The sequence below is a fragment of the Leucobacter sp. GX24907 genome (assembly GCF_053567335.1).
Window position 1 is genome coordinate 230,687 of record NZ_JBSGPD010000002.1, and the last position, 115,343, is coordinate 346,029.

102 protein-coding genes, 6 tRNA genes and 1 other RNA gene (2 of these 109 running past the window's edge) are annotated in these 115,343 nt (G+C 64.5%); 34 read left to right on the top strand and 75 right to left on the bottom strand.

The genetic code is table 11. From position 1 onward, the window contains the following. The 5 genes in view from dnaG to recO are tightly spaced (at most 43 nt apart) and all read right to left on the bottom strand, a layout consistent with a single transcriptional unit that may run on beyond the window. Positions 1-374: the 5' end (the start) of a DNA primase gene (gene dnaG, locus ACUYV6_RS03955; protein WP_449277348.1), read on the bottom strand. 1,507 nt of this gene lie to the left of the window's left edge; only the first 374 of its 1,881 coding nucleotides appear in the window; the start codon lies at positions 372-374; the stop codon falls past the left edge of the window. A 43-nt stretch (positions 375-417) separates the two neighbouring features. Continuing rightward, positions 418-1,677 (bottom strand): deoxyguanosinetriphosphate triphosphohydrolase, encoded by a 1,260-nt coding sequence (locus ACUYV6_RS03960; RefSeq protein WP_449277556.1) that lies wholly within the window; start codon positions 1,675-1,677, stop codon positions 418-420. 22 nt (positions 1,678-1,699) lie between these two features. Beyond that, positions 1,700-2,896: a tRNA dihydrouridine synthase DusB gene (gene dusB / locus ACUYV6_RS03965; protein WP_449277349.1), complete on the bottom strand. Its 1,197-nt coding sequence runs from the start codon at positions 2,894-2,896 to the stop codon at positions 1,700-1,702. A gap of 15 nt (positions 2,897-2,911) precedes the next feature. Continuing rightward, positions 2,912-3,694, bottom strand: a complete 783-nt coding sequence (locus tag ACUYV6_RS03970; protein ID WP_449277350.1) for an isoprenyl transferase — start codon at positions 3,692-3,694, stop codon at positions 2,912-2,914. Positions 3,695-3,716: 22 nt separating this feature from the next. After that, positions 3,717-4,442 (bottom strand): DNA repair protein RecO, encoded by a 726-nt coding sequence (recO, locus tag ACUYV6_RS03975; protein ID WP_449277351.1) that lies wholly within the window; start codon positions 4,440-4,442, stop codon positions 3,717-3,719. Between the two features lie 50 nt (positions 4,443-4,492). Here recO and ACUYV6_RS03980 point away from each other — a divergent pair, with 50 nt between their 5' ends. Beyond that, positions 4,493-5,314 carry a trimeric intracellular cation channel family protein gene (locus ACUYV6_RS03980; RefSeq protein WP_449277352.1) on the top strand — a complete coding sequence of 274 codons (822 nt, stop codon included), beginning with the start codon at positions 4,493-4,495 and terminating at the stop codon, positions 5,312-5,314. Between the two features lie 79 nt (positions 5,315-5,393). Here the strand turns inward: ACUYV6_RS03980 and ruvC are convergent, their stop codons facing one another. From ruvC to ACUYV6_RS04010, 6 genes are all read right to left on the bottom strand, one after another. After that, a complete protein-coding gene (gene ruvC / locus ACUYV6_RS03985; RefSeq protein WP_449277353.1) occupies positions 5,394-6,023 on the bottom strand; it encodes a crossover junction endodeoxyribonuclease RuvC in 630 nt (209 codons plus the stop codon). Between the two features lies 1 nt (position 6,024). Next, on the bottom strand, positions 6,025-6,789 hold the full coding sequence (locus tag ACUYV6_RS03990; protein WP_449277354.1) for a YebC/PmpR family DNA-binding transcriptional regulator: 765 nt from the start codon (positions 6,787-6,789) through the stop codon (positions 6,025-6,027). Between the two features lie 91 nt (positions 6,790-6,880). Further along, positions 6,881-7,426, bottom strand: coding sequence for an HIT family protein (locus tag ACUYV6_RS03995; protein ID WP_449277355.1), 546 nt, complete (start codon positions 7,424-7,426; stop codon positions 6,881-6,883). After that, positions 7,414-9,381 (bottom strand): threonine--tRNA ligase, encoded by a 1,968-nt coding sequence (gene thrS / locus ACUYV6_RS04000; RefSeq protein WP_449277356.1) that lies wholly within the window; start codon positions 9,379-9,381, stop codon positions 7,414-7,416. The genes ACUYV6_RS03995 and thrS overlap by 13 nt, the downstream gene beginning before the upstream one ends. A gap of 138 nt (positions 9,382-9,519) precedes the next feature. Beyond that, positions 9,520-9,595, bottom strand: a tRNA-Val gene (locus tag ACUYV6_RS04005). Positions 9,596-9,743: 148 nt separating this feature from the next. Further along, entirely contained in the window at positions 9,744-10,760 is a 1,017-nt protein-coding gene (locus ACUYV6_RS04010) for a hypothetical protein (protein WP_449277357.1), read from the bottom strand. Between the two features lie 179 nt (positions 10,761-10,939). Between ACUYV6_RS04010 and ACUYV6_RS04015 the strand changes: the two genes are divergently transcribed. From ACUYV6_RS04015 to ACUYV6_RS04030, 4 genes are all read left to right on the top strand, one after another. Beyond that, positions 10,940-11,015 (top strand) — tRNA-Gly (locus tag ACUYV6_RS04015). Between the two features lie 41 nt (positions 11,016-11,056). Further along, a tRNA-Cys gene (locus ACUYV6_RS04020) sits at positions 11,057-11,127 on the top strand. Positions 11,128-11,154: 27 nt separating this feature from the next. Then, positions 11,155-11,226 (top strand) — tRNA-Val (locus ACUYV6_RS04025). 158 nt (positions 11,227-11,384) lie between these two features. Continuing rightward, complete coding sequence (locus tag ACUYV6_RS04030) at positions 11,385-11,597, top strand: hypothetical protein (RefSeq protein ID WP_449277358.1); 213 nt, start codon at positions 11,385-11,387, stop codon at positions 11,595-11,597. Between the two features lie 18 nt (positions 11,598-11,615). Here ACUYV6_RS04030 and ACUYV6_RS04035 read toward each other — a convergent pair whose 3' ends face one another. Genes ACUYV6_RS04035 through ACUYV6_RS04045 form a run of 3 tightly spaced genes read right to left on the bottom strand, consistent with a single transcriptional unit; the run spans position 11,616 to position 14,461 of the window. After that, positions 11,616-12,164 carry a type II toxin-antitoxin system PemK/MazF family toxin gene (locus ACUYV6_RS04035; protein WP_449277359.1) on the bottom strand — a complete coding sequence of 183 codons (549 nt, stop codon included), beginning with the start codon at positions 12,162-12,164 and terminating at the stop codon, positions 11,616-11,618. Next, entirely contained in the window at positions 12,161-13,222 is a 1,062-nt protein-coding gene (gene zapE / locus ACUYV6_RS04040; RefSeq protein WP_449277360.1) for a cell division protein ZapE, read from the bottom strand. Before zapE ends, ACUYV6_RS04035 begins: the two co-directional genes overlap by 4 nt. Positions 13,223-13,240: 18 nt before the next feature. Next, positions 13,241-14,461, bottom strand: coding sequence for an alpha/beta hydrolase family protein (locus tag ACUYV6_RS04045; protein WP_449277361.1), 1,221 nt, complete (start codon positions 14,459-14,461; stop codon positions 13,241-13,243). Between the two features lie 78 nt (positions 14,462-14,539). On the opposite strand from ACUYV6_RS04045, the gene ACUYV6_RS04050 reads away from it, so the two are divergent. The 4 genes from ACUYV6_RS04050 to ACUYV6_RS04065 all read left to right on the top strand — a co-directional run bounded on the left by ACUYV6_RS04050 (position 14,540) and on the right by ACUYV6_RS04065 (position 19,801). Continuing rightward, positions 14,540-15,190 carry a DUF3000 domain-containing protein gene (locus ACUYV6_RS04050; RefSeq protein ID WP_449277362.1) on the top strand — a complete coding sequence of 217 codons (651 nt, stop codon included), beginning with the start codon at positions 14,540-14,542 and terminating at the stop codon, positions 15,188-15,190. Continuing rightward, the gene (locus ACUYV6_RS04055) at positions 15,183-16,370 is read left to right on the top strand and encodes an HRDC domain-containing protein (RefSeq protein ID WP_449277363.1); all 1,188 of its coding nucleotides are present in this window, start codon (positions 15,183-15,185) and stop codon (positions 16,368-16,370) included. Before ACUYV6_RS04050 ends, ACUYV6_RS04055 begins: the two co-directional genes overlap by 8 nt. 111 nt (positions 16,371-16,481) lie before the next feature. Next, complete coding sequence (locus tag ACUYV6_RS04060) at positions 16,482-17,687, top strand: thiolase family protein (protein WP_449277364.1); 1,206 nt, start codon at positions 16,482-16,484, stop codon at positions 17,685-17,687. A gap of 2 nt (positions 17,688-17,689) precedes the next feature. After that, on the top strand, positions 17,690-19,801 hold the full coding sequence (locus tag ACUYV6_RS04065; RefSeq protein WP_449277365.1) for a 3-hydroxyacyl-CoA dehydrogenase NAD-binding domain-containing protein: 2,112 nt from the start codon (positions 17,690-17,692) through the stop codon (positions 19,799-19,801). A 141-nt stretch (positions 19,802-19,942) separates the two neighbouring features. On the opposite strand, the gene dxs is transcribed toward ACUYV6_RS04065, so the two are convergent. From dxs to dut, 5 genes are all read right to left on the bottom strand, one after another. Further along, entirely contained in the window at positions 19,943-21,886 is a 1,944-nt protein-coding gene (dxs, locus tag ACUYV6_RS04070) for a 1-deoxy-D-xylulose-5-phosphate synthase (RefSeq protein ID WP_449277366.1), read from the bottom strand. Between the two features lie 125 nt (positions 21,887-22,011). Next, positions 22,012-24,699 (bottom strand): aconitate hydratase AcnA, encoded by a 2,688-nt coding sequence (acnA, locus tag ACUYV6_RS04075; RefSeq protein WP_449277367.1) that lies wholly within the window; start codon positions 24,697-24,699, stop codon positions 22,012-22,014. A gap of 72 nt (positions 24,700-24,771) precedes the next feature. Next, positions 24,772-25,512 (bottom strand): DUF3159 domain-containing protein, encoded by a 741-nt coding sequence (locus tag ACUYV6_RS04080; protein WP_449277368.1) that lies wholly within the window; start codon positions 25,510-25,512, stop codon positions 24,772-24,774. Beyond that, complete coding sequence (locus tag ACUYV6_RS04085) at positions 25,509-26,180, bottom strand: DUF3710 domain-containing protein (RefSeq protein ID WP_449277369.1); 672 nt, start codon at positions 26,178-26,180, stop codon at positions 25,509-25,511. Before ACUYV6_RS04085 ends, ACUYV6_RS04080 begins: the two co-directional genes overlap by 4 nt. 16 nt (positions 26,181-26,196) lie before the next feature. Beyond that, positions 26,197-26,634 (bottom strand): dUTP diphosphatase, encoded by a 438-nt coding sequence (gene dut / locus ACUYV6_RS04090; RefSeq protein ID WP_449277370.1) that lies wholly within the window; start codon positions 26,632-26,634, stop codon positions 26,197-26,199. Between the two features lie 28 nt (positions 26,635-26,662). On the opposite strand from dut, the gene ACUYV6_RS04095 reads away from it, so the two are divergent. After that, complete coding sequence (locus ACUYV6_RS04095) at positions 26,663-27,130, top strand: DUF3093 domain-containing protein (RefSeq protein ID WP_449277371.1); 468 nt, start codon at positions 26,663-26,665, stop codon at positions 27,128-27,130. Between the two features lie 188 nt (positions 27,131-27,318). Here ACUYV6_RS04095 and ACUYV6_RS04100 read toward each other — a convergent pair whose 3' ends face one another. Beyond that, positions 27,319-27,609 carry a DUF4193 domain-containing protein gene (locus ACUYV6_RS04100; RefSeq protein ID WP_449277372.1) on the bottom strand — a complete coding sequence of 97 codons (291 nt, stop codon included), beginning with the start codon at positions 27,607-27,609 and terminating at the stop codon, positions 27,319-27,321. Positions 27,610-27,818: 209 nt separating this feature from the next. Here ACUYV6_RS04100 and sepH point away from each other — a divergent pair, with 209 nt between their 5' ends. Then, a complete protein-coding gene (sepH, locus tag ACUYV6_RS04105; RefSeq protein WP_449277373.1) occupies positions 27,819-29,063 on the top strand; it encodes a septation protein SepH in 1,245 nt (414 codons plus the stop codon). Here the strand turns inward: sepH and ACUYV6_RS04110 are convergent. After that, complete coding sequence (locus tag ACUYV6_RS04110) at positions 29,060-30,310, bottom strand: alkaline phosphatase family protein (RefSeq protein WP_449277374.1); 1,251 nt, start codon at positions 30,308-30,310, stop codon at positions 29,060-29,062. The genes sepH and ACUYV6_RS04110 overlap by 4 nt on opposite strands. A gap of 10 nt (positions 30,311-30,320) precedes the next feature. On the opposite strand from ACUYV6_RS04110, the gene ACUYV6_RS04115 reads away from it, so the two are divergent. Beyond that, positions 30,321-32,801, top strand: a complete 2,481-nt coding sequence (locus ACUYV6_RS04115) for a DNA gyrase/topoisomerase IV subunit A (RefSeq protein ID WP_449277557.1) — start codon at positions 30,321-30,323, stop codon at positions 32,799-32,801. Positions 32,802-32,875: 74 nt separating this feature from the next. Here ACUYV6_RS04115 and ACUYV6_RS04120 read toward each other — a convergent pair whose 3' ends face one another. Beyond that, the gene (locus ACUYV6_RS04120; RefSeq protein WP_449277375.1) at positions 32,876-34,969 is read right to left on the bottom strand and encodes a DNA gyrase/topoisomerase IV subunit B; all 2,094 of its coding nucleotides are present in this window, start codon (positions 34,967-34,969) and stop codon (positions 32,876-32,878) included. Between the two features lie 200 nt (positions 34,970-35,169). On the opposite strand from ACUYV6_RS04120, the gene ACUYV6_RS04125 reads away from it, so the two are divergent. Continuing rightward, positions 35,170-35,424 carry a DUF7455 domain-containing protein gene (locus ACUYV6_RS04125; RefSeq protein WP_449277376.1) on the top strand — a complete coding sequence of 85 codons (255 nt, stop codon included), beginning with the start codon at positions 35,170-35,172 and terminating at the stop codon, positions 35,422-35,424. Between the two features lie 142 nt (positions 35,425-35,566). Here the strand turns inward: ACUYV6_RS04125 and ACUYV6_RS04130 are convergent, their stop codons facing one another. Both ACUYV6_RS04130 and ACUYV6_RS04135 read right to left on the bottom strand, forming a co-directional pair. Continuing rightward, positions 35,567-36,916: an RNA polymerase sigma factor gene (locus ACUYV6_RS04130; protein WP_449277377.1), complete on the bottom strand. Its 1,350-nt coding sequence runs from the start codon at positions 36,914-36,916 to the stop codon at positions 35,567-35,569. 231 nt (positions 36,917-37,147) lie between these two features. Continuing rightward, on the bottom strand, positions 37,148-38,065 hold the full coding sequence (locus ACUYV6_RS04135) for a proteasome assembly chaperone family protein (protein ID WP_449277378.1): 918 nt from the start codon (positions 38,063-38,065) through the stop codon (positions 37,148-37,150). Positions 38,066-38,207: 142 nt separating this feature from the next. Between ACUYV6_RS04135 and lpdA the strand changes: the two genes are divergently transcribed. The 3 genes from lpdA to ACUYV6_RS04150 all read left to right on the top strand — a co-directional run bounded on the left by lpdA (position 38,208) and on the right by ACUYV6_RS04150 (position 42,919). Next, positions 38,208-39,581: a dihydrolipoyl dehydrogenase gene (lpdA, locus tag ACUYV6_RS04140; RefSeq protein ID WP_449277379.1), complete on the top strand. Its 1,374-nt coding sequence runs from the start codon at positions 38,208-38,210 to the stop codon at positions 39,579-39,581. Positions 39,582-39,621: 40 nt separating this feature from the next. Further along, positions 39,622-41,415, top strand: a complete 1,794-nt coding sequence (gene sucB / locus ACUYV6_RS04145; protein ID WP_449277380.1) for a 2-oxoglutarate dehydrogenase, E2 component, dihydrolipoamide succinyltransferase — start codon at positions 39,622-39,624, stop codon at positions 41,413-41,415. Positions 41,416-42,217: 802 nt separating this feature from the next. Then, entirely contained in the window at positions 42,218-42,919 is a 702-nt protein-coding gene (locus tag ACUYV6_RS04150; protein WP_449277381.1) for a DUF4191 domain-containing protein, read from the top strand. A gap of 15 nt (positions 42,920-42,934) precedes the next feature. Here the strand turns inward: ACUYV6_RS04150 and ACUYV6_RS04155 are convergent, their stop codons facing one another. Next, positions 42,935-43,393 carry an RDD family protein gene (locus ACUYV6_RS04155; protein WP_449277382.1) on the bottom strand — a complete coding sequence of 153 codons (459 nt, stop codon included), beginning with the start codon at positions 43,391-43,393 and terminating at the stop codon, positions 42,935-42,937. Between the two features lie 134 nt (positions 43,394-43,527). Between ACUYV6_RS04155 and glnA (ACUYV6_RS04160) the strand changes: the two genes are divergently transcribed. Next, positions 43,528-44,952, top strand: coding sequence for a type I glutamate--ammonia ligase (gene glnA / locus ACUYV6_RS04160; protein ID WP_449277383.1), 1,425 nt, complete (start codon positions 43,528-43,530; stop codon positions 44,950-44,952). Positions 44,953-45,267: 315 nt separating this feature from the next. Here the strand turns inward: glnA (ACUYV6_RS04160) and ACUYV6_RS04165 are convergent, their stop codons facing one another. From ACUYV6_RS04165 to ACUYV6_RS04175, 3 genes are all read right to left on the bottom strand, one after another. Then, positions 45,268-48,288 carry a bifunctional [glutamine synthetase] adenylyltransferase/[glutamine synthetase]-adenylyl-L-tyrosine phosphorylase gene (locus ACUYV6_RS04165; protein WP_449277384.1) on the bottom strand — a complete coding sequence of 1,007 codons (3,021 nt, stop codon included), beginning with the start codon at positions 48,286-48,288 and terminating at the stop codon, positions 45,268-45,270. Positions 48,289-48,298: 10 nt separating this feature from the next. Continuing rightward, positions 48,299-49,636, bottom strand: a complete 1,338-nt coding sequence (gene glnA / locus ACUYV6_RS04170) for a type I glutamate--ammonia ligase (RefSeq protein WP_449277385.1) — start codon at positions 49,634-49,636, stop codon at positions 48,299-48,301. Between the two features lie 69 nt (positions 49,637-49,705). Then, positions 49,706-49,909, bottom strand: coding sequence for a methionine aminopeptidase (locus ACUYV6_RS04175; RefSeq protein ID WP_449277386.1), 204 nt, complete (start codon positions 49,907-49,909; stop codon positions 49,706-49,708). A 63-nt stretch (positions 49,910-49,972) separates the two neighbouring features. Between ACUYV6_RS04175 and map the strand changes: the two genes are divergently transcribed. Both map and rnpB read left to right on the top strand, forming a co-directional pair. Next, a complete protein-coding gene (map, locus tag ACUYV6_RS04180) occupies positions 49,973-50,842 on the top strand; it encodes a type I methionyl aminopeptidase (RefSeq protein ID WP_449277387.1) in 870 nt (289 codons plus the stop codon). Between the two features lie 50 nt (positions 50,843-50,892). Beyond that, an RNA gene (gene rnpB, locus ACUYV6_RS04185) (RNase P RNA component class A) lies at positions 50,893-51,268 on the top strand. Between the two features lie 1,704 nt (positions 51,269-52,972). Here rnpB and ACUYV6_RS04190 read toward each other — a convergent pair. Further along, entirely contained in the window at positions 52,973-53,494 is a 522-nt protein-coding gene (locus ACUYV6_RS04190) for a hypothetical protein (protein ID WP_449277388.1), read from the bottom strand. 502 nt (positions 53,495-53,996) lie between these two features. Here ACUYV6_RS04190 and ACUYV6_RS04195 point away from each other — a divergent pair. After that, positions 53,997-55,109, top strand: a complete 1,113-nt coding sequence (locus ACUYV6_RS04195; RefSeq protein ID WP_449277389.1) for a fatty acid desaturase family protein — start codon at positions 53,997-53,999, stop codon at positions 55,107-55,109. Positions 55,110-55,507: 398 nt separating this feature from the next. Then, entirely contained in the window at positions 55,508-55,900 is a 393-nt protein-coding gene (locus tag ACUYV6_RS04200) for a DUF1304 domain-containing protein (RefSeq protein ID WP_449277390.1), read from the top strand. 11 nt (positions 55,901-55,911) lie between these two features. Here ACUYV6_RS04200 and ACUYV6_RS04205 read toward each other — a convergent pair whose 3' ends face one another. The 5 genes from ACUYV6_RS04205 to ACUYV6_RS04225 form a co-directional block, all read right to left on the bottom strand. After that, positions 55,912-56,637, bottom strand: a complete 726-nt coding sequence (locus ACUYV6_RS04205; RefSeq protein ID WP_449277391.1) for a zinc ribbon domain-containing protein — start codon at positions 56,635-56,637, stop codon at positions 55,912-55,914. 18 nt (positions 56,638-56,655) lie between these two features. After that, entirely contained in the window at positions 56,656-57,513 is an 858-nt protein-coding gene (locus tag ACUYV6_RS04210) for a Nif3-like dinuclear metal center hexameric protein (protein ID WP_449277392.1), read from the bottom strand. Between the two features lie 2 nt (positions 57,514-57,515). Then, complete coding sequence (locus ACUYV6_RS04215) at positions 57,516-58,175, bottom strand: methionine ABC transporter permease (RefSeq protein ID WP_449277393.1); 660 nt, start codon at positions 58,173-58,175, stop codon at positions 57,516-57,518. Further along, positions 58,175-59,209 carry a methionine ABC transporter ATP-binding protein gene (locus tag ACUYV6_RS04220; protein ID WP_449277394.1) on the bottom strand — a complete coding sequence of 345 codons (1,035 nt, stop codon included), beginning with the start codon at positions 59,207-59,209 and terminating at the stop codon, positions 58,175-58,177. Before ACUYV6_RS04220 ends, ACUYV6_RS04215 begins: the two co-directional genes overlap by 1 nt. 104 nt (positions 59,210-59,313) lie before the next feature. Continuing rightward, positions 59,314-60,219: a MetQ/NlpA family ABC transporter substrate-binding protein gene (locus tag ACUYV6_RS04225; protein ID WP_449277395.1), complete on the bottom strand. Its 906-nt coding sequence runs from the start codon at positions 60,217-60,219 to the stop codon at positions 59,314-59,316. Positions 60,220-60,468: 249 nt separating this feature from the next. Here ACUYV6_RS04225 and ACUYV6_RS04230 point away from each other — a divergent pair, with 249 nt between their 5' ends. From ACUYV6_RS04230 to mmuM, 4 genes are read left to right on the top strand one after another with little or no spacing between them, the layout of a single operon-like run. Next, positions 60,469-61,905, top strand: a complete 1,437-nt coding sequence (locus ACUYV6_RS04230) for a glyceraldehyde-3-phosphate dehydrogenase (protein WP_449277396.1) — start codon at positions 60,469-60,471, stop codon at positions 61,903-61,905. A gap of 27 nt (positions 61,906-61,932) precedes the next feature. Continuing rightward, positions 61,933-62,778 (top strand): universal stress protein, encoded by an 846-nt coding sequence (locus ACUYV6_RS04235; protein WP_449277397.1) that lies wholly within the window; start codon positions 61,933-61,935, stop codon positions 62,776-62,778. A 17-nt stretch (positions 62,779-62,795) separates the two neighbouring features. Continuing rightward, on the top strand, positions 62,796-63,455 hold the full coding sequence (locus ACUYV6_RS04240) for an MBL fold metallo-hydrolase (RefSeq protein WP_449277398.1): 660 nt from the start codon (positions 62,796-62,798) through the stop codon (positions 63,453-63,455). Next, entirely contained in the window at positions 63,452-64,369 is a 918-nt protein-coding gene (mmuM, locus tag ACUYV6_RS04245; protein ID WP_449277399.1) for a homocysteine S-methyltransferase, read from the top strand. The genes ACUYV6_RS04240 and mmuM overlap by 4 nt, the downstream gene beginning before the upstream one ends. Here mmuM and ACUYV6_RS04250 read toward each other — a convergent pair. The 8 genes from ACUYV6_RS04250 to ACUYV6_RS04285 form a co-directional block, all read right to left on the bottom strand. Further along, entirely contained in the window at positions 64,350-65,216 is an 867-nt protein-coding gene (locus ACUYV6_RS04250; RefSeq protein ID WP_449277400.1) for a transporter substrate-binding domain-containing protein, read from the bottom strand. The two genes, mmuM and ACUYV6_RS04250, sit on opposite strands and share 20 nt — an antisense overlap. Positions 65,217-65,293: 77 nt before the next feature. Further along, positions 65,294-66,067, bottom strand: a complete 774-nt coding sequence (locus tag ACUYV6_RS04255) for an ABC transporter ATP-binding protein (RefSeq protein ID WP_449277401.1) — start codon at positions 66,065-66,067, stop codon at positions 65,294-65,296. Next, positions 66,064-66,855 (bottom strand): ABC transporter permease, encoded by a 792-nt coding sequence (locus ACUYV6_RS04260; protein WP_449277402.1) that lies wholly within the window; start codon positions 66,853-66,855, stop codon positions 66,064-66,066. Before ACUYV6_RS04260 ends, ACUYV6_RS04255 begins: the two co-directional genes overlap by 4 nt. Positions 66,856-66,896: 41 nt before the next feature. Continuing rightward, positions 66,897-67,910 (bottom strand): ABC transporter substrate-binding protein, encoded by a 1,014-nt coding sequence (locus ACUYV6_RS04265; protein WP_449277403.1) that lies wholly within the window; start codon positions 67,908-67,910, stop codon positions 66,897-66,899. Positions 67,911-68,038: 128 nt separating this feature from the next. Beyond that, positions 68,039-69,493 (bottom strand): mycothione reductase, encoded by a 1,455-nt coding sequence (locus tag ACUYV6_RS04270; RefSeq protein ID WP_449277404.1) that lies wholly within the window; start codon positions 69,491-69,493, stop codon positions 68,039-68,041. Between the two features lie 59 nt (positions 69,494-69,552). Further along, positions 69,553-69,625: transfer RNA gene (locus ACUYV6_RS04275), tRNA-Val, on the bottom strand. A 28-nt stretch (positions 69,626-69,653) separates the two neighbouring features. Continuing rightward, positions 69,654-70,751, bottom strand: coding sequence for an alpha/beta hydrolase (locus tag ACUYV6_RS04280; protein ID WP_449277405.1), 1,098 nt, complete (start codon positions 70,749-70,751; stop codon positions 69,654-69,656). A gap of 2 nt (positions 70,752-70,753) precedes the next feature. Continuing rightward, entirely contained in the window at positions 70,754-71,215 is a 462-nt protein-coding gene (locus tag ACUYV6_RS04285; RefSeq protein WP_449277406.1) for a peroxiredoxin, read from the bottom strand. Positions 71,216-71,453: 238 nt separating this feature from the next. Here ACUYV6_RS04285 and aceE point away from each other — a divergent pair, with 238 nt between their 5' ends. From aceE to ACUYV6_RS04315, 6 genes are all read left to right on the top strand, one after another. Continuing rightward, a complete protein-coding gene (gene aceE, locus ACUYV6_RS04290) occupies positions 71,454-74,180 on the top strand; it encodes a pyruvate dehydrogenase (acetyl-transferring), homodimeric type (protein ID WP_449277407.1) in 2,727 nt (908 codons plus the stop codon). Positions 74,181-74,196: 16 nt separating this feature from the next. Next, positions 74,197-75,414, top strand: coding sequence for a PucR family transcriptional regulator (locus tag ACUYV6_RS04295; protein ID WP_449277408.1), 1,218 nt, complete (start codon positions 74,197-74,199; stop codon positions 75,412-75,414). Positions 75,415-75,494: 80 nt separating this feature from the next. Then, positions 75,495-76,412 (top strand): ACP S-malonyltransferase, encoded by a 918-nt coding sequence (locus ACUYV6_RS04300; protein ID WP_449277409.1) that lies wholly within the window; start codon positions 75,495-75,497, stop codon positions 76,410-76,412. Positions 76,413-76,431: 19 nt separating this feature from the next. Continuing rightward, complete coding sequence (locus ACUYV6_RS04305) at positions 76,432-77,436, top strand: beta-ketoacyl-ACP synthase III (protein ID WP_449277410.1); 1,005 nt, start codon at positions 76,432-76,434, stop codon at positions 77,434-77,436. Between the two features lie 55 nt (positions 77,437-77,491). Continuing rightward, positions 77,492-77,740 (top strand): acyl carrier protein, encoded by a 249-nt coding sequence (locus ACUYV6_RS04310; protein WP_449277411.1) that lies wholly within the window; start codon positions 77,492-77,494, stop codon positions 77,738-77,740. Between the two features lie 110 nt (positions 77,741-77,850). After that, on the top strand, positions 77,851-79,089 hold the full coding sequence (locus ACUYV6_RS04315; protein WP_449277412.1) for a beta-ketoacyl-[acyl-carrier-protein] synthase family protein: 1,239 nt from the start codon (positions 77,851-77,853) through the stop codon (positions 79,087-79,089). A 12-nt stretch (positions 79,090-79,101) separates the two neighbouring features. Here the strand turns inward: ACUYV6_RS04315 and ACUYV6_RS04320 are convergent, their stop codons facing one another. The 14 genes from ACUYV6_RS04320 to efp all read right to left on the bottom strand — a co-directional run bounded on the left by ACUYV6_RS04320 (position 79,102) and on the right by efp (position 92,416). Continuing rightward, positions 79,102-79,827, bottom strand: a complete 726-nt coding sequence (locus ACUYV6_RS04320) for a DNA-3-methyladenine glycosylase (RefSeq protein WP_449277558.1) — start codon at positions 79,825-79,827, stop codon at positions 79,102-79,104. 11 nt (positions 79,828-79,838) lie between these two features. Further along, a complete protein-coding gene (locus ACUYV6_RS04325; RefSeq protein WP_449277413.1) occupies positions 79,839-80,327 on the bottom strand; it encodes a Dps family protein in 489 nt (162 codons plus the stop codon). Between the two features lie 139 nt (positions 80,328-80,466). Further along, positions 80,467-80,540, bottom strand: a tRNA-Ile gene (locus ACUYV6_RS04330). Between the two features lie 43 nt (positions 80,541-80,583). Continuing rightward, positions 80,584-81,534, bottom strand: a complete 951-nt coding sequence (locus ACUYV6_RS04335) for a multidrug DMT transporter permease (RefSeq protein ID WP_449277414.1) — start codon at positions 81,532-81,534, stop codon at positions 80,584-80,586. After that, positions 81,534-82,418 (bottom strand): guanylate kinase, encoded by an 885-nt coding sequence (gmk, locus tag ACUYV6_RS04340; protein ID WP_449277559.1) that lies wholly within the window; start codon positions 82,416-82,418, stop codon positions 81,534-81,536. Before gmk ends, ACUYV6_RS04335 begins: the two co-directional genes overlap by 1 nt. 22 nt (positions 82,419-82,440) lie before the next feature. Continuing rightward, positions 82,441-83,334, bottom strand: coding sequence for an orotidine-5'-phosphate decarboxylase (gene pyrF, locus ACUYV6_RS04345; protein ID WP_449277415.1), 894 nt, complete (start codon positions 83,332-83,334; stop codon positions 82,441-82,443). Next, on the bottom strand, positions 83,334-86,627 hold the full coding sequence (carB, locus tag ACUYV6_RS04350; RefSeq protein WP_449277416.1) for a carbamoyl-phosphate synthase large subunit: 3,294 nt from the start codon (positions 86,625-86,627) through the stop codon (positions 83,334-83,336). Before carB ends, pyrF begins: the two co-directional genes overlap by 1 nt. 4 nt (positions 86,628-86,631) lie before the next feature. After that, positions 86,632-87,795: a glutamine-hydrolyzing carbamoyl-phosphate synthase small subunit gene (carA, locus tag ACUYV6_RS04355; RefSeq protein WP_449277560.1), complete on the bottom strand. Its 1,164-nt coding sequence runs from the start codon at positions 87,793-87,795 to the stop codon at positions 86,632-86,634. Positions 87,796-87,842: 47 nt separating this feature from the next. Further along, positions 87,843-88,412, bottom strand: coding sequence for a PH-like domain-containing protein (locus ACUYV6_RS04360; RefSeq protein WP_449277417.1), 570 nt, complete (start codon positions 88,410-88,412; stop codon positions 87,843-87,845). Further along, positions 88,409-89,812 carry a dihydroorotase gene (locus ACUYV6_RS04365; protein WP_449277418.1) on the bottom strand — a complete coding sequence of 468 codons (1,404 nt, stop codon included), beginning with the start codon at positions 89,810-89,812 and terminating at the stop codon, positions 88,409-88,411. Before ACUYV6_RS04365 ends, ACUYV6_RS04360 begins: the two co-directional genes overlap by 4 nt. Continuing rightward, positions 89,809-90,765: an aspartate carbamoyltransferase catalytic subunit gene (locus tag ACUYV6_RS04370; RefSeq protein WP_449277419.1), complete on the bottom strand. Its 957-nt coding sequence runs from the start codon at positions 90,763-90,765 to the stop codon at positions 89,809-89,811. The genes ACUYV6_RS04365 and ACUYV6_RS04370 overlap by 4 nt, the downstream gene beginning before the upstream one ends. Then, positions 90,762-91,334 (bottom strand): bifunctional pyr operon transcriptional regulator/uracil phosphoribosyltransferase PyrR, encoded by a 573-nt coding sequence (pyrR, locus tag ACUYV6_RS04375; RefSeq protein ID WP_449277420.1) that lies wholly within the window; start codon positions 91,332-91,334, stop codon positions 90,762-90,764. The genes ACUYV6_RS04370 and pyrR overlap by 4 nt, the downstream gene beginning before the upstream one ends. An 83-nt stretch (positions 91,335-91,417) precedes the next feature. Then, on the bottom strand, positions 91,418-91,837 hold the full coding sequence (gene nusB, locus ACUYV6_RS04380; RefSeq protein ID WP_449277421.1) for a transcription antitermination factor NusB: 420 nt from the start codon (positions 91,835-91,837) through the stop codon (positions 91,418-91,420). A gap of 15 nt (positions 91,838-91,852) precedes the next feature. After that, the gene (efp, locus tag ACUYV6_RS04385) at positions 91,853-92,416 is read right to left on the bottom strand and encodes an elongation factor P (RefSeq protein ID WP_449277422.1); all 564 of its coding nucleotides are present in this window, start codon (positions 92,414-92,416) and stop codon (positions 91,853-91,855) included. Positions 92,417-92,554: 138 nt separating this feature from the next. Here efp and ACUYV6_RS04390 point away from each other — a divergent pair, with 138 nt between their 5' ends. Then, positions 92,555-93,121: an acyl-CoA thioesterase gene (locus ACUYV6_RS04390; protein WP_449277423.1), complete on the top strand. Its 567-nt coding sequence runs from the start codon at positions 92,555-92,557 to the stop codon at positions 93,119-93,121. 7 nt (positions 93,122-93,128) lie between these two features. On the opposite strand, the gene ACUYV6_RS04395 is transcribed toward ACUYV6_RS04390, so the two are convergent. The 16 genes from ACUYV6_RS04395 to ACUYV6_RS04470 form a co-directional block, all read right to left on the bottom strand. After that, positions 93,129-93,707 (bottom strand): RES family NAD+ phosphorylase, encoded by a 579-nt coding sequence (locus tag ACUYV6_RS04395; protein WP_449277424.1) that lies wholly within the window; start codon positions 93,705-93,707, stop codon positions 93,129-93,131. Between the two features lie 7 nt (positions 93,708-93,714). Further along, the gene (locus ACUYV6_RS04400; protein ID WP_449277425.1) at positions 93,715-94,074 is read right to left on the bottom strand and encodes a hypothetical protein; all 360 of its coding nucleotides are present in this window, start codon (positions 94,072-94,074) and stop codon (positions 93,715-93,717) included. A gap of 68 nt (positions 94,075-94,142) precedes the next feature. Continuing rightward, positions 94,143-95,225, bottom strand: coding sequence for a 3-dehydroquinate synthase (aroB, locus tag ACUYV6_RS04405; RefSeq protein ID WP_449277426.1), 1,083 nt, complete (start codon positions 95,223-95,225; stop codon positions 94,143-94,145). 7 nt (positions 95,226-95,232) lie between these two features. Further along, positions 95,233-95,955, bottom strand: a complete 723-nt coding sequence (locus ACUYV6_RS04410; RefSeq protein WP_449277427.1) for a shikimate kinase — start codon at positions 95,953-95,955, stop codon at positions 95,233-95,235. Further along, positions 95,952-97,148: a chorismate synthase gene (aroC, locus tag ACUYV6_RS04415; protein WP_449277428.1), complete on the bottom strand. Its 1,197-nt coding sequence runs from the start codon at positions 97,146-97,148 to the stop codon at positions 95,952-95,954. The genes ACUYV6_RS04410 and aroC overlap by 4 nt, the downstream gene beginning before the upstream one ends. 5 nt (positions 97,149-97,153) lie before the next feature. Continuing rightward, a complete protein-coding gene (locus ACUYV6_RS04420) occupies positions 97,154-98,122 on the bottom strand; it encodes a shikimate dehydrogenase family protein (RefSeq protein WP_449277429.1) in 969 nt (322 codons plus the stop codon). Between the two features lie 2 nt (positions 98,123-98,124). Further along, positions 98,125-99,216 (bottom strand): endolytic transglycosylase MltG, encoded by a 1,092-nt coding sequence (gene mltG / locus ACUYV6_RS04425; protein WP_449277430.1) that lies wholly within the window; start codon positions 99,214-99,216, stop codon positions 98,125-98,127. Further along, entirely contained in the window at positions 99,213-99,704 is a 492-nt protein-coding gene (gene ruvX / locus ACUYV6_RS04430; protein WP_449277431.1) for a Holliday junction resolvase RuvX, read from the bottom strand. The genes mltG and ruvX overlap by 4 nt, the downstream gene beginning before the upstream one ends. Positions 99,705-99,708: 4 nt before the next feature. Further along, entirely contained in the window at positions 99,709-102,363 is a 2,655-nt protein-coding gene (gene alaS / locus ACUYV6_RS04435; RefSeq protein WP_449277432.1) for an alanine--tRNA ligase, read from the bottom strand. A gap of 46 nt (positions 102,364-102,409) precedes the next feature. Then, the gene (locus tag ACUYV6_RS04440; protein WP_449277433.1) at positions 102,410-102,631 is read right to left on the bottom strand and encodes a hypothetical protein; all 222 of its coding nucleotides are present in this window, start codon (positions 102,629-102,631) and stop codon (positions 102,410-102,412) included. A gap of 175 nt (positions 102,632-102,806) precedes the next feature. Further along, positions 102,807-103,409, bottom strand: a complete 603-nt coding sequence (gene rpsD, locus ACUYV6_RS04445) for a 30S ribosomal protein S4 (RefSeq protein WP_449277561.1) — start codon at positions 103,407-103,409, stop codon at positions 102,807-102,809. Between the two features lie 250 nt (positions 103,410-103,659). Continuing rightward, positions 103,660-104,301: a response regulator gene (locus ACUYV6_RS04450; protein ID WP_449277562.1), complete on the bottom strand. Its 642-nt coding sequence runs from the start codon at positions 104,299-104,301 to the stop codon at positions 103,660-103,662. A 5-nt stretch (positions 104,302-104,306) separates the two neighbouring features. Beyond that, on the bottom strand, positions 104,307-105,416 hold the full coding sequence (locus tag ACUYV6_RS04455) for a sensor histidine kinase (RefSeq protein WP_449277434.1): 1,110 nt from the start codon (positions 105,414-105,416) through the stop codon (positions 104,307-104,309). Positions 105,417-105,425: 9 nt separating this feature from the next. Next, entirely contained in the window at positions 105,426-106,181 is a 756-nt protein-coding gene (locus ACUYV6_RS04460; RefSeq protein WP_449277435.1) for an ABC transporter permease, read from the bottom strand. A 3-nt stretch (positions 106,182-106,184) separates the two neighbouring features. After that, positions 106,185-107,141: an ABC transporter ATP-binding protein gene (locus ACUYV6_RS04465; RefSeq protein ID WP_449277436.1), complete on the bottom strand. Its 957-nt coding sequence runs from the start codon at positions 107,139-107,141 to the stop codon at positions 106,185-106,187. A 105-nt stretch (positions 107,142-107,246) separates the two neighbouring features. After that, entirely contained in the window at positions 107,247-108,596 is a 1,350-nt protein-coding gene (locus tag ACUYV6_RS04470) for a replication-associated recombination protein A (protein WP_449277437.1), read from the bottom strand. Between the two features lie 125 nt (positions 108,597-108,721). On the opposite strand from ACUYV6_RS04470, the gene ACUYV6_RS04475 reads away from it, so the two are divergent. Beyond that, positions 108,722-109,969 carry a DUF349 domain-containing protein gene (locus ACUYV6_RS04475; RefSeq protein WP_449277438.1) on the top strand — a complete coding sequence of 416 codons (1,248 nt, stop codon included), beginning with the start codon at positions 108,722-108,724 and terminating at the stop codon, positions 109,967-109,969. A 93-nt stretch (positions 109,970-110,062) separates the two neighbouring features. Beyond that, the gene (locus ACUYV6_RS04480; protein ID WP_449277439.1) at positions 110,063-110,617 is read left to right on the top strand and encodes a hypothetical protein; all 555 of its coding nucleotides are present in this window, start codon (positions 110,063-110,065) and stop codon (positions 110,615-110,617) included. 34 nt (positions 110,618-110,651) lie between these two features. Here ACUYV6_RS04480 and ACUYV6_RS04485 read toward each other — a convergent pair whose 3' ends face one another. From ACUYV6_RS04485 to secD, 3 genes are all read right to left on the bottom strand, one after another. Next, positions 110,652-112,913, bottom strand: coding sequence for a RelA/SpoT family protein (locus ACUYV6_RS04485; protein WP_449277440.1), 2,262 nt, complete (start codon positions 112,911-112,913; stop codon positions 110,652-110,654). Positions 112,914-112,985: 72 nt separating this feature from the next. After that, positions 112,986-114,020 (bottom strand): protein translocase subunit SecF, encoded by a 1,035-nt coding sequence (gene secF, locus ACUYV6_RS04490; RefSeq protein ID WP_449277441.1) that lies wholly within the window; start codon positions 114,018-114,020, stop codon positions 112,986-112,988. Position 114,021: 1 nt separating this feature from the next. Continuing rightward, positions 114,022-115,343 carry the 3' portion of a protein translocase subunit SecD gene (gene secD / locus ACUYV6_RS04495; RefSeq protein ID WP_449277442.1) on the bottom strand. The gene runs 514 nt beyond the window's last position, so only the last 1,322 of its 1,836 coding nucleotides appear in the window; the start codon falls outside the window, past its right edge; it ends in the stop codon at positions 114,022-114,024.

A 115,343-nucleotide genomic window follows, 5' to 3' on the forward strand; every position in this document is an offset into this window, starting at 1 on the left:
GCTGCCGCGCTCTGATTGGCGGCGAGCAATCGGGCCCGGTTGGGTCCCTCGTCTCTGCGCGCACCTCCCTCTTCGTAGGTGAGGACGTAGCTGATCCGGGCGGCCAGGCGCTCCACGGATTCTGCGAAACTCAGATGGTCCATGCGCTGCAGGAAGGTAAAGGCGTCACCCGATTCACCGCACCCGAAGCAGTGGTAGTAGCCGAGAGCGGGCCGAACATGGAAGCTCGGACTGCGCTCGTCGTGGAAAGGGCAGAGGCCCTTCATCGAGTCGATGCCGGCGGTCTTCAGCGCGACGTAATCGCCGACGAGATCGGCGATGTTGGTACGGCGTTTCACCTCTTCGATGTCGCTCGCCTTGATCCGCCCCGCCATGACGGTCTACTCTACCCGCGTCTCGGGGTCCGCGGAGGTCGGATCAGACGAGCGGAGCCGTGCACAGGCGCTCGTACCAGGCGATCGCGGATTGGTCGGTGAGCGACGCCACCTGGTCGACAATCGCGCGCCGAGCGGCGGACTCGTCGGCAGCGGCCCGGAAATCGGCGGCGTACGCGGGCTCGAGCTCATAGCCACCGGCTTCCCACAGCGTATGGAGCAGCTCGATGAGGAGTGCTCGTTGTCGGCGGTACACCGGCTGTCGGCGGTCGCTCTGCATCACGAATGCGGCCACGATGCCTTTCAAGACCGCGATCTCGGCGCGGATCTCGCGGGGTACCACCACATCCGCGCCGTAGCGGGCGAGCGAGCGGCCATCCGCCTGGAGCAGGGTAGCGCGGGTCGCTGCGCTCGCAAAGCGACCGATCATGTCGCTCGTGAAGTTCTTGAGCTGCGCCTGATCTCGCCGCGACCCATCCCAACTGGTCAACCAGTTGCCGTTCTCAGCGATGCGATCGTATGCGGCGCCCAGCTCGTCGGCGGTAAAGCTCCCACCTGCCCAGTCTGCGACGGCGCGAATCAGCACCGAGTGCCCCGAGCGAGCAGTCAGCAGCAACGGATCGATGTGTTCAGCCACGATCGCGTCCTCGAAATCGTGCACGGAGTACGCGATGTCGTCGGAAAGGTCCATGATCTGAGCCTCGACGCACTTGTGCCGGGCGGGCGCCTGCCGGCGCAGCCACTCGAAGACCGGCGAGTCGTCTGCGAAATACCCGAACTTGGAAGTTCCGGTATCCGCTTCTGACAGCGACCACGGATACTTGCAGCTCGCGTCGAGCGAGGCACGAGTGAGGTTGAGCCCGACACTCTGACCGCGCGGGTCGACGCGCTTCGGTTCGAGTCGTGTGAGGATGCGCAGCGTCTGGGCGTTCCCTTCGAAGCCGCCGAAACCCGTCATCCACTCGTTCAATGCCCGCTCGCCGTTATGGCCGAACGGGGGATGCCCGAGATCGTGTGCGAGGCAGGCCGTGTCTACCACATCTTGAGAGACGCCCAATGCGACGGCCAGCTCGCGTCCGATCTGAGCGACCTCGAGCGAATGGGTGAGGCGATTGCGGGCGAAATCGATGCCTGCGGTCGGGCTCAGCACCTGTGTTTTCGCCGCGAGTCGCCGCCAACCGCTGGAGTGGAGCACCCGGGCTCGATCCCGGGTGAAGTCGCTGCGATGTCCGGTGTGCTGCTCGGGAAGAAATCGCTCCGTTGCCTCAGCGGTGTAGCCCGCAGCTGCCTCGGCTCGGTCCATGTTCGTCAGGTCGCCGGCAATGTTACCCACCGTCGACTCCGATGCCGGATCGCTCGGCCTCGATCAGGTCGCCGAAATCGATGCCGGCGCTCTCTCTGCTGTCGAGCCAGCCATCGGGCAGCACGACACGCTTCGGGCTCCCCGCGCGACCCCGCTGACCCTCGGCGCCTTCGCCGGGATACGGCAACGACGCATCCATCGTCGTGAAAATCTCGTCCATCTGCTCGAGAGTCTCCACTGCGGCCAGCGCACGCCTGATGTCGCCGCCGACGCCGTAGCCTTTGTAGTACCAGGCGACGTGCTTGCGAATGTCGCGACACGCACGAGCCTCGTCGCCGTCGAAGAAGTCGATGAGCAACTCGGCGTGGCGCCGCATCGCCGCCATGACAAAGCCGAGAGGCGGACGAGCCCGCGCCGCCGCGGCAGCTTCGTGAGAGATCTCTCCAGCCTCCGCCCGGAACGCCGCAGCCAGGTCACCGAACAGCCAGGGGCGGCCCAAGCAGCCCCGTCCGACGACGACACCGTCGCAGCCCGTCTCGCGCACCATGCGAAGCGCGTCGTCAGCCGACCAGATATCCCCATTGCCGAGGATCGGCACGCTCGTGATCGTTTCCTTGAGCCGTGCGATGGCCGACCAGTCGGCACGTCCCGAATAGAACTCGTTCGCGGTTCGCCCATGTAGTGCGATCGCGGCGACACCGGCCTGCTCAGCTGCTTTGGCTGCGTCGAGATAGGTCAGGTGATCCTCATCGATGCCCTTGCGCATCTTGACCGTGAGCGGGATATCGCCGGCAGCCCCCACCGCCCGCTCGACGATGGCGCGGAAGAGATCCGCCTTCCAGGGCAGCGCCGAACCTCCGCCCTTGCGGGTGACCTTCGGTACCGGGCACCCGAAATTGAGGTCGATATGGTCGGCGCGGTCCTCATCGACGATGAATCTGACGGCCTCGGCAACGGTCTGCGGGTCCACTCCGTAGAGTTGAATCGACCGGGGAGTCTCACTCTCGTGATGCTTGATGAGCCGCATCGAAGCGGGGGTGCGCTCGACGAGTGCACGCGTCGTGATCATCTCGCTGACATAGAGCCCGGCACCGTACTCGCGGCACAGGCGGCGGAAGGCCGTGTTGGTGATTCCGGCCATCGGCGCGAGCACGACAGGCACGTCGAGCTCGAGCGAGCCGATACGCAGCTTCTGGCGCTCAAGAGTCTGGGAAGTCATAGCCGGGCTATTGTCTCACGGAGCCGGCTGATCTATCGCTCCCCCGAAACGACGATCCCGCGCGTGATAGATCTCGATCGCCCGCCACAGATCCTGCCTGCCGAAATCGGGCCACAGCGTGTCGAGGAACACCATCTCGGCATAGGCCGACTGCCAGAGCATGAAATTACTGGTGCGCTGCTCACCGGAGCTCCGGAGAAAGAGGTCCACATCGGGGAGCTCCGGAACATAGAGGTGGCGCTCGATGGTCCGTTCGGAGATGCCCGCCGGCGAGAGTCGACCTGCCCGCACCTCGTCCGCGATTCGGCGCACGGCGTCGGTGAGCTCGTTGCGCCCGCCGTAGTTGACGCACATGGTCAGTGTCAGACCCGTGTTCCGAGCGGTCGCACGCTCGGAGGCCTGCAGCTCGTTGATCACCGACCCCCACAGGCGTGGTCGTCGCCCGGCCCAACGCATGCGCACGTTCCAGGCATCGAGCTGGGCACGTCGTCGCCGCAGAACGTCTCGGTTGAATCCCATCAAGAATCGCACCTCATCGGGTGACCGGCGCCAGTTCTCGGTGGAGAACGCGTAGACGCTGAGGTGCTGAACGCCGGCCTGAATCGCCCCGGCGACGACGTCGAGCAGCGCCTGCTCCCCCATCCGGTGACCCTCGACTCTGGGCAGCCCACGCTGGTTCGCCCAGCGCCCGTTGCCGTCCATCACGATCGCGACGTGCGCGGGGGCGTGACCCTGGAAGCGGGGAGGCTGCTCGCCGGTCCAGTCGACCGGCACGAGGGCGTCGGGTGCGCGATGCATGGGTGCCAGTCTAGAGGCGGTATCAGTGCGATCCCGTGCCGAGTGAACGCAGCCCACGCTCGAGATGCCACTGCGTGTAGGCCGCGACGATGCCAGACACCTGGTCGCGTTCGCGAGGCGCTGAGGTCAGCGCGCGATCCCACTCGCCCCTGAGCAGGGCGCCCAAGAGCTCGAAGGCAGCGGGATCAAGTCTGGGTGTGCCTGGTGGGCGGCACTCGGCACACACCGCACCGCCGAGTTGCACCGCGAAATGACTGTGCGGACCTGCCCTGCCGCACAGCACGCATTCCTCGAGGCCGGGCGTCCACCCCGCGAGGCTCATGGCGCGCAGGAGATAGCCGTCACGAGCCAGTTGAGGAGGGGCCAGGTCGCCCGCAACCGTGCGAAGCGCGCCGATGAGCAGATGGTACTGGCGCGCCGCCGTGTCGCCCTCCTCGCCCAGCCGCTCCGCAGTCTCGACCATTGCGCTCGCTGCGCGATAGCGGTCGTATTCCGCGGTGATCGCAGGCCCGAATGAGGCAAGAGTCTCCGCCTGGGTAATCGTATCGAGGGTGCGCCCCTCGTAGCACTGGAAGTCAGCGACCATGAATGGCTCCAGGCGCGCCCCGAACTTGGACGAGGTGCGACGCACACCCTTCGCCACCGCACGCAGCAACCCTCGACCTGGAGTCAGCAGGGTCACGATGCGGTCCGCCTCCCCGAGCTTGCGGGTGCGGATCACAACGCCTTCTTCGCGGTAGAGGGGCACGGTGTCATTATCCCAGTGACTCCCAGCAGGGCCGTCGTCGAACAGCTCCGGTGCTCAGCGCCGAGCGTCTGCGCAAGAATGGATGGGTGCTGACCGATGCCTTCACGATTCCGCTCTCCGTCGACCTCGTTGCCGTGGGTGTCGGCAGTCTGCAAGGTGCGATGTTCGCCGCAGGCTTTAAACGGATCGATCTGCTGGGCGTCGCGCTCATCGGGATCGTCTGCGGCTTCGGCGGAGGTATTCTGCGAGACATCCTGCTCGGCCTCAGACCGGGCCCGTTCTCCGACAACCTGTATCTCGTGGTCGCAGTGGGTGCCGCCATTCTCGGCATGCTCCTCGCCCGAGCTCTGCAGCGAGTCGATCCACTCGTCACCGCTCTCGACGCGCTGAGCCTCGGTATATTCGCCGCGATCGGAACGACGAAGGCGCTCGCCCTCGGCATGCCGATCGCCCCCGCGCTGTTCATCGGAATCATCGCTGCGGTCGGCGGTGGTGCGCTGCGCGACTTGCTGCTCAATCTCCCCATCGCCGTGATGCACGTCGGCTCGTTCTACGCCGTTGCCGCGCTCGTCGGAGTATCTGTGCTCACCGGGCTGCTGCTCTTCGACGTGCAGGTCGGGATCGCGGGACTCGTATGCGTGATCGTGACCGCGGCGATGCGTCTGCTTTCGGTGAAGTTCGGCTGGAGCTTGCCCGAGCAGCGGGCTCTGAGCCGCATCCAGCGTCGACGCCAGCGCCAAGTCGAGGCCGCGATCGACGAGGCGCTCGCGACGGGTGTGATTCACCTGGACCATCTCGGAGAACCGTCCATCGAGTCCGATGACCCGGACGAACGTCGGCGTCGTGCTGGTGAGGACGACGACGGAGCCTGATGCGCGGATGCGCCGGTGCGACCACGCATATGCGTGGTCGCCACGCATGCGAGCAGTCGATGTGAGCGGTCGATGGAGATCAGGATCGGGCGCCGCGCCGCCGGCCCGCACGCTGCTCCGCCTCGCGCCAAGCACGCTGAGCCGTGGTTTCACCGCCTGCGGGCGGCGCACCCCGCCCGTGCTGACCGGACTGTTCGGCTCGATCGGCGATGCCGCCGCGGCCGATGTGCCAAGCGTGGGTTATCGCGAGTGCGAGAGCGTCAGCGGCGTCGGCGGGCTTCGGCGGTGAGGCGAGACCCAGCAGCCGGGTGACCATGGTCGCCACCTGCGCCTTCTCGGCGCTGCCATAGCCGGTGACCTGCGCCTTCACCTCGTTAGGGGTATACATGGCTACGGGAATGCCTCGGAGTTGTGCGAGGTACATGATGACACCGCTGATCTGCGCGACGCCCATCACACTTGGCAGGTTCTGCTGCGCGAAGACGCGCTCCAACGCGATTGCATCGGGTCGGGTGCCATCAAGCAGACGCTCGATCGACGAGCCGAGTCGATGGAGACGCTCCGGGGTGCTCGCTTCGGCCGCGCTGCGCATGACTTCGACGTGCTCGAAGGTCACACGCCGGCCTGCGGACGCGGTAACGACTCCGACACCCAGCCGAGTGAGGCCGGGGTCGATCCCGACGATCCGAAGGCCATCGCGAGAGCGCACGTCAGTCGTCCTGCGCGAGCTCCGCCTGCACCTCGGGGCTGAGATCGAAGTTCGAGAAGACGTTCTGCACGTCGTCGCTGTCTTCGAGTGCATCGATGAGGCGGAATACCTTGCGCGCCGTATCAGCATCGATCTCGACCTTGAGGTTCGGCACGAACTCGGCGTCAGCCGAATCGTAGTCGATCCCGGCATCAACCAAAGCGGTGCGTGCCGCAACAAGGTCCGCAGCCTCGGTGATCACTTCGAACGACTCACCGTTGGGGGCCTTGCTGACCTCCTCAGCACCCGCATCGAGAACAGCCAGCATGACATCGTCCTCGGTGGTCTCATCGGCGGGAACCGAGATGACGCCCTTGCGCGCGAAGTTGTAGGCAACGCTGCCGGGATCTGCGAGCGTGCCGTTGTTCCGACTGAGCGCAGTGCGCACCTCGGCGGCGGCGCGGTTCTTGTTATCGGTGAGGCACTCGATCATGAGTGCCACGCCGTTCGGGCCGTAGCCTTCGTACATGATCGTCGTATATTCGACGGCGTCACCTGAAATGCCTGCGCCGCGCTTGATCGCGCGATCGATGTTGTCTCCGGGCACAGAGTTCTTCTTCGCCTTGTGCACCGCGTCGGCGAGAGCCGGGTTCCCCTCGAGATCCGGGCCGCCGATACGAGACGCGACCTCGATCACCTTGATGAACTTGGCAAAGGCCTTGGCTCGGCGCGAATCGAGGATCGCCTTCTTGTGCTTGGTGGTTGCCCATTTGGAGTGTCCGGACACAGGGTCTCCCTCTTCGTCTGCAGTCAAATCGACCACACCATTCTACCGGTGCCAGACCTGGCCGTACGGCGCACCGAGCCGGTGAGGCCATTCAGGCGTTCTCGGGCCAGGCGGCTGCGAGCCGTTCACGGACATCGCCGAGCAGCTGCGGCAGTGCCTTGGTCTTCGCAATGATCGGGAAGAAGTTGGCGTCGGAGGCCCACCGCGGCACAATGTGCTGATGCAGGTGGGCAGCGATCCCAGCTCCGGCCATCTCCCCCTGGTTCATGCCGATGTTGAAACCGTGACATCCGAGAACTTCTCGGGCGACCCGCATCGCTGTCTGCGTGAGCTCCCCGATCTCCGCCACCTCCTCGGGAGTGGCCTCGTCATACTGCGAGACGTGCCGAGTCGGGCAGACGAGCATGTGGCCATTGTTGTATGGGAACAGGTTGAGAAGCACGTATGCGGAACGACCGCGCGCAATGATGAGCGCGTCGTCGTCCTCGCGCTGCTGCGCCGCACAGAACGGGCAATCGCTGCGGCCCGGCTGATGATGGTCGGAAACATACACCATGCGATGCGGCACCCAGAGGCGCTGTATGTCGTCCGGATCGCCGACGGCTCCGCTCGACCCGAGGTCCTCTACGCTGTCCACGCTGTCGAAACCTGCTCGTGCGTCGCGATCGCACCTACGATGCGCTCGATCGCTTCGTCGATAGGCACCCCGTTGAGCTGGGTACCGTCGCGGAACCGGAAGCTCACCGCGCCGGCGGAGCGATCTTCCTCGCCCGCGATGAGCTGGAACGGCACCTTCGCCTTCGTGTGGGTGCGGATCTTCTTCGGCATGCGATCGTCGGAGTGGTCGACTTCGGCGCGAACACCTCGAGTCCGCAACTTCACGATCACGTCATCGAGGTACGGGCCGTACTCATCGGCGACCGGGATACCCACCACCTGCGTCGGAGACAACCACACCGGGAATGCGCCCGCATAGTGTTCGAGCAAGATCGCGAAGAAGCGCTCCACCGAACCGAGGAGAGCACGGTGGATCATGACCGGCTGCTTGCGGGTGCCGTCTGACGCTGCGTACTCGAGGCCGAAGAGCGCAGGCTGGTTGAAGTCGAGCTGCACGGTCGAGAGCTGCCAGGTGCGGCCGATCGCGTCTCGTGCCTGCACCGAGATCTTCGGGCCGTAGAAGGCGGCGCCGCCCGGGTCTGCGACGAGCTCGAGACCGGACTCTTCGCCCACCTGACGCAACGTCTCGGTCGCGATCTCCCACTGCTCGTCCGTGCCGACAGACTTCTCAGGGTCTCTGGTCGAGAGCTCGAGGTAGAAATCGTCGAGGCCGTACGCGCGAAGTGTGGCGAAGACGAAGTCGAGCTGCCTGGCGATCTCGTCCTTGACCTGTTCGTCGGTGACGTAGATGTGGGCATCGTCTTGGGTGAGCCCGCGCACTCGGGTCAGCCCCGAAAGAGTGCCGCTCTTCTCGTAGCGATAGACCGTGCCGAATTCGGCTAAGCGCAGCGGCAATTCACGATAACTACGAGCACGCGCCCGGAAAATCAGGTTGTGGAAGGGGCAGTTCATGGGCTTCAGGTAGTAGTCCTGCCCCGGTTTGACCACTTCGCCGGCCTCGTCGCGGACTTCGTCGAGGTGCATCGCAGGGAACATGCCGTCGCGATACCAGTTCAAATGCTGGCTCGTCTCGAACAGAGTGCCCTTGGTGATGTGCGGGCTGTTCACCACCTCGTAGCCGTTCTTCAACAGCTCGTCGCGCATGAAGGTCTCGATTTCGTGCCTGATGATGCCACCCTTGGGGTGGAACACCGCGAGTCCCGACCCGATTTCATCGGGGAAGCTGAAGAGATCGAGTTCGACACCGAGCTTGCGGTGATCGCGCTTCGCGGCCTCTTCGAGACGAGTCCGGTACTCCCGCAGTTCATCCTTGGTCGGCCACGCCGTGCCGTAGATGCGTTGCAGCATCGGGTTCGCCTCGCTGCCGCGCCAGTAGGCACCAGCGCTGCGCATGAGCGCCCAGCCATTGCCGAGCATTCGCGTATTCGGCAGATGCGGCCCGCGGCACAGATCCTTCCAGCGGGTCTCCCCCGTCTTCGGATCGACGTTGTCGTAGATGGTGAGTTCGCCGCCACCGACCTCGACGTTCTCGTTGTCGGTGCCCTGCTCCGCACCGCCCTTGAGTCCGATCAGCTCGAGCTTGTACGGTTCGTCAGCGAGCTCGCTCCGAGCCTCGTCATCGGTGACGACGCGACGGACGAACCGCTGCCCCTCCTTGACGATCTTCTGCATCTCCTTCTCGAGCGCCTTCAGATCTTCAGGAGTGAACGCGGACTCCGGGTCGAAGTCGTAGTAGAACCCGTCCGTGATGGGCGGCCCGATGCCGAGCTTGGTCTCGGGGTTCACTCGCTGGACCGCCTGTGCGAGTACGTGCGCTGCCGAATGGCGAAGAATGTTCAACCCGTCCGGGGAGTCGATGGTCACGGGCTCGACCGTGTCCGTATCCGTCACCTCGACTGCGAGATCTCGCAGCTCTCCGTTGACGCGCATGGCGACGATCGAACGGTCGGTGAACAGCGAGAAGCCATCGGCCACGGGGGCACACTCCTTCGAGATGGGAAACTGACCCCCCGAGTCTATCGGCACGGCCGCAACGAGGTCTCCCCGGGAATCGTGGGTGTGAGCCCAGAAATAGCAGATCCTCCGAGGTGCTCGTGTGCACGCGGAGGATGGTGGTGGGCGATACCAGACTCGAACTGATGACCTCTTCCGTGTGAAGGAAGCGCGCTACCAACTGCGCCAATCGCCCAGATCGTCGCTCCGGTGTCCCGTGAGCAACCTGATTGATCATACACGGAACGCGGTGGCCGTTCACAAATCGGCAGCGGCCCGGCGCGTTCCGCCCGCAACCGGGTTCCGCGCGAAGACGTGTTCGACGCACACCCGGTTCGCGTAGATCAACTCGGGCTCGTCGCCGGCGGTGCGAGATCGCTGTTGAGATGCTGGTCCAGTTCGATGCTCGTCTCGCTCAACTCCTTGAGTCGGCTGCGATACTCCTCGTATTGCTCGGCGAGGGCGTCAAGAGATTGGAGTTCTGACTCGAGTTCGCCCCTGCGCGCGCCGAGTTCGTCTCGAAGGCGATAGAACTCTTCAGGATTGTTCGCGAACTCGTAGGCGTCGTTGCGCTGGGACAGACTCTCGCTGTCGGCGTTGTACTGACGCACCGCGAGGTCGTAGGCGTGACTGCGCTCCTCGTATTCAGTGCGCATTCGCGCGAGCTCCGCGTTCAGGTCATCGGCTTCCTGCTGCAGGTCGACGAATACGGAATGGTAGTCGTCGAAGAGGTCGAGAATAGCCGCGCGGTCGTTGAACCATTCGGCGTAATGGGCTTCGAGCTCAGGGGGCAGGTCGCGCACCTCTGTACCAAGCACCGAATGGAGTTCGTTGACGAAAGATGACTCGGGAAGGTGCTCATACACAGCCATACGCTCGCGCAGCGCGGCGTCATCCTCAGAGAGCGTGTCGAAAGCATCCTGCAACTGCTCGCCGAGCTGTTCGCGCTCGGAGTCTCGGAGTCGCGCGTAGCCGGCATGCAGGAGTTCGTGTGCAGCGGTGACTTCTACGATCCCGTCCAGGCGTTGGTCTTCCACGCCGAAGAGATGAATCTTGCCGCCGGAATAACACCCCAGCACGTGCCCTTCGTCGGTGTGGTCGACTTGAGCGCACTGCTCGTTGAAGTGCTGACTCGCTTCGATCGTTGGATGCGTGGCCAGGAAGACTCGCTCGCCCGCGCCGGTCAGTGAGAGCGTGTCGAGAACCTCTTCGATCTCCTCTGCAGGCTCGAACCCAGTGGCCTGAAAGTGATCGGCGATAACCTGCTTGTTCCACCATGCGAGCCCGGCCGCAAGAAGCAGGACGATGATCAGGAGCGCGATACACGCGCGCCTGATGACGGTTCCTACTCCCCCGGCCATGTTCAGAAGTATGTCTGTTCGCGCGCTGAGGGTCGAGTCCGAGCGGGTGATTGTGTTTGAATCTTGCGGAAGGGGTCGCCGCCACGCCCGGCGAGCCCGAACCGATTTGCGCGGCTGACCTGAACCCCCCTATAGTTATTCAGGTCGCCGCGGGCGCGGAAACGCGAAGCGGTGGCAGTGCGGATGTAGCGCAGTTGGTAGCGCATCACCTTGCCAAGGTGAGGGTCGCGAGTTCGAGTCTCGTCATCCGCTCCAGTGGCCCGTGAATACGGGTCGCTTGTGGTGTCAACCACTCCGGTGGCGTGGCCGAGAGGCGAGGCAGCGGCCTGCAAAGCCGTATACACGGGTTCGAATCCCGTCGCCACCTCGCCCGACAACTGAATAGCCTGAACAGGCGCGATTGGCGCAGCGGTAGCGCGCTTCCCTGACACGGAAGAGGTCACTGGTTCGATCCCAGTATCGCGCACTCACTAAGGCCCTCGGTTTCGCCGGGGGCCTTTTCGTGCACCGACGAAAATCCAGCCTGACCGGGGCTTTTGTTGTTTCTGGAGAGAACCCAGTTTCGGAATGCCGCGCAATGCGCCATGCTTACTTCCGACAGACACCTCGACGAAGGGATGCATCATGGGTTTCGAAGACGCGATCGGCAAGGGCAAGGAACTGTTCGAGCAGAACAGGGACAAGGTTGAGGCCGCTCTGAAGAGCGAGCAGGCGGAATCGATCAGCGACAAGATCCTCGACGGCGTCGCCGACACCGCGAAGAAGGTTGCTCCGGGTCACGCGGACAAGATCGACGAGGTGCGTGATCAGGCCGATGGAGCGATCGGTAACGAATAGGTTGTGCGGGCCGGCCGCTCAGCCCTGCAAACCCCAGTAGCGAGCGATCGCGGTCGCGGCCTCCAGAAAGCGCTCTCGGTCCAGGGCATGCCCCTCGCGGCGCATGCCCTCATGCGTGATGCGCAGAAGTCGTTCGGGCGACAGGTAGCTCCCTCTCCCCTGCGGGTCCCAGCCACCGGTGCCGATATCGACGAATCCCGCGTGTTGCTTGGTGCTGAGATAGCAGCCGATGACGGAATGCTCGTCGAGCCGTGCGACGATGAGCACCGGACGGTCCTTGCCGCGTCCGTCGTTCTCGACGTACGGTACCCAGGTCCAGACGACTTCGCCGGGGTCAGGATCGCGGTCGGGGTTCGGGGCGTACTCGAAGCGCACGGAACGTCGCTCGTCCGGAGCGAGATCGCGTGTCGCTGAGGCTCCTCCCTGGCCCGGGCTGGGGGTGCGTTGCGGATCGAGCGTCGCAATGCCACGCGGCTTGTTTCTCTCGGAGGCTCTGTTCTGCCGAAGCAGGAGGCGTAGCAGCGCTCCTCCGACCGTCGACCAGGTCGACCGTCTCCCGCCGCTCATGCGGCTGCCTCGCCCGAAGTGAGGGCGTTCAGTCGTGACATGCAGCGCAGGTACTTCTTGCGATATCCGCCGTCGAGCATCCCGCCTCCGAAGATCGACGTGAGCGGTTCACCTGTCGCACGAATCGGGATCTGCGCGTCGTACACGCGATCGATGAAAGCGACGAAGCGCAGCGCTGCCGACTGGTCGGTGAGTTCATGGACGTTACGCAGACCGATGACGTTGACACCGTCCAGTAGTCCGAAGTAACTGGAAGGATGTACGGTCGCGAGGTGCGTGATGAGCGCGCCGAAGTCATCATCGGTCATCCGCTCACCCGCAGCCGCTGCATCGGCAGTTGCAAAGCGGTAGGCATCATCGCTGAGACTCTGTGCGTTTCCATCGAGGTCGCGCTGACGATAGTCAGAACCGTCGATGCGTATCGTGGTGAACCGATCAGCCATGGCTTGGATCTCACGCATGAAGTCGGCGGCGGCAAAGCGACCCTCTCCGAGCGCGTTCGGCGGAGTGTTCGAGGTCGCCACGAACCGGGAACCCGTCGCGGTCAGGTCGCCGATCAGGCGGGTCATCAGCATCGTGTCACCCGGATCATCGAGCTCGAACTCGTCGATGCAGATGAGACGCGCACCCTGGAGCACACTGACGGTCCCCTCGTATCCGAGCGCACCGACAAGCGCCGTGTACTGGATGAACGTGCCGAAGTATTTGCGCCCGGTCGTGGCATGCCAGGTGGCCGCGAGCAAGTGGGTCTTGCCAACGCCGAAGCCGCCGTCGAGATAGACACCGGCCTTGACCGGGTTCTGCTGGCTGGGCTCCGCCTTCTTCCGCCCGAATCCGAAGAACCCGTTCCTCGCGACGGGCTTCGCCGGCTCGGAAAATGAGCGCAGTGTGTCGCGAGCCTCGGTCTGCGAGGGGTGATCTGGATCAGGTCGATACGATTCGAAGGTTGCGTGATCGAACTGCGGGGGCGGGACGAGCGCGGCGACGAGCGCGGTGCCTGAGATCTGCGGGCTGCGGTCGACGAGATGGGCGGAGCTGTGCTGGGCGTCGTTTGACATCCCCGGTAGTGTATCCCGTCAGCCGCGCCACGGCGGTCGGGGCAGGCTCTTCGCGAACTGCGCGGTCGCCCGATTCCAAGCCTCGGGGTCAACGTTCCAGAGTTTGGTGTGCTCTCCGTGCTCGGTCAGTCGCAGCTGCACGAGCTCTGGTCGCAGCTCGGCTAAACGCTCTGCCCCGTCGGAGGGCACGAACGTATCAGCACGACTCGCGTGTATGAGTACGGGTACTTGCAGATCCGCTGCGAATCGCTGTGGGGTGAGGCGGGCGAAGTCGATCCCACCGAGTTCGCCTCCGCGTACCGATCCTCGTCCGAGCATCTGAATACCGAGGTCGGTGATGGGGGCAGGCAGACGCATGACCGAGCCGTGGTGATGCAGCAACGAAGGCCAGTCGAGCGCCGGCGATTCGAGGATCACTCCGTCGATGTGCTCTCGATTCCTTCCTGAGCATGCCGCCACCAGACTTGCAGTGCCACCCATGGACCAGCCGAAGAGAGTTACGCGGGACGCCCCCCGCTGTACGGCTTCACCGACGGCGGCATCGACGTCGCGGGCCTCCGAGATGCCGAATCCGTATCGACCGCTGCCCTGCGGAGCTCCCGGATCGTTGCGATAGGTGATGACGAGATTGGTGAGCCCGAGATCGGCCAGAGGGAGTACTCCGCGGAGGGTCTCCTGCGGTAGTGCGCCGCGGCCGTGCACATGGACGACCCATCGCTGGGCTCGTGCTCTGCGCACCGGGTTCCAGGTATGGGGTGGGTGGATCAGCCAGGCGTCTGCCGGCCCGAGTTCCGTTTCGATGGCGATGCGCTCGACAGCGAGGCCCAGCTCTGCAGGTTCGGTGTACCACCACCCGGTGATCCGGCCTCGAGTGCCCACTCGGAGGGTGCCTCGATCGATGCGGATCACCTGACGGGAGGCTTCCCCTCGATGCACGGCTACAGGGGTGCCCAGTCGGGCGTGCCCTCGGCCGCCGTCGAAAGAGAAGGAGTAGTTGCCGGGCAGGGTGGCATCAGCTCCTCGCAACCGCACCGTCAGGTGATCTCCGGCGCGGTCAAGGCCCGTGACGGCAATTGGTTCGTCGATGCGCCTCGCCGGTGTCACCGCTCGCTTCGCGAGTGCCGCCGAAGCCGCCGCGATACCGGAAATCGCCGCAGCCGTTGCCAGCGCAACTCCTGCGATGATGGCGCCGCGACCGCCCGGGCAGCGCGCGGCGAGCGGCTCAGGGGTGAATCTCACGTCGGCTCCTCCGGATCGCTGCTTCACGGCGTGGCTTCCGTGAATGCCTCACAGCAAACTCTAGTGTTCCCTAGTGTGATGGCAACGATCCCGACCGCTCCGCCGGCATTTGCCGCCGCCGCGGAGGCGCTTCGTACTTCGTTGTTCCGTGATGAGTTGAGCGTGCGGGAGATCGCGGCACCAGAGCGTATCGCGCCCAACGCTATTGCGCTTTCTGCCAACGTTCGGCCCGGAGTCGGCTCGATGCGCCCGATTGACGAGAGCGACGAGGAGCCCGCAGATTCGGCCCATGGAGCGGGCCGAATCGTCTTGCTGCACGACCCCGCGTCTGCGGACGAATGGGGCGCTCCATTCCGTATCGTTTGCTATGCGCAAGCTCCGCTCGAGGTCGAGCTCGGCGTCGATCCTTTCATCGCCGATGTCGCGTGGTCCTGGCTCGTCGATGCGCTCGACAGTCGCGGAGCACAGTATGCGTATGTCTCAGGGACTGTGACCAAGTCGGTATCGACTGGCTTCGGCACCCTCGAGTCGCAAGGCGATGGAGCCCAGATTCAGCTTCGGGCCTCATGGACTCCCATCGGAGATGACTTCGCCGCACACGCGGCCGCCTGGTCAGAATTGCTCTGTCTGCTTGCGGGCCTGCCGCATCACCAGGAAGGTGTCGCTTCACTCGGCGCGCAGCGTCTGCAGCGCCGTGCCGAGCAGACGGGTGGATCACCCCGTGGTTGAGCAGTCGGAGCTCCACACCGATTGGTCGCTGATTACAGGTGATCGCGCATTGGAGGCAGCAGCGGAGACGCTGTCAACCGGGCACGGACCCGCAGGGGTCGACGCCGAGCGTGCTTCGGGATATCGCTACCGGGCCGACGCCTACCTGGTCCAGGTCTACCGACGCGGGGCAGGAACGTTTCTGTTCGATCCGACCGAGATCTCGTCATTCGCGCCCCTTGCAGAGGCGCTCTCTGATGAAGAGTGGATTCTGCATGCGGCGAGCCAGGACATCGCGTGCCTCGCTGAGATCGGTCTCATGCCACCGCACATCTTCGATACGGAACTCGCGGCTCGACTCTTGGGCTTTGAACGAGTTGGACTTGGTGCACTGGTCGAGACATTGCTCGACATCAGGCTCCAGAAAGCGCATTCCGCAGCCGACTGGTCAACGCGGCCCTTGCCCGAGGACTGGCTCGAGTATGCGGCGCTTGATGTCGCGCTACTCCCCGACTTGCGCGACGCCGTCGCTCACGAGCTCGAGATCCAGAAGAAAGTAGACATCGCGCGGCAGGAGTTCGATGCCACACGATCACGGCCCCCGAAACCGCAGAACGAAGAGCCCTGGCGGCGAATCTCTGGTGGGCACCGGGTGCGCTCGCAACGCGAACTCGCCATTGTGCGTGAACTCTGGATCGCACGAGACGAGCTGGCGCAACGGCGAGACATCGCGCCCGGGCGCTTGATCCCAGACTCATCGATCGTCGCTGCGGCTGCTGCGGCGCCCCGGTCCAAGGGCAACCTGGCCGGACTCTCCGCGTTCAAGGGCCGAGCGAGTCGCACCGAACTCGACCGCTGGTGGAGAGCCGTACTGCGCGGCAAGACCACTGACGATCTTCCCGGCCCGAAGCCACGTGATCCCGACGCGATCCCCCATCACCGCTCCTGGCAGCAGCGCCACCCCGAAGCCGCGGAGCGGCTCGCCTCCGCGCGCAAGCTCCTCGAGGAAGAAGCCGAGACGCTGCGCATGCCCCTCGAGAATCTGCTGACTCCCGAGTACCTGCGCAGAATCGCCTGGCGCCCACCCGCAGACCTCTCCCCCGAGTCCATCGGCGCGCGTCTCGCGGAGCTCGGAGCCCGACCCTGGCAATGTGAACGGACTGCACCAATCCTCGCTCGTGCTTTTGTAGCATCTGCATAAATCAGCTTCGTCTTGAGACGCGGTGCACTGCGCTTCGGCACGCCTCGTTCGGTCGTGCAGGCGCGCTTCCTAGGATGGGGGTAACAACACCGATTCTGCGATGGAGGCACAGTGGCCGTACGGAGAGAAGTCGTGTTCGTCGACGGGGTTCGCACCCCGTTCGGTCGGGCCGGTGAAAAGGGAATGTACTGGGGTACCCGGGCGGATGACCTGGCAGTCAAGGCCCTCCAGGGTCTCATCGAGCGAAACCCTGAGGTGCCGCTCGACCGGATCGACGATGTCGGCCTGGCTGCCACGACGCAACAGGGCGATCAGGGGCTCACGCTGGGCCGTACGGTGGCGATCCTCGCAGGAATCCCGACCGCGGTACCTGGCTTCGCCCTCGACCGAATGTGCGCCGGTGCGATGACGGTCGCGGCCTTTACCGGGAGCGCGATCGGTGCGGGTCATTACGATCTCGCAGTCGCTGGTGGTGTGGAGCACATGGGACGGCATCCGATCGGTCTCGATGCCGACCCGAACCCCCGCTTCGTCTCGGAGAAGCTCGTCAGCCCCGACGCACTCAATATGGGCGTTACTGCGGAACGCCTGCACGACCGCTTCCCACAGCTCACCAAGGAGCGTTCCGATCGATTCGGCATGCTCAGTCAGCAGAAGGTGCAGGCTGCCTACGACCGTGGTGACATCCAGGCCGATCTCATTCCGGTCGCGACGCGATCACCCGAGGGGTGGGGGCTCGCGACTGAAGATGAGGGACGCCGCCCCGAGACCACGATGGAAGGCCTTGCGGGGCTCAAGACGCCGTTCCGCCCATACGGACGGGTCACCGCAGGCACCTCATCTCCGCTCACGGACGGAGCGACGGTGTCGCTGCTCGCCGGTGAGGATACTGCGAAGGAACTCGGCCTATCCGCGAAGATGCGTCTCGTGAGTTTCGCCTTCGCCGGTGTGGAGCCGGAGGTGATGGGGCTCGGTCCCGTGCCCTCCACGGAGAAGGCGCTGAAGAAGGCCGGTCTCGGCATCGACGACATCGGGCTCTTCGAACTGAACGAGGCATTCGCGGTGCAGGTGCTGTCGTTCACCGATCACTTCGGAATCGCCGATGACGACCCCCGCGTCAACCCGTGGGGCGGCGCGATCGCCTTCGGGCACCCGCTCGCAGCTTCGGGTGTGCGCCTCATGATTCAGTTGGCGCGCCAGTTCGAGCAGCGTCCGGACGTGCGCTACGGCGTGACTGCGATGTGTGTGGGACTCGGGCAGGGCGGCACCATGATTTGGGAGAACCCGCACTTCAACGGGAAGAAGGGCAAGAAGTAGCCATGACCGATTACACCACTATCGATTTCTCCCCCCTGCTCGAAGCGGCAGCCGATGAGGTCGTCACCGAAACCTACGTACGCGACGCAGCGCTGCCTTCCGGCGGCGTGATCGCGCTGATCACGCTCGACAACGGCCGAGACCACACTCGACCGAACACGCTCGGTCCGCGAACCCTGGCTGGGCTCGGCGAAGTGCTCGACGCGCAGCGCGAGCGAGCTGCACAGGGTGAGATCCGTGCCGTCGCGGTCACCGGAAAGCCGTTTATCTTTGCGGCCGGTGCCGACCTCTCCAAGGTATCGACCCTCGCCACCCGCGAGAACGCGAAGCTCATGGCGCAATTCGGGCACCACGTGCTGGGCAAGCTCGGGTCGCTCGGCGTGCCTTCATTCGCCTTCGTGAATGGGCTCGCCCTCGGAGGCGCCATGGAGATCGCGCTGAACTGCGACTACCGCACCGTCGATTCCTCAGCGGCCGCACTCGCTTTCCCCGAGGTATTCCTCGGCATCATTCCCGGCTGGGGCGGGGCCACGATCGTGCCGAATCTCATCGGTATCGAGCAAGCACTCGAGATCATCGTCTCCAACCCGCTGAAGAACAATCGCATGCTGAAGCCCCGGCAGGCCTACGACATGGGACTGTTTGACGAGATCTTCGGACCAGCATCCTTCCTCGAACAGTCGATCGTGTGGGCAGACAGGGTGCTGACGGGAGAAACTCGCGTCGATCGTAAGCACGAGCCGGGCAAGATCGAACGGCTGACCAAGTGGCCGGCCGCGATCAAGATCGCTCGCGACACGCTGCAGGCGCGTATCGGCACCGCAGCGAAGTCGCCCTATGTCGCACTCGAGCTGTTGAGCGCGGCACGGGATAACGACCGGGTGAAAGGCTTCGAACGCGAGGACGAGGCTCTTGCAGAGTTGATCTCGGGCGAGCAGTTCCATGCCTCGATCTATGCCTTCGACCTCGTGCAGAAGCGGGCGAAGCGCCCCGCAGGTGCGCCGGATCGCGAGCTTGCGAAGCCCGTGAAGAAGGTGGGCGTGATCGGCGCAGGCCTCATGGCCAGTCAGTTCGCTCTTCTGTTCGCCCGCAAGCTGCGGGTACCAGTGCTCATCACCGACCTGGACCAGGAGCGGGTGGATCGGGGACTCTCCTACATCCACGGTGAGATCGACAAGATGGAATCGAAGGGGCGCCTGTCTTCGGACGACGCGAACCAGGTTCGGGCGCTCGTGACCGGCACCACCGACAAGTCGGAGTATGCGGATTGCGACTGGGTGATCGAAGCCGTCTTCGAAGAGCTCGGCGTCAAGCAGCAGGTCTTCGGCGAGGTGGAGCCCTTCCTCTCAGAGGAAGCCGTGATCGCCACGAACACCTCGTCGTTGTCGGTCGATGAGATCGGTGAGAAGCTCGCTCATCGGGAGCGGCTCGTCGGCTTCCACTTCTTCAACCCGGTCGCCGTCATGCCCCTCATCGAGGTGGTGAACACACCAGCGACCGATGACGCGACGCTCGCGACAGCGATGGCCGTCGCGAAGAAGCTGGGCAAGAGCGCTGTGATCACCGCCGATCGACCGGGGTTCGTGGTGAATCGTCTGCTCGCCAAGGTCATGGGCGAAGCCGCCCGCGCGCTCGACGAGGGCACTCCGATGCCGGTCGTCGAACGGTCCCTCGCTCCGATCGGCCTGCCGATGGGCCCGTTCGAGCTCATCGATCTCGTGGGCTGGAAGGTCGCCGCTCACGTGCAGGACACCATGGTGTCGGCCTTCCCCGAGCGCTTCTACGCCTCTGAGAACCTGCACCGTCTGGCCGAGGTTTCCGAGCCGTTGACGAAGAACAAGCACGGCAAGGTCGAGGATCTTTCGAAGGTCGGACGAAAAGCGATCACGCTCGGAAAGAATGCGGTCGATGAGACGACGATCCTGCGTCGCGTCGAGGACGAGTTGGCGAAAGAGATCGCCTTCATGCTCGACGAGGGAGTGGTCGCGGCGGCGGAAGACATCGACCTCTGCCTGATCCTCGGTGCTGGATGGCCCTTCCAGGCCGGAGGTGCAACACCGTACCTCGATCGCGTCGGGGCCAGCGAGCGCGTCAACGGGCGCACCTTCCACTGAGGGGCGCCTGTACACTGACTGCGTGCTGAGGCTACGGGGCAACGCGCGGCCGAGTCGGTAAGCGAGACGGTGCGAGGAAGGCGTACATCGGCCTTCCTCGCACCGTCTCGTCTCTGTGAGGTCTTCTGCCCTGGCTCGGGTCTACTCCGGGCGTGCGACCGGGATCCGTCGCCCCTGAACTTGCTCGGCGACCGTTTCGGCGATCTGCTGCGCCGTGAGTCCGGCATCCGCAAGGAGCTCTTCGCGGGTCGCGTGCGCCGGAAACTCGTCGGGGGTGCCGAGTTCACTGACTGCCGTGTCGACACCGGCATCGCGGAGCGCCTGCCGAATGCGTGTGCCGATACCGCCCACGCGTGTTCCGTCTTCGATGCTGATGAGGAGTCGATGGCGACGTGCGGCATCGATCACCGAGGGCTGCACGGGAACCACCCACCTCGGGTCGATCACGGTCGAAGAGATGCCCTGCTCAGTGAGGATCCCCGCCACGTCAAGGGCGGTCGCAGCCATCGGTCCGACTGCGACGAAGAGCACGTCGGCCTCCGCCCAATCTTCGGCCGACGCAGGTGCTTGCGGCTCGCTCAGTACGTCGGTTCCATCAAGCGTCCTGCGAACGGCGGGAAGGTCTTGCCCGACAGTGCCCTTCGGGTAGCGGATAACCGTAGGTGCGTCATCGATCGTGACGGCCTCCCGGAGTTCCTCACGAAGCGATGCGGCATCTCGGGGTGCCGCGATGCGGATCCCGGGAACGACCTGCAGGGTGGCCAGGTCCCACACACCGTTGTGACTCGCGCCGTCGGGACCCGTGACGCCGGCCCGATCGAGCACGAACGTCACTCCTGCCCGGTGCAGGGCGACGTCCATGAGCAGTTGGTCGAACGCACGGTTCATGAAGGTCGCGTACAGTGCGACGACCGGGTGCAGGCCGCCGTACGCGAGTCCCGCAGCCGAAGTCACAGCGTGCTGTTCTGCGATGCCGACATCGAACACGCGATCAGGGAAGCGTCGCGCGAACTCGTCCAAACCGGTCGGAGCCAGCATGGCCGCCGTGATCCCCACGATTCGCGGGTCATGCGCAGCGAGATCGACGATGCATTCTCTGAAGACTTCAGTCCAGCCTGGCCCGGATGCCGACCCCAGAGGAGCACCGTTATCGGGGTCGATGCGACCGATCGCATGGAACTGATCGGCTTGATCGTTCTCCGCGGGTGCGTATCCGCGCCCCTTCTCAGTGATCACATGCACGAGCGCGGGGCGACCGTACTCCTTCGCCTGCTGCAGCGCATGTTCGACGGCTTCGAGGTCGTGCCCATCGATCGGACCGATGTACTTGATATCGAGATTCGAGTAGAGATCCTGGTTGCCCGACGCACGACTCGCGATTCCGCGCATCGCCCCACGTGCCGCCTGATACACCGTACGCCCGGGGCGCCCCAGTGCCGAGAACAGCTTCTCACTGCCTTCTTGCAGGTCGCGGTAACTGGAGGACGTGCGCACACCGTTGAGAAAACGCGCCATGCCGCCGATGGTGGGGGCATAGGATCGTCCGTTGTCGTTGAGCACGATCACGAGATTGCGATCGTTGTCGCCTGTGATGTTGTTCAGCGCTTCCCAGGTCATGCCACCGGTGAGCGCGCCGTCGCCCACGACGGCCACGACGTGTCGCCCCGCCTGCGAAGGGTCGAGTCGGGCCTGCCGTGCAAACGCTCGGGAGATGCCATCGGCCCAGCTCAGCGAACTCGAGGCGTGCGAGCTCTCAACGATGTCGTGCTCGCTCTCGGCACGCTGCGGATATCCCGCGAGGCCTCCCCTGCGTCGTAGACGAGAGAAGTCCTTGCGACCGGTGAGCAGTTTGTGCACGTAACTCTGGTGGCCGGTATCAAAGATGATCGGATCGCGCGGTGATTCGAAAACTCGGTGCAGCGCGATCGTGAGCTCGACGACTCCGAGATTCGGGCCGAGGTGTCCGCCGGTTTTCGACACTTCGGCGATCAAGAACTCGCGGATCTCGGCGGCCAGCATCGCGAGTTCCTCGGGGCCGAGAGCGGCGAGGTCGCGAGGAGACTCGATTCGATCCAGGATCGCCACTCGCCACCTCCGCTGCCGGGTCCGGCAGAATGCGCCGGGCATCCACCCATCTTAGCGAGCCAAGCCGGAGGCGGCGCTGCCGAGCCGACCGTGTGGACGGGCCGGCAGCGCCGAACGCGCAGGTGCTAGAGCAGTGATCGCAGCACGTACTGCAGGATGCCGCCGTTCCGGTAGTAGTCGGCCTCACCCGGGGTGTCGATGCGGACAACCGCATCGAATTTCACGCGCGAGCCGTCTTCCTTCGTCGCAGTGACAGCAACCGTTTTCGGCGTCGCACCCTCGTTGAGCTGCTCGATGCCGGTGATGTCGAAGACCTCCGTGCCGTCGAGGCCCAAGGAGTCCGCGCTCTCGCCGTCGGGGAACTGCAGCGGCAGCACGCCCATGCCGATGAGGTTCGAGCGGTGGATGCGCTCGAAGCTCTCAGTGATGACGGCCTTCACTCCGAGCAGGCGCGTCCCCTTTGCCGCCCAGTCACGTGACGAACCCGAGCCGTACTCCTTGCCTCCGAGTACGACGAGCGGAATACCCGCCTCCTGGTAGTTCTGCGACGCATCATAGATGAACGACTTCGGTGCGTCGGGCTGCGTGAAGTCGCGGGTGTACCCACCTTCGACTCCCTTGCCGTCGTTCTCAGCCGCCAGGAGATGGTTGCGCAGTCGGATATTCGCGAAGGTGCCGCGGATCATGACCTCGTGATTGCCGCGTCGCGAACCGTACGAGTTGAAGTCGCGCGGAGCGATTCCGTTCTCAGTCAGGTAACGACCTGCGGGGGTGTCGGCCTTGATGTTGCCGGCGGGACTGATGTGGTCAGTCGTCACCGAGTCGCCGAGCTTGGCGAGCACGCGTGCTCCGGTGATGTCGGTCACCGGAACGGTCTCAACACCCATGCCGTCGAAGTACGGAGGCTTACGCACGTAGGTCGACTCGGGATCCCACTCGAAGACGTTGCCGTCGGGCGTCGGAAGCGAGCGCCACCGATCATCGCCGTCGAACACGCCCGCGTACTTCGACGTGAACATGTCGGAGTCGATCGATTCTGCCGCGATCTTCTCGATCTCGGTCGGATCGGGCCAGATATCGCGCAGGTAGACATCGTTACCGTCCCGATCCTGCCCGAGAGCCTCGGAGTCGAAATCGAAGTCCATGGAGCCGGCCAGCGAGTATGCGATCACGAGGGGCGGGCTTGCCAGGTAGTTCATCTTGATATCGGGATTGATGCGTCCTTCAAAGTTGCGGTTTCCGGAGAGCACCGCGGTGACCGCGAGGTCGTTGTCATTGACTGCCTGGGAGATCTCGGGGATCAGGGGCCCTGAGTTGCCGATGCAGGTGGTGCAACCGTAGCCCACCAAGAAGAATCCCAGGTCTTCGAGGTGAGATTTCAGCCCCGACCGCTCGTAGTAATCGGTGACGACCTTCGAACCGGGAGCCAGCGTGGTCTTCACCCACGGCTTGGCCTTCAGCCCGAGCCGGTTGGCGTTACGGGCGAGCACACCGGCCGCCAGCATGACCGAAGGGTTCGAGGTGTTGGTACAGGAGGTGATCGAGGCGAGCGTCACGGCTCCGTGGTCGATGGTGTACTCCGTACCATTGCGATCGGTGACAACGGCCGGGTTGGGTCCCTGCGCGTAGTTCTCGAGATCTCGCTCGAACTGCGGCTTCGCCTGGGTGAGCTCGATGCGATCCTGGGGACGCTTCGGCCCGGCGATCGAAGCCACCACGGTCGAAAGATCGAGCTCCAGGTACTCGCTGAACTCGGGTTCGCGCGAAGGATCGTGCCACATGCCCTGCGCCTGTGCGTAGGCCTTCACCAGATCGATCTGCTCGTCGCTTCGGCCGGTGAGGCGCAGGTAGTCGAGCGTGACATCGTCAATTGGGAACATCGCCGCTGTCGACCCGAACTCCGGACTCATGTTGCCGATCGTTGCGCGATTCGCGAGCGGCACGGCGCTGACGCCCTCACCATAGAACTCGACGAACTTGCCGACGACGCCGTGCTCACGGAGCATCTGAGTAATGGTGAGGACGACGTCGGTCGCCGTGACACCGGCCGGAATCTCTCCCGACAGCTTGAATCCGACCACTCGCGGAATGAGCATCGAAATCGGCTGGCCCAGCATAGCGGCCTCGGCTTCGATACCGCCGACCCCCCAGCCGAGCACCCCGATACCGTTCTCCATGGTGGTGTGCGAATCAGTGCCCACGCAGGTATCGGGGTAGGCCTGAACCTTGCCATCGACCTCGCGAGTGAACGTCACACGGGCCAAGTACTCGATGTTGACCTGGTGCACAATACCGGTGCCCGGCGGCACGACCTTGAAGTCATCAAACGCGCCCTGGCCCCAACGCAGGAACTGATAGCGCTCACCATTGCGCTGGTACTCGATCTCGACGTTCTTTGCGAATGCATCGGGAGTGCCGTACACGTCGGAGATGACCGAGTGATCGATGACGAGCTCAGCGGGCGCGAGAGGGTTGATGCGGGCAGGATCTCCGCCGAGGTCTGCTACGGCCTCGCGCATGGTGGCGAGATCCACGACGCATGGCACACCCGTGAAGTCCTGCATGATCACGCGAGCCGGGGTGAACTGAATCTCGGTATCTGGTTCAGCCGCCGGATCCCAGTTGCCCAGCGCCTCGATGTGCTGCTTCGTGACGTTCGCGCCGTCTTCCGTGCGCAGAAGATTCTCCAGCAGCACCTTCAGGCTGTAGGGCAGGCGCTCGTGCCCGGGTACTCGATCGATCCGAAAGACCTCGTACTCCTTCTCGCCGACGGCGAGGGTGCTCTTCGCGTCGAAGCTGTTGACGGCTCCCATGACGGCTCTCCTCTTCTCGAACTCTCTCGATGTCAAGATAACTCTACACCTTTTGAGGATGCTTCGCCGGAGTCAGGCCTGCGGGTTCTCCCCAGTGTTTTCAACGGATTCACGCGCATCATCATCAGATGATTGTGAGGTGCGACTCAATATGAGCCACGTGAAAAGTACGACCAGAGCAAACAGCGGAACACCCATGACGAGCCGTGCAACGCCGAGTGCCTCCACCTGGTCCGCCAGATACAGAGGGACCTGCACCGCGAGCCTCGCGACAAACAAGGTCAGCCAGAGCAACGAGGTGAGCGTGGCCGCTCGCTTCAAGAGCCGAATACGGCGCCACCCGGTGAGGTCACCACGCAAGGCGCCCATGACCAGTCCGAGCAGTGGCCATCCGACCAGCACGGAGATCAACAAGGCCGCGATCCAGCCGGTGTTGATCAGAAAGCCCGGGAGGAAGTAGTCGCGCCCGCTCCCCGTCCAGAGCGTCGCCGCGATGCACACGCCGACGCCGAGCGCTCCCGACAGCGCCGAGACCACGGGCTGCCCGGAAACGAGCCGGACGAGCACTGCAATCACCGCAAGAGCGGCCGGAGCGATCACGGAGAGCGTGGCGTCCTGGGTGAAGACGTACACGACCAGGAAGAGCAAGCCTGGGAGTAGCGACTCGACGACCCCGCGCACTCCGCCGATAGCGGCGAGCACTCCCCCAGCTGAGACCGCCTCACCATCAAGACCGGCCTGCACCGTGCGGCCGAGCGTCCCGCCGACGCGTAGACGCGCCTGCTCGGGTTCGGCAGGTGGTGTCTCGCTCAAGCTTCGTGCACCTGCTCCTGCTGCTGTTGCTGGCCGCCTTGGGCTACGCCCGCGGGAACTTTGAGCGCGAGGAGCTCACTCGGCGGCATCGGCTGATCGCCGCGTACGACGACGAGGTCACGGAAAACGGAATCAAGCTTCGCGCGTGCCTCCGCATCGGTGGCGGCCTTCCCCATCACGACTCCGCGCAGCAGCCAGCGCGGTCCGTCAACACCAATGAGACGAATCTCGCGGGTGCCGCCACCCTGTTCGGCCGGGACGCGGGTTTCTGCAGCGAGCTCCGGACCGAAGGGGCCTTCGATCTCGGTCGCTGTGAGTTCCTGCGATGAGATCTGCTGGCGAAGTTCTGCACGAACCTGGTGCCAGAGTCCGAGCGTCTTGGGTGCGGAGAATGCCTGGACCTGCAGCATCGAATCGGCGTACCCCAAGGAGACTGCGACAACGCGCTTCGCACGCTCGTCCACTTCGAGACGCAACTGCAGCCCCTCACGTGGTGCCACCTTGATGCCACCGAGATCGACATATGGGCGCATCGAACGCACCTCGGACACATCGAACGGGCCGGCACTCGCACGGTCGTCCGGAGCAGACTTCGACTCGTCGACCTCCGGCGCTTCCGGCTCGCGAGCCTCAATCTCATCAGCGGACTTCTGTGTCTCTTCGCTCATCTTGGTCTTCTCCTCTTCAGCTGCTCACACCGGTCGAACCGAATCCGCCGGCACCGCGAGCGCTCTCCGGCAGCTCGGCAACCGGCACGAATCGCGCCTGCGACACCGGTGTGACAATCATCTGCGCGATGCGGTCGCCCGGTGAGACACGAAAGGTCTCCCGGGGGTCCGTGTTGAGCAGAGTCACTTTGATTTCCCCGCGGTAGCCCGCATCGACGGTGCCCGGCGAATTCACGACAGTGATGCCGTGCTTCGCGGCGAGGCCACTGCGCGGAACGACGAACGCCGCATACCCCTCAGGGAGGGCGATCGCCACGCCGGTTCCGATGAGCGCACGCTCGCCGGGAGCAAGCTCGACGGCCTCTGAAGCGCGTAGATCAGCGCCGGCGTCACCCGGCAAGGCGTAGCTCGGAACATTCTCGGCCGTGATCGGCACCTCAACCACATCAGTCACTCGGTTAGGGTATCGGATAATGATTGGCATGAGCACAGTTGCGCGTACTGCCGATTACCGTGAACGACTTTGGCCCAGCCTGTGGCAGCTGATCCTGCCGGTGGTCTTCTTGATTCCGTCGGTGAGCCTCGTGCTCACACCTATAAATGCCGCCATTGCGCTGCCTGTAGCACTCCTCGTTACTGCACTCGTCATTGTGATCATGCTGCTCGGGAGCCCGGTCGTTGCGATCGCGGACGGGCAGTTCACTGCAGGCCGCGCATCGATCCCCGTGCGACAGCTCGGCCGTACCCGGTTGATCGGTGAGACGGAGCTCAAACGCACCATCGGAGTCGATCTCGATGCGCGCGCCTTCCTCATGATCCGCGGCACGGTCAAGCAGGCCATCAAGATCGAGAATGTCGACCCGCGCGATCCGGCACCGTACTGGGTGGTTTCGTCACGCCGCCCGGCCGACCTCGATGTTGCGCTGAAAACCGCGCAAGCGGCCGCCTAGGAGTGCACCTAGAACGCTGCGCGTTCTAGCCCGAGCACTCTGCCACCCGGAACGTCGCTGCGCTCCGTTCTCTGTGGGCTGCCGCCGTGGGCGGCACCGCGGAGTGCACCTAGAACGCTGCGCGTTCTAGCCCGAGCACTCCTGGCGCAGCGGCGCCAGCGCAGAATGCGCTGAAAAGCTGACGCTTTTCAGCCTGAGCATTCTGCGCACACCGGACCAAGATCAGTCTCGTGATCGATCTGCGAACGGTGGCGCACCAGGAAGCAATTGACGCAGGTGAACTCGTCATCCTGCTGTGGCAGCACAACAACATCGAGATCCACGTCGGAGAGGTCGGAACCGCCCAGGTCAAAGCTCGGGTTATCAGCGTCCTCGGAGTCAATGCTTGAGGCACTCTTTGCCGGGACGCGCTCCTTCAGCGCCTCAATGGAGTCGGTCTCTTCCTCGGACTTGCGAGGCGCGTCGTAATCGGTGGCCATACTCTCCTGCATTCCCGTGCCATGATCGGCACTTCAACCTCTGGGCGGCGCTATTCTGCCCGACTGTCACCGATCGCGCAAACCCTCGGCGACACGCGCCCTTGGAGAACCCGAAAGCGAAGCAGACGAAAATGCACCGCGCCCGGCTCAATCAGTGCACTTGACCCCTCCGTATGACAGTCTGGCTTGCGACTCGGGAGGTAGCAGCGATGGATGAACTGCGTTTGGTGCGACGCGATGAGCGGTCGCTCATCGTGACGACCGAGGCCGGCGAGGAGTACCGCCTCGTGGTCGACGACACCGTACTGGCCGAACTGCGGCATCTGAGCCGTAAGGAGCCCAGCGGGGCACGCGTGCGTCCTCGCGAGATCCAAGCACTCATCAGGGCGGGTCGAACCCGTGCCGAGGTGGTCGAGCTCACCGGCCTCGACGAGAGCGACATCGAACGCTACGAGGGCCCCGTCGTCGCAGAACGCGAGTTCATCCTCGAGCGCGCCCACGCAGTGGCCGTGCGCACCGAGCCCGGTGACGGCGACAGCGAGCGGTTCGGCAATGTGATCGCTCAACGTCTCGAAAGCATCGGCGCCGAAGACGCCTCCTGGTCTGCGTGGCGCGACGAGGATACGGGATGGATGATCGGGCTCGATTTCCGTTCTCGGGACGTGGAGCATCGCGCAATCTGGTCCTTCGACCACCGAAAGAGCGTACTCGCACCCGCGTCCTCTGATGCTGTAACCCTCTCCAAACAGGGTGATGTGGGCGATCGTCTGATTCCCAAGCTCCGCGTTGTGGATTCTGCAGCCGACGGCTTCGATGCTGCGACCTTCGATTCCGACGAGGACTCCGACGTCGAAGGGGACGCCCGTACGGCCACTGGGGCTGAAGGGTCCGAAGCCGAAGAGACATCTCCGGATTCCACTCCCAGCGACCATGAGACCGATCCGCAGGCGGAATTCGAGCGTCGACGAGAGATCGATCAACGCGCCATCAGCTCGCTGCCTGAAGATGATGGGGACAACCTGGCCCAGACAGCGGATCTTCTCGACGCTCTGCGTCGACGCCGCGGCGAGCGGGAACGGGGCCTCCTCCCTGAACAAGATGCACCTGAGTCGTCGAACGCGGAGACAGATGTACGCTCCTCGGACACGGATGCAGCACACCGCGGCGAGCAGCCTCAGTTGCTGCCGTCCCCTGAACCGCAGCAGGAATCAGAGGACGCGACCGCTTCGAAGCGACGTCGCCCCAGTTCGGGTCCAGACCTGTGGGCAGCCGTGTCTTCGTCTGGTCGGCCTCGACAGGAGACGAAGCAAGAGGGCCCGGCTCCGGAGACAGGAAGCGCGAAGCCGAGTTCTGCCGGCTCCTCACCCGATAGTGGCCGGAGCAAACGACGAGCCTCGATCCCAAGCTGGGACGACATCCTCTTCGGAACCCGCGGAGACGACGAGCAGTCCTAACCTGCCCGCCGCTGCTCAGCTGAGGCTTCAGAGCTCACACGTTCTGAAGCGATCGCAGATACCGCTGCAGCGAACCCGGTCCCGATGAGCGCCCCTCCAAGGATCAGCGGCACACCCCGCTCGTCCTCCCCCAGGCTGCCATGCTGACCGATCATTTCTCGACTTCGCGGATCGTCTGTCGAGCAGTAGTAGGCGACCCGCTTGCGTGCCGCGATGATGATGTGCCCGATGCGCTCGGCAACTTCGGGACTGGTCGGACCAAACCACCCATTCGCGACGGCTTCTTCCCGCGTGCCCACCCAAGCCCGCTTGCCTTCTCGTTGCGACCACCGAGCCGCTAACTCCTCTGCCTCATCCGGGTCGCGCAGATACAGGGAACGCATGCGGGGCTCACCGCCCACCTCCTGCACCCCTCGGAAGAGATCGTCATCCGCATCGAGGAGAACGTGCTGATGCCCGAGAACATCGACCATCCCATGATCCGCGGTCACGACCACGCCGACATCCCCAGGAAGCCCGCGGAGGAAATCATCAAGAGCGGCGTCGAACTGCTCAAGCCGCTGCAGCCAGCGGTCCCCTTCCCAACCGTGCTCATGACCCGCTTTGTCGAGCTCATCGATGTAGAGGTAGCAGAGCGTCGGCTGTGCTCCGCGCAACACTCCCGATGCTTGGGCGAAACGGTCTGCAATACGCTGACCACCGAGATACTCGGCTCCGGCCAGGATCGCCTCGGTGAGTCCGCCCGTCGCATGCGCCGGGCGTCCCAGTGCGTACGTGCGAACGCCGAATGCGGCAGCGGTTCCGAACAGCGGAGTCGCACGCTGCCATGCTCCCGGATCGTCGACCCCCTCCCATTCCTTCAGCGGCGAGATCAGACCAGCTTTCGGGTGGCGAATACGGTAGCCCACCAGTCCGTGCTCACCGGGCAGTCGCCCCGTGGTGATCGTCGTGAGCGCCGCCGCAGTAGTCGACGGAATCACAGTCTCGATCCGACGTTGCGGGAGCGCCGAAAGGGCACGCGCGTGCCCGGCACGAGCACGCAGATTCGCATGACCGAGACCATCGACGACGACGACCACGAGGGAACGTACGCCGGGAAGTGCGTCGGGAATCCGGGGAGCGGCCCCTGGCAGCACTGCGGCAAGCACCTGTTCAGCGTCTGTTCCCAGGCCGCGGGCAAGCGCGGCAATACCCGTCGGCAGAATCGCGGCAAGCCTCGCGCCATTGTCGCTGGCAATCGGTAGCATGAGCACCATTATGACCGACGCCCCGAACACTGTTCCGAGCTCAGGCGCCGACACCGCGGGAGCGGTCGAGCGCATCGAAGACGTCGATATCTCCCAGGAGATGGAGTCCTCGTTCCTCGAGTACGCGTATTCCGTGATCTACTCGCGCGCACTTCCCGATGCGCGTGACGGCATGAAGCCCGTACAGCGCCGCATCCTCTTCATGATGACGGAGATGGGGCTTCGACCCGAAAAGGGTCACGTGAAGTCGGCGCGCGTCGTGGGCGAAGTCATGGGCAAACTCCACCCGCACGGCGATTCCTCGATCTACGACGCACTGGTGCGCCTCGCTCAGTCCTTCGCCATGCGCCTGCCACTCGTCGACGGCCACGGAAACTTCGGTTCGCTCGACGACGGCCCAGCCGCCTCCCGTTATACCGAGGCGCGGCTTACCGGGGCAGCGCTTTCGATGACCGAGTCGCTCGATGAGGACGTCGTCGACTTCGTCCCGAACTACGACAACCAAATCATGCAGCCTGACGTGCTGCCCTCCGCCGTACCGAATCTGCTGGTGAATGGTGCATCGGGTATCGCGGTTGGCATGGCTACGAACCTCGCCCCCCACAACCTCATCGAGGTCGTCGAAGGTGCGAAACACCTGCTGCTGCGTCCCGACACCACGGTCGATGAACTCATGGAGTTCATCCCAGGGCCAGATCTGCCCGGTGGCGGCATCATCGTCGGTCTTGACGGAGTGAAGGACGCCTACCGCAGTGGTCGCGGCGCCTTCCGTACCCGGGCGAAGGTCAGCACCGAGCAGATCACCGCACGACGCACAGGCTTGGTCGTCACTGAGCTGCCCTACCTGGTCGGCCCCGAGCGCATCATCGAAAAGATCAAGCAAGGGGTCGAGAACAAGAAGCTTTCCGGCATCGCTGATGTTGCCGACCTCACGGACCGCAAGAACGGTCTCCGGCTCGTCATCACGCTGAAGACGGGCTTCGATCCGAATGCGGTACTCGAGCAGCTCTACCGCTACACACCGCTCGAGGACTCGTTCAGCATCAACTCAGTCGCCCTTGTCGACGGGCAGCCACAGACGTTGGGGCTTCGCGAGATGCTCCGAGTGTTCCTCGATCATCGACTCGCGGTCGTGACGAGGCGGTCCGAGTTCCGTCTGCGCAAGCGTCGGGAGCGGCTGCACCTGGTCGAGGGCCTCCTCATCGCGATCCTCGATATTGATGAAGTGATTCAGCTCATCCGCACGAGCGATGATTCTGAAGCCGCTCGTACACGGCTGATGCAGGTCTTCGACCTTTCCGAGGCGCAGGCCGAATACATCCTCGAACTTCGTTTGCGCCGTCTCACCAAGTTCTCACGCGTCGAACTCGAGGCCGAACGCGATGAGCTGCAGCGCGGCATCGAAGAACTGCTCGAGATACTGGGCAGTGAGGATCGCCTGAAGCAGGTGGTCATCACCGAACTCGATGCCGTCGCCGAATCATACGGAACACCGCGACGCACCGTACTCACCGGGGCGGTTGCGCGACCGAGTCGAGCAGCAGCGGGCAAGACATCCCTGGAAGTTGCCGATAGCCCCTGCACGGTATTGCTCTCGGCCTCCGGAAAGGCGCTCCGCATTGAGCGCGACCCTGAGGCCGAGACCACACGCCCGCCATCCCGTGCGACGAAGCACGGCGCAGTGATCTCCAGAGTCGACGGAACCGCGCGCGGTGAGCTGGGCGCAGTGCTGACTGATGGCACCCTGCACCGTTTCGCACCGGTGGATCTGCCGCTGGTCCCCTCCGCATCGATCGCATTCTCTGCCGGCGTGCACCTCACCGACTATCTCGGTCTGCCGAAATCGGCTCCTCGGATTGTCGGGATCGTTCCGCTGACCGGCGACAGTGGTACCGTTCCTGAACCGATCGGCATGCTCACCGAGCGTGGTGTCGTGAAGCGCGTCGTCCTGACTGACCTTCCAGCTCGGCCCGAGTTCGAGGTCATCGGGCTGAAGAGTGACGACCAGCTGGTCTCGGTTTTCCCGGCACCGGACGGCGCAGAGTTCGCGATCGTCACGAACGAGGCGCAGCTCCTGCGCTTCCCGACCTCTGCGGTCCGCCCCCAGGGGCGACCGGCCGGAGGCATGGCCGGCATCAAGCTCGGCGCCCAGGGTCGGGTCGTGTTCGCAGCCTCGGTTCCCGAGGGCGCCGAAGCTCGCGTCGTGACTATCGCTGACAGCTCGCTGACGCTACCTGGCGCAGGGGCATCATCGGCCAAGGTGACGCCGTGGAGCGAGTACCCGGCGAAGGGTCGTGCCACCGGAGGAGTTCGCACTCAGCGATTCCTCAAATGGGAGGATCGTCTCAGCTGCGCCTGGGTCGGTATCGAAGAGCCCCGTGCGCTTGGCGCGAATGGATCCGTCATCAAGCTGCCGACCGAGTTCGGCAAGCGCGACGGCTCCGGAACTCCTCTCGACTCGGCCGTGGCAGCGGTCGGCGCGGCACCCTGACCGCGCGGTCCTGGCCGCATCTCGCTGGTCGGGCAGCGCCGTCTCCTGGCCTCACCGAGCTGACCGCACTGACGCTAGGCGTCGATGCGGTCCCTGTCGAGATCGTCAGCGTTCTCCACGATGAACTCCTTGCGTGGGGCAACTTCATTCCCCATCAGAAGTTCGAACATCTGAGCGGCCGCGTGAGCATCTTCGACTCGCACCCTCCGGAGCGTGCGGTGCTCGCGGTCCATCGTGGTTTCGGCGAGCTGGTCTGCGTCCATCTCTCCGAGCCCCTTGTACCGCTGGATCGGCTCCTGGTACTTCTTCCCGCGACGTCTGAGATCGGCGAGAAGCGTATTGAGTTCGCGCTCGCTGTACGTATAGATCACGTCGTTGGGCTTGCGACCCGCATTCTGCACGATGACGCGGTGCAACGGAGGAACGGCAGCATACACCCGCCCGGCTTCGAGCATGGGACGCATATACCTGAAGAAGAGCGTGAGGAGCAGCGTTCGAATGTGGGCACCATCGACATCCGCATCACTCATGAGGATGACCTTGCCGTAGCGCGCAGAGTCGAGTTCGAAATCGCGGCCGGATCCTGCACCGATCACCTTGATGATCGCACCGCACTCCGCATTCGAGAGCATCTCAGCGATCGAAGCCTTCTGCACGTTCAGAATCTTGCCTCGAATGGGAAGCAAGGCCTGGAACTCGCTGTCTCGCGCCGGGCGAGCCGTACCGAGCGCGCTATCGCCCTCGACGATGAACAACTCCGTCTCGGCCACCTCCTTGGAGCGGCAGTCGATGAGCTTGGCGGGAAGCGAGGAGCTCTCGAGCGAGGTCTTGCGCCGCTGCGTGTCGCGCTGAGCACGCAACGCGATGCGGGACTTCATCTCGGAGACCATCTTCTCGAGTAGAGCGCCCGTCTGGGCCTTGTCCTCACGTTTCGACGAAGCGAACCGCGTCTCGAGCGCCTTCACTACAGACTTGGATACGATCTGTCGTACGGCGGCCGTGCCGAGCACTTCCTTGGTCTGGCCTTCGAACTGAGGTTCGGGAACGCGGACGGTCACCACGGCGGTGAGTCCGGTGAGGATGTCATCCTTCTCCGGCTTGTCGCTGCCAGCCTTGAGCTTTCTCGCGTTCTGCTCGATCTGCTTGCGGAAGAACCGAGTGAGTCCCTGCTCGAACCCCGCGAGATGCGTACCGCCTTTGGGAGTCGCGATGATATTCACGAAGCTCTGCACGGAGATGTCGTAACCGGTTCCCCAGCGCACCGCGATGTCGACTTCGCAGGTGCGCTCCACCTCTCGAGACACGAGGTGTCCTGTGGCGTCGTCCATAACAGGAACGGTTTCAGTGAACGTCGCAGAGTCAGTGACACGCCAGATATCGGTGATGGGCGCATCGATTGCGAGGAACTCGACGAACTCAGAGAGTCCGCCTGCGTACTCGAAACGGTGTACGGCCGGGTTGCCGGTCTCGTCGAGAGAATCCGTTCGCTCGTCACGGATCTCGATCGCGAGCCCGGGAACCAGGAATGCGGTCTGGCGCGCCCGTGCGACGAGGGACTCCGGCTCAAAGCGGGCCTCCTTGAGGAAGATCTGCGGGTCCGCCCAGTAGCGCACTCGCGTACCGGTCACGCCTTTCTTCACCTTGCCGACGACGCGGAGCTCCGAGGCCTCCTCAAACGGCGAGAATGGGCTGTCCGGGGTATCGCCGTCGAAGACTCCAGGCTCGCCATGGCGGAAGGACATGGCCCAAGTCTTGCCGTCGCGATCGACCTCCACGTCGAGCCTGGCGGATAGCGCATTCACGACCGAAGCCCCGACACCGTGCAGACCACCGGAGGAGGCGTAACCCCCGCCTCCGAATTTTCCGCCTGCATGGAGCTTCGTATACACGAGTTCGACACCGGAGAGGCCACTGCGCGGTTCGATATCTACCGGCACGCCGCGACCGTCGTCGGAGACCGTCACGCTGCCATCGTCGTGCAGGGTGATCGCAATCGCATTGCCGTATCCTGCGAGCGCCTCATCTACGGAGTTATCGATGATCTCCCAGAGGCAGTGCATGAGGCCGCGGGAATCGGTCGTGCCGATATACATGCCGGGTCGTTTGCGCACCGCCTCGAGACCTTCGAGAACGGTAAGGTGACGCGCTGAATAGCTGGACTCTGCCACGTGCTTCGCACTCCCCTTTCGTGGGCGACCCCACCACTGTAGAGGCAGGCACTGTCACGCAGGCGGATCTGCCGCGGCGAGGTGCGGATCCGCCTGCGCAGCTACGCGCACAGCGAACCGGCGCACTAGCGAGAAGTCAAGACGATTGGAACGTGATTGGATAGTGGTGTACTGCAAGCAAACGAGAAGGGGAGGTCGTCATGACCACGCTCGAACAGGATCGCGCCGGCGCAGGTATCGATGCGACCGAGGTCGATGCCGTCGAGTCGGCGCCGACCGGTCGCCCCCTGACCGGCCTCGACCGGTGCGACAGCTGCGGCGCCCAAGCATATGTGCTGGCGCTGCTCTCGGGCAGCGAGCTGCTGTTCTGCGCGCACCATGCACGCAAGGTCGAACCGAAGCTCCGCCCGATGGCAGAGCTGTGGCACGATGAGAGCCACAAGCTGAACGCCTGAGCAGGGCGTTGCGCGTCCCGCGCACTCCGCAAGAGCATACGAAGAAGCCCCGGCCAAGGCCGGGGCTTCTTCGTATGTGTTGTCCCGATCATGGATGAGATCAGGGGCACCTGCGCGAAGCGATGCTCGGCGCTACCTCGACCTACTCGAGGTAGTCGCGCAACTGCTGCGACCGCGAGGGGTGGCGCAGCTTCGCCATGGTCTTCGACTCGATCTGACGGATGCGCTCGCGCGTGACGCCGAACGTGTCTCCGATCTGGTCGAGTGTCTTCGGCATGCCGTCACCCAGGCCGAAACGCATGCGGATCACGCCCGCCTCGCGCTCCGAGAGCGAATCGAGCAGTTGCTCGAGCTGTTGCTGCAGCATCGTGAAGCCCACCGCGTCGGCCGGCACGACCGCCTCTGTGTCCTCGATGAGGTCGCCGAACTCGCTATCGCCATCTTCGCCGAGCGGGGTGTGCAACGAAATCGGCTCACGACCGTACTTCTGCACCTCGACGACCTTCTCAGGGGTCATGTCGAGCTCGCGGCTCAGCTCCTCCGGCGTGGGCTCGCGGCCCAGATCCTGCAGCATCTGTCGCTGCACACGGGCGAGCTTGTTGATGACCTCGACCATGTGGACCGGAATGCGGATGGTGCGAGCCTGATCGGCCATTGCGCGGGTGATCGCCTGGCGAATCCACCACGTAGCGTAGGTCGAGAACTTGAAGCCCTTGGTGTAGTCGAACTTCTCGACAGCGCGGATCAAGCCCAGGTTGCCTTCTTGGATCAGGTCCAGGAACTGCATGCCCCGACCCGTATAGCGCTTCGCAAGCGAAACAACGAGACGCAGGTTCGCGCCCAAGAGGTGACTCTTCGCGCGCTGACCATCACGGGCCACCCATTTGAGCTCGCGTTCCAGCTTCTTCGGCAGACCCTTCTCTGTCGCGAGCTTCTCCTCGGCGAACAGGCCGGCCTCGATGCGCATCGCAAGCTCAACCTCTTCGGCAGCGTTCAGCAGCGCGACCTTACCGATCTGCTTCAGGTAGTCCTTCACCGGATCGGCAGTCGCGCCGGGGATCGCGGTGGTGACCGTCGGCACGTCCTCCTCGTCGGAGGCCTTGAGCACGATCGCACCAGTGGGGAGCGGCTCGTCCGGAGTCGCCTTCTTGGTGTTCTCCTCCGGCTCTTCCTCAGTCTCCGGTTCGCCGGCGGCGATCGCATCGATATCGATGTCATCAGCCTTCTTGCCGCGCTTGGACGTCGCCTTCTTCGCGGCGGCCTTGCGGGGTGCAGTCGCCTTCTGCTCTGCCGCCTCAGTAGTCTTCTCAGCGGTCTTCGACTTCTTCGCGGTGGTCTTCGTCGCGGAAGACTTCGCTGCGTCACCCTTGGCCGACGTGGCCTTCTTGGCACCGCTCTTTGCCGAAGTCGCCTTCGCTTCGGTTTCCTCGGGAGCGACCTCCTCGGCCTTCCGGGAGGTCTTCCGAGCCTTGGTCGTGGATGCAGTGGCCACGCAGCCGCCTCTCTGTGGTCGCAAACCCTGGAACGCGCGCGACGACGAGACGTCGTTCCACGCTCACAGCATGAAAACCCATGTCAAGCCCGGTCTATTCCCGACGAGCGGGAATTCAGCCGGATTGAATGGGCTAGGCCTCCATTATTGCATGCCTTAACCCAAGATGTGTCCATCCGCAAGAGTGCCGAGCGAACTTATCGGTTTCGCGCATCTCACCGCCAGCGGGCTCTACTCCGTTTCGCCTCGCTTGCGCTGCTCAGCCAGAAACTGTTCGAGTTCGCTTGCCAGTTGCTCCGCGGTCGGGAGCGAGCCGTCCTCCGCGACGAGTGGTGATCTGGGCGACTGATCCTCCATGTAGCGGTCGTAGCGCTCCTCGAGGCCGCGCACCATCTCCCGCGATTCCTCGCTTTCCGCGATCTGCTCATCGACCTGCTTCTGAAAGGACCTGGCGCGCTCCCGGGTCTCATCGGTCGCAAAGAGCAGCCCCGTCGCCGACATGATGCCGTCCAGCGCCGCGAGCAGCGCGTCGGGCACCTCGGTGTTCGAGAGGTAGTGGGGCACGAGGAGCGCGAACCCTACGACCTCCTCCCCCAGGCTGTGCAGTCGATACTCGAGAACATGTCCTGCCGATGCCGCGATCCTGGTTGTCGGCCGCCAGACGGAGTGCGCTTCGATGAGATCGTCGCGGCTCCCGCTCACGGTGCAGCCGAGGGCACGGGTGTGCGGCACCGGAACCGGGAGCGCATGCACCCAGACCGTCGTCGACACCTGCAGTTCGTGCTGCAACAGCAGAACCGCATCGATGAACCCGTCCCACTTGAAATCTGGCTCGAACCCGCTGAGCAGTAAGAATGGTGTGCCCATCTCATCGTGTGCCACCGTCAGAAGGAGCTCCTCGGGTTCGTAGCCGGTGAGATGATCCTCGTCGAACGTGATGATCGGACGTCTGGCACGATAATCGAGCAACTGGTCGCTGTCGAATCTCACGAACTCCTCTGGGCGCGACTTCTCCCAGAAATAACTATCGAGCTGGCTGACGGCTCCGCCGGCATCGCTCAACCCGGCGAGTACGACGATCATCGGCAGGCCGGACGGGATCGTCGCCCGGCGCTCCGGGTACGAGACGGAGAAGATGGCTTCAGTCACACCTCCATCCTACGAAATCCCCCGCCAGGAAACCCGCGCCGCCTCAAACCGAGCTTCCAGATTGGTAGTAGGGTGAATGAGTGCGCACCGCCGGAACGGCAGGCGAGCACCGATCCATGAACGCAACCGAGGGAGATCCCACTTGGCCGATCAGCAGTTTGACATCGTTGTACTCGGAGGCGGAAGCGCGGGCTATGCGGTAGCGATCCGCGCGAAGCAGCTGGGCCAGAGTGCCGCCGTCATCGAGAAGGACAAGCTTGGCGGAACCTGCCTGCACCGCGGGTGTGTCCCCACGAAGGCACTGCTGCATTCTGCGGAGGTCGCCGACGTCGCAGCCGAGGGCGCCAAGTACGGCGTGCAGTCCAGCGTCGCCGGCATCGAGATGGACGCGGTCAATGCATACAAGGACGGCATCGTCTCTTCGAAGCACAAGGGCCTGCAGGGTCTGCTCAAGGCGAACGGCATCACGGTCATCGAGGGCGAAGGCCGCCTCGTTTCGGCCAACACGGTCGAAGTCGGCGGCGATCGCATTACGGGCAAGAATGTCGTGCTTGCCACCGGCTCCTACTCGCGATCCTTGCCCGGCTTGGAGATCGGCGGACGCGTGATCACCAGTGAGCATGCGCTGCACCTGCAGGAGGTGCCGAAGCGAGTGATCGTGCTCGGCGGCGGTGTGATCGGTGTTGAGTTCGCGAGCGTATGGCGCTCCTTCGGCGCGGAAGTCACTATCGTCGAGGGTCTCCCGCATCTCGTGCCGAACGAAGAGGAGTCGGTCTCAAAGCAGCTCGAGCGTGCATTCAAGAAGCGCGGTATCGATTTCAAGCTTGGTGTGCGCTTCCAGTCGGTTACTCAGGACGACGACTCCGTGACCGTCGCCCTCGAAGACGGCACCAACTTGACGGCAGACTACCTGCTGGTGGCCGTGGGCCGTGGACCCGCGACCCAAGGACTGGGCTTCGAAGAGGTCGGCATCGAGATGGATCGCGGCTTCGTGCTCACGAATGAACGCCTGGCCACTAACGTTCCGGGCATTTACGCTGTCGGAGATATCGTTCCGGGCCTGCAGCTCGCACACCGTGGATACCAGCAGGGCATCTTCGTTGCAGAGGAGATCGCCGGCCTTGCCCCGGTGGTCATCGCAGACGTGAACATTCCGAAGGTCACCTACTGCGACCCCGAGATCGCCTCGGTCGGTCTCACTGAGGCGAAGGCCAAGGATCAGTACGGCGCAGAGAATGTCACCGCTTACGAGTACAACCTCGCAGGCAACGCGAAGAGCTCGCTCCTCGGCACGGCCGGCACAGTAAAGGCCGTCCGCGTCAACAACGGCCCCGTCGTCGGCGTGCACATGATCGGTGCACGCGTCGGTGAGCTCGTCGGTGAGGCCCAGCTGATCGTGAATTGGGAGGCGCATCCGGAGGATGTCGCTCCGCTCATTCACGGACACCCGACGCAGAACGAGACCATCGGTGAAGCCATGCTGAAGCTCGCCGGCAAACCGCTGCACGCGATCTAAACGCAGCCAAGAGCACTGACAACGAACGGAGAACAACACCATGAGTGAATCGGTCGTCCTCCCCGCATTGGGTGAGAGCGTCACCGAGGGAACGGTCACCCGGTGGTTGAAGAACGTCGGCGATACCGTCGCCGTCGATGAACCCCTGCTGGAAGTGTCGACCGACAAGGTCGACACCGAAGTGCCCTCCCCCGTCGCAGGAGTAGTCGAGGAGATCCTCGTTCCCGAAGATGAAACCGTCGAGGTCGGCGCCGTGCTCGTGCGCATCGGCGACGGCAGCGGCGCTTCGAGCGCTAGCGAGGATCCCGCACCGCAGCCGGCGGAAGAGCCCGCCGGAGCTCCCGAGGCCCCGGCAGCTCCGGCCGAAGCGCCAACTGAACCGGCCGAAGCGCCAACTGCTGAGGCTGAGCCTGCTCCGGCAGCAGCTGAGTCTGCGGCATCCGGCGACGCGCAGGACATCGTTCTTCCCGCGCTCGGTGAGAGCGTGACCGAAGGAACGGTGACTCGGTGGCTCAAGAGCGTGGGCGACAGCATCGAGGTCGACGAACCGCTGCTGGAGGTGTCGACGGACAAGGTCGACACCGAAGTGCCCTCCCCCGTGGCCGGCATCGTCCAGGAGATCGTCGTCGGCGAAGATGAGACCGCCGAGGTCGGGGCAGTACTCGCACGGGTCGGCAGCGGTGCTCCTGCACCGGCTGCGGAAGCACCCGCAGCTGCTCCCGAGCCCGTGGCGGCCCCTGAGCCCGCTGCAGCGGCCGCCACGCAGTCTGCTCCTGCCGAGGCTTCAGCTCAGGTGACCGAGCCTCAGCAGCCGACTGCCGACGCTCGACCCGAGCCGACGCCCGCTCCCGCTGCTCCCGAGCCGCAGCAGCCCGCAGAGGCCGCAACCCCGGCGTCTCCCGCAGCGCAGGCCACCAGCCCCGGGTACCTCACGCCAATCGTGCGCAAGCTCGCACAAGACCACGGAGTCGACCTTTCGAAGGTCACCGGCACCGGCGTCGGCGGCAGGATCCGCAAGGAAGACGTTCTGGAGGCTGCGAAGTCGAGCGGACCTGCGCAGAGCGCGCCTGCCTCTGCATCGCAAGCGCCTGCTCCTGCCCCTGAAGCCGAGATTTCTCCGCTTCGGGGTACGACGCAGAAGATGACGCGTCTGCGCAAGCTCGTATCCGAACGTGCCGTCGAGTCACTGCAGCAGACCGCGCAGCTCACCACGATGGTCGAGGTCGATGTGACTCGCGTGGCACAGCTGCGTGCGGCGAAGAAGGACGAGTTCCTGGAGAAGACCGGTTCGAAGCTCTCGTTCCTGCCGTTCTTCGCCGTAGCTGCTGCCGAGGCGTTGCGCACCTATCCGATCATCAACGCGACGGTCGACGGTGATTCCATCGTGTACCCGGCAACCGAGAACGTCAGCATCGCGGTTGACACCGAGCGGGGCCTCCTCACTCCGGTGCTTCGCGATGCGGGCGAGAAGAACATCGCGCAGATCGCCGGTGAGATCGCAGATCTCGCCTCGCGCACGCGTGACAACAAGCTCACTCCGGACGAGCTCAGCGGCGGCACCTTCACGCTGACCAACACCGGCTCGCGCGGGGCTCTCTTCGATACGCCCTTGGTGTTCTTGCCGCAGTCGGCCATCCTCGGCACTGGCGCGGTGGTGAAGAAGCCCGCAGTGGTATCGACCCCTGAGGGCGATTCCATCGCCATTCGTTCCACCGTGTACCTCGCGCTCTCGTATGATCACCGCATCATCGACGGAGCCGACGCCGCGCGCTTCCTCACTCAGGTGAAGCAGCGGCTCGAGGCGGGCCAGTTCGAGGCAGACCTCGGAATCTGATTCACCGCAGTGCTCTTAGACGAGGCCGTACCCTTCGGGGTGCGGCCTCGTTGCGTATGTGAGGAGATCACCGAAGCCGACCCGGGTTGACATGCTTGGCGGCCGTAAGCTGATCCGTCGACAAATCGCGAATGTGAGAACCTCCTCCGCTTCGTCTGCTTCCCACGCGGTTCCACGGCGCAGTGCCGCTGCCAGCTCGGAGATCCCTTCGTCTACCGCATCCATGATGAACGGTGCCGAGCCGACGCTGTCCCACGCACTCAGTATCCGCACGAATGCCGATCGGGGCATGCCAAGCGACTCGCAGCCTGGATCATGCCTGCCTGCGTGAGCACGTGCACGCATCTCGCGGCTGCGGTGTGCGAGCCGCCCGCGCAGGCCCGTACGGGGAGTACGCATCCGAATCCCATCTGCGTGCACCTCGACCTCGTGTGCGAGCAGTTCGCCTCGGCACCACTCTCGACGTCTCGCAGCAATGCCGAAGACCCCGAGTTGCATGGCGGTCCACGCGAGCTCACCTGCCGATGTGATCTTCGATACCGATACACCACCTGACGCAGCGCATCGTTTCGCGCGAGGGGTGCGAGGCTGCCGTACTGCCTCGGGATGTTCAGAGGTGAAGCTTCTCAGCAAGGACGATGACATGCGCATATTCTGAATCGCGATGGCACGTGAATCTGCACCAAACGGCTCATCGGTGGACAGAATTGGCACCGAAGGACACATCATCCCGATGTGATGCGAGCAGGCGCTCGGAGCGAACAGGCCCTGCGAGGCCCGCTGAACGCGATATTCTAGATGCATGGCCAAGGACACGAAGCAGAAGGCGACCAAGGAACCCGGTCGCATCAAGCAGATGGTGCAGATCTATCACAGCACCAAGAAGCACGATCGCAATCTCCCGCTCGCGCTGCTGCTGAGCTTCATTGCACCGATCGTGGTGGCGGTGGGTGTCGCCCTTCTGCTCCGCTCCGGCTGGATCGCATGGATCATGTGGAGTGTCAGCGGCGTGCTGGTGGGAATCCTCCTCGTCATGATCGTGCTCGGCCGACGAGCTGAATCGACGGCTTACCGGCAGATCGAGGGGCAGCCGGGCGCCGTTGGCGCTGTCGTGCAGGGTGCGCTGCGCCGCTCGTGGCGTGGATCTGAGACTCCTGTCGCCATGAGTCGTAATCGCGACGCGGTCTACCGCGTCGTCGGCCGTGGCGGGGTCGTGCTGATCGGCGAAGGGCCGCAGCAGCGCACGAACCGCATGATGTCCGACGAAGAGCGCAAGGTCCGTCGCGTCCTGCCGAACGTGCAGATCACTCGTCTCTACGTTGGCCCCGATGAAGGATCAGTTCCGCTGCAGAAGCTGTCGCGCACGCTGATCAAGCTCAAGCCGACTCTGCGCCGGCAAGAGGTCGTCGCCGTACACAATCGTCTCGTGTCACTGCAGGCCGCTCCGATCGGAATTCCGAAGGGGATCGATCCGAACAAGGTTCGTGCGGGGCGTCCTCGCTGATCTGCTCCAGTGCAGTTACGTGCGGACGAGCACAGTTCCGGCGATCTTGTCGTGGAACCCGCGCTGATCTGAGTCCCAGACGAGCACCGGGATCACCAGCGCGATCAGAAGCGTCCGCACAATAGGTCGCCAGAATCCCACCCAACCACCGGAAATCGGGACGACGCGCATCCCGAGCAGTCGGTGCCCGATCGATCCGCCGATCGTCGGAATGAACACGACCTGCAGCAGCGCGAAGATCATCAACGGAGCGAATTGGCGCCAGCCGGCCTCGGCTGGAAGGGCCCACGGGTCGTACTGCAAGAACGCCATGGCGATGAGTGTCGCCGCGGTGTAGTCGATGAGGAGCGCGAGCAGACGACGTCCGACTCGTGCGACCGACCGAGCTCCGCGCTCGGGAAGACCCAAGCGCTCCCCTGGCCACCGACTGGGTTCGAGATCTCCGAAAGTCTGCGGTGCGCGGGAGGATGCCATGGAATCGAGTGTAGTGAAGTCCGCCTGAGCCGTAACACACAGGAAACACTGTTCACACGGACTCGAAATGTTGCTGCCCTAAGGTTGAAGAGGCGCCGATCGATCCGGATCGGCGACAAGGCAAGAGGAGCAGCATGTTCACGTCCCCCCAAGAAGTGCTCGATTACATCGCGGAGAACGACGTCAAATTCGTCGATATCCGTTTCACCGATCTGCCCGGTGTGCAGCAGCACTTCAACGTTCCCGCATCGACACTCGATCTCGACTTCTTTGAGACCGGTCAAATGTTCGACGGGTCCTCGATTCGCGGATTCGCAGGAATCGCCGAGTCGGACCAGCAGCTGATCCCCGATGTCACCACCGCCTACATCGATCAGTTCCGCGCTGAACGCACGCTGGTGCTCGTCTTCGACATCTACAACCCGCGCACTGGCGAGATCTACTCGAAGGACCCCCGCCAGGTGGCGAAGAAGGCAGAACGGTACCTGGCATCGACCGGAATCGCTGATACGGCCTTCTTCGCACCCGAGGCCGAGTTCTACATCCTTGACTCGGTTCGCTACGAAACCACGCCGCGACGGACATTCTATGAGATCGATTCCGAAGAGGCGCACTGGAACTCGGGTGCGGAGATCGAGGGCGGCAACCTCGGGAACACCACGCGCGAGAAGGGCGGCTACTTCCCGGTCTCCCCCACCGACAAGCAGGCTGACCTGCGCGACGACATCTCGCTTCGACTCATCGAGTCGGGCCTGCACCTCGAGCGCTCGCACCACGAGGTCGGTGCTCCGGGGCAAGCTGAGATCAACTACCGTTTCGACACGATGGTGAAAGCCGCCGATGATGTCTTGAAGTTCAAGTACATCGTGAAGAACACGGCCGAGCTGTGGGGAAAGACCGCAACCTTCATGCCGAAGCCGGTATTCGGCGACAACGGTTCGGGTATGCACACCCACATGTCGCTGTGGAAGGACGGCGAGCCGCTCTTCTACGACGAGAACGGGTACGCGGGGCTCTCGGATACTGCTCGCTGGTTCATCGGTGGAATCCTCAAGCACGCGCCCGCGCTGCTCGCGTTCACGAACCCGACGATCAACAGCTACCGCCGACTGGTTAAGGGGTATGAAGCGCCTGTCAACCTCGCATATTCCGCCGGTAACCGGTCAGCTGCGATTCGCATTCCGCTGACCGGGTCGAACCCGAAGGCCAAGCGCATCGAGTTCCGCGCGCCAGACGCGTCGGGCAACCCCTACCTCGCATTCGCTGCGCAACTCATGGCGGGTATCGATGGCATTCGTAATCGCATCGAGCCCATGGAGCCGATCGATAAGGATCTGTACGAGCTCCCCCCGGAGGAGGCAAAGAACATTCCCCAGGTGCCTGGGTCGCTCGAGGAGGCGCTTGCCGCGCTCGAAGCGGATCACCAGTTCTTGCTGGAGGGCGGCGTATTCACCGAAGAGCTCATCGAGACCTGGATCGAGTTGAAGCGCGAGACGGAAATCGCTCCGATGGCGCTGCGACCGCACCCCTTCGAATTCGAACTCTACTACGGCGTCTAAGAGTCGCCTGAGCTCAGTCGAGCGAGTCGCGCCCCGAGTGAGATGAGAAATGCCCCGGCCGAACGGCTGGGGCATTTCTCATCGCATGCAGGTCGCGAAGGGCCTGCAAGTCGCGACGGGTCAGGAATCGAGATCGTCGTCGAACTCGGCGCCGTCTTCAGCGAGCAGCGCCTCCAGGAATGTCTGAAAGTACTTCATAACAATCAGGTTACGCTTCTCGGCGCCCGAAGACCAGAGTCAATTCATGAATGATCGGTGAACGGCGAGCATACTGCGCCCGCGACAAGTCCCGAGCTGCCGGCGTCGTTGCCTCGGTCATGGCAATGGATATCGTTCGTCCTGCTCCGCATATCCGAAGAAGTCGCGCTCGAACACAGCACGGGCGCGTCTCGACACGGTCAACCAGCGTTCCTCGATCTCCGAGGTACGCCCTGAGGGCAGACCCAGCACCCCTGCGATGCCCTCGAGGTCGTCTCGATCAACGGGAAGCACATCGGAGACACTGCCTGACCACAGTTTGAGGGCCGACCGCACTGAGCTCGCGAATCTCCATGCGTCCATCAACTGTTCGGCGGCGTCGCCCTCGATGAGATTCTCCTCTACCGCAGCGCCAAGCGCACCGAGTGTCGATACGGTTCTCAGTGCGGCGATCTGGCGGCCGTGACGCAGTTGCAGCAGCTGCACCAGCCATTCGACGTCGCTGATTCCCCCCGGCCCGAGTTTCAGATGGTGCGTCGGGTCGGCTCCGCGCGGCAGACGCTCGGCCTCCATCCGGGCTTTCAGGCGGCGCACCTCGCGCATGTGCTCGGCACCGAAGACTTCCGGGTACCGGATCTCGTCTGCCAGGGCGATGAAATCTGCGCCGAGTTCCGCGTTCCCTGCGATGAACCGGGCGCGGAGCAGCGCCTGCGCTTCCCAGGTCAGAGACCAACGTTCGTAGTAGCTGCGGTATGCCGAGAGACTGCGCGCGAGCGGACCGTTCTTCCCTTCGGGCCTCAGATCGAAGTCGAGGTCCACCGAGAAACGGGGATCGGCGACAAGCCTGCGCAGTTCAGAGATCGTCCGCACTGCTCGCCGAGAAGCGACGTCACCGCTCATCGATTCCGGGGCACGGAACACCGCTACGAGGTCGATATCGGATGCGAATCCCATCTCCCGACCGCCGAATCGACCCATCCCGATGAGCGCGAGCTCGATTCGTTCCTCTGCTGCATCAGTGTCGCCCCGCTGCAGCGCCAGCAACAGCCCCCCGAGCAGGGCGCTGTGCGCCGCATCGAGGCCCCGCGCGACGTCTCGGTCATCGATCACGCCGACGACGCGCCCCATCGCGAGGCGCAACACTTCGCGACGATGCACCGTCCGCAATGCAGCCGCGGCATCCTCAACGTTCGTCCGTCGCGATGCGAGCGAACGCATCTCGTCGATGAGCGACTCGTACGCTGCGGGCTGCAAGAGTGAGCGCCGTTCGAGCCATGCGACGGCATCCGGAATGGTGATGAGCAGCTCGGCGGCGTACCGCGAGTTCGAGAGCACCGTCGTGAGGCGCTCGGCCGCATCGGAACCATCCCGCAACAGTCGCAGATACCAGGGAGTATCGAGGTTCGCCTCACTGACCCTGCGGAAGGCGAGTAGACCGTAGTCGGGATCGGTGCCCGCGGCGAGCCAGCGCAACAGCACCGGCATCAGATTGCGTTGGATCCGCGCCCGTCTCGAGGTCCCCTTCGTGAGAGCGGCCATGTGACGCATGGCGCCGTCAGGGTCTCGGAACCCGATGCTGCTGAGTCGGGCACGAGCTTCGTCGTTGCCGAGCATGAGCTCCTCGTCCGGAAGTTCCGCAACCGCGCTCAGCAGCGGTGCGTAGAAGATCTTGAGGTGCAGCTCTCGCACCTCGCGCTTCGTGCGTTCCCACAGTCGTCGCAGTTCGTCGCCGGTGGGAGCGAGTCGGCTCGACCGAGCCAGCAGGCGGAGTCCATCTTCGTCGAGAGGCATGATGGCGGTGCGACGCAGTTCGCGCAGCTGCAGCCGGTGTTCAAGCACACGCAACCGCCGGTAGTCTTCGGCGAGCCTTTCACCGTCGGATCGGGCCACGTAACCGCCCTCGACGAGCGCACGCAGGGCCGGGAGGGTCCCCCGGAGATGCAGTCGCTCGTCGTACTGACCATGCACGAGCTGCAGCAGCTGGACGCTGAACTCGATGTCGCGCAGGCCCCCTGGCCCGAGCTTGAGCTGCACCTCGAGGTCGTCATCTGCGATGTGCTCGGTGACGCGCTCACGCATGCGCTGCACCGAACCTACGAAGTCTTCTCGCGACGAGGAATCCCACACCATCGGGCGCGTGCGCGCGACCAGCTCGCGACCGAGCTCCAGATCGCCTGCCATCGCACGCGCTTTGAGAAGCGCCTGGAACTCCCAGGTCTTCGCCCAGCGCTCGTAATAGCTCATCATCGACCCGAGTGTGCGCACGAGTGCGCCATGACGACCCTCGGGTCGAAGGTTCGGATCCACCTGCCACAGCGGCGGCTCGAAAGCGGGATCATGGATCGCACGCATGGCTTCACTTGCGAGACGGGTTCCGAGCCTGATCAGGGCATCACCGTCGAGCACTTCTTCGTCGAGCGACCCGACGACGAACATCACGTCGACATCGGAGACGACGTTCAGCTCTTCAGCGCCGCACTTTCCCATGGCGACGACCGCGAGACGCAGAGCGGCAAGCCGTTCCTCGGGCACCGCAGCGCCGGTGAGCCCCGCGACTAGGCCGGCCCGGGCGACGCTGAGTGCGGCTTCGAACGCTGCGTCGGCGAGGCCGGACAGGGCGGTTGCCACGTCCTCGAACGACTCGCCGGGGTCACCTCGGCGTCCCTGTTCCAGGTCGAGGAGCATGGTTTCCGCGAGCAACTCGCGGTATCGCACGCGAAGCGCGTTCCAGCCCGCGTCACCGGAGAGCCCCTCGACCGCGGAACGCAGCTCGCCGATGGCCTCGGATGTGGAGAGGAGGCGTCCACCTCGTCTGAGGATGCCGTCGAGCCTATCCGGGTGCCGAGCAAAGAAGTCGCCCAGTGCGGGAGATGCGCCGATGAGAAGAGCAAGCCGCTCGCCCTGAGTCCGATCCAGGGCCGACACGACATCAGGGTGACGCTCGGCGATATCGCACGATCGTCGCAGCGCCGCGTCCGGATCGGCGGCGAAGGCGAATGACTCGAGCAGGACGCTGGAGGGCACTCCAAGAGTGTCCGCCAGTTCCTCGAGGAGATCCCGCGCTTCGGAGAGCTCTTGGAATCCCGCCCTCGCGAATTCGGAGAGGCTGTGGCGGGCAGCTCCTGGAGTTCGGGCCATGCGTGACGCCTCAGACGGTGTCGAGCATTGAAGCCAGTTCGAACGGAGTCACCTGGTTGCGGTAGGCGGCTACCTCTTGGCGCTTGTCCCGGATCAGGTATGCGAAGACCTGCTCCCCCAGCGTCTCGGCAACGAGCTCTGACCGTTCCATGACCGCGAGCGCATGATCGAGACTCGTCGGCAGCGGATCAAAGCCCATCGCCCGACGCTCACCATCACTGAGTTCCCACACGTTGTTCTCGGCCTCGGGCGGCAGCTCGTACTCCTCTTCGATGCCTTTGAGTCCGGCGGCGAGGAGCACGGAAAATGCGAGATACGGGTTCGCCGCGCTGTCGATCGCACGGTACTCGACACGCGCTGCTCCACTCTTCGCGGGCTTATAACGTGGTACACGCACCAGCGCCGAGCGGTTGAGGTGCCCCCAGCTCACGAACGACGGAGCTTCGTCGCCACCCCAGAGGCGCTTGTAGGAGTTGATGAACTGATTCGTCACGGCGGTGATCTCCGGCGCGTGACGCAGCAGACCAGCCACGAACCGACGCCCGGTTTGGGAGAGCTGATACTCCGCGGCCGGATCGTAGAATGCGTTCGCATCGCCCTCGAAGAGTGACAGATGGGTGTGCATCCCGGAGCCCGGATGCCCGACCAGCGGCTTCGGCATGAAGGTCGCGTGCACGCCTTGCGAGATGGCGACCTCCTTGACCACGGTGCGGAAAGTCATAATGTTGTCGGCCGTCGTGAGCGCATCCGCGTAGCGCAGATCGATCTCGTTCTGACCTGGCCCGGCCTCGTGGTGGCTGAACTCGACCGAGATACCGAGATCCTCGAGCATATTGACACTCTCGCGGCGGAAGTTGTGAGCCGTGCCTCCGGGCACGTTGTCGAAGTATCCGGCACGATCCACCGGCACCGGACCGTCGGGCTTGAAGTCCTTCGACTTCAAGAGGTAGAACTCGATCTCGGGGTGCGTGTAAAAGGTGAAGCCCTGCTCTGCCGCACGGGCGAGCGTCCGCTTCAGCACGTTGCGAGGGTCGGCAACCGCGGGCTCACCGTTCGGCGTACGGATATCGCAGAACATGCGGGCGGTGGGTTCGGTGCTGCTGCGCCACGGCAACAGCTGGAAGGTCGCGGGATCCGGGACTGCGAGCAGGTCTGACTCGTAGGCGCGCGTCAGACCTTCGATCGCGGAGCCGTCGAAGCCGATGCCCTCACTGAACGCGCCCTCGACTTCCGCGGGGGCGAGTGCCACTGATTTCAAGGTGCCAGACACATCGGTGAACCAGAGTCGCACGAATTTCACTCCGCGCTCCTCGATCGTTCGAAGAACGAAATCCCGCTGCTTGCTCACACTCGACCTCCCTACCTTCATGGGCTGACCCCAGACTACTACCGCGCGACTCGTCGTCTCCGCCCGGTGCTAGTCTTCAGCGTCGTCCTCTTCGCGAATCTTCCGCGCTCGTTCGGCGACGACCTCGGGAGCACGTGCGGCTTCCTCACGGCTCTCGAACGGACCGAGGCGATCGATCGAGAGTGATTGCGGCCCGGCCTCGACTTCGCCCGTGCGCGTGTTGTACCAGTAGGTGTCTTGTGGATCGTCGATACCCCAGTCGCGCTTGCTCATGACGGACTCCTCAACCGTTTCGCCGCGGGATTCCGCGTGCGTGATCGCTTCTAGACTAGACCCATGCCTTTCGACACCGACGGACAGCTCATCCCGGGCAGGATCGCGACGCGCAGGCGCGTGCCCGACACCATTCATCGGCCGCCCTACGTGGGTAAGCAAACCCCGCCGCCCTACCTCGGCGACAACACGTATACGGAAGAGGAGATCGCCAGAATCCGCGCCGCGGGTCGCATTGCCTCACAAGCGCTCGACGCCGTCGGCGAGGCGATCCGGCCGGGCATCACGACCGATGAGATCGACCGCATCGCCCACGACTTTGTGGTCGCGCACGGTGCGTACCCGTCGACGCTCGACTACCGCGGGTACCCCAAGTCATGCTGCACCTCGGTGAACGAGGTCGTCTGCCACGGCATTCCCGATGACACAGTGCTGCGCGAGGGCGACATCGTGAATGTCGACATCACCGCCTACCTCAACGGGTTCCACGGCGACACCAACCGCACGTTCCGCGTCGGCACCGTCGCGGAAGAGGTCGAATTGCTGATCGAGCGGACGCACGAGGCCATGATGCGCGGCATCAAGGCGGCGAGGCCCGGACGACAGGTGAACATCATCGGCCGCGTCATCGAGACCTACGCCAAGCGTTTCGGCTACGGCGTCATCCGTGACTTCACCGGGCACGGGGTCGGCTCATCGTTTCACAGCGGCCTCATCATCCCCCACTACGACTCCGCGCCGCTCTATGACGACGTCATCACACCGAACATGGTTTTCACCGTCGAGCCCATGCTCACCCTCGGCACGCATGAGTGGGACCAGTGGGACGATGGCTGGACAGCGGTCACGAAAGATAAGAGCCTGACGGCCCAGTTCGAGCACACGGTCGTGATCCGCGAGAACGGTTACGAGATCCTCACCCTGTCCGACTAGATTCGAGAGAGACCGTTGACTTCGTCCGCACGCTACGATGGAGGGCGGAATGGGTCGGTGAGGCGGTCGCGTCGCGGTACTGCGGTACACGCGCCGAGGAACGTCCGGGCTGCGCAGAGGAGAACGGTGGGTAACGCCCACCCGGGGCAACCCGCGAGAAAGTGCAACAGAGAGCAGACCGCCAGGCTCGGTTCGCCGAATCTGGTAAGGGTGAAAGGGTGGTGTAAGAGACCACCGGCGCTCGTGGCGACACGGGCGGCCAGGTAAACCTCGTTCGCAGCAAGGCCAGACAGCAGGTGATGACGCTCCTCGCCGAGCCTGCGGGTAGGCCGCTAGAGGGTACTGGCAACAGTGCCCCGAGAGAGATGACCGTCACCGATCGGTTCGCCGGTCGGGACAGAACCCGGCGTACGGCCGGCCCATTCCCCCGCTCTCGTTTCTGCCGCATGATTCCGCGGCAGGATGAAGATGAAGACCTCCGCGGACTCGGCATCTCTAGCCCGTAGACACGATCCAGACAGGTTGGCGATTCCGGCTGCCTCACCTGACTCGTCATCGTCGTTTTGTCTCAGCTCCTGCTTGCGGTGCTCTGACACTGCATTCATGATTTCATCAATGCGATCCGGCCAAAGGTGCGTGTAGGTGTTCAGGGTCTCGGTCGCGTCGCGGTGCCCGAGCATTCGATGCACGAGCTTCACATCGGCACCAGAAGCTATCGCAAGCGATGCGGCGATGTGGTGCAGATAGTGAATCGTGAGGCTCACGGCAGCTCGGGCCTTCAGCCACACCTTCAGCGACTTCGGGCGGCCGGTCGGAGATTCTCACCATCGGGTCGGTGAACCGGGGCTGCCGTCTTTGAGTCTGCTGACGCGAAGATCGGCGGGCTTTCCCGGTGCGGAGGACAGCGGTGACCTCTTGACGTAGTTGCCCCCGCCCCTGTAGGTAGCGGGTCTGGTAGATCGTCTCTGACGCCACACGTATCCCTGGATCGCTCGGATAGCCCACTCGCAGGGTACGACTGATCTGTTCCGGAGACTAGAACTCGGAGATCTTCCCCTGCACGCCCGAAGATATGGGCAACGCTCCGCAGAGAGTGGCCGTCACGGGTGAGGTCTCTGATCTGCTCGCGCTCCTCGAGCGAGATGAGACGCGGATGAAGGTTCTGCTGCAGCTTCTCGAACCGGGGCCGGTTGACGAGTACCGTTTGATCGGAATAGATCGTCATACCAGAGGTGCAGTCCGCGATACGGTCGTCTGCATAATGCAGACGGTTGCCGCTTGAGACGCCGCCGCGATCCCAGTCACCGGCGGTTCGGTGGTGCACGCCCGCGATCTGTGCGGCTTCCTTCCTTGGGATGCCGGGCTCGCGGAGCCTGAAGTAGTGCTCCTTCTCAGAGTGCCGCTTGCAACCTGGAGAGCCATGACGACGCATCCCGCGCTCCCGAAGCCGCGGGTACGTGCCCCTCGGATTCAAGCCAAGCTGCCTGGCAGCCTCGGTGTTGTGCTTCAGCTCGGCGAGCAGCGCGAGAAAGTCGGCCTTCTGCTCACCCGTGTACCTCTGCCGAGGTCTGCGTCCAGTGGTCGTCGCGACTCCCGATCGTCTCAGGTGTTGCAACGACCACTGGAACTCACAGGACGCCGCGGGGGCATTTTGTCGTTCTCGGAGGCTCTTCGTGATTACTCGGGGCCGTCGCGATCGGTAGATTGAAAAGCGAGAACTACGCCTATCATCATGTTTGCGAAGCCTGTGAGGTGCACATCTGCCCCGGCCACGGTCGGCACAACGGATAGCACAGAACCCCCGCCGCGCTTAGGCTGGGATCGAGAAGTCGCCTGAACCGGACACGAGTACGTTCCGACTGAAGCAACCCAGGCCCCGCGCGATATCGAGATTGCAAGCGATGAATCGCTCAGCGCGGAAGAAGTCGCCAAGCCCTCGCCACCTCCGGTCAGTGTCGGCAAGCACCGCCCCCTTCGCCGCTGCGCAGGAAGTGCGGAACAAAGACCTAGCGCGGTGACTGCCGCTCCTGTCTCGGCTCCATCGGAGCATCCATGATTGCGAAAGGCACGCCTCCCGCCGAGCCGGTCGAACCTGCCTTGGCCGGTTACCTCGGACGACCGGACCTCGGGTCATCCGGTCGACCCGCCCTCGTCGACCCATCCAGTCACGGAGCGGGCGTCGCTGTCGATTTCCGTTGCGAGGAGATCCGTCGGAGAGACCGTGGGCAGGAACACCACCGATTCGGCGAGTTCTCTGACGGCAGTCTCTCTATCCCGCTCAAATTCCCTCTGCTTCTCCGCTCTCGCTGCGGATTCTCGATGATGAAGCTGCACCCGGGCACTGACTGCGGCGAGCCGTTCGGCGATTACTGCAGCAAGTCCATCGCGCAACTCTTCGAGCGTCGTCTCTTCAATGCGGAGACGACGATCGGCAACACTCAAACGAACCCCGGCATACCCCCTGTCCGCCAAGAAGACGGTAGTTGCATCACCGTGGATCCCGTCAATCTCCCCTGGCTCGGGACGCCTTGTGAAGACGGCCTCCACCACGTACTTCGACGGAGCTTGCTCACTGAAGAGCGTGGCGGGCAACGAGCCGATCATCACCGCGCCCACGCCCAATGCGTTCAGCGGGGTCTCTGAAACGTCCATGCTGTCCTCCAACTACTTCGAAAACGGGACTACCGGCTCGGCCCTCCCAGAGAGGCCCGAGCCACCTGCTGTCCCCTAGGGCCCTGACCTCTTCACGAATCGCCGGCGGATGAACCCGAGGAGGAGTGTGCCGATGAGCAGCACGATCCCGATGATGCCCAGCCAGACCAGGCCCTTAATGGCAAAACCCACTACCGTGAGGATGGCCCAAAGAACGAGAAGAATAATAATCAAGGCCCACATAGCGCCACCATACGCCTGAATTGGCCGCCGAAACCAAAGTCACAGGAAGAGGTCGTCGCCCTGCGGCGCGACTGTCCAGATGAGGCTGCTCCGTCAAGCTGTGAAGCGCACATGTTGCCGGCGTAGCGTGAGTTCCGCTGGACCTCGAGTCGCACATTGGAGTGCCGCCCGACCACAGCTCCGACCATCGTTCGACTTCCGCCAGTAGGGACACTTAGGACGTGCTTCAGTACGTTCGCAATGGAAGCAGGTGCGGCTCATGTCGACCCCACAGACCCCTCGTCTCAACGGCCTCAGCCCGGTCATGCCGACACGGGCGAAAGTCGGCGATTTTCCACCCATCACCAAGGCGTACACGCGCGTCTCGCAGACGGTACGGCAGTCAGGCCTTCTCGAACGCGCACCATGGTTCTACGTCACCGTCGGTTCAGCACTCGTTCTGGCGCTCGGGGGCGCGATCACGGGTTTCGTCCTGCTCGAGGTAAGCTGGTTCCAACTCCTGATCGCAGCGGCACTCGGCATCGTCTTCACGCAAATCGCGTTTCTCGCGCACGAAGCGGCACACCGCCAGATCCTGGCCCTTGGACCGGCGAACGATCGTCTCGCCCGGATCCTCGCGGGTCTCGTGGGGATGAGCTATTCGTGGTGGGATTCGAAGCACTCCCGTCATCACTCGAACCCGAACCGTATCGGTAAAGACCCCGATATCGAAGCCGACACGATCTCTTTCATAGAGGAAGACGCTGCCCGGTCCCGCGGCTTGCAGCGAGCGATCACCCGCCGTCAGGGCTGGCTGTTCTTCCCGTTGCTCACCCTGGAAGGTATGAACCTGCACGTTCAAAGCCTTCGACATCTACTGAGCCGAGGTCCGATACAGGGACGCTGGTACGAACTCGGAATCATCCTTGCCCGCTTCGTCGTGCTGCTCACCCCCGTGTTTCTGCTCCTGCCGCTGGGCATGGCCTTTGCATTCTTCGGGGTGCAGTTGGCTGTCTTCGGCGTCTACATGGGGGCCTCATTCGCCCCGAATCACAAGGGGATGCCTGTGATCGACAAAGATGCAAGACTCGACTTCTTCACGAAGCAGGTGCGAACGTCCCGCAATATCCAGGGCGGCTGGTGGGCAACCTGGCTAATGGGTGGCCTCAACTACCAGGTAGAACATCATCTCTTCCCGAGCATGTCACGCCCATTCCTCGCGAAAGCCCGTGTCATTGTTCGCGAGCATTGTTCGGTACTCGCAGTTCCCTACACCGAGGTGTCGTTGTTCCGCTCGTATGCCGCAGTGATCGAGTACCTCAACCGAGTCGGACTCGCAGCTCGGGACCCGTTCGAGTGCCCGATCGCGGCGCAGTACGGTCGCGCACGATAAATACTAGCTCTCGCGGATTGAAGAGACGCCGCAACGGTTCCTGTCGCAGCCCTCGCGCGTGCAAACCGATCTATCACGTAGATCTGGATGGTATAGCGTCCGATCACGCTCTGTTCGCATGGTCGCTCCTCTCGACCTGGGGAGCATAGGCCCGGCAGCCGACATCTGAGCGTGACGGCGAGCTTCCTCAGACACGATAGCGCTACACACTGCTTCGTGCCTGTGACATTGATGCGCCTCGAAACTGAGGCTGTTTCGCCTGATCAGGCGAAAGCTATGCATGCTCCTGACTTCTCGTGCGATTCAATGGAATAGTCACTCAGGAAAACCCGGCGTACGGCCGGCCCATTCCCCCTCTACCCGAACGAATCGGCGACGGTGCGGCTACACTCACCAGCATGATCACGGCCAGTCTCATATTCGCGGCGCTCGCCGCCGCCCTCCACGTATATATCTTCTACATGGAGTCGATCGCCTGGACGAGCAAGCGCGTCCGCGCAACGTTCGGCACTACCGAGGCGGAAGCCGCGGCCACCCGGGAGATGGCTTTCAATCAGGGCTTCTACAACCTGTTTCTCGCGATCATCACCGGGATCGGTATCGTCTGCGTGCTGATCGGCGAGCTCGGCGCGGGTACCGCGCTCGTGTTCGCCGGTACCGGGTCGATGCTCGCGGCAGCCCTCGTGCTGTGGGTCACCTCTCCAGACAAGCGCCGTGCCGCGGCCACCCAGGGACTGTTCCCGTTGCTCAGCGTTTTACTGCTCGTGGGCGGGATGCTGCTCGAGGGCTAGCCCGCAGGCGTTCACTCCGCGACGCGTACGAGGATCGCGCCCGAACCCGGACAGAATACGATCTCGTCGGGCGCCGCCGCCCGGATCGTCGCGAGTTCACCCGGGGCGAGCGTCATATTGCTGCCCTCCGAGACATCACCGCGAAGTCGTGCGGCGCCAAGCCCGGTGCGCGCACGAGTCTCTTCATACAGCTCGAGTACGTCGCGCTGCAGCTCGGCCGCGAGACCCTCGCGTTCGTCCGAAGTGCGGGCGCTCTCGGCGTCGATCCGTGCCTGCTCACTCGAGATGGTGGTCGCGAGCTCGCTTCGCCGGCCCTCGATCTGCGCGAGCGACTGCTCGGCCTCGGCGAAACTCACTTGGGCCGCTTCGATCGTCTCCATTGCTTCAAGCTGACGGTCCTCGAGCTCGTTCTGACGGCGCGCGAGCAGTTCGAGCTCGCCCTGCAACGCCTGGGCCTCCTTCGCCGCCGTACTGGCGGCGAGCAATTGCTCGTCGCGTACACGACGATCGCCGACGAGTCGCACATCGGCCTCGATCCGCTCGAGTTCCGCCTGTTGAGAGTCGAGTCCGCGCTGCGCCTCCATGAACCGTGCACGGGCGGCAGCGTGATCCTCGTCGAGCGCAGCGTAGTCGTCGAGTTCAGGAATCTGCTGGCGCTGCCGCCGCAGACGCGCGCCCCTGGTGTCCAACTCCTGCAGGTCGAGCAGCAGTTGCTGCTGGCGGGGGCTCGCTTTCATGTTCCCCACGATAGCGGCTCAGACCTCCGACCGCGCACCGACGGAGAAATCCCACGGATCGGTTCGACGCGAGCTGACCCGGAAATCGACACCGGGCAGTGCGGCACGCAGTCGAGCCGCCGCTCCATCGAGCCAGAGCGACTCGCTGGCCCAGTGCGCGATATCGATGAGCGCGGGCCCGCCGCGTACGGCGGAGAGCTCCCGCGAGTCCTGCGCAGGGTGGTGTCGCAGGTCGCTCGTCACGTACACATCTGCGGCTCGCACGCGCGGGTGATCGAGCAAGCTGTCTCCAGCACCTCCGAGCAACGCCACGTGCTGTACCAGCTGCTCCGGATCGCCCGAGACTCGGGCACCGCTCACCGTCGGCGGCAGCGTGTCGGCTAGCTGCTCCGCGAAGGCTCTGAGCGGGATCGGCTCCCGAAGCATCCCCACGCGTCCGATGCCACCGGCATCGTCGCCGAGCAGCGCGTGGCCACGGGCGGACGCCACAATCGCTTCGGAGTGCTCGAGGCCGAGTCGCTCGCCGATCACGTCGGAGACACCGTCGCGAGGCTGATCGGCGTTCGTGTGCGCGGCGAAGAGGGCGCAGCCCGCGCGGATCAGCCGGGCGAGCAGCGCGCCCTTCGCCGTGTCTTCAGCGACCGTATGGATACCGCGCAGCAGCAGCGGGTGGTGCACGAACAGCGCGTCAGCTCCCCAGTCGATCGCCTCGTCGACAGTGGCCGACACTGCGTCGACGGCGAGCAGCACTCGGCGGAGCGGCGTGTCGCCGGAACCGGAGACCAGGCCGACACGATCCCAGTCTTCCGCGGTTTCCCCCGGCCACATCGTCTCGGCGACGCGGACGAGGTCATGCAGGGCGAACGTCTCGGTCACGATTACCTCCTGAGCAGCCTGCGCGAAAGTACGTTGCCGAGCAGCTGCGCGATCTGCACGATCAAGAGAATGAAGAACAGCGAGGCCCAAGTCACCCAGGGATTGTTCTGCCGGAAGCCGTACTGCAGCGTGAAGTCACCGATGCCACCAGCGCCGATGACGCCGGCCATCGCGGTCATGTCGACGACCGCGATGAATGCGAAGGTGTATCCGAGCACGAGCGGGCCGAGCCCCTCGGGAATCAGGACGGTGATCAGGATCCTCATCGGTCCCGCACCCATCGCACGGGCGGCCTCGATGACCCCGGGAGGCACGGTGAGCAGGTTCTGCTCCACAAGTCTCGCGATACCCAGCGAAGCCGCCACCGAGAGCGCGAAGATCATCGCAGGGGTGCCGATCCCCGAACCGAGCACGAATCTCGCCACCGGAATGAGTGCGAAGAGCAGAATGATGAATGGGATGGGGCGGAACAGGTTCACGAGGAAGTTCAGCACCCAGTAGATCGGGCGGTTCTCGAGTATGCCCCCCTGTCGCGTGACGGTGAGCGTCACCCCGAGCACGAGTCCGACGAGACCACCGATCGGCATCGCGAAGGCGAGGAAGATGAGGGTCTCGCCGACCGCTTCGAGCAGTTGCGGCCACAGTTCGATGAGACGTTCCATCAGCTGAGCACCTCCAGCTCGAGCTCGGGTCGTGCACGAAGATCCCCGAGAGCTGCGGTGACATCGGCTGCCTCACCGATGAGCTCGAGGGTCACACGCCCGAAACTCCGACCGCCGACTTCGGTGACGCCACCGTGCACGATGCTGACACCGACGCGGCTCTCCGCGAGCGTACGGAACACCACCGGTTGGTCGACGCCGCCATCGCGGAAAGTCACGGAGACGAGTGCTCCGCGATGGTGTTCGCGGAGACGTTCGAGGTGCTCCGCGACCGGTTCGGTGGGCAGCGCGGTGGCCGCGAAGCGGCGTGCAGTGGACGTCTGCGGGAGTGAGAAGACATCGAAGACGTCGCCCTGTTCAACCGCACGTCCCCGGTCCATGACGGTCACCCGGTCTGCGATCTCACGGACGACCTCCATCTCGTGCGTGATGAGCATGATCGTAATGCCGAACTCGCGGTTCACACGCTGCAGGAGCGCAAGCACTTCCTGAGAGGTTTCCGGGTCGAGCGCACTCGTGGCCTCATCCGCCAGCAGCAATCCGGGATTCGTCGCGAGTGCTCGCGCGATACCGACGCGCTGCTTCTGCCCGCCCGACAACTGGTCGGCGAATGCATCTGATTTATCCGACAGGCCGACGAAGTCGAGCAGTTCGCTCACCCGATGCTTGCGTTCGCTCGCAGGCATGCCGGCGACTATGAGCGGATACTCCACGTTCTTCGCCACGTTCCGAGAGTGGAAGAGGTTGAACTGCTGGAAGATCATGCCGATCCCACTGCGCACGTCGCGGAGCCTGCGCTCAGACATGCCGGTGATCTCGTGCTCACCCACCATGATCGTGCCGGAGCTTGCCCGCTCGAGCCCGTTCACGAGGCGCAACAGGGTGCTCTTCCCCGCACCCGAATAGCCGATGACGGCGTGTATCTCGCCCGGTGCGACGGCGATGGAGACGTCATCGACCGCGACCACCGGTTCGGCTCCCCTCCCTCTGCCGGGATAGTGCTTGCCGACCCCGTTGAGCTGTACGCGCGTCATCCGGGTCTCCTTCCGCTTCTGACCGCGATCAAGTGTATGCGGTCGATGCGCGAAGCCCCGCCGCGGACGGATATCCGTTCGGACGGGGCTTCGACGATCGCATGCTACTTCTGGTCGCGGTAATCCTCTTCTGCCTGAGCGAGGATGTCGGCGAGCTCGTCCTGCGGCACAGACACCGGTACGGCGCTGTCACCGATGTAGTCCTGGAACGCGGCCTGCACATTTTCGTCGTTCTGGAAGATGTCGACCAGCTTCAAGTAGGTCGGGTTGTCCTTGTCTTCCGCGCGCGCAGCGAAGATGTTGATGTACGGCTGCGCGGCCTCATCCTCGGCGCTGTCAGCTGCGAGGGAGTCCTCCCACTTCAGGCCGTTCGGCTCGACATAGTCATTGTTGACGACGCCGGCATCGACGTCGGGCAGTCCGGCCGGAATCAGTTCGGCGTTCAGGGCCTGGACCGAGACCTTCGACTTATCTGCGATGACGTCGGCGGCGGTCGATGATGAGTTGCCGCCATCCTTGAGCTCGACGAGGCCGAGCTTCTGCAGCAGGAGCAGCGCGCGGGCGCCGTTGCTCACATCGTTCGGTACCGCGACGGTGCCGCCCTCTGGGATGTCTTCGATGCTGTCGTGCTTATCGGAGAAAACGTTCATCGGGTAGGTCGCGGTCGAACCGATGGCAACGAGGTCGTCGTCGGCGTCGACATTGTGCGCGGCGAGATACGCGATGTGCTGGAACTGGTTGAGCTCGAGGTCACCATCGCTCACGAGCGGGTTCGGCACCGGGTACTCGCTGAAATCAACGATCTCGACGTCGATGCCCTCCTCAGCAGCTGCGTCGACGTATGCATCCCAGTAGGGCTGGCCACCGGGAACCACGCCGATGCGCACAGTCTCGGTTGCCTCTTCGCCGCCATCAGCCGAGTCGGAGCCGGCACAGCCGACGAGCGACACGGAGAGAGCGAGTGCGGTGATGGACGCGGCGAGCACGCCGCGCTTTCTGATGAAGGACATGATTCCTCTTCGATCGGGAACAGGTGCGAATACGATCGGACCCGGGGGTGGTCGGGACGATCAACGCATACAACTGTGCCTCATCCGCCGACGAACGCCCAATTGTGTGTCGCTCTGTAACAGCTGCGGATCGTGCGCGGCGCGGGCGCGAACGCAGGCCGTCATGGGATACTTGACGGAGGAAGACCGGAATCGCCTCGGCGGAACGCCGAATCGCGCTCCTGACACGGGAAAGGACCCTCCGTTCACATGACCCAGCACGCAGATGCTCATCTCGAGGCGTGGAAGACCAAGCAGGAGCTCGCGGAACGGATGATTCCGCGGATCGGCCAGCTGTACCGCGACCACGACGTGGTCCTCTCGGTGCACGGCCGAAGCCTCATCGGCCGCTCGTCGATCGATATCATCCGCGCTCATCGCTTCGCTCGCAAGATCGATGAGGTGGAGCTGCCGCTCGAAGAGACCTCGGCCATTGTCGAGGCGCTCGCCGAGATTCAGCCCGGCCCGGTGTCGCTTGATCTTGCGCTCGTCGCGAAGGGGTTCCGCGACTCCGAGGAGACGGACCTGGGCGCGTACCTCCGGGAGCAGCTGGGCAGCATCGTCGACGGCGCCCCGACCGATGGCACCGACGTCGTGCTGTACGGCTTCGGTCGCATCGGACGTCTGCTCGCACGCATCATCATCGACCACTCGGGCAGCGGGAACACGCTGAATCTGCGGGCGATCGTCGTGCGCAAGGGCGCGGAGAACGACTTGGAGAAGCGCGCAAACCTCTTGCGCCGCGATTCTGTGCACGGTCCGTTCAACGGCACGATCACGGTCCTCGAAGAGGAGAACGCCATCCTCGCGAACGGCGTACGCATCCAGGTGATCTACTCGGATGATCCGTCGACCGTTGATTACACCGAGTACGGCATCAACAACGCGATCCTCGTGGACAATACGGGCCGCTGGCGCGATGAAGCGGGTCTCAGTCAGCATCTTCGCCCCGGTATCTCGCGCGTACTGCTCACAGCGCCGGGCAAGGGCGAGCTCCTCAACATCGTGTACGGGGTGAACAACGACCGCATCACCGATGATCACCGCATCCTGAGCGCGGCCTCCTGCACCACGAACGCGATTACCCCGGTACTCAAGGTGATCAACGACACCTACGGGGTCAAGATGGGGCACGTCGAGACCGTGCACTCCTACACCAATGATCAGAACCTGATCGACAACTTCCACAAGGGCGATCGTCGCGGACGCTCTGCCGCGCTCAACATGGTGTTGGCGGAGACCGGCGCCGCGAAGGCCGTCGCCAAGGCGCTGCCGGAGCTCGAGGGCAAGCTGACCGGTAACGCAATCCGCGTTCCTACGCCAAACGTCTCCATGGCGATCCTGAATCTCCAGCTCGAGCAGGAGACTTCGAAGGAGGAGCTCAACGCGCTCCTGCGTCAGGTGTCCCTTACGGGCGCACTCCGCACTCAGATCGACTACGTGGAGTCCCCTGAGATCGTCTCGAGCGATTTCGTGGGAGCCAACCGTGCCGGCATCGTCGACGGTCTCGCGACCATCGTCACCGGCAACACCGCAGTGGTCTACGTCTGGTACGACAACGAGTTCGGGTACAGCTGCCAGGTGGTACGCATCATCGAGCAGCTGACCGGCACGCACCCGGCGCAGATTCCTGCACGCAACGCCTGAATCCATCCCTCGAAGAAAGGCAAGAAGATGTCAGAGAAGATCATCATCGGAGTCGACGGCTCGGAGCAGAGCCGCGTCGCCCTCGCCTGGGGCCTGGCACGCGCAACGGAACGGGGCGCTGCCGTCGAATTGCTCCATGTCGCCGACGATTCGTTCCTGTCGGAGAGCGTGGCCTTCCTCTCTGAGGCGCAGGAAGCATCGCAGCAGATGCTCGACAGCGAATGCGCCTACGCGAAGAGCCTGGGCTTCGAGGGTGAGATCAGCGGAACGGCAGTAGTGGGCCATCCGATCGCCGAGGTCGAGGAGGCATCCAAGCGCGCCGACCTCATCGTGCTCGGTGCGCACAATGGAAGCCGCCTCGCGGGTTCGTTCTTCGGCACTCGTGCGGTGAAGGTGGCCGCAGTGGCGCACTGCCCGGTCGCGGTGATTCCTCGTGCGGAGCCGACTCCCGGCGCAGGCATCGTCGTCGGTATCGATGGTTCCGATGCCGCCAAGCAGGCCATCGCCTACGCCGCCGAGGAGGCGTCGCGCCGTCAGGTTCCCCTCACCGCTGTGTATGCCTGGCTGCCCCCGCTGACTCCCGGTCTCGAGTACCTCTGGAGCGAGGAACTCGTGGAGTCGCAGCGCACCGCTGCCGAGGAAGCGATCGCCATCGGCACCGCCGGTCTCGCCGAACGCTACCCCGACCTGCAGCTGCGCCGAGAGATCGTGCAGGCTCCTCCGGTGACCGCGCTGCTGCAGGCTGCCGAGGGTGCCGAGTTGCTCGTCGTCGGTAGCCGAGGCCGTGGTGGGATCTCGCGTTTGCTCCTGGGCTCCGTGAGCCACGGAGTACTGCAGTCGCTTCCCTGCCCGACGCTCGTCACTCGCGGCTAGCGATCGATTTACGGGGGATGTCGGAGGTGGGAATCCGCATCGATCGAGTCGTTACACGGGGGTCTCTGGAGTTTTCCGGACGCTCGATCGAGCTCGAGAATAATGTGTGGATCGTCGGTGATGACGAGGAAGTCGTCGTCATCGATGCCGCCCACGACGCCGAGGCGATCGTGGGCGGTGTCGATGGTCGCCGTGTCTCAGCGATCCTGCTCACGCACGGCCACTGGGATCACATCAATATGGCTCCCGAGCTCTCGCGTCTGCTCGATGCTCCGCTCCACCTGCACCCTGACGACGGCTTCCTCTGGGATGGCCGTTACGATGGTGCGCCGGATCACGCTCTCGTCGCAGGCGGATCCATCGAGGTCGCGGGCATCTCGTTGTCGGTGATCCACACGCCGGGGCACACGCCGGGATCGGTGTCTTTCTCTGCACCAGCGCTCGGCACCGTTTTCACGGGTGACACCCTCTTCAACGGCGGCCCAGGTGCGACTCGCTGGGAGTACAGCAGCTTCCCCCAGATCATGGACTCGATCAACGGGACGCTCTTCTCGCTTCCCCATGAGTTCGAGGCCTTCCCGGGGCACGGCGATACGACAACGCTCGCCGATGAGCACACCCGACTCCGGGACTGGGTGGGTCGCGGCTGCCGCGGACCGGTGAAGCAGCGCGCGTGAGCACTTCAGGACTGTTTTCGGCCATGCGCTCGGGGCCGGTGGTGCTCGACGGCGGACTTGGCACGCACCTTGAAGCCCGCGGGAACTCGGTCGCTTCAGCGCTGTGGTCGGCCGAGATCCTGCGCGATCGCCCCGAGGAGGTACAAGCCGCTCATCTCGATTTCTTCGCCGCTGGCGCACGAGTTGCGATCACGGCGAGTTATCAGGTCACGTACGAGGGCCTCGCGTCGATCGGAATCACCGCAGAAGAGACGAATGAGCTTCTCGTGCGTAGCGTGCGTCTGGCGCAGCAGGCGCGTGCTGACGCTGGGCTCTCCCCCGATGAGGCCTGGGTGGCGGCCTCGGTCGGACCGTACGGCGCCTCACCGGGCTCGGGCACGGAGTACGACGGTGCATATGAAATGAGCGTCGATGAGCTCCGCGAGTGGCACCGCCCCCGACTGCAGGTGCTCGACGCCGCAGGAGCAGACGCGATCTTGGCGGAGACCGTTCCCTCACTCCTTGAGGTCGAAGCGCTCTGCGCGGAGTTCTCCGACCTCAACACTCCAGCGATGCTGAGCGTCACCGTTGAGGGTGGTGAGCTCCGTGATGGCTCCTCGCTGCAGGATCTTGCGCGCATCGTGACAGATGCGGCTTCGGTGCAGGCTCTCGGCATCAACTGCTCGTCGATTCCCGATGCCGGCGACGCACTTGCGTTCCTGTCGAAGGCATACACAGGGCCGCTCATCGTCTACCCCAACAGCGGCGAAACTTGGGATGCCGAGGCACGGGTCTGGCGGGGGGCGAGCCAGACCATCGACGCGTCAGTCGAACGCTGGATCGAGTCCGGCGCCTCGCTCATCGGAGGCTGCTGTCGTGTCGGCACAGATGACATCGGGCGGCTCGCCCGACGGCTTACTGAGTCCCGGCGTTGATCGTCGCTGTCTCGATGGCTCCCTCTGCGGACTCGCCCCCGTTGATGATCTCGAGATAGCGTCCGTCGTCGATGAGCGTCTTCAGCGCCTCGCGCGCGTGCTCGCCGAGTTCCGCGCCCTTGGGCATCGGGAAGCCGTAGGGAACGGTATCGAAGGTGCCTCCCGCGGCGACCAGTTCACCCGAGAGCTTCGAGATGGCATCGACCGTGATCGGGGAATCGGCAGTGAACGCGTCCGCATTCCCGAGCACGACAGCGTTCGTGACCTCGGGCTGTCCGACGAAGGGCAGAATCTCGATCGGATCCTTACCGTCCTCGACGCACTTGTCGCTCCGGGCCGGCAACTCTTCCAGGTGCTGGGTACCCGCCTTCATGACGGCCACGGTGAGACCGCACGCGTTATCGGGGTCGACATTCTCCCCCTTACGGGTCGCCCATAACGAACCCGCCTCGTAGTAGTTCAGGAAGTCGACGACCTGCTGTCGTTCGACCGTATCGCCGAAGGAACCGACACCGAGATCAATCTCTCCCCCTTCGATCCGGGGCAGGATGCTGTCGAACTCAAGAATGGTCCACTCAACGTCCAGATCGAGCTCGTCGGCGATCGCCACAACGAGGTCGACGGCCCAGCCTGTGGGTTCCCCGTCCTCGGTCTTGAACTCATTCGGCGGGTAGTCGACAATCGTGCCCACCCGCAGCACACCCGATTCTTGGATCTCATCCCACGTGCGTGCTTCGGCAGAGGTCTGCTCGGTCTGGGAGTCTTCTGCGGGAACATCGGTGTTGGTGCACCCGGTGAGTGCGAGGGCCGCAATAGCTGCGGCTGACAGTAGGTGGCGGAGCTTCATCAGGCTCGGTCTCTTCCGTTTCGGGGTGGTCTATTCAGGACAGGTCTCGTGCATTGCGGCCGATGGCGGCCATCGCTTCAGGTACTCGGAGTGTGAATAAGGTCGAGGATCTCATCACTGCGATCGCGAAATTCTGGGCGACGGGCATCAGTCAAGGAGCGGGGTCGCGCAAAAGGAACGTCGACGATCCGCTGCACCCGACCGGGGCGCGGGGTCATGACCACGACGCGATCACTCGTGACGACCGCCTCTTCGATGTCGTGGGTGACGAGCACCACGGTGAGGCGATGCTGCTCCCACACCTCGAGGAGCAGCTCCTGCATAGTGCGCCGCGTGAGCGAATCGAGCGCGCCGAAGGGCTCGTCCATCAGAAGCACCTCAGGCCCGTAACTGAGCGATCGAGCAAGAGCGACGCGCTGCTGCATGCCGCCGGAGAGCTCAGACGGGTATGACCGTTCGAAGCCTTCGAGGCCCACGAGACCCAGGAACTCCCGGGCGCGGTCAGCGCGATCACGCCGGCTCAGGCCGGGCTCGTCTTGGAGGGCGAACTCGACGTTCCGCTGCACGGTGAGCCACGGCATCAGTGTGGCCTGTTGGAAGACGACCCCGCGATCCCGACCCGGACCTGTGACCAGATTCCCGCTGACCTCGATCGAACCGGAGCTGGGTTCTTCCAGGCCTGCAATGAGGGACAGAAGCGTCGATTTACCGCACCCCGAGGCTCCGACTACCGAGACGAACTCGTTCTCGGCAACCGCGAGGGTCGTGCCCTCAAGTGCAACGACGTCTCCGAAGCGCTTGCTGAGGTCATCGACCCTGATCTTCAGGGAGCTGCTCAAAGGTCCACTCATGATCGACCCTCCCGGTAGGCGAAGAACCGGCGCCCGGCGGCTCGCATCGCCTGATCAAGGATCAAGCCGAGCAGACCGAGTACCAGCACATAACCGATGATGATGTCGGTGTTGAAGAATCGCTGCGCCACTGTGATGCGGAATCCCATGCCGCTCTGCGCCGCAACCAACTCCGCAACGACAAGCCAGGTCCAGGCCCAGCCGAGCGTGACGCGTAGGGCATCCCAGATGCTGGGCATCGCCGATGGCACGACAATGCGTACGAGCAGACGAGCCCGATTCAAACCGAGCGTTTCTCCGAGACTGATGAGACCCCGCGGCGTACGCCGCACCGCATCGGCAACCATGAGTACCTGCTGGAAGAAGGTGCCCATCCAGATGATCAAGAACTTCTGACTCTCATCGATACCGACCCACACGATGGTGAGCGGCACGAACGCGACGACGGGCATATAGCGGATGAAGTCCATCAGCGGTTCGAGCGCAGCCTCGGCCCGTGCGCTCACTCCCATGAGCGTGCCGATGGGCATTGCCATCACGGTCGCCAGGACGAACCCGACGCCGATGCGGTATGCGCTCGTGCCGATGTCGCTCCAGAGCTCGCCGTTCGCCGATTGCTCTCCGAGTGCGCCGAGCACTTTGAGCGGGCCCGGGAGGAACATCTCGTCGACGAGCCCGCTTGCGCCGGCGGCCCACCAGACCGCGATCAGGATCGCGAAGGTCGCAATCGAAGTCGCCAGGTATGCCGGACGAGAGAGTCGTTCTCCGATGCGTGCTCTGCGTGTCATCGTGCGTTACAGATCATCGTGGTGCTCGGTCACAGGTCCACCTACTCCGGGAGGTATTCCGACCGGATCGCGCTCTCGGCATCGATATCTTCAGAGATCAGCCCGATCTCGCGCGCTACCTCGGTGAGGGCGGGCAGCGTTTCGCTGAGGTACTCCCCCGTGAGAAGGTCGTGGTTCTCAGCGACCGTGTAGTACTGGACGCCGTCGAATGCAGTCTCGAGGTCATCGACGCTCGACCCGACCCCGCTCGCGATAATCGCGCGAGCCTCTTCGGTGTGCTCACCGTAGTAGGCGACCGCGTCATCCCAGGCCCCGAGCACCTCGGTGACCTCTTCGGGACGCTCCTCGAGAACCTCGTTGCGCACTACAAGCACGTCGGTGATGAGGCCGGGGAACTCCCCCGCAGTCGCGATGGACTCAACGCCCTTGTCTGCGGAAACAGCCTCGCTGATGTAGGGCTCGTAGGTGACCCCGGCATCCACCTGACCGGCGAGCAGCATGGGGGCCACCTGATCAGCGGAAGCCTCGACAGCCTCGATGTCGGAGAAGTCGAGCCCAGCCTCGGTCAGCGCTTCGGCCAGGAGGATCTCGCTCGTTGCACCGCGCTCGAACGCGACCTGCTTCCCCTTGAGATCCTCCACAGAGTCAACCGCGCTATCTGCGCTGAGGATCGCATCGGCCTCCGTGGCCGAATCAAGCATCAGCACGATCGAGACGTCGAGCCCCTGCTCGATGAACTGCAGCGCCGCCTGCGCACCCACATTCGCCATATCGAGGTTCTTCGACACGAGCGCGGCGTTGACGCTGGCGTCGTCATTGAAGCTGGAGAGCTCCACCTCGATACCGCGATCGGCGTAGAACCCCTGATCTTCAGCCACGTACCACTGGCCGTATCCCAGCCAGGGCTGCGTTCCCATCGTGATCGCCTCGGAGGAGCCGCCTGCCGCATCGGAGTCCGAGCCTGCGCCACCGCTCGCGCAGCCGCTCAGGGCCAATACACAAGCGGCCGTCGCCGCGGCGGTGATGGAGATTCTGCGGAAGGTGCGAGTGGTCACGTGTGCCCCTAGTGTCAAGCCGGTTCCTAGGCGCGGAGGTCGCCGCGCAACCCTCCCATCTTACGGCAGAACCGCCGGCGAGGCGGCCAGGCCGATCAACCAGGCCCGGGCCCCTCGCTTGGCGCTGCTCACAGTGAAGGGTGAGCCGGCTCCGGCACCTCAAGACCGAGGAGAGCATTCTCGACGACTTCCATGAGGGCTGGGTGAATCCAGTACTGCGCACGAGCCGCAGTATGGGCATCGATGCCCATACTCATCGCCATGATGATCGGTTGGATCAGGTTCGATGCTTGGTAGCCCATGACTTGGGCGCCCAGAATCTCGCCGGAGCGCCGATCCGCGATGACCTTGCAGAGCCCGGTTTCATCCTCCATAGCCCACCCGTACGCGGTATCACCGTATCGCTGCACTTTCACAGTGACGTGCTCGGCGCCGATCTGCTCCGCCGCCTGCTGCGCGCCGATACCGACCGTTGCGAGCTCCGGCTCGGTGAATACCGCTGCCGGAATCGGTCGGTCGCCTGGTCCACGCAACGAGGCACTACTTCCTCCCTGGCGCCCGGGCCCCTGCTCGAGGTTGTGCACGACGACGCGTGCTTCGTAGTTCGCAACATGCTTGAGCTGCGCGGCGGAGCAAATGTCTCCAAGCGCGTATACGCCCTCGACCGGCTCACCGCCGGCTGTCACCCGTTGGAACTCATCGACAGCGAGGCGTCCATCAGGGTGCAGGTCGAGTCCGGCCTCTTCGGCCCCGATCAGGTCCGTGTTCGGGCGACGCCCCGTCGCGAGCAGCACGATATCGACTTCGACGGGCTGATCCTCACCCCCGACTTCGACGAGCAGCGTCCCATCGCTCCCCTGTCTGATTGCGCGCAACGGTCGACCGAGACGCACGTCCCAGTGCGCAGAGGCGGCCGCGGTGAACGCCAGGCTCATGTCGTCATCGAGTGTCTTCATGAGGCGGTCGCCTCGCACGAACTGCACGACCTCGGACCCGAGACCCGAGAAGACGCCGGCGAACTCGCACGCAATGAAGCCTGCACCGATCACGGCAACGCGAGGCGGGAGCGAGTCAAGCCGCATCACAGTGTCAGAGGTGTGCACGCCCGGCAGGTCCACCCCGGGCACCTCCGGACGAACCGCACGCGAGCCGGCAGCGATGACCAGCTGCTCAGGCTCCACACGAGTCCCATCGGCCGCAACGAACGCACGCAGGCCATCAAGCTTGACCATCTGCTCGATGAGCTCCACATGGTCGAGCTCCTCGTCACGATAGCGTCGCCCGCCGGCCGAGATCGGATCGATCCTTCCGAAAATACGATCTCGGATCGACGCCCAGTCGACATGCTCGGTGTGCATCGTGACTCCGAGCCGTGCAGCTTCCTGCGGCGTGCGTGCGAGCATCGCCGGGCGCACGAACATCTTGGTGGGGATGCACCCCACGTTGAGGCAGGTACCGCCGAACACGCCGCCCTCGGCGATGACGACCTGTTTGTCGTCCCAGAAGGGCGTGATCAGCGAGTTACCTGATCCCGATCCGATGATCGCGAGGTCGGGGGCGAGCAGAGCAGACGAGTTGGTCATGGTGCCATGCTAGCTCGGGAGAAACCGGGAAACCGCAGGGCGGCTCGGATCATTATGGGTGGGCCCTGCCGGGATCGAACCGACGACATCCACGGTGTAAACGTGGCGCTCTACCAGCTGAGCTAAAGGCCCTCGCTCGTGCAAGACGAACTCGACCAGCTTAGCGGACGTTTGGTGCTCCGAGCACATTCCGGAGCTCGACGACGTACGTGTCGATCGTTGCCCGTGCAGCCGCGACCGAGGCCGTGTCGACTTCAGGGCGGTTGAGGTAGCCGTGAATGGTCCCGGTTTGGATGAACGACTGGTTCGGAACACCCGCGGCGTCGAGTTGTTCGGCGAACTGCTCCGCTGATGCTCGGAGGTCGTCTGCTTCGGCATTGACGATGACGGTAGGCGGCAGCACGGAGAGGTTCGCCGTCGGTGCCTCCCCCACGACTCTGGGTGTCAACCGGTAGCCGGCTTGGCAAGCAGCAGTATTTGCGACGGGAGCCTCCGCACCCGCATCTCCCAAGTAGAAGTTGTACATCTCTGCGACTCGGTCGGCACCGAACTGTCGTCGCGGCTCGAGCCCAGCGGTCAGCAGGGTGATGCCTTCGTCGGCCCGCTGCGTGCGATGCAGGGTCGGGTACTGCAGCAGGAGAGCCGCAGGCTGCGCCTCGAAGTCGCCGCCGACTGCCGCGCACTCGGCCACCGTCAGCGCGGCCTCCGTGGCGAGGTGCCCTCCGGCACTCGCCCCTCCGATGGCGATCGGTCCCTGTACGTTGCCGAGTACCCAGCGCAAGGCCGCGGTCACGTCGTTGGCCGGTGCCGGAGCCTTCACCCGGTCGCTCGCAAGCGCGTAGTCGACCGCATAGACGCGGAGTCCCGCTTCCGCGAGGCGCGACGATACCCAGTCGGATTCCGGCCACTCGAGATCACCGTGGATGAATGAGCCTCCGTGCGCCCACACCAAGGTTCCCCAGGGCTCGGCAGACGGCTCATACCGTCGCACGAGCACCTCTGCCGAGCCGATGCGATTGGGCAGGAATCCGTCAGAGACGATGCTCGCCGCGGGCCCGGGTACGAGCAGGTCTTCGGTCGTGTACGCACCGCCGCCTGTATGGGGCGCGGTGCCCGTTCCGGTGTCCAGAAGCGCCTCCTCAGCGATCGATCGGCCTGTCTCCGTTGACAACGGTAAGGCCGGGGCCGCGCTCTCGACCCCGCATCCCGCCAGCATGACGGCGAGTGATGCCGCGAGCAGCGGATACACCCGCCGCATGTCTAGTTGAGCTCGGCGAGTGCCTCGCGGTAGGCGCCGAAGTCGCGCGCCTCACCGGGGGCCGTCTCGAACGATGCGAGCACCCGACGATCCTCACCGATGATGAGCGTGGCGCGAGTCGCGATCCCCCGCTCTTCGATGAACACGCCGTACTGCCGGGCGACCTGACCGTGCGGCCAGAAGTCGGACAGAATCGAGAACTCGTAGCCTTCCTGTTCGGCCCAGGCGCGGAGGGCGTGCACCGAGTCCACCGAGATGCCGAGCAGGCGTACTTTGCTGTCCGCGAAAATCGAGAGGTTGTCGCGCAGCTCGCACAGTTCCCCCGTGCAGATTCCTGAGAATGCGAGCGGGAAGAAGACGAGCGCGACCGGGCCCTCGGAAACAAGATCGGAGAGGGTCAGTTCTTCGCCATGCTGATCGGACAGTGTGAAATCGGGCGCCTGTACGCCGGCCTGCAGCACCATTAAGGACTCCTTTTCCAGCGCGACGCGCCAGTCGAAACGTGGATGCACACACATTATCGAGCAAATTCGCGAATCGGTGGGGTTCTACTAGGTTCGACAATCAAAACGGCGGTTTTGTCGTTGGTATTCGATAGTGTGGTGGCTGACCCGCGGACCCGCGTGGTCATGCCGCGCGGCCGATCGCTTCGAACCGAAGCCCTGAGACCGCACGGATCACCGGCGAAATGGAGCAACCATCGTGGCTGTGAACACTGAGGATCCCTACGCACCCGATCAGGACGATCTGGACCCGCAGGAAACCGCAGAGTGGAAGGAATCCCTCGACGCGGTTGTCGAGGAGCGCGGCCCGGGACGTGGCCGCGAGGTGATGACGAGTCTGCTGGCGCGCTCGCGCGAACTGCATCTCAACGTGCCTCAGGTGCCGACGACTGACTATGTGAACACGATCGCCTCGGAGAACGAACCGGAATTCCCCGGCAACGAAGACCTGGAGCGCAAGTACCGTTCCTGGATCCGCTGGAACGCCGCAATGACGGTGCATCGCGCGCAACGACCCGGCATCGGGGTCGGCGGCCACATCTCCACCTACGCCTCAGCCGCCTCGCTGTACGAGATCGGCCTGAACCACTTCTTCCGCGGTCAGGATCACCCGGGCGGCGGCGACCAGATCTTCTTCCAGGGCCACGCCTCCCCCGGCATGTACGCGCGCGCCTTCCTCGAAGGACGACTCAGCGAAGATCAGCTTGACGGTTTCCGTCAGGAGCACTCGCACTCAGGCGGCGGTCTCCCCAGTTACCCGCACCCGCGTTTGCTACCCGACTTCTGGCAGTTCCCGACCGTGTCGATGGGTCTCGGCCCGATTAACGCGATCTACCAGGCCCAACTCGGCAAGTACCTCACGAACCGCGGCATCAAGGATGCGAGCGACCAGCATGTGTGGGCCTTCCTCGGCGATGGCGAGATGGACGAGGTCGAGAGCCGCGGCCAGCTCCAAGTCGCGGCCAACGAGGGTCTCGATAATCTGACCTTCGTCATCAACTGCAACCTGCAGCGCCTCGATGGTCCGGTCCGCGGCAACGGAAAGATCATTCAGGAGCTCGAGAGCTACTTCCGCGGTGCCGGCTGGAATGTCATCAAGGTGATCTGGGGTCGCGAGTGGGACGATCTGCTCGCGCGTGACACCGAGGGTGCGCTGCGCGGCGTCATGAACACGACGCCCGACGGCGACTACCAGACGTACAAGGCCGAGAACGGCGCCTTCGTGCGCAATCATTTCTTCGGTAAGGATCCGCGAGCACTCGCGCTGGTCGAGGACTACACCGACGAGCAGATCTGGGGACTTCGCCGCGGCGGACACGACTACCGCAAGGTATACGCGGCGTTCAAGGCCGCGACCGAGCACAAGGGCCGCCCGACGGTCATCCTCGCCAAGACCATCAAGGGCTACGGTCTCGGGCCGCACTTCGAGGGCCGCAATGCGACCCACCAGATGAAGAAGATGACGCTGGAAGATCTGAAGCTGTTCCGCGACACCATGCACATCCCGATCTCGGACGCGCAGCTCGAAGCCGATCCGTACCGCCCGCCCTACTACCACCCGGGCGAGCAGGACGAGGCGATCCAGTACGTTCACGAGCGCCGTCGCGAGCTCGGTGGCTATCTCCCGGAACGTCGTACCCGCTACGTCGATCTCGCGCTTCCCGAGGCGAAGAGCTATTCGATTGCGAAGCGCGGCTCAGGTCAGCAGGAAGCCGCGACGACGATGGTGTTCGTCCGTCTCCTGAAGGATCTGATGCGCGACAAGGGGCTTGGCAGCCGTATCGTGCCGATCATCCCCGACGAGGCCCGCACCTTCGGCATGGACTCCTACTTCCCGACGTCGAAGATCTACAATCCGCATGGGCAGAACTACCTCTCCGTCGACCGTGATCTGCTTCTCGCCTACAAGGAGAGCCCCGAGGGCGTGCTCCTGCATGTCGGCATCAACGAGGCCGGCGCATCGGCCGCGATGACCGCTGTCGGCACCTCCTATGCCACGCAGGGAGAGCCGCTGATTCCGGTCTACATCTTCTACTCGATGTTCGGTTTCCAGCGCACGGGTGACGCGATCTGGGCCGCGGGTGATCAGATGGCGCGCGGATTCATGATCGGCGCGACCGCTGGCCGCACCACGCTCACGGGTGAAGGTCTGCAGCACGCAGACGGACACTCCCTGCTGCTCGCCTCGACCAACCCCGCGGTCGTCGCCTACGACCCGGCCTACGGCTACGAGATCGGCCACATCGTGCGCGCTGGTCTCGAGCGCATGTACGGCGGCGAGCACCCGGAGCCGAATGTGCTCTACTACATCACGGTCTACAACGAGCCGATGCTGCACCCGGCCGAACCGGAAGATGTCGACGTCGAGGGCATCGAGCGCGGCATTCACCGTGTGAGCAGTGCTCCCGAGGGTGAGATCCGCGCCCAGATTCTCGCTTCGGGTGTCGCAGTCCCGTGGAGCATCGAGGCGCAGGAGCTGCTCGCGAAAGACTGGAACGTATCGGCAGACGTCTGGAGCGTCACGAGCTGGAACGAATTGGCACGCGACGGCGTCAATGCCGAGAAGCACAACTTCGAGAACCTCGGCGAAGCGCCGCAGACTCCCTACGTCACCGAGAAGCTCGAGGGCTTCGAAGGACCCGTGGTCGCTGTCAGCGACTGGGCGACTGCGGTCCCCGAGCAGATCCGCCCCTTCGTGCCCGGAGATTACTCCGTGCTGGGCGCGGACGGATTCGGGTTCTCGGATACTCGTGCAGCCGCTCGCCGCTACTTCCGCATCGATCGCGAGTCGGTCGTTGTGAAGGTGCTCCAGCGTCTCGCAGCGCAAGGCAAGATCGACGCAGACGTACCTCGCCAAGCGTTCGAGAAGTACCGGTTGCAGGATGTGTCCGCCGGAACCACCGGTGGTGCAGGCGGGGATGCCTGAGCCGAATTCCGCTCCCATGGATCAGTCCAAGACCCGAGAACTCGCATGGTTGCGTTCGATTACCGGCGAGCTCTCAACTCAGACGATCACCCGTCTCGAGGAGACGCTGCCCTGGTATGGCGATATGCCTCCGGGGCGGCGCTCCGCCGTCGGGCTGGTCGCGCAGACCGGAATCAGTTCGTTCATCCATTGGTACGAGGATCCGTCGGCGACCCCGTGGATCGCCTCTGACGTCTTCAGCTCGGCGCCCCGAGAGCTGCTGCGTTCGATCAGCTTGCAGGAGACGCTGCAGCTCATTCGCGTCGTCGTCTCGGTCGTTGAGGAACGCGTCGCCTCGCGCAGCGAATCCCTTCGGGAGGCGATTCTCCACTATTCCAGAGACGTCGCGTTCGCCGCGGCCGACGTCTACGCACGCGCAGCCGAGGCCCGCGGGCTCTGGGATGCCAGGCTCGAAGCGCTCGTGGTCGACTCGATCCTCACCGGTGAATCAGACGATGAGCTGCCCTCGCGTATCGCCGCTCTCGGCTGGCACGGCGACGGAGAAGCGGCGGTCTTGGTCGGCACTTCGGAGCGCGTCGTCGATGTCGATCAGATTCGCCGCACGGCGCGGCACTCGGGTGCCGACGTGCTCATCGGGCTCCAGGGCACGCGCCTCGTGCTGGTGCTCGGCCGGACCCCGCTCGAGCCTCGGGAACCGTCGACGTCGGCGCCCGAGCCACTCGACTTCATCGAGATCGCGAAGCGCCTCGCCCCCAGTTTCTCCGAGGGGCCTCTCGTATTGGGTCCCACGGTCGACAACCTCGTCGAAGCGTCGCGAAGCGCCAGGGCAGCGCTCGCCGGGGTCGCGGTGGCCCGTTCCTGGAGGAACGCGCCGCGCCCGGTCGCAGCCGACGACCTCCTGCCCGAACGCGCACTCGCCGGAGACGGTCTCGCTCGACGCACACTCATCACCGAGATCTACGAGCCCCTGACCGCGACCTCAGGTGAACTCCTCGAGACACTGTGGTGCTATCTCGACAATGGGCGCTCACTCGAGGCCACCGCCCGCGAGCTGTTCGTACACCCCAATACCGTGCGGTACCGACTGAAGAAGATCTCCGAGGTCATCGGGTGGAACGCCACCGGTGCACGGGAAGCACTGATCCTGCAATCCGCCCTCATCGTTGGTTCAATCGCCCAGCAGAGCGGTCGCCGCCAACCTCCTCGAGCGAACAGCGGTGCGACCCGGAAATAGCCCATCCGTACAACGGCACCCCGCGATTTCTTGTGCAGAATATGCAGGGATCTGCCCCAACATCTGAGAAACTGTAAGACGTGATTGTTATCGCCTGCCCCGGACAGGGGTCTCAAACTCCAGGATTCCTGACCGAGTGGCTCGAGGACTCCTCCGCACGAGCGTTCCTCGACGCGGCATCTGAGAGCAGCGGAGTCGACCTTGTCGCCCACGGCACCGTCAGCGATGCCGACACCATTCGCGATACCTCCATCGCCCAGCCCCTTATCGTCGCGGCCAGCCTGCTCGCGTGGCGCTCCCTGAACGACCGCACCGACCTGTCGAACGTCGGGGTCGCCGGGCACTCCGTCGGCGAATTCGCCGCAGCTGCAGCCGCAGGAGTGCTCTCCGATGCAGACGCGCTCTCGCTCGTCGGCGCCCGAGGTCGTGCAATGGCCGAGGCCGCCACTCGCGCAGAAACCGGCATGTCAGCGGTCGTCGGCGGCGTTGAGGACGATGTTCTCGCGAAGATCGCAGCGCACGGACTCACCCCCGCCAACCGCAACGGCGGCGGCCAGATCGTCGCCGCCGGTGAACTCGCCGGCCTCGAAGCACTTGCCGCAGATGCCCCGCGCGCGGCTCGCGTCATTCCCCTGCAGGTCGCAGGCGCATTCCACACGGAATTCATGGCCGGCGCGGTTCCCGTGCTGGACGAGGCCGCCGCGCGCATCACCGCTGCGGACCCGGTGCGCCCCCTCTGGACCAATTCCGATGGCTCGATCGTCACCTCTGGTAGCCAGTTCATCGAGCTGCTCGTCTCGCAGATCGCGAACCCGGTGCGCTGGGACGCCTGCATGGACGGATTCCAGACAGCGGGTATCACCGGACTCATCGAGCTGGCACCCGCCGGCGCGTTGACGGGTATCGCGAAGCGCGGCCTCAAGGGGATCCCGACCGTGGCCATCAAATCCCCTGCCGACCTCGATGCGGCCGTCGCTCTCATCACCGACGCGGCCTGACCGAAAGGACTAGAGCATCATGGCATCTCTCGTGCAGCCCACCGGGCCCTCGCACACGCGGATCCTCTCGGTCGGCGCCTCCCGCGGCGACCGAGACGTTCCGAACGACGAACTGGTCGGCCCCATCGATTCCTCCGACGAGTGGATTCGTCAGCGCACCGGCATCATCCAACGCCGCCGGGCGAGCGCGTCCGTCGCAGCCGTCGACCTGGCAGTCGCAGCGGGCGAGGAGGCCATCATTCGCTCGGGGCTCGATCGATCCGAGATCGACGGTCTCATCATCTCGACCATCTCGAACGTCGCGATCACTCCATCGATGGCGGCTCTCGCGGCGCACCGGCTCGGGATCACCCCCGCTGCCGCGTTTGATATCTCTGCCGCCTGCGCAGGCTATGTCTACGGCGTCGCCCAGGCCGACGCGCTCGTCCGTGCCGGCACCTGCCGCAACGTGATCGTCATCGGCGCCGAGAAAATGTCTGACCTCGTAGATCCGACCGACCGCAGCATCTCGTTCCTGCTCGGCGACGGCGCCGGCGCCGTCATCGTGGGTCCGAGCGATCACGGCGGCATTGGCCCGACGGTGTGGGGTTCAGACGGCGAGAAGTGGGACACCATCCGGATGACCAGCACCTTCGAGGAGTACCGCAAGGATCCGACAAGCGTGCCGTGGCCCACGCTTCGCCAGGACGGCCAGACCGTCTTCCGCTGGGCGGTGTGGGAGATGGCGAAGGTAGCACGCCAGACCCTGGAAGCCTCCGGGATTCAGCCCGAGGACCTCGCAGCGTTCATTCCCCATCAGGCCAACATGCGCATCATCGACGAGTTCGCAAAACAGCTGAAGCTCCCGGAGTCTGTGGTCATCGCTCGCGATATCGCGTATCAGGGCAACACTTCAGCCGGCTCGATCCCGCTCGCAATGCACGCCCTGCTCGAAGAGCAGCCCGAGCTCTCGGGTGGCCTCGCGCTCACCATCGGCTTCGGTGCCGGCTTGGTGTACGGCGCGCAGGTCGTCGAACTGCCCTAGAGCCCTACGATCTACTATTCTGTACCGACCCCGTTCATAACCAAGGAGAGAACATATGGCATTCAGCAACGAAGAGATCCTCGCGGGCCTCGCCGAGCTCATCAACGACGAGACCGGCATCGCCGCTGACGTCGTCGCACTCGACAAGTCGTTCACCGACGACCTCGACATCGATTCGATCTCGATGATGACGATCGTCGTCAACGCCGAGGAAAAGTTCGACGTGAAGATCCCCGACGAGGAAGTCAAGAACCTCAAGACCGTTGGCGATGCAGTCGACTTCATCTCACAGGCACAGGCCTAAACACTCCGGTCTCGAGCGGGCGCGCCGCGTCCCCGGATACTCGCGCCCGCTCAGCCCGACTCCCTTCATACTTTCTCGCATCGAGCCAAGACCTCTCGGAGTACACAGTCATGAGCAAGAAGATCGTCATCACCGGCATCGGCGCCTCGACGCCGCTCGGCGGTACCGCCCCTGAAAGCTGGGAGGCGCTGCTGGCCGGAGAGAGCGGGATCCATACGCTCACGCACGACTGGCTCGACGAATACGATCTCGCTGTGCGTTTCGCCGGCGAGGCCAAAGTGCGGCCCGAAGAGGTGCTCGAACGTCCAGTCGCCAAGCGACTCGACCCTTCGAGCCAGTTCGCGCTCATCGCCGCCAAAGAGGCATTTGCCGATGCAGGTGCACCCGAGATCGAATCAGAGCGCCTCGGCGTCGACTGGGCCACTGGCATCGGTGGTCTGTGGTCGCTGCTCAACGGTTGGGACACGCTTCGCGAGAAGGGCGCCCGTCGAGTGCTGCCCCTCACGGTCCCCATGCTGATGCCGAACGCTCCAGCCGCGGCGGTCTCGATGCATCTCGAAGCCCGTGCCTATGCACGAACGGTGGCCTCTGCGTGCGCTTCAAGCACGGAATCACTCGCCGCAGCTTATGATCACCTGCAGGCCGGCCTCGCCGACGTGGTGATCGCTGGTGGCTCGGAGAGTGCGATTCATCCGATCACCGTCGCTGCCTTCGGTGCGGCACAGGCGCTTTCGAAGCGCAATGACTCCCCCGAGACCGCCTCGCGACCCTACAACATCGACCGCGACGGCTTCGTCATGGGCGAAGGGGCCGCAGCGCTCGTTGTGGAGACGGAGGAACACGCACTCGCTCGCGGAGCCAAGATCTACGCTGAGCTCGCGGGCGGCGGCGTCACCGCAGACGCCTACCACATCACTGCCAACGACCCCGAGGGCAAGGGTGCCAGTCGCGCCGTGCAGATCGCGCTCGAGCAGGCCGGTGCAACGCCCGATGAGGTCACACACATCAACGCCCATGCAACGTCCACCCCGGTCGGTGATATCGCCGAGTACGCGGCACTGCACAAGGTGTTCGGTAATCGTGTCAAGGAGATCCCGGTCTCGGCGACCAAGGCCGCTACCGGCCACCTGCTCGGCGGCACAGGTGCGCTCGAGGCGCTCTTCGCGGTACTCGCGGTGCAACAGCGGGTTGCGCCCCCTACGATCAACCTGGTGAATCAGGACCCTGAGATTCCGCTCTCTGCGTCCGTTGACCCGCAGCCTCTCGGCGACGGACCGCAACTCGCGATCTCGAACTCATTCGGCTTCGGGGGACACAACGCTGTCGTCGCGATTCGTTCTTACGAATAGATCCTTCCGCGTTCAGGCATTCCGGGGTGCGTCCTGGCCTGCTCTGAACGCAGACACGGTCGGATCACCCGCGACCCAGAATCGCCAGGGGAACTTCGGCCCTCCGGCCTCCCCCGCGACCCCCACGCGCGGTCCCTGGGAGATGGATTCATGAATCTCTCCGCCGCCAGTGACGAAGGCGGGCAGTTCGAGACCGAACGGTGCCGCCTCGAGCGAGAGTCCGTCGTGGGCCCCACGCGTGATGCCGAGTGCTGCAGCGACGTTGCCCGGTCCTCTCGCTAGACGAGAACTCGGTACAGTCGCAGCGCTCATAGAACTCCGCGAACTGCTGCGCTTCGCATGGCGCCGTTCGCGCGCGAGCTGCTCGCCCTCAATGATTTCACCCGCACGAATCAGTACCCCCGACGCTTCGCCCTCTGGGGAACACACGAGGTTGAGTGCGAAGTGCATACCGTAGCTGAAATAGACGTAGGCGTGCGCCGGAGGGCCGAACATCGAGGCGTTGCGTTCGGTTCGGCGCTTCCGCGCATGCGAGCCAGGGTCGTAGGGACCTGGTGCGCCGACACCATGGTAAGCCTCGACCTCGGTGATGCGGAGCGTCACGCGGCCCTCTTCCGAGTCGAGGGAGAGGCGCCCTCCGAGCAGCCGCGGGGCGACTTCGAGGGCAGGGCGTACGAAGCAGGCGCTGAGCCCCTGCCCGGTTTCGGGTGTGGGCTCAGCGCCTGCTTCGTACCGTATCGAATCGAACGTCACTCGGCGATATGCGAGTGCAGGAACCAACGATCCTTGTCGAGCTGCTGCGCGAGCGCGATCACGATGTCCTGGCTCACCAGGTCGACGTCGTCAAGACCCTTCACCGCATCGTAGATCGTGTTCAGCGTGGAGTCGATCTGCTCGATGACCTCACGGATCGTGACCTCCGACTGCTGGAAGCCGGGGCTCAGCTGCGGGTTGCTGGTGCGCTCGGCGACGCTCGAGAGTCGAGCGTCGATCGGGAGCCCCAGTGCCACAATGCGCTCAGCGACCGTATCAGCCCCATCATGAGCGTGGGCAACGACATCGTCGAGGAACTCGTGCACGCCGATGAAGTTCGCACCGCGCACGTGCCAGTGCGCCTGCTTGCCGTTGACGCCGAGTGCGATGAGATCGTGAACTACCGGGGTGAGGTAGTGCGCGACACCGCTGGGACGATCGACATCACCCTGGGCTGCGGGAATCTGTGTCTGTTGAACCGTCATGAGTTGCCTTCCTTTCGATGGCTTGTGACACCAACGATACGCTCATTTGAGCAGGACGCAAGCAAGGTTAGGCTGCGCTGAATCACAAGAAATCTCTGGTCACAGCAAGGAAAGGCAAGCCTTGCCTATGTGCTGGAAGTGGGGCGTGCGGGGCTTGAACCCGCGACCGACGGATTATGAGTCCGCTGCTCTAACCGGCTGAGCTAACGCCCCTGGGCAACTCCTCGATCTTAGCGGAATCGATGCGGTCAATCGCTCAGGGCAGCGTCGGAATCGTACCGGTGACCGGGTCGAGAGCAGATTTGCCGACCTGCGGATGGTAGCGGGCGAGGCCCAGCACACCGGTGATGGCGATCGCACCCGAGATCAGGAACCCGAGCACCGATATCCAGGAGGCGCCGGCAGCTTCGCCGAGCACTGTGATCCCGATCAGGATCGCAATGATCGGGTCGACCACAGTGAGTCCGGCGACCACAAGGTCGGGAGGGCCTGACGAGTACGCATTCTGCACGAAGACCATGCCGAGGAGCGCACCGGTCACCAGTGCCGCGACGCAGAGCCAGGTGAGGCCGTCGAAGTCCTGCTGCTGGAAGCGACCGATCACCGTCTTCGCGAAGGTCGCCACGAACCCGTAGAGCACGCCGGCGCCCACGATGTAGACCAGCGCGAAGCTGCGGTGCCTGAAGAGAAGAAACAGAGTCACGGCCACCGAGAGGACCGCGGCGAATGCGATCAAGATCACGATGAGGTGTTGATCGGTCACCGGATTGTCGGAGGCCGAGAATGCCGCGACCGTCACGAAGATCACGACTCCGGCCACGGCGAGACCGATGCACAACTGTGCAGCACCGCCAAGACGTACTCCGCTCATGCGGGAATTGAGCACCGAGGTGATGACGAGTCCGACCACGCCGATCGGCTGCACGATGATGAGCGGTGCGAGCGACAGAGAGAGCACCTGGAATACGACGGCCAGGCCGAGCAGGGCGGTGCCTATCACCCACGATGGTCGGCGGAGCATACTGAGGAGGTGGCGAATCGAAAGGCCCGCGCCTGCGCTCTCCCCCGTCAGACGCTCGACCTTGTTGAGCCCTCGCGACTGGTACTGGGCCCCGAATGCCAAGAGCGCCGCCCCCAGGAGGGCCGCTGGGATTCCCAGCAGCTGATAGGGGCTGAGCGCGACGACCTCCGCAAGACCCGGGGTCACTACCGGTGGTCCCCTCGCATCAGGTCGACCAGCCGGCGCGCCGCACGCGGTACTTCGTCGTTCACGATGATCTCGTCGAATTCCTCAGCCGAGGCGAGCTCGATCTTCGCCGTTTCGAGGCGACGCGTGCGCTCCTCCTCATCCTCGGTTCCGCGACCCACGAGCCGATTCACGAGTTCGTTCCAACTGGGTGGCGCGAGGAAGACCAACCTCGCATCTGGCATGGTCGCGCGAACCTGCCGCGCGCCCTGCAGATCGATCTCGAGCAGCATGGGGTTGCCGGCGCGTGCGGCTTCGAGCACGGGGCCGCGCGGGGTGCCGTAACGGTGCCGATTGTGCACGGTCGCCCATTCGAGCAGCTCGTCCTGTGCGAGCATCCGGTCGAAGCCCTCATCATCGACGAAGTAGTAGTGCTCGCCCTCGACCTCACCGGGACGCGGGGCACGAGTCGTCGCCGACACCGAAAGCCGCACTTCAGGGAAGTGCTCACGCACATAGGCGGCGACGGTCCCCTTGCCGACGGCGGTAGGGCCGGCCAACACGGTGAGCGGTGGCACACCCGCGTGTGGCAACGCTCCCGCACGCTCGCGCACGAACGTATCGAGCCTTGTCCGCTGTTGCGGGCCCAGACCGCCAAGACGCTTCCGAGGCGAGATCGCGAGATCAGCGAGCAGACGGTCGGCCTTCACCTGACCGATCGCGGGGAACGAAAGTAGAAAGTCTGTGACACGCAGTGTGGCTGCCGGGCTTCCGGGAACGAGCGACTGCTCGAGCGCCTTGAGCGGCGACAGCGCACCACTGCGGAGGCGTGCCTTCAGGTCGGCACGAGCACGTCGCGCCGCGATCGCCGCACGATTCGCCGCCACCCGGTCGACCTCGGGCATGGCCCCCTGGGAGGTCGTCTGATCACTCACCGGCTCTCCCTTCCTCGTCTGCGGTCTCGGAGCCGAGGGCATCCGCGATTGTCGCAGCTCGTTCCTTGATCCGACGTTCCAGCCCGTCGGCTCCGCCACTCAGGATGCTACGCGATTCGTTCGCGAGAAGTGCGGTACCGAGCCCACCGAAGATTCGACCTGCGTCCTCGATGCGTGCACCCTGATGGCCGAATCCCGGCGCGAGAACGGGCAACGCCGGCCCCGAGGAACGGGGTGCTGTATCGATGCCGAAATCGAAGAGGTCCAGTGTCGCCCCGAGCACCACCCCGACAGATCCGACCACAGCATCCGCGCATTCCACCGTGTTCGTCGCCTCGGCATCATCCACCACAGCCCGGGCGACGGTGCGTCCATCTGCACGGACGGCGCGCTGGGTATCACGCGCCTCCGGGTTCGAGGTCGCCGCCAGCACGAACAATCCCTTGCCATGATCGCGCACGTGGTTCAGAGCCCCGGCCAGGCTGCCGAAGCCCTGGTAGGCCGCAACCGTCATCGCATCGGATTCGAGCGGTGAGCCGGGACGTAACCACGCATCGGCGTACGCGGTGAAGCTCGATCCGATATCACCGCGCTTCACGTCGGCGACGACGAGCAAGCCTGCCGCGCGCGCATCGGCGAGCACACGCTCGAGTGCGACGAGACCCGCCGATCCGAATCGTTCGAAGAACGCGACCTGCGGCTTCACACACGCTGCGGTACCGGCTGCAGCGGCGACCACGGAGCGGCCGAGTCGTTCAGCGCCGCTCGCATCATCGTTCAGGCCCCACTCCGCCAGCACCGGACTGTGCGGGTCGATGCCGGCGCAGAGGTGCCGGCCCGCGGCGATCTCCGCCGCGAGCCGGTCACCGAAATTGGCCTTCGTCATCAGAGCGCACGCTCCAGCGCCTGCTCTCGAGCGGTCTGGTACTCCTGCAGTGACGTCACTGCGAAGCCCGAGATCTGCGCGGACAGGGCCCCCACGGCTGCCGACAGCTCGGAGACCGTTGTGAAGATCGGCTTGTCTGCGGCCACAGCTGCTGCGCGGATCTCGTATCCATCGGCCCGTGCAGAGCTGCCCGACGGTGTGTTCACGATCATGTCGATCTCACCGCGATTGATGAGATCGACGACCGTCTCCCCCTCGGCGTGGGCGGAGTGCTTGCGCACGACCTCGCTGGCGACACCGTTGCGGGCCAACACGACCTGAGTGCCCTGCGTCGCAACCACGCGGTACCCGAGTTCGCTCAGTCGTCGAGCGGGCAGCACCACCGAGCGCTTGTCGCGATCGGCGACCGAGATGAAGACGGTCCCCGACTTCGGCAGCTCGCTGCCGGCCGCCGACTGGCTCTTCGCAAACGCAGTCGGGAAATCGCGATCCATGCCCATGACCTCACCGGTTGAACGCATCTCGGGGCCGAGCAGCGAGTCGACGACGAGTCCCTCGTTCGTACGGAAACGTTTGAACGGGAGCACGGCTTCCTTCACCGCGATGGGCGCATCAATGGGTGCGCGCGAGCCGTCGCGTGCCGGCAGGAAACTCGCGTCGACCAGTTGCTGGATCGTCTCACCCGCCATGATGCGCGAGGCAGCCTTGGCGAGCGGGATCCCCAGCGCCTTCGAAACGAAGGGTACTGTGCGCGACGCGCGCGGATTCGCCTCGAGCACGTACAGCACGCCCTGGCCGATCGCGAACTGCACGTTCAGTAGACCGCGCACGCCGATGCCCTCAGCGATGCCGAGGGTGGCCTCACGAACCTTCTGAATCTGGTCGTGGCCGAGGGTGACCGGCGGCAGGGTGCAGCTCGAGTCGCCGGAGTGCACGCCGGCCTCCTCGATGTGCTCCATCACTCCACCGATGTACAGCTGCTCGCCGTCGTAGAGCGCGTCGACGTCGATCTCAATGGCGTCGTCCAGGAAGCGGTCGACGAGCAGGGGGTGCCCCGGTCCGACGAGTGCGTGCCCCTCGATGCGCCCGAAGTAGCCTCTCAGCGAGTCGGTATCGTAGACGATCTCCATACCGCGGCCGCCGAGTACGAACGATGGACGTACGAGTACCGGGTAGCCGATCTCTTCGGCGACGCGTACCGCGCCCTCCTCATCAATCGCGGTGCCATTGCGGGGAGCGACGAGCCCTGCTCCATCGAGAATGGCCGAGAACGCACCGCGCTCTTCGGCGAGGTCAATCGCTTCCGGGGTGGTGCCGAGAATCGGCACACCCGCGTCCTTCAACGGCTGCGCGAGGCCGAGTGCGGTTTGTCCGCCGAGCTGCACGACGACTCCGAGCAGTTCGCCCGACTGCTGTTCCGCGTAGATCACCTCGAGCACGTCCTCGAGCGTCAACGGCTCGAAGTACAGGCGGTCCGAGGTGTCGTAGTCGGTGGATACCGTCTCGGGGTTGCAGTTGATCATGATGGTTTCATAGCCCGCCTCGGAGAGTGCGAACGACGCGTGCACGCAGGAGTAGTCGAACTCGACACCCTGTCCGATGCGGTTCGGCCCCGATCCGAGGATCACGACCTTCTTGCGGTCGGAGGCCTGGACCTCGGTCTCGAGGTCGTACGACGAGTAGTGGTACGGCGTGAGGGCGGGGAACTCGCCGGCGCAGGTGTCGACCGTCTTGAACACGGGACGCAGCCCGAGACCGTGGCGAAGCCCCCGGATCTCAGATTCCGAGACTCCGCGAATCGCCGAGATCTGAGCATCGCTGAAGCCGTGATCCTTGGCCTCCCGCAGCACGTCAAGGGTGAGTTGCGGGGCGGCTTGGAGGCGCTCGGCGACCTCATTGATGAGCTGGATCTGATCGAGGAACCAGGGGTCGATCGCGGTCGCGTCGAAGACCTGCTCGACCGTTGCACCGAGGCGCAGCGCCTGCTGCACGTCGACGATGCGTCCGTCAGTGGGGCGGACGATCGATGCGAGCAGCTCGTCGACCGTGCGCTCCTGCGGCCCCCAGTGGAACGAGGTGCCGCGCTTCTCCAGGGAGCGCAACGACTTCTGCAATGCGGTCGTGAAGTTGCGACCGATCGCCATGGCTTCTCCCACCGACTTCATGGTCGTGGTGAGCGTGTCGTCGGCAGCGGGGAACTTCTCGAATGCGAAACGCGGGGCCTTGACGACGACGTAGTCGATGGTCGGTTCGAAGCTCGCCGGCGTCTTCTGCGTGATGTCGTTGGGAATCTCGTCGAGTCGGTAGCCGATCGCGAGCTTGGCGGCGATCTTCGCGATCGGGAAGCCGGTGGCCTTCGACGCGAGTGCCGAGGAACGGGACACACGCGGGTTCATCTCGATGACGATCACCCGGCCGGTCTGCGGGTCGATGGCGTACTGGATGTTGCAGCCACCGGTATCGACGCCCACGCGGCGGATGATGTCGATGCCGATGTCGCGCAGCTTCTGGAACTCGCGGTCGGTGAGCGTCAGCGCCGGGGCCACCGTGATCGAGTCACCGGTGTGCACACCGACGGCGTCCACATTCTCGATCGAGCAGACGACCACGGTGTTGTCGGACTGGTCTCGCATGAGCTCGAGCTCGTACTCCTTCCAACCGAGAATCGACTCCTCGAGAAGCACTTCGCTGGTGGGGCTGTAGTGCAGTCCGTCGCCCGCGATGCGGATGAGGTCCTCTTCGGTGTAGGCGAAGCCGGACCCGAGGCCCCCCATCGTGAAGGAGGGGCGCACGACGAGCGGGTACCCAAGGTCCTTCGCGAATTCCTTCGCTTCTTCGAGTGTGTGCGCGATATGCGATCGGGCGACATCGGCGCCCGATTCGATCACGAGGTCCTTGAAGATCTGCCGATCCTCACCGCGCTGGATCGCCTCGACTTTCGCACCGATGAGTTCCACGTCGTGCTTCTCGAGAATGCCCTGCTCATGCAGTGCCATGGCCGCGTTCAGCGCGGTCTGCCCGCCGAGGGTGGGCAGGATCGCGTCCGGACGCTCCTTGACGATGATCGATTCGATCACCTCAGGTGTGATCGGCTCGACGTAGGTGGCATCGGCGAAGTCGGGATCGGTCATGATGGTCGCCGGGTTCGAGTTCACCAGGATGACGCGCACGCCCTCCTCGCGCAGCACGCGACAGGCCTGGGTTCCCGAGTAGTCGAACTCGCAGGCCTGGCCGATGACGATCGGGCCGGAGCCGATGACGAGGACGGAGTTGATGTCTTGGCGCTTGGGCATCGGGTTAGGCCTCCTGGGTATCGGCGGTCGAGCTGGCGGAGCGATTCGCGACGAGCTCGCGGAACCGGTCGAAGAGGTAGAACGCATCGTGCGGGCCCGCGGCGGCCTCCGGGTGGTACTGCACGGAGAATGCCGGGATGTCGAGGCACTCGAGCCCTTCGACCACGTGGTCGTTCAGGCTGTAGTGGCTCACACGCACCTTGCCGAAGCCCGCGGGAGCATCGATGTCGCCTTCGATGGGCGCATCGACGGCGAAGCCGTGGTTCTGCGCGGTGATCTCGACGCGGCCGGTGCGCTTGTCGAGCACTGGCTGGTTGATGCCGCGATGCCCGAACGGCAGCTTGTACGTGCCGAAACCGAGGGCCCGGCCGAGCAGCTGGTTGCCGAAGCAGATGCCGAAGTAGGGCAGGCCGTCGCGCAGCAGCTGGGCCAGCAGTTCCACCTGCGCGTCGCTGGCTGCAGGATCACCCGGGCCGTTCGAATAGAAGAGAGCATCAGGGGCGATCTCGCGGATCTCCTCGAGCGTCGTCGTCGCCGGCAGCACGATCACGTCGAAGCCGTGCTCGCTCAGGTACTGCACGGTGGCGCGTTTGATCCCGAGATCGAGAACCGCGATGGAGCCGATGCGTGCGGTGTCCGCGGACGCGGGCACGTCGTATCGCTCCGGCGTCGTGACCTCGGCGGAGAGATTCTTCCCGGCCATCGAGGCCTGCTCGAGGACGAGCGCGAGCTGCTCGTCTTCGCTCAGCTCGTAGTCGGCGCCGGAGAAGATGCCGGAGCGCATCGCGCCGACCGAACGGATGCGTCGTGTCACGGCACGGGTATCGATGCCGGAGATGCCCACGACACCGTCGTTCACGAGATCCTCATCGAGTGAGCGTTCGGCGCGGAAGTTCGAAATACGACGTGCAGGATCGCGCACGACGAAGCCGGACACCCAGATCTTTCGCGACTCCATGTCGGTGTCGTTGGTGCCGGTATTGCCAATGTGCGGCGCCGTCATCATCACGATCTGGCCCGCGTACGACGGGTCGGTGAGGGTCTCCTGGTACCCGGTCATGCCCGTCGAGAAGACCGCTTCGCCGAGCGTTCGGCCGGTGGCTCCATATGCGCGACCCTCGTAGCGGCTGCCGTCTTCGAGCACCAGTACCGCGGGGCCCGCCGTCAGCGCGTGAGTCGGAGGTGCCGTCGGCGCCTCATGAGCTGTGTTCGTAGTCACGAATCCTCCTGAATGGTCTCGGTCTGTGTCGGTGCGCCGCTTGCAGGCGGCGGTGTCTGTGTGGGCCCAGTGCCGGTATTCGCGTTACCGAGCATCCGGTCGATGGCCTCCTCGAAGCGGGTCTGCTGCTCCGGGGTGCCGAAACGGAAGCTCGACTCGAGCGGCTTTCCATTGCTCTCCCAGCGCAGCAGCGAGAGGCCATGGGATTCCACAGCCTTGCCGATCCGCATATTGGTGGTGCCGCGACCGCGCACCTGCGCAGCCTCGATGGAGACGGGGCCTTCGCCGGTGACCTGGATGGTGACCCCATCAGTACGTACCGTGAGTTCCGCGTTCCCGCGATAGCTGAGCCCAGGCGCTGCTACGCGCACGAGCGGCTGTCCTTCCGGCGTCGTGGAGACGTATCCGGCTCGAGGCAGGCTCTCGAGCACCTCGCCCGAGAGCGGCACGCGCAGCACCGCGACATCCGCGTCGCGTCGTGCGCGTCCGCGCCAAGCGAGCCACATCATGATGAAGACGATGATGGCGACTGCGATGACGAGGATCGCGAAGACCGGGCGGTTCATCGCTGGTCCTCCGAGGCCCGCGCCGCCGCTGCCACCGTCTGGACGTCGACGAGTTCACCATCGAGCAAGGTCGGGTAGCCGCGGCGGATGGTGCAGCGAACGCTGCCCGGCACCTCGATGCCGAGGAACGGGGAGTTCGTGCTGAGCCCCTTGAGTCGGCTGACATCGAAGACGCTCACCGCTCCGGGATCGACCAAGACGAGGTCTGCCGGCTGACCGGGCTCGAGTGCTGTCGGGTGGCCCGGTCCCCCCTCAGTGCCCAGACGGCCGATCTCTGCCGGACGGTGCGAGAGCAACTGCTCGAGCTCTGCCCAGCTCGCATGCCCCTCGGTGATCAGCGTCAGAATCGCGATGGGCAGGGCCGATTCGAGCCCGACCATGCCGAAGGCGGCGACATCCCACTCGCACTCCTTCGACTCCGTCGGGTGCGGGGCGTGATCGGTCGCGACGATGTCGATCACCCCGTCGGCGACCGCCTGACGCAGCGCGCGCACATCCGAGTCGCGCCGCAGCGGCGGATTCACCTTGTAGCGCGCGTCGTAGCTCCGGGCCAGCTCCTCGGTGAGAATCAGGTGGTGCGGCGTGACCTCGGCGGTGACCTGCACGCCGCGGGCCTTCGCCCAGCGCACGACCTCGACCGACCCCTCGGTCGACAGGTGACAGATGTGCAGTCGCGCACCGAGATGCTCGGCGAGCAGGCAGTCTCTCGCGATAATCGATTCCTCTGCGACCGCCGGCCACCCCTTGAGTCCGAGCTCGCTCGAGAGCGCGCCCTCGTTCATCTGCGCCCCCTCGGTGAGCCGCGGGTCTTGCGCGTGCTGCGCGATGACGCCGTCGAAGCTCTTCACATACTCGAGGGCGCGACGCATCAGCAGCGGATCGTGCACGCATTTGCCGTCGTCCGAGAACACCCGTACGGCGGCGCGTGACTGCGCCATCGCGCCGATCTCGCTCAGGCGCTCTCCCGCGAGATCGTCGGTGACTGCGCCGATCGGGCGCACCGTGGCGTAGCCGGCCGCGTCTCCGAGGGCCTGCACTTGCTCGACGACGCCGGCGGTGTCAGACACCGGCAATGTGTTCGCCATCGCGAACACCGTTGTGAACCCGCCGGCCGCCGCAGCGCGTGTTCCGGTGAGCACGGTCTCCGACTGTTCGAAACCGGGTTCGCGCAGGTGCGTGTGCAGGTCGACGAGCCCGGTCAGGGCGACCAGCCCGTCGGCCTCGATGACGCGCTCGCCGTCGCGGGCCTCGAGCCCGCCCTCGGCCTGGGTCGCGCGTTCGACGATCTCTCCGTGCGCGATGCGCAGATCGGTTGGGGCCGCTGCGGCCAGGTCTGCGCTCCGTTCGGTCAGGTCTGCCGCGAGGCGCGCCCCACGGATCAGGATGCCGGTCGTGCTCATTCGCTCACTTCTCTTTCGCCGCTCAGCAGGAGGTATAGGGCCGCCATACGCACCGATACACCGTTCGCGACCTGCTCGAGCACGGTCGATCGTTCGGAGTCGGCGGCGGCGGATGAGATCTCGAGACCGCGGTTCATTGGTCCCGGATGCATGATGATTGCGCGTTCGGCGAGCTTCGCGAGCCGAGCGTCGTCGAGGCCCCAGTTCCGTGCGAACTCGCGCTCGTTCGGGAAGAACGCGGCGTGCATCCGCTCCGTCTGGATGCGCAGCAGCATGACGACCTCGGGGCGTTCGACGCGCAACGCCTCGTCGAACGAGTGGTAGATCGTGACTGGCCAGGCTCTGGCGCCGTAGGGCAGGAGTGTCTCCGGCGCGACGAAGCTGATCTGCGCGCCGAGCGCGCTCAGCAGCCAGAGATTCGACCGGGCGACGCGGGAATGCGCGATGTCGCCGACGATGACCACGCGTACACCGTCGAGGTCTCGCTCGCGCGAGGCGTCTCCGTGCAGTCTGCGGCGCATCGTGAACGCGTCGAGGAGCGCCTGCGTGGGGTGCTCATGCGTGCCGTCGCCCGCGTTCAGCACTCCCGCGTCGATCCATTCGCTGCGGGCGAGCCGCTCAGGCGCTCCGCTCGCGGGGTGCCGGATCACCACTCCGTCAGCGCCGATCGCTTGCAGCGTCTGCGCGGTGTCTTTCAGCGATTCGCCTTTGGAGACGGACGATCCCTTCGCGCTGAAATTGATGACATCAGCGCTCAGGCGCTTCGCTGCAGCTTCGAAGGAGATGCGGGTGCGCGTCGAATCCTCGTAGAAGAGGTTGACGACGGTCTTGCCACGGAGCGTGGGCAACTTGCGCATCTCGCGCTGCTGCGTCGCGGCCATTTCCTCGGCGGTGTCGAGGATGAGGATCGCCTCTTCGCGCGAGAGGGTGCGCGTGTCGAGCAGGTGCCTCATGCGGGTGCGCTCCCGCCTGCTTCGGGCGCGCTGGGATCGACTCCCCCGATATCCACGGAATCCTCGCCGTCGATCTCGTGCAAGCGCACAGAGATGCGCTCATGCTTCGCGCTCGGCAAGTTCTTGCCGATGTAGTCGGCACGGATCGGGAGTTCACGATGCCCACGGTCGATGAGAGCGGCGAGTCGCACCGCGCGCGGTCGCCCGTGATCGTTCAGCGCATCGAGTGCGGCTCGCACCGTGCGACCCGAGAAGAGTACGTCGTCGACCAGCACGACGGTGGCGTCATCGACGCCCTCTGGGGGCATCTCGGTCGGCTGCGGAGAACGCATCGGCTGCTGCGCAAGGTCGTCACGATACATGGTCACGTCGAGCTGCCCGACAGGCACGTCGACTCCTTCGATGCGGGAGATGATCTCGGCGACGCGGCGGGCGAGCAGGGCCCCGCGTGTGGGGATACCGACGAGCACGAGCCCTTCGACGCCCTTATTGGCCTCGATGATTTCATGCGAGATTCGGGTCAGTGCCCGCGAGATCTCGGCGCCCTCGAGCACCCTTCGCGTTCCCATACCGAGCCCCCCTTCTCCGCCTCACAGGACGGCCTTTAAAGAAAAGCTGCAACGTCGATCAGTCTAGCGCACTGCGCTCGCCTTCACGCTCCGACGGCGTGCTCGGCGATGCGTCCGAGCACGCCGTTGACGAAACGACCGGAGTCGTCCGTCGAATATTCCTTGGCGAGCTCTACAGCCTCGTCGATTGCCACTGGAGCGGGCACCTCAGGGTTGTGCAGAATCTCCCAAGACGCGATACGCAGCAACGCGCGATCGATGTTTGGCATACGCTCCAGGCTCCAGCCCTGCGCATAGCTCGTGATCAATTCGTCGATCTCATCACGGTGATCAGAGACGCCATCGACGATCTCACGTGCGTACAGCCAGGAGGCCAGTCGATCCGGCTCTTTCGAGGCGCGCTGCGACTCGGCTCCGACAATGCTGTCGAGAGACTCGTTTCGCACGTCGGCCTGGAACAGCATGTCCAGTGCGCGCTTGCGGGCCTTAGTACGGGCACTCATCCTCTGCGGCGCCGGCTAGTCGTTGACTCGACCGAGGTAGTCACCCGTGCGCGTGTCGACCTTCACCTTGGTGCCGGACTCCAGGAACAGCGGCACCTGGATCTCAGCACCCGTGTCCACGGTCGCGGGCTTCGTGCCGCCGGTGGAACGGTCACCCTGCAGGCCCGGCTCCGTGTACGTGATCTCGAGCACGACCGAGGCGGGCATCTCGACGTACAGCGGCTCGCCCTCGTGCAGCGCGATCTGCACCTGCTGATTCTCGAGCATGAACTTCGACGCATCGCCGACAACGGTGCCAGACACCGTCAGCTGGTCGTAGTCGGACTGGTCCATGAAGACGAAGTCAGCACCGTCCTGGTACAGGTACTGGTAATCGCGGCGATCGACGAGGGCGGTCTCGATCTTCGCACCCGCGTTGTAGGTCTTGTCGATGATCTTGCCCGACACCACGTTCTTCTGCTTCGTGCGGACGAATGCGCCACCCTTGCCCGGCTTGACGTGCTGGAACTCGACCACGCTCCAGAGCTGACCGTTCTCTTTGATGACGGTACCGTTCTTGATGTCGTTCGAGGTTGCCATATGCTCCGTGCTCTCCGGTTGTGTCGGGTTCGGGCGCGAAACCGCGCCGGTCAAGTCTACACCGGGATCATTCCGGGCCGTTTGGAAGGCACCCACAAACCTGATGCAGAGCCCCGACAACGCTCGTATCCTCAGCTCATGCACATGATCTTTCGCACGCTCTGGCACCTCCTCTTCGTCGGACCGCGCGGCACGAGAATCGACTTCGACCGGGTTGCCCGCTCCCGATTTCGCGTGTGGCCCACCGACCTCGACGTTCTGGGCCACATGAACAATGGCAAGTACCTGTCGATCATGGATGTCGCGCGGTTCGATCTGATTCAGCGCAACGGTGCCATGCGCATCTTCAAGACGCAGGGCTGGTACCCGGTCGTGGTGAGCCAGACGATCTCGTATCGCAAGTCGCTGCATCCGTGGCAGCGGTTCTGGATCGAAACGAAGATCCTCGGATTTGACGAACGAGCCGTCTACATCGAGCAACGCTTCGTTCGCCCCGATACGCATCGTCGACCTGAGATCTATGCTCGTGCCCACGTGCGCGCACGCATCCTTCGCCGCTCCGGCGGAACCGTGCCCGTGAGCGAGGTCATCGAGCGCACCGGCGCGGACCCCTCCACCCTCATCGTGCCCGATGCTGTCCTCGCGTGGGGCGCCGAGACTCGCCTCCCCGCGACGCGGGCGGAGGCTCCGAGCAACTGGGAGTGAGCCGCGTTCAGCCGCGCACGCGGAACAGCTTCGCCGCGGCCTCGATCACCGCAGGATGCTCGACGCTGAGGTTCTGGATGCCGACGAGTCGGATGCCCGGAGGCGGCTCGCCCTCGCTCCCCCACAGCACAACGGAGGTCTCCGAGGGCATCTGGCTCGACCACCAGGAGAGCCCCGAGAACTGTTCACCGCTCGTCTCGAAGATTCGGCGTGCGAGTGTTTGGGTGACCCCGAGATCGTGCACGACGACCCGGCTCGGCGCGATGTCGAGTTCGAGCAGCGTTTCGGCGTCGTCGAGATCGAGCAGCTCCGGCTCGTCCTGCGAAAGCTCGAACTCCGCGATCGCCCGAGGATGACCCTGCGGGGTGAGGAAGACCTCGGGGATCCACCGGGACTTGCTGTAGAAACTCTCGGCGACGGCGCCCACCTGGCTGCGCGAGAAGTACCAGGAGTCGTAGAGGTCGCTGTTGTCCCAGCGACCGTGCAATTGCGGCCTCGGGACGAAGGACCAGTGCCCCGGACGCCCTCGACGCGCACCCGGGATCCGCGGATAGCAGCGGAAGAGACGCAACGGTTCGCTCGACATCGAACCCCTACGCGTACGCGCCTTCGTCTTCGGCGTCGATCGCCCCGATCACCTCGGCGATACGCCCGAGCTTGATGCACTCCCTGGGAGTCGAACCGCGGAGGAACTGATTCGGCGAATCAAGCCAGATCGGCACCACCCGTTCATGCATCGTGGCTTCGGCGCGCGCGACGATATAGGCGAAGTCCATGATCGTACGAGCGGAATCGGGCGAGGGCGTCTGCGTGCCCTGCTTCCACCGCGTCACCTGCGAGGGCCGCACGCCGATCAGATCGGCGAGTAGCGCTCCGTTGCCCGCAGCCTGCAGCAGCATGCGGAAGCCATCGCCGAAGGCGGTGCCAGGAACGATCGGAGTCGCGGTACTCATACCTCGATTCTACGCGCAACTCTCAGATTGCGCGAGTGGAAAGACCCGCAGGATCCATTCGCCCCTCGTCAGTTCGCGATCTCCTGGTAAGCGAGTTGCAGCATGCCGTCGTCGGCCCCCGAAAGTACGCGCGGCTTCGCAACGTCATCGAGCACGATGAAGCGCAACATGCCCGCTCGTGCCTTCTTGTCGCGTTGCATCGTCGCAAGCAGCCCTTGCCACCGACCGGCAGGGTACGAGAGCGGCAACCCGAGGGCGCTGAGGATGCTGCGGTGCCGCTCGACGACTTCGTCCGAGAGCGAGCCGACCAGGCGTCCGAGCTCCGCCGCGTAGACCATTCCGATCGCGACGGCGACGCCGTGACGCCACTGGTAGCGCTCCGCGTGCTCGATCGCGTGGCCAAGCGTGTGGCCGTAGTTGAGAATCTCCCTCAGGCCGCCCTCGCGGAAGTCTTCCGAGACCACCCGAGCCTTGACTCCGATCGAGAGCTCGACCAGGCGCTGGAACTCGGGAGTCGCAGGGTCCGTGGCTCGATCGACATCTGCCTCGATGATGTCGAGGATCTCGGGCTCCGCGATGAAACCGTACTTCACGACTTCGGCGAACCCGGCGAGGATCTCGTTCTTGGGCAGCGTCTCGAGGAGGTCGAGGTCGCAGACCACCGCTTTCGGTGCGTAGAAGCAGCCGACGAGGTTCTTCCCCTCCGCTGTATTGATGCCCGTCTTGCCGCCGACCGCGGCATCGACCGTGCCCAGCACGGTCGTGGGCACCTGTACGAGTGGCACGCCGCGCAACCAGGTCGCGGCGACGAATCCCGCGAGGTCGGTCACCGCACCGCCCCCGAGTCCGACGATCGCATCGGTACGGGTGAAGTCTGCCTGACCGAGAATCTGCCAGCAGAAGGACGCGACCTCGACGCGCTTCGCCGACTCCGCATCGGGAACTTCGGCGAGCAGCACCTGCTCGAAGCGCTCCTGCAATGCCGAGCGCAACTCATCGGCCCGGCGCCCCACGGTCGGCGTGTGAATGATCAGCACCTTCCTGGCACGATCCCCGATCGCGTCTGCGATACGACCGCTCAGACCTCTGCCGACGATCACCTCGTAGTCGGCCTCTCCACCAACGCTGATCACGGTCGGCTGCTCACTCATTCTGATGCTACTCCTTCGGGTTCTCGGCGCGTCCAGAGCGTCGCTGCGACGCCCTGCCGCGGGCACGTACCCACTGGGCCGCGCGTTCGGTCAGCTGATCCTTCGTCGCACGGTCGGTGCGGAATGTCACGTCGGCAACCTCCTCGTAGAGCGGTTTCCGCTCCGCGAGGATGCGCCCCCAGGCCTCGGGATCATCGCGCAGAAGCGGACGTTTCGCGAGGTTGGCGGTTCGGAGTACAGCGCGCTGCGTGGTCATGAGCAAGATCACGGGGTGATCCGCCAGGCGTCTGCGGGTGTCGGGGTGCAACACCGCTCCCCCGCCCAATGCGAGGATTCTCGTGCCCTCGCGCTGCAGTTCTTCCGCGATGATCTCCGCTTCGATACGTCGGAATTCGGCCTCGCCGTGCGCTGCGAAGAAATCGGTGATCTGGCCGTGTCTGCGCACGAACAAGGCGTCGGAATCGACGAAGTCGATCTCGAGTTCGCGTGCGAGCCGTTTGCCGAGGCTCGTCTTTCCTGCGGCCATCGGACCGACGAGCACGACTGCCTGGCCAGGCAGTCGGTTACGCCGTCGCCGACGGGAGTTTCGTCCGCGACGTCTCGACGCCGGTTGTTCCGTCCGCCGCTCATTCGCTTCGACAATGGCGATGGGGCGCGTCTTGGGCGGCGTCGGAACGGGCCGCTGCGCGGGAGGGCCCGCGTCGCGCACGACCCGTCTCGATCCGCTCACGATTCGATGTCGGTCGCTAACCGATCCGGGATCGCCGACAGGTACGCCTCGAGATTGCGGCGGGTCTCGGCGACGCTGTCGCCTCCGAACTTCTCGCTCACCGCATCAGCGAGAACCAATGCAGTCATTGCCTCGGCGACGACTCCAGCCGCGGGAACCGCGGAGACGTCGCTGCGCTGATGATGTGCTTTCGTCTCCTCACCGGAGGCGACATCGACAGTCGGCAAGGCGTGCGGCACCGTCGCGATCGGTTTCATGCCGGCCCTGACTCGCAGCACCTGGCCCGTCGTCATTCCACCTTCGATGCCACCGGCGCGTCCGGTCTCACGGGTGATGACGCCGTCAGCGACGTGCAGTTCATCGTGGGCCGCCGATCCGCGCCGACGGGTCGTCTCGAAGCCATCGCCGACCTCGACCGCTTTAATCGCCTGGATGCCCATCAGCGCCCCGGCCAGGCGCGAGTCGAGCCGTCGATCCCAGTGCACGTACGAACCGAGCCCGGGCGGGAGCCCATATGCGAGCACTTCGACGATGCCGCCGATCGTGTCGCCCGACTTCTTCGTGTCGTCGACCTCGACCACCATGCGCGCGCTGGTCTCGGCGTCGAAGCAGCGCAGCGGATCCGCATCGAGAGCGGCCACGTCATCAGGGTGCGGCAGCGCAGCGCCGGCCGGAACGGCGACATCCCCCAGTGAGATCGTATGACTCACCAGTCTGATGCCGAGCTCGGCGAGGAAGGCCCTGGCGACTGCACCGAGCGCAACTCGAGCCGCGGTTTCGCGCGCACTCGCGCGCTCGAGCACCGGACGCGCCTCCGCGAACCCGTACTTCTGCATGCCCGTGAGGTCTGCATGACCCGGGCGCGGGCGGGTCAACGGCGCTCCTCGCCCACGCGACTTCTCGGACAATTCAGTCTTCTCCGGGCTCATCACCTCGACCCACTTGGGCCATTCGGTGTTCCCGATGCGGATTGCGACGGGGCCTCCGATCGAGACGCCCTGCACCACGCCACCGGAGAGGTTCAGCTCGTCCTGCTCAAACTTCATCCGTGAACCGCGGCCGTAGCCGAGCTTACGACGAGCAAGATCCTCGCGGATTCCGTCGAGCGAGACCGGCACACCAGCGGGAAGTCCCTCGAGGACGGCAATGAGTTCGGGGCCGTGGGATTCTCCGGCCGTGAGCCAACGCAGCATGTGTCCTATCTTTCCACATCGGCAGCGGCACCCGTGCCGGGTGAGGGATCAGTGGCGTTCTGCTCCCCCACGGCACGCCACATCCCGGCAAGCAGTGCCTCCTCGTCCTCAAGCTCCGCGCCGCCATCGCCGCGTACGAAGATGCGTACCTGGATGAGCGCCTGTTCGACGAGCATGCCGATGCCGGCATGCGCCCTTCCACCCGCGTGCTGCCAATGCGTCGCAAGCGGCGATGGCCAAGGATCGTAGGCGACGTCGAACAGTGGCGCCGCCGCAAGCTGCTCAGGGAGCACGAGCCCGGTACCCGCGGGGCCCGGAAGCGTCGAGATCACGAGCGTCGGAGTGCCCGAAGCAGTGGCGCCTCCGGCCTCCGTCAGCCGTTCCAACGCGGCGGGCGCGAGGAGGTGCGTCGTCGACATGCGCAATCCGGTCTCCGCGCCTGGTTCGCGGCTTCCCGAGAACTTCTGCACGAGTGCTGCCGCGGCCTCTTCGTTGCGGGCCACGACCTCGACGTGCTCGGCACCGAGACGCCGAGCAGCAAGCACTGCGGACACGGCGGTGGCCCCGGAGCCGATCACCGCAGTGCGCGTTGCATCGAGACCGGCCTTCGAGATCGCCGCAGCCAATCCGAGAACATCGGTGTTGAACCCCGCCCACCGCGGATCATCGGTGTCGAGTCGCAGCATCGTGTTCACCACGCCGCTCTCCTCGGCCACGGGGTCGCGCAGCGCCGACAGCCGGTAAGCCTCCTCCTTCAACGGCATCGTCACCGCGAAGCCGCGCCATCCACGCGACCGCTCTGCAAGATAGCCCTCGAGGTCTGCCGCGACGAGCTCGTCTCGATCAAACTCCCAGTCGAGTCCGAGCACCTCGTACGCTGCACGGTGAATCAGAGGGGATCGGGAGTGCGCGATGGGTGAACCGAGTACACGCAGTCGCGCGGGTTCGGCGGCCCCGAAATGCTGACTCTCCACGCTCAGCACCCCCGCGAGGAGTCGGCGTCGCACCAAGCACGGAGTTCGGCGACGGCCTGGTCGTGCGTCTCGATGTCGCTGCTGAAGGTCGATGATCCGCCACCGTCCGGAGTCACGACGAAGTACACCCAATCGCCCTTCTCGGGGTTGATCGCCGCTTCGATCGCGTCACGTCCGGGGTTCGCGATCGGTCCCACCGGCAGACCCTTGTGCATATAGGTGTTCCACAGGTTGTCGTCCGCCAACGCTTCATCAGTCGACCAGACGCTTCCGTCGTCGTGCTCCTGCGCGCCGTACTGGACGGTCGAATCCATCTCGAGCTTCATCCCCGCGTCCAGTCGGTTGAAGATCACTCGAGAGATCTTGCCGAAGTCTTCGATGGTGCCGCCCTCGCGTTGCACCATGGAGGCGATCGTGAGTACGCGCTCGCGATCCTTCTTCGCCACACCGAACTCATCGAGGTTGCGCTTCTGGTACTCGACCATCATCGCGATCGCCTGTTCAGCAGTCGTATCGGTTTCGAATTCGTAGGTCGCAGGGAACAGCCACCCCTCGAGTGACTCGGCGTTCTTCGGCAGGTCGTACGCCGAAGGATCCTCAGCCGCCTGTTGCAGCTCCTCGAGCGGAATGCCTGACCCGGCGGAGACGATTTCGAGCGTCTGATCGACGGTCGATCCTTCCGGGATCATCGCGGTGAGGTCCATACGATTGTCCGGGTTCTGCAGTGCGTCCAGAGCGGACTGCGCGCTCATCTGCAGTCGCAGCTCGTACGAGCCGGGCATGAACTCGACCGCGGGGTCCTGCGCGAGCAGCAACTCGTAGAAGGCCTCCGAGGTCTTCACGACGTCGGCTTCATCGAGCGACGCGGCGATGTCCTCACCAATCTCCCCCTCGGTGATGACCACGACGACCTCACCGCTGCCGTCACCCTCGTAGTCGTTCGAGACCCAGCCCATCGTTCGCGAGATGCGCTCGCCGTACTCGCCCCACAGGTACGCTCCCGCAATGCCGAGTCCACCGAGCAACACCGCCAGCACGATCAGAACGATGAGCAGACGCTTGCCCGCCCTCGCCCCTCGCTTCTCCTTGCTCATCGTGAGCTCCCCTCGTTCGTCTTCGGCTCGACCTCAGTGCCGGCGGGCACGCCCTGCGCGCGCTCACTGTCCAGGGCATGCTGCAGGATCACCACCGCAGCGGCCTGATCGATCACCGAACGGCTCTCCTTCGTCTTCTTGCCGGCGCGCCGCAACTGGGCCTGCGCCGACACGGTCGACAATCGCTCATCGACCAGGCGCACCTGCACGTCCCGCTGCTGCAATAGAGCAGCGAGACGCTGCGCAAAATCCTCTGCATCGTCAGTCGATTGCGTGCGGTCGCCGCGCAGGTTCAGCGGCAGCCCTACCACCACCTCGAACGCATCCACCTCGGCGACGATCGCGACGATTCGTCGCAGATCGGTATCTCCGCCGAGGTCGCGAGCGACGGTTTCGACGGGAGTCGCGAGCATTCCGTGCAGGTCGCAGCGGGCGACTCCGACGCGGGCCTTGCCCACATCGATGCCGAGTCGCACCCCGGAGCGCACCGGCCTAGCCCTCCAGCGCTCGACGGATCTCGACGAGTGCGTCGTCGATCTGTGAAGGATCGGTGCCGCCGCCCTGGGCGAGGTCGGGTTTGCCTCCGCCTCCGCCTCCGAGCGTCTTCGCACCGATCTTGACCAGATCTCCAGCCCGCACGCCGCGATCGCGTGCTCCGGCAGTGGTTGCCGCGATCACGACCGGTTTGCCCCCGGCATCACCCACGAGCACTACCGCAGCGCTTTCGGCAGCCAGTCGATCGCGCAGCTGAACCGCGAGTCCACGCAGCTCATCAGCCGAGCCGACCGTACCGAGCGACACGACCACCGCGGTGACCTCTCCGAGATGCTCAGCGCCGGCCAGCAGCTCGGGAACCCGTTGCGCGAGGCGCTCCGCCTCGAGCGCGGCGATCCGCTTCTCGGCCGCCTTCAGCTGAGCCCCCAGTTCGGAGACGCGATCCACCAGTTCAAGGCGCGGCACCTTCAGCCCGCTCGTGAGCTGCTGCACGATCGCGCGTTCGGCTGCGAAATTGCGGAATGCCTCGAGTCCGACGAGCGATTCGACACGGCGGTTCGCGGAGCCGACCGAGCTCTCGGAGACCAGGTTGATCATGCCGATCTCGGAAGAGCTCGACACATGCGTGCCGCCGCACAGCTCGCGCGACCAGGGGCCGCCGATGTCGACGACGCGCACCCGGTCACCGTACTTCTCTCCGAACAGAGCCATCGCGCCCATCGCTTTGGCTTCGTCGAGACCCATCTCTCGCGTCACGACGTCATAGTCCGAGCGGATCGCCAGGTTCGAGATCTCCTCGATCTCAGAGCGAGTCTCGGGTGAGAGCGCTTCGCTATGGGTGAAGTCCAAGCGCAGATATCCGGCCTTATTGTACGAACCGGCCTGGTGCGCGTTCGGGCCGAGCACGTCGCGCAGGGCAGCGTGCACGATGTGCGTGCCGGAGTGCGCCTGCGTCGCACCTCTGCGGTAGTCGGCGTCGACGCGCGTCTCGGCGCGCGCATCGAGACCGACCGTGCCGACGACCACTTTCACCGTGTGCACGACGAGGCCGGGCACCGGCTTCTGCACGTCGAGCACTTCGGCTTCGAAGCCGTCGCCGACGATGACGCCCTGGTCGGAGTCCTGACCGCCCGATTCTGCGAACAACGACGTCTCCGCGAGCACCACCTCTGCGATGTCTCCCTCGCGGGCCTCGGGTGCGGGCTGGCCGTCAACGACGATGCCCAGCACTCGGCTCTCCTGCACGAGTTCGTCGTAACCCGTGAAGGTGGTCTCGCCGAGCCCCCGCAGCTCCTTGTAGACGGAGAGGTCGGCGCGCTGCCCCTTCTTGGCCTTCGCGTCGGCCTTGGCGCGATCCCTCTGCTCCTGCATGAGCGTTGTGAAGACGTCGCGATCAACGCTCACCCCGGCTTCTTCCGCAATCTCAAGTGTGAGCTCGATCGGGAACCCGTGCGTGTCATGGAGCAGGAAGGCCGTGTCGCCCTCAACGCGCGCGTTCGCGTCCTGCGCACCGGAGATTGCACTGTCGAGGATCTGAATGCCCGCAGCGAGGGTGCGCAAGAAGGTCTTCTCCTCGGCGTAGGCCGCGCGCGAGATGAAGTCGAAGTCGCGCTCCACTTCCGGGTAGCCCGACCGCATGGCATCGCGAGCGATCGGGAAGAGGCGCTCGAACGTCGGCCCGTCGACTCCGAGGAGGCGCATGGAGAGGATGACCCGGCGCAGGAGGCGGCGCAGGATGTACCCGCGTCCCTCGTTCGAGGGGGTCACACCGTCGGCGATGAGCATGAGTCCGCTGCGCACGTGGTCGGCCACGACGCGGAGACGCACGTCGTCGGTCTCGTCGGCGCCGTAGGTCTTGCCGGCGAGCTCGGCCGCGGCGTCGAGCACGGGACGGACCTGGTCGATCTCGTACATGTTCTCGACGCCCTGCTTGAGGAACGCCACGCGCTCAAGGCCGAGACCCGTGTCGATGTTCTTCTTGGGCAGTTCTCCGACCACGGTGAAGTCGGTCTTCGACTTCACGTCGGTGATCTCGTACTGCATGAACACGAGATTCCAGATCTCGACGTACCTGTCGTCGTCGGTCGCCGGTCCGCCATCGGCGCCATAGGCGGGGCCGCGGTCGAAGAAGATCTCGGAGCAGGGCCCGGCCGGCCCGGGCTGACCGGTGGACCAGTAGTTGGTGTCTTTGCCGAGTCGTTGGATGCGCTCAATCGGCAATGATGAGTGCTCGAGCCACAGCGCGATCGCTTCCTCGTCCTCCTCGTACACGGTGACCCACAGGTCGTCGGGAGAGAACCCCAGGCCACCGGCGTCTTCGCTGCTGGTGAGCAGTTCCCAGGCGTACTTGATGGCATCTTCTTTGAAGTAGTCGCCGAAGGAGAAATTGCCGCACATCTGGAAGAAGGTGCCGTGCCGGGGAGTGCGGCCGACCTCTTCGATGTCGTTCGTGCGAATGCACTTCTGCACGCTGGTCGCCGAGGGGTAGGGAGCAGGCACCAGACCCGAGAGGTACGGCACGAACGGCACCATTCCAGCGACCGTAAACATCAGGCTGGGGTCATCGCTCACGAGCGAAGCCGAAGGCACCACGGTATGGCCCTTCTTCTCGAAGAAGTCGAGCCAGCGTCGCTGGATTTCTGCGGTCTGCATCTAGATGTGCTCTTTCGGTGAGGTCTGGGCGGTGGTGGATCGCGATCTATTTGCCGTCGAGGTCGCTCAGGGCCTGCTCGACGTCTTCGAGTACCTCACCCGCAGCAGCCTCGACCCCGTGGTAACCGGTCGCGACCGCATCACCGAACTCACGAGCCCCCTGGTTCACGCGCTCGAAGAAGCGGCGCCCCTCGGGCGTCTGATTGACGAAGTGGGCTGCGACGAACCCGATACCGATGCCTGTGATGACCCAAAACAGCTTGCGCATGCTGATCTCTCCAGTTCTGAATGCTCGTGTACGGCCCGCCGGCGACGGGATGCGGCAACCCGATGAAGTCTACCGGCTGGGGATCCTCCGAGCTTCATCTGAGCTGGACGAAAGCGCTTCACGCAGAAGCGGGGCACCGCCCGAAGGCGATGCCCCGCTTGCACGAGAGCGCTGTTTAGCGGCCCGAGTAGTACTCGACGACCAGCTGCACTTCACAGGTCACCGGGACCTCAGCGCGCTTCGGACGACGCAGGAGTCGCGCCTGGAGCTTGTCGAGCTCGACCTCGAGGTAGCCCGGGACGTTGGGCAGAACCTCGGCGTGACCACCGGCAGCAGCCACCTGGAAGGGCTCGAGGCCTTCCGAGCGCTCCTTGACGTGGATGAGCTGACCCGGCTTCACCCGGAACGAGGGGCGGTCGACGAGCTTGCCGTCGACGAGAATGTGGCGGTGCACGACGAGCTGGCGAGCCTGTGCGGTGGTGCGGGCGAAGCCGGCACGGAGCACGAGCGCGTCGAGACGCATCTCGAGCAGCTCGACGAGGTTCTCACCGGTCAGACCGTCCTGGCGACGGGCCTCGTTGAAGACAATGGTGAGCTGCTTCTCACGGAGGCCGTACTGTGCCCGGAGACGCTGCTTCTCGCGGAGACGAACGGCGTAGTCGCTGTCGCTGCGGCGCTTGGTGCGGCCGTGCTGGCCGGGGCCGTAGGGGCGCTTCTCGAGGTAACGTGCCGCCTTCGGCGTCAGGGCGAGGCCCAGGGCGCGCGACTGGCGGGTCATGGAACGGGTGCGCGAAGTCTTCGACACTCGGTGTCCTTTCGGGTTTCTGTCTGATTGTGCATCGCGGTTCAGTGTTGATCCGCGTGTTCTCTCGGCCACGCTGCGCCCGCATCGACATGCGATGCACGCGACGCAGCAAACCGTCATCGGTGAGGGAACGACCATCGCAGAAACCCGGCTACAGGGCGCCTGCCACCTGCATCGATTTCGCAGCCGTGAACTCGAAGGGTGTTGGCCAGCGACTAGCTTATCAGATCCAGCCCTTGTCACGAGCGATGCCCGCGGCCTCCGCGCGGTTCGCTGCGCCAGTCTTTCCGATCGCAGAGGAGAGGTGATTGCGGACGGTGCCAGCGGAGAGGAAGACCTCGGCTGCAATCGTTGCGGCGCTGCTGCCTGTCTCCGCGAGTTTCAGGATCTGCCGTTCACGCTCGGTGAGCGGGTTGGCTCCCTCGAAGAGCGAGTCCTCGGCGAGCTCCGGATCCACGACACGCAGGCCCGCGTGCACGCGGCGCACCGCTTCCGCGAGCTGTTCCGGAGGGGCGTCTTTCACGATGAACCCGGATGCCCCCGCTTCGAGCGCCGAGCGCAAGTACCCGGGCCTGGCGAAGGTGGTCACCACCAGCACGCGTGTGCTCGGGCAGGCGTCGCGCAGCGCCCTGGTGGCTGCGATCCCATCGATCTCCGGCATCTGGATATCCATGAGGCACACATCAGGCATCAGGCATATGGCCTCGGCACGTGCCTCTGCGCCATTACCCGCATACCCCACGACTTCGAGCCCGGGTTCGAGGTCGAGCAGAGCTCCCAGTGCGCCGCGCACGAGCGCTTGATCGTCTGCGATCAACAGGCGAATCGTCGCAGGCTCATCGACCGTCGCGGCCGCTTCCGTCATCTCAGTCACCAGGCAAGCCTCACTCGCGTACCTCCCGCGTCTCCGGCCCCGACGCTCAGAACGGCACCCGCAGCCGCTGCCCGCTCGGACATGCCGCGCATGCCGTTGCCCGCCTGCGACCGGACTCCCCCGCCGTTGTCCTCGACTTCGATAGTCCCGGGCTCGATCCCGATCCTGACGCGATCCGCTTTCGCGTGACGCAGCACGTTTGTCGTGGCCTCCCGCAGCACCCAGCTCGCGGGCAACGACTGCGCGGGAGAGAGCGCAGCAGGCTCGCCGTCGACGCGGACTTCAACGCCCGCAGTCTCGAGAGCCGCGACACTGGCCCGAAGCTGCTCCGCGAGTCCCTGCGTCCGCAGCCCCGTCACGGTTCCCCGCACTCCCGAGATGGCGTCGCCCGCGAGACGCGAGATCTCGTGCAGCTCGGTGCGCGCCGCATCGGGGTCGCGTTCGACGAGGCGCGCGGCCAGTTCTGCCTTCAACCTCACGACCGTGAGGGAATGTCCGATCAGATCGTGCACGTCACGCGCGATCGACTCGCGCTCTTCGCTCGTCGCGAGTTCCATTCGGAGCTCATCTGCTGCGACTGATCGGTCGATCAACCAGGTGTTGATGGTGTTGACCGCGGCCATCATGATGACGATGCCGGCGAGGAACCACGGAGGCGCCTCCTTGCGCTCGAACGCCACTGCGAACTGCACGAGCATCAGTGCGAGCGCCGTGCCGACTGTCGCCCAGTGCCAAGTCGTGCCGAGTCCGTACGCGGCGTATGCCATGAGGAACGGGAGGAACCCGAGCGACTCCCAAGCGATCGCGGGAATCGTCAGCCCGGCCGCTACGATCGCGGCGGCGAACAGCGCGCGCACGGGAACGCTGGGACGTCGCCACCCCGACCCCATCCCCAGGATGAACCCCACGACGTAAGCAGCCGCGAAAGCCGAAATACCCACCCATCCGAGCACTCGCCAGGCGAGGGCCGCCTCAGACTGCATGAGCGCCTGTGCCGGAAACCACAGGAACACCATCCAGATGACGGCCATGAGCCAGCCGTAGCGCTCCCACGGGCCCCGCGGCTCACCGCGTCGGGTCGCGGACTCCGGCGTACTGCTCGACATGGAACGAGCCTACCCGCGCCGACGAGACCGCAGGACCCCGATCCGGGTGATCAGTGCGAACACCAGGGTCCAGACGATGACGTTGAGTATCACGCCCCAGATCTCGTCGCTCCCGCCCGACAGCAACGCACCTTCGGTGATGGGCCAACGCACGAGTGACACGTACCCGTACATCGGGGTATAGCGCGCGATATCGAGCATGACCCCTTCGAGGGGCATGAACACGTTTCCGAAGAAGCCGAAGAACGTGATTCCGATCGAGGCCAACGCCGCAGCCGAGTCCGAGTTGAACGCCAGCCCCACGCCGAGCCCGAACAGTCCGAAGACGAGACCGATCCCGAGTACGAGGAGCAGAACCGCGAACCATCGCCACAGGTCATCTGCCGCCGCACCGGTGAGCGCCCCCACCAGAAACACCAGACCGGTCGATATCGCGGCGAAAGTCACCGCGGTCAGCACCTTCACCGTCGCGTAGCCGGCCATCGACAGCGGAGTCATGGCGATCTGCCTGCCCCACCCCTGGCGCACCTCGGAGGCCGCCAGCGAGCACAACGAGGTCATGGCTGTCGCGGTACCGAACGAAGCCATCGAGCACATCACGTAGAAGGCCACATTTCCGTTGCCGGCGCTCGCGTCTGCGTACTCAGCGTTCGCGCCGAAGAGCAGGTACATCGCGATCGGCATTCCGAGGGTGAAGGCCAGAGTGAACGGGTTGCGCAACTGGCGCAGGATCTCGACACGATAGAACGACGAGGTGAAGAGCATGGGTCAGTCCTCCGTCAACGTAGTGAAAGCGGATTCGAGTGTCGGCGCGGCAATCTCAAGGTCATGAGCCCCGAGCTCCAGAAGCCGCTTGGCGAGTGCATCGGAGTGCTCCGTTCGCACCGTGATGCGCCCGTCGGTCACGGTGAGCGCTGTGCCTTCGCCGGTGCCACCGACAACGGGCTCGGCAGAGCCGTGCGGGAGCCACGCATCACGCCTGAGATCCTCAAGCACCGCGTCTCGCCCGACCTCTGGCAACACTGCGGAGACCGTGCGTCCGCCGAGCGACCTGCGCAGATCTGCGGTATCCCCGTCTGCGATGATCTTGCCGCGATTCAACACGACCGTGCGGACGGCGAACTGCTCCGCCTCTTCGAGGTAGTGCGTCGCGAAGACGATCGTGCGCCCCTCGCGCGCCTCGGCACGCATGACCTCCCAGAAGCGGCGTCGTGCGGTCACGTCCATGCCGGCGGTCGGCTCGTCGAGCACCAGCACGTCAGGGTTGGGAAGCAGCGCGAGCGCGAACTTGATGCGCTGCTGCTCGCCGCCCGAGCACTTGCTCACCTTGCGCCGGGCGATCCGGTCGAGTTCTGTGCGCGCCATCACCTCGGGCAGCCGATCCTTCGCCCGGTGAAAGCTCGCGATCACCTCGACCGTTTCTGCCACGGTGAGGTCGGCGAGCAAACCACCGGTTTGCAACACCGCGGCCAGTCGCCCCTCGGTCGTGGCATGCCGCGGTGGTTTCCCGAGCACCCGGACGTCGCCCGCATCGGGCTCGCTGAGCCCGAGCAACATGTCGAGTGTCACCGTCTTGCCCGCACCATTCGGCCCGAGTAGCGCGACCACCTCACCTCGCTTGATACGCAGATCGATTCCATCAACGGCCGTCACACGGCGTTCGCCGCTGCCGAATCGCCGTGTGAGGCCGCTGAGGTCAACGACGAGAGCGTTATTTCCGTCCATGCACTCAAGGTTTCCGCAGAATCCCTCACGGCATCCGGTGCCGCCGTCACGTCTCAGGCATGACAGATGTCATGGGTGCGCAAGAACGTTTGTGACTCGGAACGGTTACCCGCCGCGAGTAATACGACGGATGATCTCGAGGCGCTCCGAGACCGTGCGTTCATTGCCGTGCGTTGTCGGCCTGTAGTACACGCGGTCTGTGAGCTCGTCAGGCAGGTACTGCTGCTGCGAGACCCCGCGCGGATCATCGTGCGGGTACTTGTACCCCTTCCCGTGCCCCAGCCGCTTGGCGCCCGCGTAATGAGCATCGCGGAGATGGTTCGGTACTCGCCCGAAGCGCCCCGCCTTCACATCGGATATCGCCGCATCGATCGCGGTGATCACCGCGTTCGACTTGGGCGCGGTCGCAATGTAGATCGTTGCTTCGGCGAGCGGAATGCGCGCCTCGGGGAGCCCGATCAGCTGTGTCGCCTCCGCTGCGGCGACGGCAATGGGAAGTGCTTGCGGATCCGCCATGCCGACATCTTCCGCCGCATGCACCATGAGTCTGCGTGCGATGAACCGCGGATCTTCACCCGCCTCGATCATGCGGGCCAGATAGTGGATCGCCCCATCCGGATCAGAGCCGCGAAGTGACTTGATGAATGCACTGATGACGTCATAGTGCTCATCACCGTTGCGGTCGTAGCGCAAGAGCGCACGATCGATCGATGCGGAGACGATCTCAGCGGTGACGACCGGCACGGGTGCGTCTACCTCTGCATCGTGAGACGCCGCCGCTCCGGCCAGGGCTGAAGCCGCCGCCGCCTCGAGCCCGGTCAACGCGCGTCTGGCGTCGCCCGAGGCGAGCTGCACGAGTGCCTCCGTCGCCTCGCTATCGAGAGTCACACGCCCACCGAGGCCGCGCGGATCGGCAACCGCGCGCTCCAGCAGCTCGGCGAGGTCGGTGTCGGTGAGCTGCTCGAGCGTAAGCAGGAGCGATCGAGACAGCAGCGGGCTGATCACCGAGAACGACGGGTTCTCGGTGGTGGCTGCAACGAGTGTCACCCACCCGTTCTCCACCCCGGGGAGTAGCGCATCCTGCTGAGCCTTGGTGAAGCGATGAATCTCGTCGAGGAAGAGCACGGTGGCCATCCCGTACAGATCGCGGTCGTTCAAGGCCCGCTCCATCACCGTGCGGACATCCTTGATGCCGGCGGTCACAGCCGAGAGCTCGACGAAGCGTCGCCCGCTCGAGTGCGCGATCGCCTGGGCAATCGTCGTCTTTCCGGTTCCCGGCGGGCCCCAGAGAATGATGGACACGGCTCCACCACCGCCGTCGCCCTCGTCCGCAAGCACACGCAGCGGCGATCCCGGTCGCAAGAGATGCTGCTGGCCGACCACTTCATCGAGCGAGCGGGGGCGCATGCGTACCGCGAGCGGTGCGGTGTTGCCTTGAGCGGCGATTCCCTCCATGCGCCTCATGCTATCCGGCACCACCGACGACAGTGTCAACGACGCTGTAGACCGCAGCCCCGCTGTGGCATAGTGGAGGAGTCCGGGGCGGCCACGCGCCGCCCCTCCCTACGAACACACGACAGGTGAGCAGCACTGTGAGCGAAGCGACGAAGGAAACCCCCTGGGGACGAGTCGACGAGAACCGCACGGTCTACGTGCGTGAGGGCGGCGCTGAACGCGTTGTCGGCGAGTTTCCCGACGGCACTCCGGAAGAGGCGCTCGCCTACTTCACCCGCAAGTATGCGGACCTCGAGGGTCAGATCTCACTGCTTGAGCAGCGTGTCGCCCGTGGCACCGCACCGGCCGACGTCGCCGACGTCGTGAGCCGCCTCCAAGAACAGCTCGTCGAACCCGCCGCCGTCGGCGACCTTGCCGCGCTCCGCGAGCGCGGCGCGAAGCTCGCAGAGAAGGCATCCGAGGCCTCCGAGAAGCAGCAGGCCGAACGAGAAGCGGCACGTCGTGCCGCGCTCGAACAGCGCGAGGCCATCGTCGCCGAAGCCGAGCGTCTTGCCGCCCAGCCAGAGACCAGCATTCGCTGGAAGGAGACCGGTCAGGCCTTCGAACAGCTCTTCACCGATTGGCAGACGTCCCAGCGCAGCGGGCCCCAGATCCCGCGCTCGCAGGCCGACGCACTCTGGAAGCGCTTCCGCACCGCCCGTCAGAGTTTCGACAGTGCGCGCCGCGGACATTTCGCACGCATGGATGCGAACAACAAGGACGTCAAGCAGCGCAAGGAACGCATCATCGCCGCGGCAGAAGCGCTCGCACCCAAGGGCGTCGAAGGCATCCCCGCCTACCGTGCGCTTCTCGATGATTGGAAGGCCGCGGGCCGAGCCAGCCGCAAGCTCGACGATCAGCTCTGGGCTCGCTTCAAGGCCGCGGGCGACGTGCTTTACGAGGCAAAGGCCGCAGAGGTCGCGCAGACCAACGAGGAGTACTCGGCGAATCTCACAGCCAAGCAGGAGCTGCTGGCCGAGGCGGAGCCGATCCTGCGCGAAAACGACCGTGCGGCTGCTCGCAAGCGCCTGACCGACGTGCAGCTGCGCTGGGATGAGATCGGACGGGTGCCGCGTGAGTCGCTGCGCGACATCGAGGGCCGCCTCCGCAAGATCGAGGACCACGTCAAGGGTCTCGAAGACGAGCACTGGCGCAAGTCCAACCCCGAAACGAAGGCTCGAAGCGAAGGGCTGCGCGGACAGCTCGAAGCATCGATCGAAGAGCTCAACGCCGAGATCGCCCAGGCAGAGTCTGCCGGCGACACGCGAGCACTGGAGGAGCTCCAGCAGAAGCTCGCCACGCAGCAGAGCTGGCTCCAGGCGCTCGGCGACTGAGCCCTCCGCGCGATTCTCCGAAACGTCGGCCACTTATCCACAGATCGGCCGGAGAGGCTGTCGCACGGCCCGTGACGCATGCACCATTACGGCATGCCCATCACGCTTCCCGACCCGCCCCGTATCGATCGCTGGCCACCCGCCGTTCGCTCGGTGGAACTCGCACGGGGTACGATCCTGCGCTGCGGCCCCGGACTCCGCCCGACCGGCTGGCCCGAACACCCGCGGGTGCGCGCGGCGGCCCTCGCCCCGTGGCTGGAAGACGGATGCATCGCGATCGAGATGACGGCGGCCTGGGTGTGGGGCGTCTGCGAATGGTCCGACGAGTTCCTTCGGCTCAGCCTGGGGACGAGCCGCCGGACCGGGCTGCGGTGCGCCCCGGCTGCGACCATGCGAAGACTCTCCTTCGCAGACGACGACACCACGGCGTTCCAAGGGCTGAGGGTGACCACCCCGCTCCGCACGGTGTTCGATCTGGTGCATCGCAGCACTCCTCTGGAGGATGCCGAGAGCACAGCATGCCAGATGCTCCTGGGCAGCATCCGCAACAGCCCCGAGTGCGTTCTGGACATGTGCGCAGACCGCGGGTACCCGGGCCGCAATCGTGCGATGGCCCGAATCAGAGGCTGGGCAGGAGTATCGAACTAGGTGCGCCTGTTCGGGAGCTCGCGATCCTCGGCGTTTACCCGTCGCTCACGCGGTACACGTCGTACACGCCCTCGATGCGTCGCACCGCGTTCAGCACATGGTCGAGGTGCGTCGCATTCGCCATTTCGAAGGAGAAACGGCTGATGGCGAGCCGTGAGCTCGACGTTTGCACGGATGCCGAAAGGATATTGACGTGATGCTCAGAGAGCACTCGGGTCACATCCGACAACAAGCCCGAACGATCGAGCGCCTCGACTTGAATCTGCACCAGGAAGATGCTCTTGGAGGTCGGCGCCCACTCGACCTCGACGAGGCGGTCGCTCTGCTGTTGGAGTGCCTTGAAGTTGCGGCAGTCCGTGCGGTGCACGGATACACCCTGGCCCTTGGTGATGAAGCCCCGGATCTCATCGCCGGGCACGGGCGTGCAGCATTTGGCGAGCTTCACCAGCACATCCGAGGTGCCTTTCACGACCACACCGACCTGCGAGTCCGCCTTGCGCGTGCGAGGCGTGGCCTCTCCCGTCAGTCCCGCGAGTGCGGGCTCAGTCGACACTTGATCGTCGGAGAGGAGCGCGCCGACCTTCTCGATGACGGACTGCGCGGAGACGTGTCCCTCACCAACGCCGGCATACAGCGCGGTGACGTCGGCATAACGAAGCTGCAGGGCGACCTGCTGCAGCGACTCCGAGTTCAGAATCCGGTGCAGCGGGAGCTTCTGCTTCCGCAGTTCACGAGTGATCTCTTCCTTACCGTGCTCGATCGCCTCATCGCGCCGTTCCTTGGTGAACCACTGCCGAATCTTGTTCTGGGCGCGCTTGCTCTTTGCGAAGGCCAGCCAGTCCTTGTTCGGCCCGGCATCGGGATCCTTCGAGGTGAAGACCTCGACGACATCACCGTTCTGCAGCGGAGTTTCCAGAGGCACGAGGCGACCGTTGACGCGAGCACCCATCGTGCGATGTCCGACCTCGGTGTGGACCACGTAGGCGAAATCGACCGGGGTTGCGCCTTCGACAAGTCCGATCACGCGGCCCTTCGGCGTGAAGACGTAGACCTCCTTCGCGCCGATCTCGAAGCGCAGCGCATCGAGGAACTCCCCCGGGTCTTCCGTCTCGGCCTGCCAGTCCGAGATGTGCTCGAGCCAGGCCATATCGGTCTGCGATTGCTTCTCCTGCGCTCCGCGACCCCCCTGCTGCTTGTACTTCCAGTGGGCGGCGACGCCGTACTCGGCCCGCTGATGCATTTCGAAGGTGCGGATCTGGATCTCCACCGCGCGACCATCGGGCCCGATGACCGTCGTATGGAGGGACTGGTAGAGATTGAACTTCGGCGAGGCGATGTAGTCCTTGAAGCGCCCCGGGATGGGGGTCCACCTCGCATGCACAGAACCGAGCACGGCGTAACAATCACGAATGGAGCCGACGAGCACACGGATGCCGACGAGGTCGTAGATGTCGTCGAAGTCGCGCCCCCGAACGATCATCTTCTGATAGATCGAGTAGAGCTCCTTGGGGCGCCCCGTCACCTCGCCACGGATCTTGGCCTCGCGCAGATCGGCGTTGATGGAGTTGATCACCTCGCTCACGAGCTCTTCGCGTTGCGGGTTGCGCTGCGTCACCAGGTTCTCGATCTCGGCGTAGAGCTTCGGCTTCAGTACCGCGAAGGAGAGGTCTTCGAGTTCGGTCTTGATCGACTGGATGCCGAGGCGATGCGCGAGCGGAGCGAATATCTCGAGCGTCTCCTGCGCTTTCCGCTTCGCAGAGTCGCCGGAGACGAAGCCCCAGGTACGCGCGTTGTGCAGTCGGTCGGCAAGCTTGATCACGAGCACGCGGATGTCCTTCGCCATCGCGACAACCATCTTGCGTACGGTTTCCGCTTGCGCCGAGTCCCCGTATTTGACTTTGTCGAGCTTGGTCACTCCGTCGACGAGCATGGCGACCTCATCGCCGAAATCCTCGGCGAGCTGCTCGAGGGAGTAATCCGTGTCTTCTACGGTGTCGTGGAGCAGTGCAGCAGCAACCACCACCGGCGCGACTCCCAGATCGGCGAGGATCTGCGAAACCGCGATCGGATGGGTGATGTACGGCTCACCGCTGCGCCGTTTCTGCCCCCGGTGCGCTCGCTCGGCGACGACGTATGCTCGCTCGACAATAGAGAGGTCGGCACGGGGGTGATTCGTGCGCACCGTGCGCAGGAGTTGTTCAACGGCACCGGGCGAACTCGCGCGTGAAAAGATACGTGGCACGAGACGGCGAAGGGTTGATCCTCCGCCGTTGCCGACGAGTTCGCTCGATGCCATGGCTCGCCCCACCTCCGCTTGACTGCTTGAACGCTACACTACCGCGCCACGTGCATGCCGACCGATTGCTGACTAAGCCTCTGCGGACTCTGCGAGTGCCTGCTCGGCGCCCTCTTTCTCCTTGCGCGCGCGAGCCTGGAGCACGCGTTCGTCGTGCTTCACTATGGCGGGCTCGCGTTCGCGAATATGCGCGTACACGGGGGCCGCGATGAAGATCGTCGAGTACGCGCCCACCAGGATGCCGATGAACAGGGCGAGCGAAATATCGCGCAGTGTGCCAGCGCCGAGAAGCAGCGCACCGATGAAGAGGATCGCACCGACTGGGAGCAGACCGACGACCGACGTATTGATCGAGCGCACGAGAGTCTGGTTCACGGCAAGATTCACCGATTCGGCGAATGTGCGGGACTCGGTCAACGGCCCCGGAGCCGTGTTCTCTCGAATCTTGTCGAACACCACCACCGTGTCGTAGAGCGAGTAGCCGAGGATCGTCAGGAAGCCGATGAGTGCGGCCGGCGTCACCTCGAACCCCGTGATGCCGTAGATGCCTGCCGTGATGACGAGGTCGTGCACCAGCGCGACGAAGGATGCGAGCGCCATCTTCCAGGTGCGGAAGTAGATCGCCATGACCACACCTGCGAACAGTATGAATACGCCCAGACCGATCAAGGCCTGCCTGGTGATGTCCTGTCCCCAGACGGGGCCGATGAACGAATAGGTCACGGCACTCTCCTCGACCTCGAAGGCCTCCATGAGCGCTGCGCTCACCTCGGCGTTCTCCGTCTCGTCGAGAGCTTCCATCTGCACGCGCACATCGGTCGGCCCGACGTGACTCACACGCGGGGTACTCGAGGGCAGCACCGTCGCCACCGCGTCCTCGGCGATCGCCTGGTCGTCTTGAACCGCTTCCGCCAGGTGCACCTGGAACTGGCTGCCACCGGTGAACTCGATACCGAAGACGAACCCTCCGCGGAGGAAGGGGAAGACCACCGACACGACGATGAGCGCAACGGCGATCAGATACCAGGTTCTGCGCCGACCGACGAAGTCGATCGACTTCTCACCCGTGTAGAGCGCGTTGCCGAACTCTGAGAAGGAGCGTGCCACGTTAGCTTTCCTTTCCGGTCGAGACACCGGCTTCGGCGGCCTTGCGCTCGGCGATCGTCTGCCTGCGCTCGGCCTCCTTGCGACTGCCCAGGTTCTTCTTGCTCGCGCCCTTGGTCGCGAATGCCGGCTCCCGGAAACTCAGACGCCCGCGGTAGACCGCGCCGAGCGAGCGAGGATCGAGCCCGGAAGCCGGGTGTCCTTCGCGGTAGAAGCGCGTGCGTCCGAGCAACGTCATGATCGGGTGCGTGAACAGCATGACCACGATGATGTCGACCAGCGTGGTGAGGCCCAGGGTGAACGCGAAGCCGCGCACGTTCGCGACTGCGAAGATGAACAGGATCACCGCCGCCAAGATGAAGATCGCATCAGAGGCGAGGATCGTGCGCAGCGCCTTCTTCCATCCTTGTTCGATCGCCTGCTCCAGATGGAACCCATCTCGAATGGAGTCTCTGATGCGTTCGAAGTAGAGGATGAACGAGTCCGCGGTGAATCCGACGGACACGATGATGCCCGTCACGCCGGCGAGGCTCAAGCGATAGCCCTGCCGCCATGAGAAGAACGTGAGCAGCAGGTAGGTGAGTACGCCTGCGACGACGAGTGAGGCGATCGTCACGCTGCCGAGCACTCGGTACTGGAAGAGAGAGTACCCCACCACGAGCAGCAATCCGACGAGTCCCGTCAGCAGACCGACCTGCAGCTGATTCGAGCCGAGCGTCGCGGAGATATCCTCCTGGCTCTGCACTTCGAAGCCGATCGGTAGCGCACCGAACTTCAACTGATCGGCAAGCGCCTCTGCCGTCTCCTGCGTGAAGTCACCGGAGATCGAGGGACGACCATCCATGATCTGCGCCTGCATGCGCGGGGCCGAGACGACGTTGCCGTCGAGCACGAACGCGAACTGGTCAAGCGGAGAAGCCTGCCCGTAGAGCCGCGTGCTGATCTCACCGAAAGTCTTCGTGCCCTCCTTGTTCATGGTCATCTGCACGACCCACCCGCCGGTCGTCGCACCGCTCTGCGTGGTGTCGGCCTGGGCGACCGCATCGGTGATGACCTCGCCGCCCAGCTCAACCGGGCCAAGGATGTACTTCATGACCCCTGCGTCATCGCAGGTGACGATCGCCCGATCCGACGGGGCATCGCCTGAGTTCAGCGCCTCGTCGGAGTCGCAGACGTACGCGTCGTACTGCGCCTGGAGCGCGGGAGTGATCCAGGCTTCATCGCTGGGACTCTCGGGCGTCTCCTCCGGATACAGATCGGCATCGTCCTGCTGAGCCGGATCCTCGTCCGTGGACTCGGTCGAAGCGTCGGTGGAGGCATCATCGG

Coding starts and splice junctions, on each gene's coding strand:
- ACUYV6_RS03960 (WP_449277556.1), bottom strand. CDS start 1,677: ATGGACCGAGCCGAGGCAGCTGCGGGCTACACCGCTGAGGCAACGGAG.
- dusB (WP_449277349.1), bottom strand. CDS start 2,896: ATGACTTCCCAGACTCTTGAGCGCCAGAAGCTGCGTATCGGCTCGCTC.
- ACUYV6_RS03970 (WP_449277350.1), bottom strand. CDS start 3,694: ATGCATCGCGCACCCGACGCCCTCGTGCCGGTCGACTGGACCGGCGAG.
- ACUYV6_RS04010 (WP_449277357.1), bottom strand. CDS start 10,760: ATGGCCGGGGGAGTAGGAACCGTCATCAGGCGCGCGTGTATCGCGCTC.
- ACUYV6_RS04030 (WP_449277358.1), top strand. CDS start 11,385: ATGGGTTTCGAAGACGCGATCGGCAAGGGCAAGGAACTGTTCGAGCAG.
- ACUYV6_RS04035 (WP_449277359.1), bottom strand. CDS start 12,164: ATGAGCGGCGGGAGACGGTCGACCTGGTCGACGGTCGGAGGAGCGCTG.
- zapE (WP_449277360.1), bottom strand. CDS start 13,222: ATGTCAAACGACGCCCAGCACAGCTCCGCCCATCTCGTCGACCGCAGC.
- ACUYV6_RS04050 (WP_449277362.1), top strand. CDS start 14,540: ATGGCAACGATCCCGACCGCTCCGCCGGCATTTGCCGCCGCCGCGGAG.
- ACUYV6_RS04065 (WP_449277365.1), top strand. CDS start 17,690: ATGACCGATTACACCACTATCGATTTCTCCCCCCTGCTCGAAGCGGCA.
- acnA (WP_449277367.1), bottom strand. CDS start 24,699: ATGGGAGCCGTCAACAGCTTCGACGCGAAGAGCACCCTCGCCGTCGGC.
- ACUYV6_RS04085 (WP_449277369.1), bottom strand. CDS start 26,180: ATGAGCGAAGAGACACAGAAGTCCGCTGATGAGATTGAGGCTCGCGAG.
- ACUYV6_RS04095 (WP_449277371.1), top strand. CDS start 26,663: ATGAGCACAGTTGCGCGTACTGCCGATTACCGTGAACGACTTTGGCCC.
- ACUYV6_RS04100 (WP_449277372.1), bottom strand. CDS start 27,609: ATGGCCACCGATTACGACGCGCCTCGCAAGTCCGAGGAAGAGACCGAC.
- sepH (WP_449277373.1), top strand. CDS start 27,819: ATGGATGAACTGCGTTTGGTGCGACGCGATGAGCGGTCGCTCATCGTG.
- ACUYV6_RS04110 (WP_449277374.1), bottom strand. CDS start 30,310: ATGCTACCGATTGCCAGCGACAATGGCGCGAGGCTTGCCGCGATTCTG.
- ACUYV6_RS04115 (WP_449277557.1), top strand. CDS start 30,321: ATGACCGACGCCCCGAACACTGTTCCGAGCTCAGGCGCCGACACCGCG.
- ACUYV6_RS04125 (WP_449277376.1), top strand. CDS start 35,170: ATGACCACGCTCGAACAGGATCGCGCCGGCGCAGGTATCGATGCGACC.
- sucB (WP_449277380.1), top strand. CDS start 39,622: ATGAGTGAATCGGTCGTCCTCCCCGCATTGGGTGAGAGCGTCACCGAG.
- ACUYV6_RS04150 (WP_449277381.1), top strand. CDS start 42,218: ATGGCCAAGGACACGAAGCAGAAGGCGACCAAGGAACCCGGTCGCATC.
- ACUYV6_RS04155 (WP_449277382.1), bottom strand. CDS start 43,393: ATGGCATCCTCCCGCGCACCGCAGACTTTCGGAGATCTCGAACCCAGT.
- glnA (WP_449277383.1), top strand. CDS start 43,528: ATGTTCACGTCCCCCCAAGAAGTGCTCGATTACATCGCGGAGAACGAC.
- ACUYV6_RS04165 (WP_449277384.1), bottom strand. CDS start 48,288: ATGGCCCGAACTCCAGGAGCTGCCCGCCACAGCCTCTCCGAATTCGCG.
- ACUYV6_RS04175 (WP_449277386.1), bottom strand. CDS start 49,909: ATGAGCAAGCGCGACTGGGGTATCGACGATCCACAAGACACCTACTGG.
- map (WP_449277387.1), top strand. CDS start 49,973: ATGCCTTTCGACACCGACGGACAGCTCATCCCGGGCAGGATCGCGACG.
- ACUYV6_RS04190 (WP_449277388.1), bottom strand. CDS start 53,494: ATGGACGTTTCAGAGACCCCGCTGAACGCATTGGGCGTGGGCGCGGTG.
- ACUYV6_RS04195 (WP_449277389.1), top strand. CDS start 53,997: ATGTCGACCCCACAGACCCCTCGTCTCAACGGCCTCAGCCCGGTCATG.
- ACUYV6_RS04200 (WP_449277390.1), top strand. CDS start 55,508: ATGATCACGGCCAGTCTCATATTCGCGGCGCTCGCCGCCGCCCTCCAC.
- ACUYV6_RS04205 (WP_449277391.1), bottom strand. CDS start 56,637: ATGAAAGCGAGCCCCCGCCAGCAGCAACTGCTGCTCGACCTGCAGGAG.
- ACUYV6_RS04215 (WP_449277393.1), bottom strand. CDS start 58,175: ATGGAACGTCTCATCGAACTGTGGCCGCAACTGCTCGAAGCGGTCGGC.
- ACUYV6_RS04220 (WP_449277394.1), bottom strand. CDS start 59,209: ATGACGCGCGTACAGCTCAACGGGGTCGGCAAGCACTATCCCGGCAGA.
- ACUYV6_RS04225 (WP_449277395.1), bottom strand. CDS start 60,219: ATGTCCTTCATCAGAAAGCGCGGCGTGCTCGCCGCGTCCATCACCGCA.
- ACUYV6_RS04230 (WP_449277396.1), top strand. CDS start 60,469: ATGACCCAGCACGCAGATGCTCATCTCGAGGCGTGGAAGACCAAGCAG.
- ACUYV6_RS04235 (WP_449277397.1), top strand. CDS start 61,933: ATGTCAGAGAAGATCATCATCGGAGTCGACGGCTCGGAGCAGAGCCGC.
- ACUYV6_RS04240 (WP_449277398.1), top strand. CDS start 62,796: ATGTCGGAGGTGGGAATCCGCATCGATCGAGTCGTTACACGGGGGTCT.
- ACUYV6_RS04250 (WP_449277400.1), bottom strand. CDS start 65,216: ATGAAGCTCCGCCACCTACTGTCAGCCGCAGCTATTGCGGCCCTCGCA.
- ACUYV6_RS04255 (WP_449277401.1), bottom strand. CDS start 66,067: ATGAGTGGACCTTTGAGCAGCTCCCTGAAGATCAGGGTCGATGACCTC.
- ACUYV6_RS04260 (WP_449277402.1), bottom strand. CDS start 66,855: ATGACACGCAGAGCACGCATCGGAGAACGACTCTCTCGTCCGGCATAC.
- ACUYV6_RS04270 (WP_449277404.1), bottom strand. CDS start 69,493: ATGACCAACTCGTCTGCTCTGCTCGCCCCCGACCTCGCGATCATCGGA.
- ACUYV6_RS04280 (WP_449277405.1), bottom strand. CDS start 70,751: ATGCGGCGGGTGTATCCGCTGCTCGCGGCATCACTCGCCGTCATGCTG.
- ACUYV6_RS04285 (WP_449277406.1), bottom strand. CDS start 71,215: ATGGTGCTGCAGGCCGGCGTACAGGCGCCCGATTTCACACTGTCCGAT.
- ACUYV6_RS04295 (WP_449277408.1), top strand. CDS start 74,197: ATGGATCAGTCCAAGACCCGAGAACTCGCATGGTTGCGTTCGATTACC.
- ACUYV6_RS04305 (WP_449277410.1), top strand. CDS start 76,432: ATGGCATCTCTCGTGCAGCCCACCGGGCCCTCGCACACGCGGATCCTC.
- ACUYV6_RS04310 (WP_449277411.1), top strand. CDS start 77,492: ATGGCATTCAGCAACGAAGAGATCCTCGCGGGCCTCGCCGAGCTCATC.
- ACUYV6_RS04315 (WP_449277412.1), top strand. CDS start 77,851: ATGAGCAAGAAGATCGTCATCACCGGCATCGGCGCCTCGACGCCGCTC.
- ACUYV6_RS04325 (WP_449277413.1), bottom strand. CDS start 80,327: ATGACGGTTCAACAGACACAGATTCCCGCAGCCCAGGGTGATGTCGAT.
- gmk (WP_449277559.1), bottom strand. CDS start 82,418: ATGCCCGAGGTCGACCGGGTGGCGGCGAATCGTGCGGCGATCGCGGCG.
- pyrF (WP_449277415.1), bottom strand. CDS start 83,334: ATGACGAAGGCCAATTTCGGTGACCGGCTCGCGGCGGAGATCGCCGCG.
- carB (WP_449277416.1), bottom strand. CDS start 86,627: ATGCCCAAGCGCCAAGACATCAACTCCGTCCTCGTCATCGGCTCCGGC.
- ACUYV6_RS04360 (WP_449277417.1), bottom strand. CDS start 88,412: ATGAACCGCCCGGTCTTCGCGATCCTCGTCATCGCAGTCGCCATCATC.
- ACUYV6_RS04365 (WP_449277418.1), bottom strand. CDS start 89,812: ATGAGCACGACCGGCATCCTGATCCGTGGGGCGCGCCTCGCGGCAGAC.
- ACUYV6_RS04370 (WP_449277419.1), bottom strand. CDS start 90,765: ATGAGGCACCTGCTCGACACGCGCACCCTCTCGCGCGAAGAGGCGATC.
- pyrR (WP_449277420.1), bottom strand. CDS start 91,334: ATGGGAACGCGAAGGGTGCTCGAGGGCGCCGAGATCTCGCGGGCACTG.
- nusB (WP_449277421.1), bottom strand. CDS start 91,837: ATGAGTGCCCGTACTAAGGCCCGCAAGCGCGCACTGGACATGCTGTTC.
- efp (WP_449277422.1), bottom strand. CDS start 92,416: ATGGCAACCTCGAACGACATCAAGAACGGTACCGTCATCAAAGAGAAC.
- ACUYV6_RS04390 (WP_449277423.1), top strand. CDS start 92,555: ATGCACATGATCTTTCGCACGCTCTGGCACCTCCTCTTCGTCGGACCG.
- ACUYV6_RS04395 (WP_449277424.1), bottom strand. CDS start 93,707: ATGTCGAGCGAACCGTTGCGTCTCTTCCGCTGCTATCCGCGGATCCCG.
- ACUYV6_RS04400 (WP_449277425.1), bottom strand. CDS start 94,074: ATGAGTACCGCGACTCCGATCGTTCCTGGCACCGCCTTCGGCGATGGC.
- aroB (WP_449277426.1), bottom strand. CDS start 95,225: ATGAGTGAGCAGCCGACCGTGATCAGCGTTGGTGGAGAGGCCGACTAC.
- aroC (WP_449277428.1), bottom strand. CDS start 97,148: ATGCTGCGTTGGCTCACGGCCGGAGAATCCCACGGCCCCGAACTCATT.
- mltG (WP_449277430.1), bottom strand. CDS start 99,216: ATGAGCAAGGAGAAGCGAGGGGCGAGGGCGGGCAAGCGTCTGCTCATC.
- alaS (WP_449277432.1), bottom strand. CDS start 102,363: ATGCAGACCGCAGAAATCCAGCGACGCTGGCTCGACTTCTTCGAGAAG.
- ACUYV6_RS04440 (WP_449277433.1), bottom strand. CDS start 102,631: ATGCGCAAGCTGTTTTGGGTCATCACAGGCATCGGTATCGGGTTCGTC.
- rpsD (WP_449277561.1), bottom strand. CDS start 103,409: ATGACCCGCCAGTCGCGCGCCCTGGGCCTCGCCCTGACGCCGAAGGCG.
- ACUYV6_RS04450 (WP_449277562.1), bottom strand. CDS start 104,301: ATGACGGAAGCGGCCGCGACGGTCGATGAGCCTGCGACGATTCGCCTG.
- ACUYV6_RS04455 (WP_449277434.1), bottom strand. CDS start 105,416: ATGTCGAGCAGTACGCCGGAGTCCGCGACCCGACGCGGTGAGCCGCGG.
- ACUYV6_RS04460 (WP_449277435.1), bottom strand. CDS start 106,181: ATGCTCTTCACCTCGTCGTTCTATCGTGTCGAGATCCTGCGCCAGTTG.
- ACUYV6_RS04465 (WP_449277436.1), bottom strand. CDS start 107,141: ATGGACGGAAATAACGCTCTCGTCGTTGACCTCAGCGGCCTCACACGG.
- ACUYV6_RS04470 (WP_449277437.1), bottom strand. CDS start 108,596: ATGGAGGGAATCGCCGCTCAAGGCAACACCGCACCGCTCGCGGTACGC.
- ACUYV6_RS04480 (WP_449277439.1), top strand. CDS start 110,063: ATGCCCATCACGCTTCCCGACCCGCCCCGTATCGATCGCTGGCCACCC.
- ACUYV6_RS04485 (WP_449277440.1), bottom strand. CDS start 112,913: ATGGCATCGAGCGAACTCGTCGGCAACGGCGGAGGATCAACCCTTCGC.